Genomic DNA, 100,309 nt, shown 5'->3' with positions numbered 1-100,309 from the left:
CGCCGCGGCCAAGCGTGGCGATGCGATTGTCCGGGCCGATGCCCTGGAAACCGGCGATCACCGCCACCTGGCCCTCGCCGAAGCGCTTGACCAGGAAGGCACCGTCGATGTCGAGGATGCGCGCCGCGCCATGCGCATTGTCGGTCTTGATCGGGATTTGCCAGCCCTGCCACGAACGGGCATGCACGCCCATGTTCTGCAAGGTGATCGCCAGAAGGCCGGCCGTGACCTGTTCGCCGGAGGCGACGACCGCGTCATATTCGCGTGCGTCGTGCATCGGCGAGGCCTCGCGCGTCCAGCCGACCAGTTCATTGGTCTTGCCGGCCATCGCCGAGACGACCACCGCCACCTCATGGCCGGCATCGACCTCGCGTTTGACGTGACGCGCCACATTGCGGATGCGGGCGATGTCGGCGACGGAGGTTCCGCCGAATTTCATCACGATGCGCGCCATGGAAGCGAAATGCCTTTGACTGAAGCCGGACTCCAGCCAAAACAGCGGGAATCCCGAATAGCGGAAGGCCGGCTCACGCCGGCCGTTGAATGCGCGGCCTCCTTAGCCAAATGATGAAGGTTTCGCAAGGCTGGCGGCGGATTGCCGGCTTCAAGAAGACGGCATATTGCGTTCCGCCCCGCCGCCGCCTACGAAATGCTGCCCGCGGGGAATTCCTTTTGATCCGGTATTACAGATGATTGCTCGTCTTCGACGCGCCATGCGATGGCAATCGCTCCCGCTTGTCATTGGCTTCGCGGTGTTGGCGCTGATCGTCGGCAGCCGTGCCATGCTGGTCGAGGGCCAGAGAGCCAATCGCGCCGCCGCGCGCGAGGCAATCGAATATCAGGAATTGCTTTCCGGCCTGCTTTCGCTGGCGCAAGACACGGAGAGCGGTCAGCGCGGTTATCTGCTGACCGGCGAGAAATCCTATCTCGAACCCTATCGGCGGGCTGTGGGCGCAATTCCGGGGCAATTTGCACGCATCGACAGCATGACTGCCCCGGACGACCAGGTCGTCCAGCAGATCAACCATATCAAGGACGCGCTTTCGCAAAAGCAGGCTGAACTGGCCGAGACGATTGCCCTGTACGACCAGGGCAATGCGACGAAGGCGCTGGATCTGGTCCGCAGCGGCCAGGGCAAGGCTGTCATGGACGAAATCCGGACCAGCATGGATACGATCCGACGCATCGGCGCCGCCGCCCTCGCAGCGCGCGACGAGCATACCGACCAGGTCGAAACCTGGCTGCGCATCGGTTCGCTGGCGGCGCTGCTGGCGATCTTCCTGCTTGGCGCCTACACGATCAGGGAATCGCGCCGCCGCTTCCACGAGGTGGCCGTCGCCCAGGATGAGCTGGTGCGCAAGAACGTCGCGCTCGGCAATGAAATCCAGACGCGCGAAAAGGCCGAATCCCAGATCCGCCAGATGCACAAGATGGAGGCGGTCGGTCAACTCACAGGCGGTATCGCTCACGATTTCAACAACATGCTGGCGGTGATCATCAGTGCCATGAACCTCGCCCAGCGCAAGCTGGCGCGCGGCGAGCACGACATCGCAAAATTCATCGAAGCGGCGATAGACGCGGCGAACCGTGCCGCCAATCTGACCGCCCGGCTGCTCGCCTTCTCGCGCCAGCAGCCACTTGCGCCGCAGATCGTCGACGCCAACCGTCTGCTGACCGGAATGTCGGACCTGATCCGGCGGGCGCTCGGCGAAACCATCCGCATCGAAACCGTGCTGGCGGGAGGCTTGTGGAAAACCCATGCCGACCCGAGCCAGATCGAGAACGCCATTCTCAACCTTGCCGTCAACGCGCGTGACGCCATGGGTGATGACGGCAAGCTGACCATCGAGACCGCTAACAGCCATCTCGACGACGGCTACGCCGCCACCCATGCCGAGGTCGCGGCCGGCCAGTATGTGATGATCGCCGTCAGCGACACCGGTTCGGGCATGCCCCCCGATGTCATAGCCAAGGCTTTCGAACCCTTTTTCACCACCAAGCCGGTCAACAAGGGCACCGGCCTGGGGCTGAGTCAGGTGTTCGGCTTCGTCAAACAGTCCGGTGGCCACGTCAAGATCTATTCCGAACCCGGCGAAGGCACGACGATCAAGATCTACCTGCCGCGCTTTTTTGGCGCCGAAGAAGCAGCCGTGCCGACGGGACGAGGCGAGAATTCCGCTCCCGTCACCGAAACGATCCTCGTCGTCGAGGACGATGCCCGCGTGCGTGCCTCCACCACCGATGCCTTGCGCGAACTCGGCTACGCCGTCATCGATGCCGCAAGTGGCCAGGAAGCGTTGCAGAGACTGGCGGAAAACCCCGGCGTCGCGCTTCTGTTCACCGATATCGTCATGCCGGTGATGAACGGCCGCAAGCTGGCGGAGGAAGCGGTTACCCGCATGCCACGGCTGAAGGTGATCTTCACCACCGGCTTCACCAGGAACGCCGTGGTCCACAATGGCGTGCTCGACCATGACGTGCATTTCCTGGCCAAGCCCTTCACCATCGAGCAACTGGCGGCGAAACTGCGCGACGTGCTGGACACGAAACAAGGCACACCGGACTGATTCCGTCGGGCCGCGACAGCGGGACGCCGGACCTCAAGCCACGCTTTTGCTGGCCTTGGCCTGTTGCCGGTCGGCATGGGCCTTGCCCAGCCCGACAACAACACGGTCACGCCCGTCTGCCTTCGCCTGATAGAGCGCACGATCCGCGGCGTTGACGATCTCCGCCCATGAGGCGCCAAGCTCCGGAAAGGCAGCCACCCCGAATGACGCGGTAATGGTGCCAAGCGTGCGGCCGCGATGAGCGAGATGAAGCTGCTTGATCGCTTTTCGCACTGCCTCGGCACGCTCGGCGCCGTCCGCCAGCGAAGTCGCCGGCATCATAAGGGCGAATTCCTCGCCGCCGTAACGGGACACCACGTCACTATCCCTGGCGTGGTCGAGTAGCGTGCCTGCAACCTGCTTGAGGACGAGATCGCCGGCTTCATGGCCGAACGTGTCGTTGAACTGCTTGAAATGATCCACATCGAGCATGATCATCGCCAGGGGCTGTTCGGAACGCTCCATGCGCCTCAGTTCGCGACTGCTTGTTTCCTCGAGATAGCGGCGGTTGTAGAGCCCGGTGTTCGGGTCACGGATCGATTGTTGCCGCAGTGTTTCGCGCAGGCGCAGATTGGCCAGGGCCAAGGCCAGTGTGTCGACGACGCCGCGCAGGATCTGCTGCCGCTCGGTCAGCCAGTCCGGCCTGTCGGCGGCGTTTGGTTCGCACAGATGCACGATGCCAAGCGTCTCCCCCTGCGCCGCCAGGGGCATGCAGACGTAACCGCGGCCGCCATTCTCGGTGATGTGGTTGCAGCGCGGCGTCAGCATGCCGGGGCCGGCAACATGCTCCTGGCCGCGCCGCAGCGCCCAGCAATCCTCCGGCGCAAACTGGCCAACGCTCGAACGCACAGTGCCCCAATGCGCCATTTCCTCGACCAGATTGCGCGATGCGCTGGTCAGATGAACGGTTCCGCTCAATCCGCCAAAGAAGTCGGGCATGGCCGAGCCGACGACGGAAAACGCCTCCTGGAAGGTAACGCAAGCCTGAAGCAGCTCGCCGAGTTTGACCAGGCGGGTCGTTGCCTGGGACGTCTCCTTCAGTTCGCGGTTCAGCGTAGTCAATTCCTCGGCGCGATCGCTGACCGCCCGCTCGGCGCTGCGCAACTCGCTGATGTCGCTCAGCGTCAGCACGATGCCGCCATCGGAGCGATTGAGCGGGTTGCAGCTCGCAATCACCGGCAGATACGATCCGTCCGGCTTTGCCAGCCGCACCTCGGCCTGATGCCTGCGACCCGTGGTCAGCGCCAGTTCAATCGGGGATGTTCCCTGCGCCAGCCTGTCTCCCGACAGTCCCCGCATGTCGAGGACCGACGGCCAATCCTGCCCCTCGATCTTGTCGTTGCGCCGCCCGATGATCTCGGCGCCTGCCGGATTCACCGAGACGATCCGGCCATTGCCGTCGATGACGGCAATGCCCTCGGCAACGGTGCGGACGATATCCTCGATATAGGCCTTTTGCTCGACGAGCTGCCCACGCGAGGATTCGAGCTCGGATGCCATGCGGTCGAACCCTTGCGCCAATTGGCCGAACTCGTCATTGGCGGTACGGCCGATGCGCGCCCCGGCGTCGCCGCGCGCCAGCGATTCGATGCCGCGGTTGAGGCCGGAAAGACCTGCGCCGAAGCCGCGCAGCAAAAGGAAAGCCGAGATCGCGGAGAGCAGCACGGCGGCCGCGGTGCACAGACCGACAAGCCAGAGCATGTTGTTGGTGCGCTGCTGCGCGGCGCGCAGCAACGGCGTGTACTCGAACAGGACCGCGCCGACGGTCTGGTCGGCGGCGGCATCCTTGATCGGCACCGCAACCAGATTGATCGCGTCTGACAAGTCGGCGCTGCTTTCGACGAAGTTGCGCGGCGTGCCATCCTCGATCGTCCGGCCGACTTCATTGTCGGGATCGTGGCCGTACGGTGTGCCGACATTTTTTTCTTCACCCGGGACATCGGCAAGGATGACCTTGTCGTGATCGACGACGACGAGGTCGCGTTTCGAGCCGCTGTGCTGCGAGGTTACGAATTCATGCAGCGCCTCGGGTCTTTCGAACAACGGACGTGGCGTGTCGGCAGCCTTGAAGGCAATCGTTTCGGCCAATTGCCGTCCAACGCTCGTCGCCTCGGCGATTGCACCGGATCTGATCAGCGATATCTGGGAGACTATAGCAATGCCGCCCACCAGGCCGATCAAGGCCGCGGCGCTCAACAAAGTAGCGATAATCTGGGTCTTGATCCGCAACAAGCCACCCCAATCCGTGGGAGGGCAATGTATATGCCGAATCCCGGTCGTGCTTCAGGAAACCGCCAATCTCGTAAATTTGATGTTAAGGAATCCTGATCGACCGCCATCTCTCCCTCGCAGGACGCACACCCTGTCAGCATCGAAAATTGTTGCCTTGACATTCGCGGCCTCACACCCGACTTCCTAGCGCTCGAGGAGACCAACCGATGCCAGAGCCCCGACGATCGACGATCGATGCCGGAGAAGTTGAACGCTTTTCCGCCCTTGCCGCCGAATGGTGGAACCCGAACGGCAAGTTCCGTCCCCTGCACAAATTCAATCCGGTCCGGCTGTCCTATATCCGCGACCAGATAGCGACGCGCTTCGGCCGCGATCCGCGCGCGGCAAGGCCTTTCGAGGGCCTGCGCATCCTCGACATCGGCTGCGGCGGTGGCCTTTTGTGCGAGCCGATGGCGCGGCTTGGCGCCGAGGTTGTGGGCGCGGATGCCTCCGAAACAAACATCGAAGTGGCGAAGCTGCACGCGGCCGAGGGCAATGTCAGCGTCGACTATCGTGCCACGACAGCCGAGGACCTTGCCGACGCCGGTGAAAAATTCGACGTCATCCTGAACATGGAAGTGGTCGAGCATGTCGCCGACATCGACCTGTTCGTCGCCAAATGCGGCGAGATGGTCCGGCCCGGCGGCATCATGTTCGTGGCCACCATCAACCGCACGCTGAAAGCGCTCGGGCTGGCCATCATCGGCGCCGAATATGTGCTGCGCTGGCTGCCGCGCGGCACCCACCAGTTCGGCAAGCTGGTGCGCCCGGAAGAGCTTGAGAAAGCGCTGGGCGGCGCCGGCTTGACGATCATCGACCGCACCGGCGTCACCTACAATCCGCTTGCCGACCGCTGGGCGCGGTCGAAGGACATGGACGTCAACTACATGGTGCTGGCGGAAAAAGGCTCGGTCTGATCCTATTCAGAATCGAGCGGCCTGTAGCCGCCCCGCCAGTAGATCAGCGCCTGGCCGGCATCGTGGGTGCGCACGGCCTCGACCGAGCCAATGACGATCGAATGCGTGCCGCGATCGATCATCTCGTCGAGGCTGCAGTCGAAGGCGGCCACCGCATCCGAAAGCAACAAAGCTCCGGTCTTCAGTGTCATCCATTCGGCGCCCTCATAGCGGTCCTTGCCCTTGATGCCGCCGAAGCCGGAGAACCGCTCGGCCACCCTTTGATGCTGGGGGCCGAGCGAGTTGACGCCGAAATGCCGGTAGCGTTCGATCACCGGCCAGGTCGACGACGACCGGTTGACACAGGCGATCACCTTGGGCGGTTCGGCCGACAGCGAGACGACCGAAATGACCACCAGGCCGGAGCGGTCCTCGCCGGTGCCAGCGGTGATGACGCTGACATTGCCGACGATCAGCCGCATCGCGGCCCGAAAGTCCGCGACACCGACAGGATTTGCCTCCGAAGTCGTTGGCTCGGTCATGGTTTTCTCCTAGGCCGCCGACTGCATGGCGGCCGCTGCGATACGGATGCCCCGCTGCTCGAGGATGGGCAGGACGGTGTCGCGAAAATATGGGAATTCCTCGACATAGTCGACAAAGGACAGGGTCGAGCCGCGAAACCCAGCCTCGTGCAAGGCGGTGATCCCATCGGCGACCTGTTCGGGCGTGCCGGTGAGCGGGAAGCCGCCATGGCCCGCCGCCATGCGGTCGCGGATGAGCGCCAGGAGGTCATGCGGGAATGATTGCGCATGGGCAAATTGCAGCCGTACCAGATTGTCGACCGCCGCCCAGTCGGCATTGGCGCGGCCGAAATGCTCGAGATAGTCCGTCGCTTCCTTTTCGGTCGGCCGGCAGACGACATGGGCAAAAGTCAGCACGTCGACAGTGCTGCCGGCAGCGATCGCCTGTTGCTTCAGCACCGCGATCTCGTCCCTGGAGCGTGACAGATCGATTGCCGGCGTGAACAGGAAGTCGGCGTTGCGGACCGCAAATTTGCGCCCTTCTTCCGAGCCGGCGGCGTTGAGGATCGGCAGGCGTGCCGACGGGCGCGGATCGCCAAGCACGTTCTTCAGCTTGAAATAGGTACCGTCCCAGTCGAACGCCTCGGTGCGATCCCACAGCGCCCTGACGATGTCGAACCATTCCTGTGCATAGCCGTATCGTGTGATGTGATCGTCAGGCAGCGTCAGCCCGAGCGCTTCATATTCCGGCTTGTTCCAGCCGGCGACGATGTTGAGGCCGATACGGCCGCGGCTGATCTGATCGATGGTCGCCAATTGCTTGGCGACGACGACGGGATGATTGGCCGCCGTGTGGGTGGTGGCGAAAACCGTGATGTTGCGGGTGAGCGCCAGGAGCCCGGTGGCCCAGGTGATCGTCTCCAGCACGTTGCCGTGGAAATTGGTCTCGCCGCCATAGCCGATCCAGCGGGCGATCGGCAGCATGAAGTCGATGCCGGCCTCGTCGAGCAGCTGCGCCAGCCGCAGATTGTTGTCCCAGGAACTGACCCATCGTTCGGGAAGCTTGGTGACGGTCATGCCGCCGGAACAATTGGACGCAAAGGTCCCGAGAAAGAAGGGCTGCGCATTGGCTGCGGTCTTGTCGAGCATGCTCATCGGTCGTGTTCTCCTCATTTTTTGATTATATTTTATGATAGAAAGTCTATCATAAAATCGTGTGGACGCAATCGGCCGGATCGGCGCATGCTGCCGGGCGGGGAGACATGGATGAACGACCGGCGCAAACCTTCGGAAACGCAAGCCAAGCTGCTGGATCGCGGCTGGCATCTGGCGCGGACGCCGCTCGAAATCGATGTCGCCGAAATCGAGTATGCGCTGATGCGCTCTTACGAGGCGTTCGGCCACTGGCAGGCCGAATGCCTGGCGACGGTGATCGAGTTTTCCGCCAGCGGGCCGGAAAATGCGCTGCTCCACATCATCAGGATGAACGACCGGCCAAAGAGCATCCGCGACCTGGCGCAGATGACCAACCGCGACGACATCCCCAACATCCAGTACAGCCTGCGCAAATTGCTCAAGGGCGGCCTGGTCAAGCGAACCGGCAGCGGCAGGGCCGGCGTCACCTACGAAGTCACGCCGCTCGGTTATCGTGTGACCGAACGCTATGCCGACATCCGTTCGGTCCTGCTCATCGAAGCGGTGACGCGCGTCCCGGAGATGGCGGCCAAGCTCGAGGAAGCGGCGCGCACGCTCGAACTGATGACCGGCATCTATGAGCAGGCGGCCCGCGCCGCGGCCACCCACCGCCGTCGGCACCCGCGACCGGAGCCCGGCAGCGAAGAGAACGAAACCGGCGCCGGCTGAGGCGCGAACGCATTCACGCCGCCTGGCTTTGTGCCTTCCTGCTGATCTGACTTTGCGCCATGGTGGTGATGAACACACCGGCGGTGATGATGAGTGCGCCCGCCCAGGTCAGCAGTTGATAGTGCTCGCCGAGGAAGATGGTGCCGGCAAACAGGCCGACGGCCGCCGCCACATAGCCGATCTGGCTGAGATAGACCGGACCGCCAACCGCCTGCAGCCTAAAGAAAAAGGCGAACATCGCCGATGCCGATGCGACCTGCGCGACCACCACCAATGGCACGCCGCCGAGGGAAGCGAAGGCCTTGACGCCGAACAGGGCGAGAATGCCGACAAGCAGCATCGCCGCTGACGCCAAATGGCTGCCGACAGCAAGCTCGATCGGGCCGGTGCCTTCCGGCCAGTCGACCGTGCGATAGATGTTGCCGGCGGCAAGACTGACCGGAATGAGCAGCCCCATCACCACCCAGAACAGATCGGCCGGCTGGCCGGCCTCGCCGCGCGTCACCGCCACCATGACGGCGCCGACGAAGCCGACGGCGATGCCGACAATGCCCAGCATGTTGGGGCTCCGGACACGCAGCAGGATGGAGAACACCAGCGTGATGACAGGCGACAGCGTGAACATGATGCCGGTGTAGCCGGCGCCAAGATGCGGGATGGCCGAGAACATCAGGAGATTGGGCACCGCATAGGACACCGCTGCGGTGACGAAGAAATAGCGCAATTTGTGCGCGGTGAGCCGGACGCGCTGACCGCGCAGCAAGAGCACGCACAGCAAGACGCCGCCGGCGCCGAACGAGATGACGAAGGCCCAGACCATGGCCGGCACGCCGGCAGCCGTGGCGAGCTTGCCGAAGGGCAGCGTCAGGCCGAGCAGGCCGCCGGTGACGACCAGCAGGCCGAGCGCCGAATCCCAGAGAAATTTCATGATCGAACCCTGTCGCGCGCGGCCCTTGGCCAGCATTGCATCTTGCGGTAAGATAATGGAAAGATTCTTAACGTCAAGATATATGATGGTGAGACAGTTGGATAGGGCAGCAAGAGCGATCGAGCAATGGAAGCGGGAGCGGCCCGATCTGGATGTCTCGCCGATGGCCGTGCTCGGGCGGCTGAACGAGGCCTCCTCGCTGATCGCCCGCGAGCGCCTGGCGCCGGTGTTTGCCCGCTATGGATTGCAGTCGGGAGAGTTCGATGTGCTGGCGACACTGCGCCGCGCTGGCTCACCCTACGCGCTGACGCCGACCGCTCTCTATGAAGCGACGATGGTCACATCGGGCGCCATGACCAACCGGCTCGACCGGCTCGAAACGTCCGGATTGATCCTGCGCGGGCCGCACCCCAACGATCGGCGCGGCATTGTCGTGCGGTTGACTGAAAAGGGTCTCGCTTTGATCGACGAGGCCGTTGCTGCCCATGTCGCCAACGAACATGAGATTCTCGCGGGCCTGACACCGGCGGAACAGGAAACGCTCTCTCGGCTGCTTGAGAAATTGATCGGGAGTGTGAGCTAGCCGGGTCAGTTCGTAGGCTGCCGCGAGAACCGGCGCCGGTGTTTCCAGCGCCGGTATGATACGGTGAGGTCGACAAGCCGGGCCGGCATGTTGAGGTAGAGCAGAGCATCTCGCAAACCACTGAGATAGCGCTCACTCATCGCCTTGTCGGAAAAATCCGGCATGGCCTCGAGTGTCGCTTCGGCTTGCTGGCTCCGGCCCTTTCCGGTCGGCAATCTGGCCGCAAAGGCTATTTCTCGGCGCAGACAGACCTGCTCCACGCGATCCCGCAACGCCTCTTCGTAGCCGATACCACATCGCATAAGCCGCGCGTGGGTGGCCTCATGGACGATAATCGAAGCGACCAATTCCGGCGTCGTCTCTTCGCTGATGATATGGCGCTCGTCCAATTCGCACGCCTTGGAAGAATCCGCCCATTGCGCGACGGAAGCAGGAAGGGTTGTGACGAAGACCTGTCTTACGTCACCAAGCAGCCGTCTGTAGCGCACTGGATCAAAATCACGAACAAGCTGAAGCGCCTCGAAGATCTTGTCGGTGCCCTTGTCGCCAATGATGAGCAACCCGTCGATCGTTCGGGTACCGCTAAACTTGACGGCGCCCCAGCGGGCCAATCGGCCAACGACGGCTCTTATGCTTCGTCGCGGCTCAATCGCTTCTGGGTCGCGCAAAGCTCCCTCGGAACTCAGTTGCGGTCGTCCGGGAACACCGGGATCGGCATGAACTCGACGCCGTCCTCGGCCAGGCTCTTGGCTTCTTCCAGCGTCGCCTCGCCATAGATGCCGCGCGCGTCGCTTTCGCCGAAATGGATCTTGCGCGCTTCCTCGGCGAACTTGTCGCCGACATAGTCGGCATTCTCGCGCACCTTCTCGGCCATCGCCTTCAGCTGCGCCAAAGCCTGCTTCTGCGCCTCGCCCATGGCAAGCGCTATCGTTTCCTGCTTGCGCGCCGTGGAGACCGCCGGCGCCATCAGCGCTTTCTGCACCTTGTGCGAGCCGCAGGTCGGGCAGTCGACAAAGCCGCGCTTTTTCTGGGTGTCGAAATCGTCATTGCTGCGGAACCAGCCTTCGAATTCGTGCTCGTGCTCGCAGATCAGGGCAAAACGGATCAAGAGGCTGCACCCCTGAGACGCGGCGCCTCGCCCAAGCCGGCATTGACGGCGAAATCCCGCGCATTTTTGAGGTTGGGGATCTTTTTGCGCGCGGCAAGCGACCGCGCCGGGTCGATCTCGGCGACGATCACCGCCGGCTCGTCATGCGCGGCTTCCGCGATGATACGGCCCCATGGATCGACGATCAGCGAATGACCGTAGGTCTCGCGGCCGTCCTCATGCAGGCCGCCTTGCGCAGCGGCGACGACATAGGCGCCGTTCTCGATGGCGCGGGCCCTGAGCAGCACGTGCCAGTGCGCCTCGCCCGTCTGGCGGGTGAAGGCAGCCGGTACCGAAAGCATATCTGCGCCGGCCAGTGCCTCGGCGCGGAACAATTGCGGGAACCGCAAATCGTAGCAGACCGCAAAACCCAGTTTCGCGCCGTCGAGGTCGGTGACGACGGCCTCGGTGCCCGGTTCATAGGCGGCGGATTCGCGCCAGCTCTCGCCATTGTCGAGATCGACGTCGAACATGTGGATCTTGTCGTAGGTGGCGAGCGTGGCGCCGTCCGGGCCGAACAGCAGCGCGCGGTTGGCGAGCTTGCCGTCGGCGCGCAGGATGGCGGTCGAGCCTATATGCAGGAAAACGCCGAGTTCCTTGGCCAGCTTGCGCGCGGTCGAGACGATGATGTCCTTGTCCTCGGAGGTGAAGGAGGCGGCGCGCGCTTCCTTGTCGCGGATCAGCGCGCCGGTCATCTCCGGCGTCTGGATGTAGGTGGCGCCCTGGCTTGCGGCTTCGCGCACCAGCCGTTCGAGATCGACCGCGTTGCGCTCGGGGCTCTCGCCTGAACGCATCTGGATCGCAGCCGCCTTGAAAACACCCATCGCCATATCCTCAAATCGTCGCGCCGTTGGCGAGCAGTTTGTCCAGCCGGCCTTCGGCCTCCAGGTCGTGGAGGTCGTCACAGCCGCCGACATGCGTATCGCCGATGAAAATCTGCGGGAAGGTCGAGCGGCCATGGGCGCGGGAGATCATCTCCTGGCGCAGTTCCGGCGAGAAGGAGGCATCGTGCTCGGTAAAGGCGACGCCCTTGCGCTCGAGCAGCCGCTTGGCTGCCGTGCAATAGCCGCACATCATGCGGGTGTAGATGGTGACATCGGCCATGACGAATTTCCGCTGTTCGTTGCCGACTTATATAGTCGCGGACTCGTCCGCCCGGAAGTCCCCCGGCAACACACGGGCAAAGGTCAGCACGTCGACGGCGGCCGCACCTCCCCTTTTCAGCGCCTTGGTGGCGGAACGCACGGTGGCGCCGGTGGTGTAGACATCATCGATCAGCAGCACCCTGCGGCCAGCAATCTCGATTTCCGCCTCGGCGGGCACTCGGAAGGCAGCCCGCACATTCTCCTCGCGTTCCCCGCGCTCCAGCCCAACCTGCTGGCGGGTGAGTTTCACACGCCGCACCGCCGACGGAGCGAAGGGCAATTCGCTGAGCACTGACACCGCCCTTGCCAGTTCCGCCGACTGATTGAAGCGTCGCCTGAAGAAGCGCCGCCAGTGCAGCGGCACCGGCACCACCACTTCCGCCTCGGCGATGAGATCGGCACCCGCGCGCACCATCCAGCGCGCCATCCATGGCGCGAGATCCGTGCGATCCTGGTACTTCAGCCCTTGCACCATCTGGCGGGCGACGCCGGAATAGGCGACGGCCGCCCGCGCCCGCTCGAAAGGCGGCGGATCGGCAATCGCCTCGGCGGACAGAAAGCCCTCGCCCATGTGATGGCTGAACGGCGTGCCCATCACCGGGCACCATGGCCGTTCCAGCAGCCTGAGCTTCGGCCAGCAGGCGCCACAAAGCACGCCGGGCTGCGAGACATGCCGCCGGCAACCGGCGCAGACCGGCGGAAACAGGATGCGCGCCGGCCAGCCGAGGGCCGATCGGGCGAAGCGCTTGATCTCGCTGGGCTTGATCTTGGACATCGGATCGGCCACGTGGTTGGTTCTCCGCGCAGGTATACCAACTATATCAGGGCGTGGACAAACAAGGATCTGCCCGTTGCAGCCGATTATGGATACCTCTCTGTGGCTGGCGCACAAGCGGCGCGCGCTCACCCATCCGGTTGACGGCGCGGACTTCCTGATGCGCCGCACCGCCGAGGACCTTGCCGACCGGCTGGGTGCCGTCGAGCGCCGGTTCGGCAAGGCAGCCGTGCTGTTTTGCCAGACGCCGGCAGCGGCCGAAACGCTGGCCGAGAGCGGCAAGGTCGCCGATATTGTCCGCGTCGAGGCGGATACGGCTTTCCTGACAGGCGGCGGCGCCGGCTTGATCGCACCGCTCGAAACCGTGCCGTTCGAGCCGGAGAGCCTCGATCTGGTGGTCTCGCTTCTGTCGCTGCAGGCGATGAACGACATTCCCGGCATGCTGATCCAGATCCGCCGCGCGTTGCGGCCGGACGGGCTTTTCCTCGGCGCCTTTGCCGGCGCCGGCACGCTTTTCGAGCTGCGCGAAAGCCTGCTTGCGGCCGAGACCGAGCTTTACGGCGGCGCCAGCCCGCGTGTCGTCCCGTTCACCGACGTACGCGACGCAGGTGCGCTTCTGCAGCGCGCCGGTCTCGCTCTGCCGGTCGCCGACGTCGAGACGGTGACGGTGCGCTATGCCAGCCTGTTCAACCTGATGGCGGACCTGCGGGCCATGGGCGAAACCAGTGCGCTCACCGATCGCAGCCGGCGGCCAGGCACGCGCGAGCTGTTTGCCCGTGCTGCGGAAATCTACGCAGAGCGGTTTTCCGACCCCGACGGCCGCGTGAGAGCAAGTTTCTCGATTGTCTGGATGTCCGGCTGGGCGCCCGACGCATCGCAGCAAAAACCGCTGAAGCCAGGTTCGGCCAAGGTCTCGCTGAAGGCAATCCTGGAAGCGCCCGACGGGCAATGATCCCTGTCCGCAAGCGCGGAAAGGTTGGATCAGGGTGTGGGTGCGAAGGCGTTCGCAAGCCTGCTGTTGTTGTCGCTGAACAACCAGGTGAGCGAGTTGGCGAACTGACCAACGCCGGTGATGATCCCCAGCCCCACCAAGGTCGCGATCAGTCCATATTCGATGGCTGTCGCGCCATTCTCGTCCTTCAGAAAACGCAGCAGCACTGCTTTCATGACCTCAACCCCTCTAGCCGGGACCTTACCGCCGATCTGTTAAGAAAGGTTAACGGCAAAGGCTTAACAGGCGGTGAAACCGCCGCCTTCCCGCAATCCCTTAACCATGTCAGCAGTCGCCGCTGCTTCTGCCATTGGACCTGATGATGCAGACCGAACCGGGCTGCGGCTGCAGCACGCTGCGGCGCAACGTATAGGTTTCGCGATGGCTGACCGAGCCGGTGGCCGTCATGTCGAGCCCGCCGGCAAAATTATCGCGAGCCGATAGCGAGCGTGTCTGGCTGTCGAGGAAAGGGGTTGCGATTAGCGCCAGCGCCACCGCGGCCGAACCGAACAGCAGCGTGATGCGCAATATGCCCATGCCTGCGTCGGCGGCGCGAAAGCCGCGCTCGGGCCGGATCGAGTCCCAATCCCTGTCTAGGCTCATGCTATCGCTCCCCAGCGAATCGGCGGCGCGGCCTGAAACGGCCATGCTTCAATTTTTCATGACGAGATAAATCTTCCATTAACGCTGGCTGATACGACCCCTCGGCCAGGAAGCGGCCGGGCGAGAGCCCTCAAAGAAGATCGATGAGGAAAGGGATCAGCGGCGCATCGGCCGGCGGCATCGGATAGTCGCGCATCTGCTTTGGCCGCACCCATTTCAGCGCCTGCCCTTCCTTGGGTTGGGCGATGCCGCGGAAGCGGCGGCAGATGAACAGCGGCATCAGCAGGTGGAAATCGTCGTAGGAATGACTGGCGAAGGTGAGCGGCGCCAGACATGGGATGTCGGTTTCGATGCCGATTTCCTCATGCAGTTCGCGAATGATGCATTGTTCGGGCGTCTCGCCGGGTTCGACCTTGCCACCGGGAAATTCCCACAGCCCGGCAAGTTGCTTGCCCTGCGGCCGCTGCGCCAGCAGCACGCGGCCGTCGGCATCGACCAGCGCGCAGGCAGCGACCAGGAGCAGGCGCTTGCCGGCGGTCGTCCCGTCACTCATGCCATCACTTCATTCATGACCCGGCGGCCGGCGGTAGTGGTAGCGATAGACTTCGTCGAAGCCGAGCGAATGGTAGAGCGCCAGCGCCGGCACATTGCCGGCCTCGACCTGCAGCCAGGCTTCCCGCGCCCCACGCAGCCGCGCCCATTTCAGCGCCGACAGGATCAGGTTGCGGCCGTGGCCCTTGTTGCGCGCCGACTTATCGGTGGCGACCTCGAACAGGCCGGCGAGATCGCCGTCATGCACGCAGATCAGCGTCGCCAGCGCTTCGGCTCCATCTTCGAGCGCGAACAGTCCGGCCTCGGGCTGGATGGCGCCGATGATCTCCGACAGGCCGGGCCGCAGCGAGACATCCGAACCGCTGACCTTGAGCGACGCGCCGATGAAGCGGCTGATGTCCTTGAGCGGAATCTGGTCCATGGCGGCGTCGAGTTGCGCGTCGGCCAGCGGCAGCCGCATGACCAGCGACTCGTCGAACCGGCTCCAGCCCTCGCGGTCGAGATGGCTGGCGAGGTCCGGACCCGACAGCGGCGACATGCGGAACGTCAGCGGCCTGCCATAGGCGTCAAAACGGCGGCTGGCCCGGCCGATACGGTCGGCAATGTGCTGGGTGTCGCCGGGATCGAGCGGGTTGACCGAGTTCAGCCGCTTGGCCGGATGGCCGGCGGTCAGCCGCACCACCCAGGTGCCGTCATAGTGGACCGCAGCTGCCGGCCAGGCGCGAAAGCCGGCCGCCTCGTAGCGGCGCACGATCGCGAGCATGCTTGCCGGATGCCTGGAGCCCAAAACCATCAGCTCCGATAATCGCCATTGATGGCGACATATTCCTTGGTGAGGTCGCAAGTCCACACAGTCGCCTTGCCGCGGCCGATGCCGATATCGGCGCGGATGCGGATGTCGTCGCGCTTCATATAGGCCGACGTCGCCTGCTCGGAATATGAGGGGTCGCGCTCGCCTTCATGCGCCAGCCTGTTGTCGCCGAACCAGATCGACAGCCGGTCGCGATCGGCGGGCTCGCCGGCCTTGCCGACAGCCATGACGACGCGGCCCCAATTGGCATCCTCGCCGGCGACCGCCGTCTTGACCAGCGGCGAATTGGCGATCGACAGCGCGATGCGCTTGGCCGAGCGCGCCGATTTGGCGCCGGTGACGGTGACTTCGACCTGCTTGCGAGCGCCCTCGCCGTCGCGCACCACTTGCAACGCCAGCGATTTCAGTACCTTGCCGAGCGCCCGCCGGAATGGGCCGAGGCGGGCATCCTTTGCATCAGAGATTGCTGGCGCGCCGCGCTTGGCGGCCTTGCCAGTGGCGAAGATCAGCAGCGTGTCGCTGGTCGAGGTGTCGCTGTCGACGGTGACCGCGTTGAAGGTCTTGGCCGTGCCACGCGACAACAGGTCCTGCAGAACTGGGGCGGCGATCGGCGCGTCGGTGGCGATGAAGGAGAGCATCGTTGCCATGTCGGGCGCGATCATGCCAGCGCCCTTGGAGATGCCGTTGATGGTGACATCGGTGTCGCCGAGCTTGACGGTCGCAGTCGCCACTTTCGGATAGGTATCCGTGGTCATGATCGCCTTTGCCGCTTCGGTCCACAGCTCTGGCTTGCCATTGCTGACCAGCCCTGCGAGCAAATGGCTGAATTTGCTGGTGTCGAGCGGCTCGCCGATGACGCCGGTCGAGGCCAGGAAAACCTCGTTTGCCTTGCAGCCGGCCGCCTTCGCCGCCGCCTCGCCTGTCAGGGCCGTGGATTCCCGACCTTTCTTGCCGGTGAAGGCGTTGGCGTTGCCGGAATTGACGACCAGCACCCGCGCCTTGCCGGCCCCGAGATTTTGCCGGCAGAAATCGACCGGCGCCGAGGGGCATTTCGATTTCGTGAACACACCGGCGACCGCGGTGCCTTCATCGAAGACCATGGTCAAAAGGTCGGTGCGGTTCTTGTACTTTATCCCCGCCTCGGCGGTGGCGATGCGCACCCCCTCGATTTCTGGCATCTTGGGGTATTTCTTCGGCGCAAGCGGCGAAATCGTCGTGGACATGGGGGCCTCGGGCGGGAAAAATCGCAAGGGAAGGCCGGTTTGCCCGATACGCCGCGCGGGCGCAAGGGCGTTTTCGTCGCTCTTGCCGGAGGCGGGAGCCCACTCGGGATTAAGCTTGCATTTCAAATCTGTTGGCGCCGCCGGGGCCGATGGCGTTATGATCCTGCCCCATGGGCAGGCTTGCGATCCTCGCATGGGCATTTCTGGGACTTTTGCTGCTGAGCGCGGATGCACAGCCGCAACGGCGCGTGGCGCTTGTCATCGGCAACGGCACTTACGCCGAAGCCGGCACGCTGGCCAATCCGGTAAACGACGCGCTCGACATCGCCGACAAGCTGCGCTCCATCGGCTTCGAGGTCGTCGAAGGCAATGATCTCGGCAAGCGCGAGCTCGAACGCAGCATCGGCGAGTTCTCCGACGCGCTCGAAGGCGCCGGCGTCGGGCTTTTCTATTATGCCGGCCACGGCTTGCAGGTCGACGGGCGCAACTACATCGTGCCGGTCGACGCCAGGTTGGACGTGCCGGTAAAGCTCCAGCTTGAAGCCGTGCCGATCGACGAAGTCCTCGACATCATGGAACAGCAGACCAAGGTCAGCCTGGTGTTTCTCGATGCCTGCCGCAACAACCCGTTTGCCCGCAGTCTCAGCCGCACCGCCACCACGCGCTCGGCGACGGCGCTGGCCGGGTTGGCCCAGTTCGATTCGACGCGCGGCTCGTTTATTGCCTTCTCGACGGCACCTGGTGCCGTCGCCATGGACGGAAGCGGGCGCAACTCGCCTTTTGCCGCCGCCCTGCTGCGCCACATCGCCGAACCTGGCCAGAGCATCAACGACATGATGATCGCGGTGCGCCGTGACGTGGTTTCGCAAACGCGCGAGGCCCAGCGCCCCTGGGAGCAGGGCTCGCTGCTCGAGCGTTTCGAATTCGTCGCCGACGGGCAACCCGCCCAGCCGCAGAAGCCGGCCGCCGCTCCGGCCCCCTCGACCGAAGTTGCCGTGCTCGAGCGCTCGGTGGGCGACGACAAGGGATCGATCGAAAAATTCCTGCGCCAGGATTATCTGACGCCCGACACCAGAGCGATGAGCGAGACCGTCAAGCGGCTCTACGGCCCGTCTGCCACCATTTTCGGGACAAGCTACAACGCCGATGCCATCGCCAAGGTCAAGGCCGACTGGTTCGCGCAGTGGGCCTCCTGGTCGCTTGGCCTGGAGCCAGGCAGCCTGGAGGTCACTCCACATGGCCAGGATCGCGCCGAGGCCGTCTTTGCGATGCGCTACGACTATCTTCCAAAGGACAAGTCGGCGGCACGCCTGACCGGCAAGGCGCGTGTCACGCTTGGCTTGGTCAAGGCCGACGGCGGCTGGCGCATCGAGTCCGAGACATCGCAAGCGATGCAATAAGCATCATCTGATGGATTCTTTGATCCGTTAAGAACGGTCCGTTTCGTTTCACCACGACCTCACCTATAATGCCGGCGAAATTGTTGGCGAGGACGACAGACATGGCCGAGGACGCCGACCCGGCGCGTAGATCGATCGGTGCGCGGCGCAATCCCGCCAGCGCCGATGCCATTCTCGAAGCCGCCGAGGCCGTGCTGGTCGAGGCCGGTTATGCCGGTTTTTCGATCGAGGCGGTGGCGCGACGGGCCCGCGCCGGCAAACCCACCATCTATCGCTGGTGGCCGAGCAAGGCCGCACTGCTGCTCGAAGTCTACCAGCGCCAGAAACGCGTCGATGTTCCCGATACCGGGCGACTGGAGGAGGATCTCGTCGGCTTCCTGAAAAACCTGTTCGCCCACTGGCGCGACACATCGTCGGGCAGCGTGTTCAGGTCGCTGATCGCCGAGGCGCAGTCGGATGATACGGCGTCCGCGGCCCTTGCCGACTATGCGCTGGGTCGGCGCTCCCATACCGGTCAGATGGTGGAACGCGCCAGGGCAAGGGGCGAAATCGGCGCCGACATCGATTCAGCGCTGGTCGCCGACCTGATCGCCTCCTTCGCCTGGAAGCATCTGTTGACCAACCGGCTCGACGAGGACGAACCTACCATCCGCAAGGCCGTCGACTACGTGATGCGCGGCATAGCGGCGCCTGGAGGGTAAAAGGGCGGCTGGCCGACAAAAAAGGCGCGGCAACCCCTGGCTGCCGCGCCTCTTTCAAAAATTCCTTCAGGCCTACTTTGCGCTTTCCAGCGTATCGACCGCCTTCTTCAGGTTGGCGTCGGGGATTTCGACCTTGGCGCCGGCGCGCAGCGACTTGACCAGCGCGAAATACTTGTCGCGGATGACCGCCTGCTTGGCCTGGTCCTTGACGTCGTCGAAGGCCGGCGGCTGCTTGGTGCGCTTGTCCTCGAGCTTGATGACATGCCAGCCGAACTGCGACTGAACCGGCTGCTCGGTGTATTTGCCGACCTCGAGCGCAAAGGCCGCCTTGTCGAATTCCGGCACCATCTGGCCAGGTCCGAACCAGCCGAGATCGCCGCCGCTGGTCTTGCCTGAGGGATCGCTGGTGTGCTCGTTGGCGAGCTTCTGGAAGTCGGCGCCGCCGTCGAGCTGCTTGATGATCGCCTCGGCCTCTTCCTTCGTCTTCACGAGGATGTGACGGGCATGCACCTCGTTGGTGGGCGGCGTGTTGGCGATTTCCTGGTCGTAGCGGGCGCGAACCTCAGCGTCGGTGACTTTGTCGACAACACCCTTCTCGACCATCTCGCCATGCAGAGCGCGCTGCTGCAGGAAGGCCATGCGGCGCTGGAAATCGGGATCCTTGTCGAGTCCTGACGTGACCGCCTGGGCGGCCATGACGCGGATCTCGATGGCTGCCGAAAGGGCGGCGGCACGGCGCTGCTCGGGCGGCAGCTGCGAGAACTGCTGCGACAATTCCCCTTCGGCAAGCACCAGGTCGGCCTCGGTCAAGGGCTGGCCGTTGACCGTGGCGATCACGGTATTCGGATCGACCGGTGCTGCGGCCGGCGCTGCAGCATCCGCCGGAGCGGGAGCGGTTTGCTGCGCCATCAGCGGCGACAGCGAAAGGGCCGACAGGCCGAAGGCCAAGCCAAGGCTGGCGAGCGACGCGCGGCGGAACAACAAGGACATAAGATGACTCCGGTGGGGGATTGTGAGGAGGGGGTGGCTTCCAGATCAGCCAGATTGTGGCGGAATTTGGCGCGCCCGGCAGGGCCAGCGCGGCGTTGACATCAGTTGAGCCCCCTCTTATCTGTCCAACGACTTTGCGTCCAGAACCGTTTTCCGGGCGCTTTTTGTGTTTGTCCACGTTCACGTGGAATTGATGGGGCCGGCCGGCGCTCATCGCAAGATTGAGAATTCTATCGAAAGGACCATTGGATGGTCAGTCTCGGCGGTCTCGCCCGTAAGGTTTTCGGTTCCTCCAACGACCGTCGGGTCAAATCGACCCGGCCTCGTGTCGAAGCGATCAACGCCATGGAAAACGAGATGCGGGCGCTCTCCGACGAGGAGTTGGTCGGCCGCACCGCGAAATTCCGCCAGGACATCGCCAACGGCGCCACGCTCGACGACCTTTTGGTGCCAGCCTTTGCCACCGCCCGCGAGGCGGCGCGCCGCGTGCTCGGCATGCGCCCCTTCGATGTCCAGCTGATCGGCGGCATGGTGCTGCACAATGGCGGCATTGCCGAGATGCGCACCGGCGAGGGCAAGACCCTGGTCGCGACGCTGCCGGTCTACCTGAACGCGCTTGCCGGCAAGGGCGTCCACGTCGTCACCGTCAACGACTATCTCGCCACCCGCGACTCCGAATGGATGGGCCGCGTCTACAAGTTCCTTGGTCTTTCGGTCGGAGTCATCGTCCACGGTCTGTCCGACGAGGAGCGCAGCACCGCCTACGCCGCCGATGTCACCTACGCCACCAACAACGAACTCGGCTTCGACTATCTACGCGACAACATGAAGTACGAGCGCGCCCAGATGGTGCAGCGCGGTCACAATTACGCGATCGTCGACGAGGTCGATTCCATCCTGGTCGACGAGGCGCGCACGCCGCTGATCATTTCCGGTCCGCTCGAGGACCGTTCGGAAATGTACAACACCATCGACACCTTCATCATCCAGCTGCAGCCGCAGGATTATGAGATCGACGAGAAGCAGAAGACGTCGATTTTCACCGAGGAAGGCACCGAGAAGCTCGAGAACCTTTTGCGCGACGCCGACCTGCTCAAGGGCGAGTCGCTGTACGACGTCGAGAACGTCGCCATCGTCCACCATGTCAACAACGCGCTGAAGGCGCACCGGCTGTTCCAGAAGGACAAGGACTACATCGTCCGCAACGGCGAGATCGTCATCATCGACGAGTTCACCGGCCGCATGATGCCGGGCCGCCGCTATTCGGAAGGCCTGCACCAGGCACTCGAAGCCAAGGAGCATGTGGCGATCCAGCCGGAGAACCAGACGCTGGCCTCCGTCACCTTCCAGAACTACTTCCGCCTCTACAAGAAGCTTTCCGGCATGACCGGCACGGCGCTGACCGAGGCCGAGGAATTCGGCAACATCTACAATCTCGATGTCACCGAGATTCCGACCAACCTGCCGGTCATCCGCAAGGACGAAGACGACGAGGTCTACCGGACGGTCGAGGAGAAATACAAGGCGATCGTCAGGGAGATCCGCGAAGCCAGCGCCAAGGGCCAGCCGACGCTGGTTGGCACCACTTCCATTGAAAAATCCGAGCAGCTGGCCGAGCGCCTGCGCAAGGAAGGCTTCACGGATTTCGAGGTGCTGAACGCCCGCCACCACGAGCGCGAGGCGGCGATCGTCGCCCAGGCCGGCAAGCCCGGCGCCATCACCATTGCCACCAACATGGCCGGCCGCGGCACCGACATCAAGCTCGGCGGCAATGCCGAGATGCGCATTGAAGACGAACTCGGCGACATGCCGGCCGGCCCCGAGCGCGAGGCGCGGGAAAAAGAGATCAATGCCGATGTCGAGCGGCTGAAGGACAAGGCGCTTGCCGCCGGCGGCCTCTATGTGCTGGCCACCGAACGTCACGAATCGCGCCGCATCGATAACCAGCTGCGCGGCCGTTCCGGTCGTCAGGGCGACCCCGGCCGCTCGAAATTCTTCCTGTCGCTGCAGGATGACCTGATGCGCATCTTCGGCTCCGAGCGCATGGACGGCATGCTGCAGAAGCTCGGCCTCAAGGAAGACGAGGCGATCATCCATCCCTGGATCAACAAGGCGCTGGAAAAGGCGCAGAAGAAGGTCGAGGCGCGCAACTTCGACATCCGCAAGAATCTGCTGAAATATGACGACGTCTCCAACGACCAGCGCAAGGTGGTGTTCGAGCAGCGCATCGAGCTGATGGACGGCGAAGGCCTGAGCGAAACCATTGGCGAGATGCGCGAGGGCGTCATCGACGAGATCGTCGCCAAGGCCATTCCCGAAAACGCCTATGCCGAGCAGTGGGATGTCGCGGGCTTGAAGGCCGAGGTCGCCGAATTCCTCAATCTCGACCTGCCGATCGAGGACTGGGCCAAGGAAGAGGGCATCGCCGAGGACGACATCCGCGAGCGCATCACCCAGGCAGCCGACGCCGCCGCCAAGGAGCGCTCCGAGCGCTTCGGCCCCGAGGTGATGACCTATGTCGAGCGTTCGGTGGTGCTGCAGTCGCTCGACCATCTGTGGCGCGAGCACATCGTCAATCTCGACCATCTGCGTTCGGTCGTCGGCTTCCGCGGCTACGCCCAGCGCGATCCGCTGCAGGAGTACAAGGGCGAGGCGTTCGAGCTGTTCCAGGCGATGCTGGGCAATCTGCGCCAGGTCGTCACCGCGCAGCTGATGCGCGTCGAACTGGTCCGCCAGGCCGCCGAAGCGCCGCCGCCGGAAGCCCCCGATATGTTCGGCACGCATATCGATGGCACCACCGGCGAGAATGACTTCGAAGGCGGCGAGACCGCCCTTCTGGTCCGCCCGGAGGTCACCGCCATCGTCGCTCCCGAAGACCGCGACCCCAACAACCAGGCTACCTGGGGCAAGGTCGGCCGCAACGAAGCCTGCCCCTGCGGCTCCGGCAAGAAGTACAAGCACTGCCACGGGGCGTTCGCGTAAGAGCGCGCTATTCCTTCTCCCCGTTTACGGGGAGAAGGTGCCCGAAGGGCGGATGAGGGGCGGCGCTGACGTTCGCGACTAGCGTCGCTAAAACCCGGCGAATGCCGCCTCGTCAACGGTCACTTCTTCGACCATCTTTACCCGCACGCCGATCTTCTGATCCTTGAGCAGGTCGCATAGTCCGTCGCCATCGATCAGGTCGATGGCCGGAGCACCATCGCGCACAGCCTCGCGCCGCGCATCCGCGGTAAACGTACCGGTGGTGATGACAAGGCCCTTGTCAGCTCGACCAACCATCGCGCCGCGAAAGTCGCGCACAACGCCTGCCCCGACCGAGCCTTTCCAACGCTTGCATTGGAACAGCACGTGGAAGGAAAGCAGGTTGACCCGCAAGACGCCGGTGCCGTCGATGCCGCCATCGCCGCTCCTGCCGGTCACCTCGACCTTGATAAAGCCGGCCTCACGGAGAATTCTCTGGCACAACCGCTCGAAGGCCGCCGGATCAAGCGCCAGAAGAATGTCGAGCAGTTGCTCCCGCCAGTCCTTCAAGGCGATGTCCCCTGCTTCCGCTTCAGCCTCGGCACGCTCAGGGGCAGCGACAGTTTTCGCCTTGCGCAATGCCGCGTCGGCTCGCCTGACAAGCCGTACGATCTCTTCCGGATCAAGTGAGAGCGACGTACGGCCCTCCGCCGTGAGGGCCCACACGCCGCGCTCACTATTGTTCGTGAGGCCTGCATTCTTCAGCCAGCTTCGCGCCCAGGCGCAGCGATAATCGAATTTCGCCCTTGGACCATCGCCAACCAGCACTGCCCGCGCCGCATCGGAAATGTTCATCAATACAGCCGTCTTGTCGTCGATCTCTTCGATCGAAGCGGAGCCGCCGAGCGCGTCCAATGCCCGCAAGACCGGCACGAAAAACTCGGCGAAGGGTGGAACGGTCGCCTTCATCGTCCCATCCTCATACAACCCAACGCGCAACGAACTTGTCTCGGCCCCAGAGTCACATGGCCGTGAATCATAAGCTGCGACATGGTTCCCCCAGAACGGGCGCATTAGAGCGGGTTTCACGCTTCTGGGAAAGAGCTTGAATGTTAATCCCGCCATCATTTGCCGCTCGTATTTCCTCCGTTCTTTGCCAAGCGCGGCTGGGCGAGCACAACGCAAATCTTCGAAGCCTGCGCCGCCCCTCATCCGCCTGCCGGCACCTTCTCCCCGTATAGTGACGGGGAGAAGGAAGCTCCCCGCCCACGTTTTCTTAATGTGTTTTGGCTACACCAAAGCCTGAAAAGAAGCGGAAAACGGAGAGAAATCGGGGTGCGCTTTTCCGCGGCCACGACAGCCGGGCGGTTCCTGCCGCAGCGTTTGGCGCTGCGCATGGGGCCGTTGCTTGGCCGTATCGACGCCGTGCTGTTCACCGCCGACGAGCGCGGCGAGGCCGGCCGCATGTCGGTCATCGCCTTCTCCATCCGCATCGTCAGCGCCGTCATCGCCTTTATCAGCCAGGTGCTGATGGCACGCTGGATGGGCTCGTTCGAATACGGCATCTTCGTCCTCGTCTGGGTGACGATGGTCATCGTCGGCAATCTCGCCTGCCTCGGCTTCCACACCTCGGTCATCCGCTTCATTCCCGAATACCGCGAACGCGGCCTGATGGACGAACTGCGCGGCATCGTGCTGGCCAGCCGTCTGTTCGTGCTGATCGCCTCCACGATCATTGCCGGGCTCGGTGCGCTCGGCGTCTGGCTGGCAGCACCGTGGATCGAAAACTACTATGTGATACCGTTCATCCTCGGCGTCATCTGCCTGCCCATGATCGCCATGTCCGACCTGCTGTCGGGCCTGGCACGCGCCAACAGCTGGGCGCTGTTTGCGCTGTCGCCGACCTATCTCGTGCGGCCCATCCTGATCCTGCTATTCATGGCGCTGATGCTTGTCGCGGGCTATGCCCCCGATGCCAGGACCGCCATCTTCGCCTCGATCGCGGCCACCTACGTCACCACGCTTGGCCAGCTCATCGGCGTCACTCAGCGCATGGAAAGGCAGATTCCGGCGGGGCCGATGAAGGTCCATTTCGCGCAATGGTTCATCGTCTCGCTGCCGATTTTCCTGGTCGAAAGCTTCTTCTTCCTGCTCACCAATGCCGACGTGCTGATGGTCGGCGCCTATATGGATCCCAACGACGTCGCCGTCTATTTCGCCACCGTGAAGACACTGGCGCTGGTGCATTTCGTCTACTTCGCCGTCAAGGCCGGCGTCGCCCAGCGCTATGCGCAGTTCACCCATGGCGACCCGCAGAGGCTCGCCGCCTTTGCCCGCGAGACGGTGTCGTGGACGTTCTGGCCATCGCTCTTGATGGCGCTGCTGGTGCTGGCGCTCGGCGAGCCGATGCTGGTGTTGTTCGGCCCTGAATTCAGCAGCGGCTATCCCTTGCTGTTCCTGCTGGTCTTCGGCGTCGTGGCGCGGGCCGCCGTCGGCCCCTGCGAAAGCCTACTGACGATGAGCGGCAACCAGAACATCTGCGCCGCCGTCTATGCCATGACGCTGGCCTTCAACATCGCGCTCAACGTGGTGTTGATCCCGATGTTCGGCCTGTGGGGCGCGGCCATGGCCACCGCCTTTGCCATGATCTTCGAAGCCAGCGCATTGTCCTTCACGGTGTGGCGCAAGCTCGGCATCGTCATGCTCATCTTCGTGCCTGCGAAAGGAGCCGCGTGATGGCCGCCATCCCGTTGCTTGAGGAAACCAGCGGTGGCACCGCCGGCGCCATGGTGTCCGGCCTTGCCGGGCTGACCCGTGACGCCGATCCCGCCCATATCGAGATCCTTGCCAACAACCGGCCCGAGCGCAAACTCGCCATCTACCCGGCATCGGCCGGCTTCGACCTGGTCGAGGAGCTGGATTATCTCTGCGCCCGCACGGTCGAGCCCAACGTTTTCTTCAACCCGCGCTTCCTGGCGCCCGCCATGCCGCGGCTGGAGGATCGCGAGGTGCGGCTGGCGGTCATCCGCGACGGCGACGAATACCGCAACCGACTGCGCCTTTTGGTGCCGTTCTCGGTGGAGCGGCCGGTGGTGCCGCTCGGCGTGCCGGTGATGCGCACATGGTCGAGCCCGTTCGGTCCGCTCGGCACGCCGCTGGTCGACCGCGACGATCCGGTCGGTGTCGTCGAGGACTTCTTCTCGATGCTGTCGCGCCCGCACCTCAAGCTGCCGAAAGTGTTCGTCCTGCCCGATGTCCGGCTCGATGGCCCGGTGGCGAGCCTGTTTGCCACCGTGGCCGAGACACGCGGACTGATGCTGGTCACCACCGGCCAGACCCAGCGCCCCGCGCTCGAGAGCGAGTTCGATGGCGACGAGTATCTGAAGGCTTCGCTGCGCGCGCACCATTATCGCGAGTTCCGCCGCCTGAAGCGCCGCCTTGGCGACCTCGGCAAGCTTGAGCATGTCGTGGCGCGCGGCCCCGAAGACATCCGCCACGCCATCGAAAACTTCCTGACGTTGGAAGCGGCCGGCTGGAAAGGCCGCGAACGCACCGCCATGGCGATCGACCGCTACCGCGCCGCCTTCGCCCGCGAAGCCGTGCACCGGCTGGCCGAGCAGGACATGTGCCGCATCCATTCGCTGACGCTCGACGGCCGCACCATCGCCTGCCTGATCGTCTTCGTCGAAGCCGGCGTCGCCTACACCTGGAAGACGGCCTATGACGAGACGCTGGCCAGCTATTCGCCCGGCACGCTGCTGATGATCGAGGTGACCAGGCAGCATCTCGACGATCCCAACATCATGATGACCGATTCCTGCGCGGTGCCCGACCATCCGGTGATGAGCCGGCTATGGGCCGAGCGCAGGCCGATGGGCACGCTGGTGATCGGGCTGACGCCGGACGCCGACCGCCTCACCCGCCAGGCCGCCTCGCAGTTGCACCTCTACCGCGAAACCCGCAACATGGCCCGCCTGCTGCGCAACCGGATGAAGAGCTTGTTGGGACGGCGGTAAGGCTGGCAAGGTGCGGTTCTGGGAGAACGGCATATTTTCGCTACAAGATTTATTTGATAGAGGTGACCGGGAATTTACTTCGATCGCCCAACAGATAAACGCCAATATTACCCTTTGCTCATAAAAAACGAGATTTCTTGCAGAAATTTTTCAGTGAAAGCCGGCAAAACCGGCTCGCAATCTTGTTCTTGATCCGCGATAATCTAGTGATTCGGTAGCGATGAGAGAAAAATGTCGCTGAACCATGAGGCCAACGGCGCCCGGCACATTAGTGCAGACGGTAGCGCTGTTGTCCAAAAGGGCGACAACGATCCGTTTGAGGAACTGCTCCGAAGCATTCGAGCCGCCACGCATCAGGCTTCGCCTCTCTTCGAAGATGAGCTCACCAGATTGGCCCAGCCAGACACGCCGGCTCCCCTTGGTTCGACCGAGACCGGCTCAAGTCGGACCCAGACCAGGCGCGGTTCCTCCCCCTTGTCCAGCCATCCGTTGAGTCTGCATACCGGCGACGACTTGGCCGCTCATCTGAAAGGCGTGGCGGAAGGGCTGGAATTGTCGCGTCATGCATGGTCCTTCGTGCAGGACTATTTCGCCAGGCTCGATGCGCAAACGCGCCATGCCGACGCTCTCGATACCGAGAAATGGAATTTGCAAGAGGAGGTAGCGAAGCTCGAACGCTTGCACGATCGCGGCTCGAAAGAGCTTGAGCGAAAATCGCGCGAGCTATCGATCGCGAGCGCGACCATCGCCGACCTGCAGGTCGAACTCGACAGAGCCCGGCAGGTCATTGCGCGGGCCGACAGGCACGCCGACCAGCGCGCAACGCGGTTCCTCGAGGCGAATGTCGAGGTCGAGCGTCTGGGACGGAACCTGGCGCGGATCTCGGAGCAGCTTCGCAATGAGATCATGGCCAGGCAAGCCGCCGAGCAGGCGCGTGAGGACGTTGCATCGCGGCTCGCCGGCTTGGAACGAGCCGCCATGCTGCTTCATTCCAAGGTCGCGGATTACAAACTCCTTAACGAGCAACTGACCGGCAAACTGTCACGGCAGATGGCGGTGCAGCAAGACCTGCAGGCGCGGCTGTCCACGGTCGAGCATGAGCGCGGCGTTCTCGACGATTGCGCCGCCGCCGCGCAGGAGCGGGCCGCGGGACTCGAAAGGGAGTTGCGCTCGCTCCAGCGCCGCGCCACCGCTCTGCTTGTCGATCAAGCCGTGGTCCGCGCAGCGCCGAGCCAATTCGGGCACCGTGCCGAGGACGTGGCCGGGCATTGGCACCCGGAAGCCGAGATCGCGAAGTTACGCGAGGAGCGCGACGCGGCGCGCAGGGACTGTGCCGCGATGAAGGTTCAACTCGCCGATCTCCGCTTGCGTGGCATGACCGACGAACGCGCGCATGCCCGTTGCCGCGATGAGAACCGCGAGCTTCACCACAGGCTGGAAACGCTAACACGCCAGGACCGGCACAGCGGATCGGCAGCGGATGACAGTGCCGATCTCGAACGGGCATTCGACGAATTGCTGGCAACCGGCGAGCTTAGCGCTGCCAATGACGGCGACTCCACTGTGACGCGCAAAGCGTCCTGATCGCGTTGCTGAGGCATATCGGCAGGCAGGTGGCCATGACGTCGAGCTGACGGACGTATTGGTGATCGGCGTGACGCCGCCCTCTCGTCTGCCAAGGCCCGAGTAGGTAAATGGTGCCCCTAGCCGGAATCGAACCAGCACTCCTTGCGGAACTCGATTTTGAGTCGAGCGCGTCTACCAATTCCGCCATAGGGGCTCAGGCCGGGCGGCCTGGATGGCGCGGGACTATACGGTTGGAGGCCTGTTCGTCAACTGGCCAATTGTTGCCGGCCCGGGATGCGACCAAACTGCGCCTTTCGATTTCGTGACGAGGCTGCCATTGTGCAGCGCGGAAAATCTTTCTAGACAGGCGGCGCATCAAGTGCTGCGCATCTGACTGGATGGATGGCGCGCGCTTTGGGTCTTTGTTTTGTCCCGAAACCGCTGCGCATTTTTGGGCGACATGCATTAGGAGTGCCGATGCTTCGCGGACTTTACGACTGGACCTTGTCGCTGGCAGCGCGCAAATCCGCCGAATGGTGGCTGGCCTTCATCGCTTTCGTCGAGAGCTCGGTGTTCCTGGTGCCGGCCGACGTGCTCTATCTGCCAATGGCGCTGTCGCGGCCGGATCGCGCCTACCGCTATGCGCTGATCGCCACCGTCGCCTCGGTGCTGGGCGGCATCGCCGGCTGGTTCATCGGCCACTACGCCTATGACGCGGTGGCGAGGCCGATCCTCGAATTCTACGGCAAGTACGACGAGTTCGAGAAACTGCGTGCGGGGGCGGGCGTCGGTTTCATCATCCTGATGCTGATCACCTCGGGCGCTGCCCATCTGCCACCGATCAAGGTGGTGACGATCCTGTCCGGCGTCATCGGCGTCAATCTGGCGCTGTTCATCGTGCTGGCGATCGTGGCGCGCGGCGCCCGCTTCCTGCTGCTGGCCTGGCTGCTGCGCCGTTATGGCGAACCGATCCGCGAATTCATCGAAAAGCGCCTTGGCCTGATCGCCGGCGGCGGCGCGGCTGCCCTGATTTTGCTCTATATAACAGCCAAATACGCGCTCTGATCCATGTCGCCCAAAAGTGCCCTGCGGTTTTGGGACAACGACATGGATAAAAGGCGGGCGGCGAACTCAACGGACGAAAAAACATGACAGCGACCATGAATGCCGACACCGGACGCCAGCGGACGCGCACGGCCCTGTTCCTCGCCGTCGCCATGGCCGCCACCGTCGGCTCGGCGCTCGGCTTCCAGTATCTCGGCGGCTACATCCCTTGCCACCTCTGCCTGGAACAGCGCACGCCCTACTATATCGGCGTGCCGCTGATGGTGCTGGCGGTGATTGCATCGATGCTGCATGCGCCGGCCTGGCTGACGCGCGGCCTGCTGGCTGTCGGCGGCCTGCTGATGCTCTACGGCTTCTATCTCGGCGTCTACCACTCCGGCGTCGAATGGCAGTGGTGGGCCGGCCCGACCGATTGCACCGCGGGCGCCGGACCGGTCGACACCGGCGGCAAGGGCGTGCTCGACGCGCTCGACAAATTCGTGCCGCCGTCCTGCGACAAGGCGGCTTTGCGCATCCTCGGCCTGTCGCTGGCCGGCTGGAACGCCATCGCCAGCCTGGTCCTGGCCGCCGTCGCCTTCCGCGGCGCCCTCACCCGCGACTAAGCCACCAAAACTGAGCCGACGCGAGATCGTTCAAGAATTCGGCAGGCTGAGTCGTATGGAGTGATTGTCGAGAACCGAAGCGGAGCGGACATTTGGTCCGTGAGCATCGGAAGCGCAGACAATCGCTCCAGACGGCCAGCCTCCCGAATTCTCGGACGATCTCAGGGTTCGAGTTCGACATCCCAGTACAGATAATCCATCCAGCTCTCATGCAGATGGTTGGGCGGAAACAGGCGACCATTGTTGTGCAGATCGTGCACTGTCGGCTGGAAAGGCTTCTGCAGCGGCCACATCTTGGCATGCGCCGGCATCATGCCGCCCTTCCTGAGGTTGCAGGGCGAGCAGGCGGCAACGACGTTCTCCCATGTCGTCGCACCGCCACGGTGGCGGGGAATGACGTGATCGAAGGTCAGATCCTCCGGCGTGCCGCAATACTGGCACTGGAAGCGGTCGCGCAGGAAGACGTTGAAGCGGGTGAAGGCCGGATGCCTGGACGGCTTCACATAGGCCTTCAGGCTGACCACGCTCGGCAGCTTCATCGAGAAGGTCGGCGAGGAGACGGCGTGCTCGTATTCGGCGACGATGTTCACCCGGTCGAGGAACACCGCCTTGATGGCATCCTGCCACGACCAGAGCGACAGGGGGTAATAGCTGAGCGGACGGTAATCCGCATTCAGCACCAGTGCTGGAAGCCCATCCGGAGATACGGCGACCGTCACGTGTTTACCTCCTTGGTTCTAGACCCGAACGGCGCGGATACTGTAAGCCCGACATGACAGGGATGTGAAGCGGATTGTCGCGCCGCTGAAGCGCCAAAAATACATGGTTTTTATGCTTTTTTGCGGATTCAGGCCGGAGGCGCGGCGTCCCGCCCTCTGGTTTCGCGATAATAGGACCAGAAAAGCCGTGATGCGACACCTCGCCACGGGCTCCATGATTCGGCCAATGCGATCAGAGTTTTCTCCGGCGGACGCGGCTCGATGCCGAGCGCATGGCCGACCGCCGTTTGTAGCGCGACATCACGCGCGGGGAAGATGTCGGGGTGCCCGGCGGCAAACAACAGGTACACTTCCGCCGTCCACGGGCCGATGCCGGACACCGCCGTCATCGTCGTGATCGCCTCCTGGGCATCGAGCGAACACAGGTGATGCAAGTCGAGGCCGTCGACCACGGCCTGGGCAACAGCGATCAGCCCGCGCTGCTTCGGCCGCGACAGGCCGGCCTCGCGAAACATGTCCTCGCCGGCGGCAAGGATCGCCTGCGGCGTCAGCGGATCGACGAGCTTGGTCAGCCGGCCGAAGATGGCATCGGCGCTGGCGCGGGACACTTGCTGTGAGACGACGATCGACGCCAGGCTTCGAAACCCCGGCTCGGACAGCCGCAGCGGCACCTCGCCGGCCATGCCGCGTACCTTTTCCAGGCGCGGGTCGATCACGCAAAGCGCATCGAGCCCTCGGGCAATGTCGTCTGATGTCACGATACGCTGCATGCTTTCTTGTTCCTTGACCGTCGACAAGGTAGCAATTGGCGAAGCGCCGCAAAACATGATTGCCGCCTCAGAGATGACACTCCTGACATTCCGCTTCGCCCCCAGCCCCAACGGCGACCTGCATCTCGGCCACGCCTATTCGGCGCTGCTCAACCGGAAGCTGGCGACACAGGCAGACGGCCGCCTGCTGCTGCGCATCGAGGATATCGACACGACGCGCTGCACGCCGCAATTCGAGGCCGGCGTGCTTGCCGACCTGAAATGGCTGGGGCTTGGCTGGGAAGAGCCGGTGCGCCGCCAGTCCGAGCATTTCGCAGAATACCAGGCGGTGCTCGAGCGGCTGATCGATGAGGAACTCGTCTATCCCGCCTTCATGAGCCGAGGCGAGATCCGCGCTTTCATCACTGACAGCGAAGGGCGCGGGCGCGACTGGCCGCGCGATCCCGACTGCGTGCCGCTCTATCCCGCCGCCGACAAGGCGCTGCCGGCCAAGGAACGCCAGCGGCGGATCGCCGAGAATACGCCCTTCGCCTGGCGGCTGGATGTCGATGCCGCCATGGCGCGTGTCGGCAAGGACCTTTCATGGACCGAATTCGTCGATGAGAGCCTTTCCGCGACCCGATCGGTCGAAGCCCGTCCACGGGACTGGGGCGACGTGATCGTCGCACGCCGCGACATCCCGACCAGCTACCACCTCGCGGTCGTCATGGACGATGCCCTGCAAGGCGTCAGCCATGTCGTGCGCGGGCAGGATCTGTTTTCCGCCACCGGCGTCCAGCGCCTGCTGCAGCAACTCCTGGGGCTGCCGCAACCGGCCTATTTCCATCATCGTCTCATCCTCGGGCCCGACGGACGAAAGCTGTCCAAGAGCCTCGGCGACACCGGCCTTGCCGCCTTGCGCAATGCCGGCGCATCACCCGATGACGTCAGGCAACTGGTCGGGCTTTGAACCCGGCGCGGCTAAGGTAACGCGTGTCGAACTTGGCGCCCGTTGAATTCCGATGATGTATGGATCAATGGTTTCGCTTTGCACGCCGGGTTGAAGCGCATTAGAGCAGCGCCACGGTCAACTCCCTCCAGCGCGGCGGTCTGCGGAACATGCACAGCATCAAGCGGTTCATTCCCGCCACCTTCGTCGTCTTGTGGGCAACCGGCTTCATCGGCGCGCGCTACGCCATGCCGTGGGCAGAGCCGTTCACCTTCCTCGCCGCACGGTTCGTCATCGCCGCCATCCTGCTGGCTGTCCTGATGCTTGTGCTGGGTTCGAAAAGAGCCACCCGCGAGGAAGCGCTGCATGCCACCGGCGCCGGCATCCTTATGCACGGCGTCTATCTCGGCGCCGTCTTCTGGGCCATCCACAGGGGCATGCCGGCCGGCTTTTCGGCCCTGATCGTTGGCCTGCAGCCGCTGATCACGGCGGTGCTAGCCGGCAAGTTTCTCGGCGAGGCGATCCTGCCGCGTCACTGGCTTGGTCTTGGCATCGGCCTCATCGGCATCGTCATCGTGCTGTGGCCTAAGCTCGGCGCGCTCGGCGGCGGCGTGACCGCGGCGACGCTGACCGCCTCGCTGGTCTCGGTGCTCGGCATGAGCGCCGGCACCATCTGGCAGAAGCGCTTCGCATCCGGCGGCGACCTCGTCGCGGCAACGATGTGGCAATATGTCGGCGGCGGGGCTTTGATGATGCTGGCGGCGCTGGCCTTCGAGACGCACAAAGTCGTCATCAACGGCGAACTGATCTTCGCCATGGCCTGGTTGGTGCTGGTGCTGTCGCTCGGCGCCATCTTCCTTTTGATGGTGATGATCCGCGACGGCGAGATGTCGAAAGTGGCCTCGCTGTTCTACCTGGTGCCTGCGGTGACGGCCCTCATCGCCTGGGCCTTGTTCGACGAGCAGCTCAACGCGCTGCAGATCGTCGGCATGGCCATCACGACATTCGGCGTTGGCCTGGCCACCGCTCGGCCGAACAAGGGAGGAATTGTAGAACTGAGGAACTGAGGAACTGAGGAACTGAGGAACTGAGGAACCCAAGCGACAGCCATTCTTCAATTCTTCAATTCCCTATCCGCCCAGCATCGACTCATCCGACCCGGGCGCGTGCCTCCAGATAGCGGCTGATCGCGGCATTGAGTTCGCCGCCGAGGATGAAGATCGCCGAGACCATGTAGAGGAAGACCACGGCGATCATGATCGAGGCAAGGCCGGCATAGGTCGTCACATAGGACGAGAAGTGGTCGAGATAGGTGGCGAAGATGGTCGAACCGATGAGCCATGCCGCCAGCGTGAAGATGATGCCCGGCACCAGCGAGACGAAGCGGCGCTTGCCTGCCGGTAGCCAGAAATGGACGGCGAACAATCCGCCGACAATGACCGCCGAGGCGATGACATAACGCCACAGCGTGATCGTGCCCATATAGGGCTTGATCCAGTCGATATGGGCTTCGGCGAGCCGCGCCAGCAGCGGCGCGAACACAAGGAGCACGCTGATCGCCAGGAAACCGGCCGTCGCGATGAGAACAAAGATGATGCTCTGCACCCGGCGGTAGATGATGCCGCGCGTTTCCGAGACGCGATAGGCGCGGTTGAGCGATGTGCGCAGCGCCTCGATGCCGTTCGAGGCAAAATAAGCCGCAAGCACCACGCCGTAGGTCAAAAGGTCGGTGCGCCTGACGGTCAGCACATTGAGCACTTCGCGCGCGATCGGCTTGGCGATCTGTTCGGGCCAGGTGTCGAAGACCAGGTGCACGGCCGTGTCGGAGAACGCCTGCGCGCCGAGGAAGCTCGCCAGCGTCGTGGCAAAGATCAGGAACGGGAACAGCGCCATCAGCGATGTGATCGCCAGATGGCTGGCCATCGCCCAGCCGTCATCGGTGTTGAAATGGCCAAGCGCATCGTAGAGAACCCGCTTGATGGCTACGATCTTCCGCATCAAGAACCGCGCCCTCCAATTGTCTCCACGCCGGGAATATGGGAAGGGATTGCGGCAAATGGCAACCCTTGGCGAAACCACGACCAGTCCGGCGCAGGAATTGCGCTCGATCATCGTCACCGGCGCATCTTCTGGGATAGGCTCGTACTGCGCCCGTGCGTTGAAGGCGGAAGGCTGGCGGGTGTTCGCGACGGCGCGCAAGCCACAGGACATCGCCGCGCTCGAAGCCGACGGTATCGAGGCTTTCTATCTCGATTATTGCGAACCGGACTCCATCGCCGCGCTGGTGGCGGCGGTGCTCGACCGCACCGGCGGCCGGCTCGACGCCCTGTTCAACAATGGCGCCTATGCGCAGCCCGGCGCCGTCGAGGATCTGCCCGTTGCAGCGCTCAAGGAGCAGTTCGAGGCAAATTTCTTCGGCTGGCATGACCTGACCCGCCGGCTGGTGCCGGTGATGCGCCGCCAGGGTCACGGCCGCATGGTCCACTGCTCGTCGATCCTCGGCCTGACGCCGGTGCGTTTTCGCGGCGCCTATTCGGCGTCGAAGCACGCCTTGGAGGCCCTGATGCTCTGCCAGCGCCAGGAACTGGCCGGCAGCGGCGTCCATGTTTCGCTGATCGAGCCAGGGCCGGTGAAGTCAAAGATCGCCAGCAATGGTCTCACCTGGTTTCTCAGGAATATCGACCACGAAAATTCCGTGCACCGCGTGGACTATGCGGCGCAACTCGAGCGGCTGCGGGCCGGCGGCAGCCAATCGGCCTTGAAGCCGGGGCCGGAAGTGGTTCACGCGGCGCTCCGCCATGCACTTCTGTCGCGGCGCCCGCGCCCCCACTATGTGGTAACAGTGCCGGCCAGGATCGGTGCGGTCCTCAAACGCATCCTGCCCGCATCAATGCTCTATCGCATCCTTGCCAAACGCGCCTGAACCAATTGAACTGGGAACACACCATGGCAACCGCCTTCAACATTCTCGCCATTCTGGTCATGGTCGCCGTTGTGATCGTGCTTGTTCGCGGCCTCATCAACATGATGCGCGGCGGCTCGGGCGTCACCTCGAACAAGCTGATGCAGGCGCGCGTCATGCTGCAGGCCGTGGCGCTGGTGCTGATCCTGCTGGCGGTGTATTTCACCCGCAAGTGAGGATATCGGCGGTCGGGAGGCGAAATGGTCAAGCTCAACAAGATCTACACCCGCACCGGCGATGATGGCACCACGGGGCTCGGCACCGGCGAACGGCGGCTGAAATCCGACCTGCGGGTGGACGCCTACGGCACGGTCGACGAGGCCAATGCCTGCATCGGCATCGCCCGGGTCCACACGGCCGCGACCCACCCGGCGATCGACGCCATGCTTTCCCGCATCCAGAACGATCTATTCGACCTCGGCGCCGATCTTGCCGTGCCCGACGACGGCAAGCCGCTCGGCTATGAGCCGCTACGCATCATCGCCGTACAGACCGACCGGGTCGAGAAAGACATCGACCTCATCAACAAGGAGCTTCAGCCGCTCAAATCCTTCGTGCTCAATGGCGGCTCGCCGGCAGCGGCGGCACTTCACCTTGCCCGCACCGTGGCGCGGCGAGCCGAACGGCTGATGGTGGCACTGGCCCAGGACCCGCACGAACACGTCAACCGCGACGGACTGAAATACATCAACCGCGTCTCGGATTTCCTGTTTGTCGCCGCCCGGGCGGTCAATGACAACGGAAACGCCGACGTGCTATGGGTTCCCGGCAAGAACCGCTGATTGTCGAAAGCGGAAGAGGGCCTGGGGCATGTTCATCCCGCTTTACGACACCAACAGGCTGCGGCACATCCGCCTGCAATATGTGACGATCGGGCTGATCGTGGTCAACGCCCTGGTCTACCTCGCCACCGCGCTCGGCGGCGAGAATTTCTCCAATGCCGCCGTGCTTGGTCTCGGCTTCATCCCGTCGGTCGTCCATGACACCGCCGAGCTTGATCCCCGTTTTGTCGTCATCCCGGAAAGCCTGAGCTACCTCACCTATTCCTTCCTGCATGCCGACATCTTCCACCTGGGCGGCAACATGCTGTTCCTGTGGGTGTTCGGCGACAATGTCGAGGACGCCCTCGGCCACATCCGCTACTTCATTTTCTACCTGTTGTGCGCGATCGCCGGAGCCGCCTTCCAGGGCCTCGTCGCATGGGATTCGCAGGTGCCGCTGATTGGCGCGTCCGGCGCCATCGCCGGCGTGGTCGTCGCCTATCTGATCCTTTATCCCAGGGTGAAGGTCTGGGTGCTGGCCTTTGCCCGTATCCCGCTGCGCATCCCCGCCTTCATCCCGCTCATCCTGTGGGTGCTGTTCCAGGTGGTGATGTTTGCCGCCGGCGGCGAGGACCAGATTTCCTGGGCTTGCCACATCGGCGGCATCATCGCCGGCGCCGTGCTGGTGCTTGTCTTGCGCAGCCGCGGCGTGCCGCTGTTTGCCGGCGCTGACGAGGATGCCGCGGTCGCCGCTCCCAACCAGCCGCAGCAGGCCACTGCTGAGCCAATGGCGCCTGAGCCACCCGCCGCGACGCCGCGTTGGGGGCGCGGAAACGCTTCAAGTTCGGACTGAACCGATTTGAGCGGCTTGCAGCGTATTGACGTGCAGGGTTGCCGCAACTACGGAAACGTCTCCGCTGCGGCTTAAGGCGGTCAAAGACCAGAATTTCCATTCGGCCCGAATTTCCACCCGGAATGTCGGCTTTCGACAACTCAGAAAGGGCGCAGGCTGTTATAGCGCGCCCAACTAGCGTGAAGAGGTGACAGGCAAATGAAGATCCTTGTGCCCGTGAAGCGGGTTGTGGATGCGAACGTCAAGGTTCGCGTGAAGGCTGATGGTTCGGCGGTGGAACTCGCCAACGTCAAGATGGCGATGAACCCGTTCGATGAAATCGCGGTCGAAGAAGCAATCCGGCTGAAGGAGGCCGGCAAGGCGGAAGAAATCATCGTCGTCTCGATCGGCCCGCAGCAGGCTCAGGAAACCCTGCGCACCGCGCTCGCCATGGGTGCCGACCGCGCCATCCTGGTCAAGACCGACGAACAGACCGAGCCGCTCGGCGTCGCCAAGGTGCTGAAGGGTGTCGTCGACGCCGAGCAGCCCGGCCTCGTCATCCTCGGCAAGCAGGCGATCGACGACGACAGCAACCAGACCGGCCAGATGCTGGCAGCACTGCTGGGTTGGGCGCAGGGCACCTTCGCCTCCAAGGTTGTGATCGCCGGCGACAAGGCCAAGGTGACGCGCGAAGTCGACGGCGGCCTGCAGACGGTGGAACTGAAGATGCCAGCGATCGTCACCGCCGACCTTCGCCTCAACCAGCCACGCTATGCCTCCTTGCCCAACATCATGAAGGCCAAGAAGAAGCCGCTCGACGAGAAGAGCCCGGCCGACTACGGCGCCGACGTCAAGCCGCGGCTGAAGGTGATCAAGACCGAGGAGCCGAGTGGCCGCAAGGCAGGCGTCAAGGTCAAGAGCGTCGCCGAACTGGTCGACAAGCTCAAGAACGAAGCCGGCGTGTTGTAAGCGATCGGGAAAGGAACAAGAAAATGGCTATTCTCCTCATCGCAGAGCACGACAACGCAACGCTTTCCGACCAGACCGCCAAGGCGCTGTCGGCGGCGCTGCAGATCGGCTCGGACGTGCATGTGCTGGTTGCCGGCAAAGGCGCCAAGCCGGCAGCGGATGCCGCCGCCAAGCTGAAGGGCGTGAGCAAGGTGCTGCTGGCCGAGGCCGATGAACTCGCCGAGCGCCTCGCCGAACCGACGGCAGCACTGGTCGTGTCGCTGGCGGGCGCTTACGACACCATCATCGCGCCGGCGACCTCGTCGGGCAAGAACGTCGCGCCGCGCGTGGCAGCGCTCCTCGATGTCGCGCAGGTGTCCGAGATCATCGAAGTGGTATCGCCCGATACCTTCAAGCGGCCGATCTATGCCGGCAATGCCATCCAGACGGTGCAGTCGACCGACGCCAAGAAGGTGATCACCGTGCGCACCGCCTCCTTCCAGGCAGCGCCCGAGGGTGGCTCGGCGGCCGTCGAGACCGTCAAGGCGGCAGCCAATCCCGGCCTCTCCACCTTCGTCGAGAACAAGCTCTCGGAGACCGACCGTCCGGAACTGACCTCGGCCAAGATCATCATCTCGGGTGGCCGCGCGCTGGGTTCGGCGGAGAAGTTCCAGGAGGTCATCCTGCCGGTTGCCGACAAGCTCGGTGCCGCCGTCGGCGCCTCCCGCGCCGCCGTCGATGCCGGCTATGCGCCGAACGACTGGCAGGTCGGCCAGACCGGCAAGGTCGTGGCGCCCGATCTCTACATCGCGGTGGGCATCTCCGGCGCCATCCAGCACCTCGCCGGCATGAAGGATTCGAAGGTCATCGTCGCCATCAACAAGGATGAGGAGGCGCCGATTTTCCAGGTTGCCGACTATGGCCTCGTCGGCGATCTCTTCGTCATTCTGCCGGAGCTGCAAAAGGCGCTTTGACGCTTTCTGCCAAAGCGTATTAAATAGTGAGGGGTGGGGTAGACGAAGTCGCCCCGCCCTTTTAGTTTGCACCGCACAAAAAGCAGGCCGCAAAGGCCTTTTGACGGGATCGGTGTAATGAGCAAGATCGAGACGATCGGCATCATCGGCGCGGGCCAGATGGGCGGCGGCATCGCCCATGTCTCCGCGCTTTCGGGCTACAAGGTGCTGATCTACGATATATCGCCCGACCGTATCGAGAAGGGCATCGCCACCATCAGCGGCAACATGGCCCGCCAGGTGGGGTCCGGCAAGCTCGACGAAAAGGTGCGCAACGACGCGATGGGACGCATTTCGGCCGCCCCGGCGATGGCCGATCTTGCCGGCGCCGACCTGGTCATCGAGGCGGCGACCGAGGACGAGACGGTCAAGCGCAAGATCTACGCCCAGCTCTGTCCGCAGCTCAATCCCGAAGCCATCCTGGCCACCAACACCTCGTCGATCTCGATCACGCGGCTTGCCGCGCAGACCGACCGGCCGGAACGGTTCATCGGCATACATTTCATGAACCCGGTGCCGCTGATGAAGCTGGTCGAGCTGGTGCGCGGCATCGCCACCGAGGACCAGACCTTCGAGGCAGCCAAGACCTATGTGAAGCAGCTCGACAAGACGATCACGGTCTCGGAGGATTTTCCGGCCTTCATCGTCAACCGCATCCTGCTGCCGATGATCAACGAGGCGATCTACACGCTCTATGAGGGCGTCGGCTCGGTCGATGCCATCGACACCGCCATGCGGCTCGGCGCCAACCATCCGATGGGGCCGCTGCAGTTGGCTGACTTCATCGGGCTCGATACCTGCCTGTCGATCATGCAGGTGCTGCATGACGGCCTGTCGGACTCGAAGTACCGCCCTTGCCCGCTGCTGGTGAAATATGTCGAGGCCGGCTGGCTCGGCCGCAAGACCGGGCGTGGTTTTTACGATTATCGCGGCGAGCATCCCGTACCCACGCGCTGATCAGGTCCGGACGTTGATCGAGCAGATCAGGATGCAGCGGCCAACGGTGGCTCTGTCCTGTCGCCTGTGATCTCGCCGTCAGGCGCCACGCAAACGCAGCCACGGCCGGCCGCCTTGGCCGCATAGCAGGCCGCATCGGCCCTGGCGATGATCTCGTCGACCTCGCCGCAATTGGCGTTGATCGCAGCCAGCCCGATGCTGGCGCCGATCATGTGAGGACGGCCGTCCCAGGTGAAATCCAGGCTGCGTATCGCATCGATGATGGAGCGCGCCGCGATCTTGGCGCCGGCTGCCGAACCCGATTTCAGAACGACCGCGAATTCGTCGCCGCCCAGACGAGCAACGATGTCGTCTGGACCAAGCACGCCGCGAACCGCCTCGGCAACCCGCTTCAGCAGCGCGTCTCCCGCTGCGTGGCCGCCCGTATCGTTGACCAGCTTGAAATGGTCGAGGTCGATGAACATGAACTGATGTCCGCCGCCGCCTTTGCCCGACGTGCCGTCCTTGCGCGCCTGGTCGACCAGCTCCTCCATGGCGCGGATGAAGCTCGAGCGATTGGCAAGGCCGGTCAGCGCATCATGCGCGGCGGCGTGGGCGAGCTGGCGCTGCAGCGCGCGCGCATCGGTAAAGTCCTGGAAAACGATGACCAGCCCGCAGAATTCGTTGCGTTCGTTGATGATCGGCGACACGACCTGACGGATGCTGCAGCGCGTGTCGTCGCGCCGGATGAGAACGGCGCGGCTGTTCTGGTCTGCGGGCGCCTGGCCACCGATCGCCGGTCGGGTCACGCCGATCCGGTGCCCCGTCTCCTCGTCGACCGCCCAGTAGACATGGCCAAGCATCTTGCCGAGAGCCTCGCCACCGGCAACACCGGTCAGCTTCTCGGCGATCGGATTCATGAAGGTGACGCGGTTTGCGGCATCGGTGCAGATGACGGCATCGCCGATCGACTGGAGCGTCACCCTCAGCCGCTCCTTTTCATCGGCCAGCATTGCCGCCGACACGGTGAGGCGTGCTTCGGCCTCCTTGCGCCGGGTGATGTCGGTCAGGCTGCCGATGGCCCTGACCAGCCGTCCGTCCTCGTCACGCTCGATGGCCTTGCCGCGGTCGAGGATCCACATCCAGTGGCCATCCTTGTGGCGCATCCTGAACTCGGCTTCAAAGAACGGCGTCTTGCCCTCGAGATGGGCGCGATCCGCTTCGGCGACAGTCTCGCGATCGTCGGGATGGATCATCGTCAGCCAGCGGTCGGTGTCGCCATCGAGCTCGCCATCCGCATAGCCCAGCATTTTGACCCAGGTCGAGGAATAGGTCGTGCCGCCCTTGCGCATGTCGAGGTCCCAGACACCTTGGCCGGCGCCGGCCAGGGCGAAATTCCAACGCGTTTCCGCTTCGGCAATGCGTGCCTCGGCCTGCTTGCGCGCGTCGATGTTCTCGATTTGCGAGACAAGATAGAGCGGGCGGCCGCTGTTCTCTTCGCGAATGACCGAACCCGCAAGATGGGCCCAGACAGGGGTTCCGTCCTTCCTGAGATAACGCTTCTCGAAGTGGAAGGAATTGACCGTGCCCGCTTTAAGACCGTCCATCGTCTCCCGCCCGATCTGCAGATCGTCGGGATGCGTGATCTGGAAGAAGGTCAGCGCCTCGATCTCTTCGCTTGTGTAGCCAAGCATGGCGGCGAAGGCCGGATTGGTCTCGCGAATGCGCCCGTCGAGACCGACAACGACGATGCCGATCGCCGAATCCTCCATGGCGCGGCGGAAGCGCAGCTCGCTCTCGGCGATCTGCTGGCGATCCTCGCTGATCCGACGGATGGACAGGGCGGCGAGGAACAGCGCGCTAGCCGCCACCGCCACCGAGATCTGCAGGCAGAGTTTCAGCGCTTCGGTGCCGAGGCTCAGGCGCGATAGCAGGATCGAGGCCGCCACGACGCCCAGGCCGGCGACCAGCAACGCCAACCCTGCGTGTCCAAGAGATTTTCGGCCGATCAATCCTCGCCACATCACGATACGTGCCACCCCCGTGCGCAAACGCATGTTCTCGCATCAACCTTGACGGATCGATTTTAAGGAAAGGTTGCGTCCGGCATACCGGCGCCATCGCTAACCGGCAAACAATTGCCGGCATGATTAAGGATCGGTGTGCATGGGCTCGCGATCGTGGCGGCACGCTACCAGCGCACGAAAAACCGCCCGCCGAGCGCGCCAAGCAGCGCGAGTGCTGCGATCGCTATCGTGTACCAGGTGGCAACGAAAAGCGGCGAATCGTCGAAGCAGTGCGCGGCGTAGAAGGTCGCCGCCAGCCCGCCGGCGAGCAGACCCGCCACCGCACCGGCAAGCACCGGTCGTGTCGGCGCGCCATAGCGCAGCATCCACAGGAAGATGGCAAGCGGGCCAATGCCGATCAGAGGGATGAAGCCCATGCAGATCATCATGTTGTTGCCGACCATCCGTGTACCCCACAGCGCCTCCGGCACCATGAAAAGCTCCAGAAGCACCGCCACGGCTACCAGCATTGGCGCCGCGGCCATCCAGGCCATCGCCCGGCCCGTCGAGGCACCCGGCGTCGACAAGGCGCGGATCAGGGCGAAGGCGCTGACGGCAAGCACGATGGTGAAAACAAATTTGGAAAGAAAGCGCATCGTGTGCGCGGCCGCCATGAAGTCCGGGCGCGGGCCGATGGTCAGCAGGAAAACGGCTGCCGCGATGACAACGGCCGCACCGGCGGCCATCCACCAAGCCGATCGCAGCGGCATCGCCTTGCTGCTTGCATCGGCGTCCAGCGCCTTGATGAGATCGTCCGTCCTCATGTCATTCCCGCCCGAATCGCCCCTGCCCGAATCGCTTGGCTATCGCGGCAAGTCCCCGATGCAGCGACACACGCACCGCCGTCTCGCTGATGCCGAACTTTGCCGCCGTCTCACCGATGGACCGCCCTTCCACCGACACGGCCGAGACCACGGAGCGCTGCGCCGGCGACAGGCTGTCCAACGCCCGGTTGATGTCGCGCTCGCTGACGGTCTCCGTTTCCGGCTCGGCGAAAGTCTCGGCAATATCGTCGACATCGATCTCGATGCGCCGCCCACGCCGCCGGAACGCGTCGATGAGCTTGAAGCGGGCGATCGCATAGATCCATGGCAACACCGGCGCATCCTGGCGCCAGGTATGCCGTTTCACATGAATGGCCAACAAGGTTTCCTGCACGACATCCTCGGGATCGACCCCGCCTTGCACGATCTTGCGCCGGACAAAACCGCGCACCAGCGCGGCAATCCGGTGCAGAAAGTCGGCATAGGCCTTTTCGTCTCCCGCGATCGCGGCCCGCATCAGCCGGGAAAGCTCGGCCTCATCCTTGCCGCTCACAAGAGTTACTCCCCCGATTTTCGCGTCTCGGCGCTGATTTGTTACGTGGCCGGCGAAATAATGTCCAAGCCAAACTGTCGGCAAATCACGAAAGTTTGCGGCACCCCGAGCCGCGAGCATCACGCGGAATTGTCCGTTCGGCACCGACTTTTGCACTTCAGCGACCGATTGAAGCACAACAACAATGTTGACTATTGCTGTCAGGTATCGATAGGTGCAGCCGAGACAGACCTGAGACCCCTGAGATCGAGGACAGTGCCAATGAAATACGCTCTTTCCACCCTCGCCGGCGCCACCGCGCTGGCAATCAGCCTGATCGGCGGCCCGGCGATGGCGGAAGATGATGGCATCATTGTCTACAACGCCCAGCACGAAAACCTGACCAAGGCGTGGGCCGAAGGCTTCACCAAGGAAACCGGCATCAAGGTCACCGTGCGCAATGGCGGCGACAGCGACTTCTCCAACCAGATCGTCGCCGAGAGCACGTCTTCGCCGGCCGACGTCTTCCTCACGGAAAACTCGCCGGCCATGGTGCTGGTCGAGACATCAGGCCTGTTCGCGCCGGTCGACGCCGACACGTTGGCACAGGTTCCCCAGGACTATCAGCCGGTCAGTGGCAAATGGGTCGGCGTTGCCGCGCGCAGCACTGTCTTTGCCTATAACAAGACCAAGCTGACCGCCGACCAGCTGCCCAAGTCGATGCTTGACCTTGCCGATCCGAGCTGGAAAGGCCGCTGGGCCGCCTCCCCGTCGGGCGCCGATTTCCAGGCCATCGTCACCGCGCTGCTTCAGCTCAAGGGCGAGGCCGCCACGGCGGACTGGCTGAAGGCGATGAAAACCAATTTCACCGCCTACAAGGGCAACAGCACGGTGATGAAGGCGGTCAATGCCGGCGAGATCGAAGGCGGCGTGATCTACCACTATTACTACTTCGGCGATCAGGCCAAGACGGGTGAAAACAGCAAGAATGTCGAGCTGCACTATTTCAAGAACCAGGATCCGGGCGCGTTCGTCTCGATCTCCGGCGGCGGTGTGCTGGCCTCGAGCAAGCATCCGAAAGAAGCCCAGGCCTTCCTGAAATGGGTGACAGGCAAGGGCGGCCAGGACGTGCTGAAGACCGGCGATTCCTTCGAATACGCGGTCGGCAAGGGTGCGGAGTCCAACCCGAAGCTGGTGCCGCTCGTCGATCTGCAGGCACCGAAGGTCGATGCCACGACGCTGAACTCCAAGAAGGTCACCGACCTGATGACGGCAGCCGGCTTGCTTTAGTTGCCATTCCTCCTAAAAGGACAACCGACCACGCTCCCGCGGGAATTCGCCTTCCGCGGGAGTGATTTTGTTTTTCGAGATGGCATTCGTCGATGACGACACGCTGTGTTCCCGACCGCGATCGCGGTCCTTCAATTGCTGCCGCTGGACGGCAACGGCACGGCGTCTGACCTGATGCAGTCTGCGGTCGATCTAGCGCGCTCAGGCCTGCCTTCGGGCACAAGTCGAAGGGCTCGGCGACGCGCACCGCTTTGGCTGGTCGTCGCCGCCATCTTCGTCGCGCTGCTGGCGCTGGTGCCGCTTGCCTTCATCATCTGGATCGCGGTGCAGACCGGCTGGGAAACCGTCTCGGCGCTGGTCTTCCGGCCGCGTGTCGGCGAGCTTCTGGTCAACACTCTCCTGCTGGTCGCGCTCTCCGTGCCGATCACGATCGTGCTGTCGGTTACACTGGCATGGCTGACCGAGCGCAGCGACCTGCCGGGCACCCGGCTCTGGGCCTGGCTGTGCGTGGCGCCGCTCGCCATTCCGGCTTTCGTACACAGCTATGCCTGGATCACCATGGTGCCGGGACTGCACGGCCTGTGGGCCGGCGTGCTGGTTTCCGTGATTGCCTATTTCCCATTCCTGTATCTGCCGGTGTCGGCGGCGTTGCGCCGCCTCGATCCCGCCCTCGAGGACGCCGCCGCCGCACTCGGCCTTGGGCCCTGGCGCGTGTTCTGGCGTGTCGTGCTGCCGCAATTGCGGCTTGCCATCTGCGGCGGCTCGCTGCTGGTCGGCCTGCATCTGCTGGCCGAGTACGGCCTCTATGTTTTCATCCGCTTCGACACCTTCACCACGGCAATCGTCGACCAGTTCCAGTCGACCTTCAACGGACCGGCCGCCAACATGCTGGCTGGCGTGCTGGTGAGCTGCTGCTTCGTGCTGCTCGGCCTCGAAGTGCTGGTGCGCGGCGAGGAACGCTATGCCCGTGTCGGCTCAGGTGCGGCGCGCTATCAGCAGCGTGCAAGCCTCGGACGCGCCACCATCCCGAGCCTGCTCTTGCTTGTCGTCACCACGCTGCTGGCGCTTGGCGTGCCGTTCGTCACCATTGGCGGCTGGCTTGCCGCTGGCGGCGCCGCTGTCTGGCGCTTCGACGAGATCGGCCTGGCGCTTGGCCAGACGCTTTTCCTGGCGCTCGCCGGCGCATTGCTCGCCACGGTCGCCGCCATGCCGATGGCCTGGATCTCGATCCGCGCGCCGGGGCCGCTGCAGCGTCTGCTGGAGGGCTGCAACTACATTGTCGGCTCGTTGCCGGGGGTCGTCATTGCGCTGGCGCTGGTCACCATCACCGTGCGCATAGCGCTTCCGCTCTACCAGACCCTGTTCACCATCCTGGTTGCCTATGCGCTGATGTTCCTGCCGCGCGCGCTGGTCAGCTTGCGGGCGTCGATCGCGCAGGCGCCGGTCGAACTCGAACGCGCCGCTTCCAGCCTCGGCCGGCCGCCGCTGCTGGCGCTGTGGTCGACGACGATCCGCCTGTCGGCGCCAGGTGCCGCGGCCGGCATGGCGCTGGTGGCGCTCGGCATCATGAACGAACTGACCGCGACCCAGATGCTGGCACCGAACGGTACCCGCACGCTGGCGATGGCGTTCTGGTCCTACAGCGGCGAGATTGATTATGCCTCGGCGGCACCTTACGCCTTCATCATGGTGGCGATGTCGCTTCCCTTGACCTGGCTGCTCTATGTCCAGTCGAAACGGATGGCCGGACGATGAGCTTTCTCGAAATCAGCGGCCTGCACAAGCATTACGGCCCGGTGGCGGCCCTTGCCGGCGTCGACCTTAACGTCACCAGCGGCAGCCGCACGGCGATTGTCGGCCCGTCCGGCTGCGGCAAGACGACTTTGCTGCGGCTGATCGCCGGCTTCGAGGCCCCGGACCAGGGCCGCATCACGCTTGACGGCGAGGTGCTGGCCAATGGTGGCGCGGCGGTACCGGCGCATCGCCGCGGCATCGGCGTGGTGGCGCAGGATGGCGCGCTGTTCCCGCATCTGACCATTGGCGACAATATCGGTTTCGGCATGGGCCGCGGCGAGGAGAAGCGCACTGAGCGCATCGTCGAGCTCGCCTATATCGTGGGCCTCGACAAGGCGATCCTCAAACGCCGCCCGCACGAACTCTCCGGCGGCCAGCAGCAGCGTGTCGCGCTCGCCCGCGCCATGGCGATGAAGCCCAGGCTGATGCTTCTCGACGAGCCGTTCTCGGCGCTCGATACCGGCCTGCGCGCCTCGATGCGCAAGGCGGTGGCCGAGCTTCTGGAAGCCGCCGGCATCACCACCATCCTGGTGACGCACGACCAGGCCGAAGCGCTGTCCTTCGCCAGCCAGGTCGCGGTGATGCGCGACGGCAAGTTCTCGCAGGTCGGGACGCCGCGCGACCTCTATCTCAAGCCGAAGGACAGGATGATCGCCGAGTTCCTCGGCGACGCCATCATCCTGCCGGCAAAAATATCAGGCGGCTTCGCCAACTCGCCGCTCGGCCGCATCGCCGTCGACACCAATGAGAGCCGCGATATTGCCCGCATCATGTTGCGGCCGGAGCAGATCGCCTTGAAGAGAACATCGCGCGAAGGCATGTCGGGCACTCCTGACATGCTGTTCGGCGAGGTGACGGAATCGGAATTCGCCGGCTCGACGTGCACGATCGCCGTGCGGCTTCTGAACAGCGCCGATCCGCCCGATGCGGCCGCGATCGGCAACACGCCGCTGGTCCTGCGCAAGCCGGGCATGGACGCGCCGGCGGTCGGCGAGATCGTCCGTCTGACCGTATCGGGAAAGGCGCATGTCTTCGCCTGAACGACCGAAGGCTTTGCCACGCCTCAACGCGGCGGAGCCTGTTCATGCCGTGATGCGTTCGCCCGTTTCACCGGAATAGATCGGCCATTGTTCGAGAAAATCGCAACCGTGCACGACCACGTGCTCGTTGGCGCTGTCGATGAGGACGACCGCATAGGAAGGCGGCGCCTGCTCGACGATCTCGCTCGATCTGTCGAGGGCAAGCTCGAACCTGGCATGCAGGCCGCGCTGCGCCGAGAACGGGATGCCGGCGACCGTGCCGGCAATGTCGCGATGGACGTGACCGAAGAAGATGTGGCGGACATTGCCATGGCGCCGTAACAAGCCCAGCAGCCGTTCGGGCCTCTCGAGCGCCAGCGGATCGAGCTGCGGCAGGCCGAGCGCGACCGGCGGATGATGCATGAAGACGTAGGCCGGCCTGCCGGCCGCATCTTCGAGCCGGGCTTCGAGCCAGGCCAGCCGCCTGTCGCACAATTCGCCTTCGATGCGCCCTTCCGCCAGGCAGTCGAGAAACAGCAGCACCTCGTCGGCCGTTTGATGAGCAGACTGCACGAAGCCGTTCTCATCGACCGGAATCTCGGGAAAGGCTGCGACCAGATTGGCCCGCCGGTCGTGATTGCCCGGCAGCAGCCGCCTGGGCACCGACAGCGCGCTCAGGGCTGTCCTGAGATCGGCGTAGCTTTCGGGCGCACCGGTCTCGGTCAGGTCGCCGGTGAAGACGCAAAGTGCGGCATCGGCGTGATGCGCATTGATGTGGGCGATGCATGAAGCCAGCCGCTGATGCAGGTCGGCGCCATAGCGGCGCTCGCCTTGCCGGCCAAGATGGACATCGGTGACCTGGATAATTTTCATTGCGCGTTTCTTGGATTCGCCGGCGGCGCCTGCCCCGTCTTCGACGACAATGGCTGGTTCAGAAATCAGAATACCGGTTCCGGCACCGAAGCCTTGAAGACCTCGAGACGCGTTCCCGTATCCGACGAGAAGAAATGCAGATCATCGGGCGAAAACCGCAGGCCCACCGCGCTGCCCGGTTCGGGGTGGACGGCCTCCGAGGTCATCACGGAAAACGGCGCGCCGTCGAGATCGACATAGATGACGCGGCCCGCGCCCAGTTCCTCGACCAGGTCGACGGTCGCATCGAGCGCGCCCGCGGTGCCCGGCGCCACCAGCCGCACGGCTTCGGGCCGGATGCCCATCGCTACCTTCGTGCCGACCGGCAGCCCCGCGCGTGCCATGGCCAGGCGCCGGCTGCCGCCAAGCAGCGAGACCCCGTCGAGCTCGACCGTACCTTCGAGGATGTTCATGGCCGGCGCACCGACGAAGGTGGCGACGAAACGGCTGGCCGGACGGCTATAGATCTGGGCTGGCGTGCCGACCTGCTCGACCCGTCCGCCATTCATCACCACCAGCCGGTCGGCCAGCGTCATCGCTTCGACTTGGTCATGGGTGACGAAGACCGAGGTGGCGTTCAGCCGGCGATGCAGCTTGCGGATTTCCGAGCGCATCTGGACGCGCAGCTTGGCGTCGAGGTTGGACAGCGGTTCGTCGAACAGGAACACCTTGGGCTCACGGATCATCGCCCGGCCCATGGCGACGCGCTGCCTCTGGCCGCCGGACAGCGCCATCGGCTTGCGGTCGAGCAGGTGTTCGAGCTCCAGCGTACGGGCAACCGCCTGGATGCGCAGCTGGCGCTCGGCGGCCGGCACGCCGGCCACCTTGAGCGAATAGCCGATGTTCTGCGCCACGCTCATATGCGGATAGAGCGCGTAGTTCTGGAACACCATGGCGCAGCCGCGCTCGCGCGGTTCCAGTTTGTTGACGACGGTGCCATCGATGGCGATCTCGCCGCCGGATATGTCCTCAAGCCCGGCGATCATCCGCAGCAGCGTGGACTTGCCGCAGCCCGACGGCCCGAGAATGACGACGAACTCGCCCGATGCGATGTCGAGGTCGACGCCGTGCACGACCTGCATCTTGGCGTAGCTTTTCTTGACGTCGCGAATGGTGATGGAGGCCATCTTTCGTCTCCTTTCCAGGTCACTTTTCGGTGGCGATCAGGCCGCGCACGAACCAGCGTTGCATGAGCACCACGACAATCAGCGGCGGCAGCATGACGATGAGCGTTCCGGCCATGGCGATGTTCCATTCCGGAATGCCGCCGACATTGGGGATGAGCTGCTTGAGCTCCGTGACTGCGGTCGCATGCGACTGGTCGGTGGTGATGAGCAGCGGCCACAGATACTGGTTCCAGGCCCACAGGAACATGATGGTCCCAAGCGCGGCCATGTTGTTGCGCGACAGCGGCAGTAGGATGTCGATGAAGAAGCGCAGGGCGCCGGCGCCATCCATGCGCGCGGCCTCGGTCAGCTCATCCGGCACGGTGAGGAAGAACTGCCGGTACAGGAAGGTGCCGGTGGCGGTCGCGATCAGCGGCAGGATCAGCCCGGAATAGGAATTGAGCAGCCCGAGACTGAGCGAAACCTGGACGCCCGAGACTTTTTCGATCAGCCAGCTCAGACCGGTCACGTCGAGGATGGCCTGATAGGGCGACAGCACGTTGGCGACGACCGCGTAGGTCGGCACGATGCGCACTTCCAGCGGCAGCATCAGCGTCACGAAGATCAGCCAGAAGATGAAGGTGCGGCCGGGGTAGCGGAAATAGACGATCGAGAAGGCGGTGAGCGCCGAGATGATCACTTTGCCCGCCGCGACGCCGGCGGCCATGATGAAACTGTTCAGAAGCTTGGGGCCGAGGTCAGCCGTCGTCCATGCCGTCTTGATGTTGAGCCAGAAGTCGCTGCCCGGCAGCAGCGACATCGGCACGTCGTTGACGTCCCTGAGATTGTGCGACGCGGCGATGGCAACGACCGCGAACGGCGCGATGCAAAGCACGAAGCCGACGAACAGGATCACATGCGTGAAGAAATTGAGGAACGGGGTGCGCTCTACCATGTCGGCCTCACCTGTAGTGCACACGCCGCTCGATGAAGCGGAACTGGAAGATGGTCAGCACGACGATGAGCACCATCAGGATGATGCTCTGTGCGGCAGCACCCGAATAGTCGAGGCCTTTGAAGCCGTCGGAATAGATCTTGTAGACCATCAGATTGGTGGCGTTCGCCGGTCCGCCCGAGGTCATGATGTCGACGATGCCGAAGGAATCCTGGAAGCTCTCGGTGATGTTGATGACCAGCAGGAAGAAGATCGTCGGCGTGATCAGCGGGAACTGGATGTCCCAGAAACGCCTGACGACGCCGGAGCCGTCCATCGCCGCCGCCTCGATCAGCGAACGCGGAATGGCCTGGAACGCGGCGAGGAAGAAAATGAAGTTGTAGCCGACATATTTCCAGGAAAAGGCGATGATGATCGAGGCCATGGCGTCAGTGCCGTCAAGGCCGGGATCCCAGAAGCCGGGCCAAACCTGGTTGACGACGGCCATGAAGCCGGCTTCCGGCGCCAGGATGAAGCGGAACGCCATGGCCAGCGCCGGCGCCGCGATGCCGTAGGGCCAGATCAGCACCACGCGGTAGAAGCGCGACCCGGTAAGCTGGCGATCGGTCAAGGCGGCCAGCACGAGGCCGACGAACATCGCGAGCCCGGTGCTGATGCCGGCAAAGACAAGACTGGCGGTGATCGAGTTCCAGTAGTCGGCGTTGGCAAGGATCGAGCGGAAATTGTCGAGCCCGACCCAGATGTTGCCGCCACCCCAGGGCTGTTGCAGCGTCAGCGACCAGTACACGGCCTGACCGGCAGGCCAGTAGAAGAACGTGAAGATCAAGAGAAGCTGCGGCACCGCGAAAAGGATGCCGATCGTCCAACTGCTGAAAGTGACGCGTTTTTCCATCGATCCGCCGATACCGTTGAACCGCCAGTCCGCTTTCTCAGCGGAAGACTAGATGTGAAATGGCCGCCCGTCGATTCTCGACGGGCGGCCGTTCCACTATCCGGGATTAGGGCAGGGTCTTGCCCGGATAGGTCTGCTGGAAGCGGTCGAGGATGGCGTTGCCATTCTTGACCAGCGTATCGAGGCCTTCCTGAACGCTGACCTTGTTGGCGAAGATCGCTTGCATCTGCGTGCCGAACTCGGCGCGGATCTGGGTAAAATTGCCCAGCCGCACACCGCGGGTGATCTCGGTCGGCTCGGACGCCGTCAGACTGGCGATCGCCACTTCACGGCCCTTGAAGGGCGCCCTGTCATAGAAACCCTGGGCCTTCAGGTAGTCGAAGCCCGACTTGGTCACCGGGATGTAGCCGGTGTTCGTCGACCAGAACAAAGCGGTCTTGGGGTCGTGGATGAAGTTGAGGAACGCGGCAGCGCCCTTGTACTCCGCATCCGACTTGCCAGAGAGCACCCACAGCGAAGCGCCACCGACGAGCGAATTCTTGCGCTCGGTGCCGGCATAGACCGGCAGTTCGGCGACATCCCAGTTCATGCCTTCCTTCTGCGTCTTGCCGACAGTGCCGTGATCGCCGACCGAGGTCAGGACGACCTGGCAGGTGCCGGAAGCGAAGGCCTGGACCATGTCCTGGCCGAGGTCCTTGGACTTGATCTTGATCAGCCCGGCATCATACCACTTCTTGAGATCGGTGACGTACTGGACGAACTTGGTCTTGTTGACTTCCAGACGCGCGTCGAGGCCGTCATAGCCGTTGTTCTTGGTGGCGATCGGCTGGTTGTGGAGAGCCGAGAACTGCTCCATCAGCTGCCAGCTTTCATTGGCCGAGATGTTGATCGCCATTGGGCATTCATAGCCGGCGTCTTTCAGTGCCTTGAGGTCGGCCGCGACATCTTCCCAGGTCTTCGGCGCTTCGGTCTTGCCGATCTTGGCGAAGGCGTCCTTGTTCCAGTACATCAGCGGGGTCGACGAGTTGAACGGGAAGGACAGCATCTCGCCCTTCGACGTCGCATAGTAGCGTGCGATGCCGGGGAAATAGTCGGCGTAGTCGATCTTGTAGCCGTTTTCTTCCATCAGCTTGTCGGCCGGCTTGTAGGCGCCCGACAGCATCATGGTGGCGGTGCCGACATCATAGACCTGGACGACGGCGGGCTGCTTGCCGGCGCGGAAGGCGGCGATCGTGTTCTGCAGCGTGGCGTCGTAATTGCCCTGGCTGGTGCAGACGACTTCATAGTCGGTCTGCGAGGCGTTGAAGTTCTTGCACAGCGTGTCGACGACGCGGGCCAGATCGCCCGAAAGGCCGAACCAGAAATCGAATTTTACCGGCTCCGCGACGGCAGGCATGACAAGTGCTGCGCTGAGCGCGCCTGCGGCAAGGGCGGCAAAGCCCCGCTTGATGATGGTCATGATTTCTTCCCTCTTGAATGGCTGTTGACAAGGGTCTTGCGCAAATCCTTGCCCGCTCTCTTAGAGAAGGTATGTGACAGTTCTGTTGTGGCCCTTCAGGCCTGTGGACAGCCCGTCTCTCCTCCCCTCCGGCGGTTGCGCCGGCATGAAAATGTCATGCCGGCGCTCTAGGTAGCCAGGGCGGCTGCCGAGGACGTAAAGACCCTGAAGGGCAGCCATCATTATCCGGCTAAGGGGATGGATGAAATGCTGGTGCCACAGCTGACGCATGTTTCACTCGCTGAGCGCCAGGCGATGCGCGACGGGCCGCGCGACAGCGCCACCCATCTGCGCCTGGCTGCCGCCACGCCGGCACTTGGCCAGATCGAGATCGGCGGCAAGGCTTCACGCGAAAGCGCCGGCGAAACGCTCACCGTCATGGCCTGGAACGTCGAACGGCTGCGCCATGGCGATGCCATCGCGGCCACGCTTGCCGGCCAGTCACCGGATGTCGTGCTGCTGTCCGAGGTCGACGAAGGCATGGCGCGCTCAGGCAACGGCCATCCTTTACGCGTCCTTGCCGACCGGCTCGGCCATGCCTTCGCCTATGGCGTTGAATTCGTCGAACTCGGCGGCGGCAACGAGACTGAGCAGGCCGCAACCGGCACGGTCCAGAATACAGAAGGGTTCCATGGCAATGCCGTGACCAGCGCCATCCCGCTGCTTCGCCCTTTCCTGGTGCGCCTCGACGCGGCTGGCGGCTGGTTCCGGCCGGAGCGCGGCCAGCCGCGCATCGGCGGACGCATGGCCATCGGTGGTCAGGTGCGGATCGGCGACCGCAGGGTGACGGTGGTCTCGGTGCATCTCGAAAACCGCACCGATCCCGCCGTCCGGGCCATCCAGACCCGCCATCTCCTCGATGCCATCGACAAATACGATTCGCAGGCGCCGGTCCTGCTTGGCGGCGACTTCAACACGCTGACATCGAGCTATGAGGAGCGCCATGACGATCCCGACGCCTGGGCGGCGCGCATCGCTGCCGAGCCGGACCGGCTGATCGATGTCGAACGCCATGAACCGCTGTTCGCGGTCCTCGCCGGGCGCGGTTACGATTGGAAGGCCGCCAACAAACTCGACCTGCCCACGCAGCGGCGCGAGGCCGGCGATCCCACCCCGCTCGGCCACATCGACTGGTTCTTCACGCGCGGCCTCATCGCAACGGCGCCTGCCGTTCTTCCGGCTGTGCTGGCGGACGGCAGCCCGAGCTCCGATCACGAGGCACTTGTCGTGACGGTCCGCATCGCCTGACGAGCGCCCTCTTCCGGAAAAACACGCCAGGGTTGCAAGCGACTTAATCGATCCTTCAACGGCAAAGCGCTACTCAATCCTGCTGCCTTGTTTATTTCCGGTAGATCAGGTGAAATAAGATGCTGACGGTCTACAATTGTATCGTCAACGAACATGATCTGAGACTGGTCGCACTCGCCGCGCTGATCTGCGGAATTTCCTGTTTCTCTGCTGTCAACCTACTTCACCACATCAGCCGCTCCGCAGATCGGAACCGGCTTGCCTGGTTGATGATTGCGGCAACGTCGACCGGCTTCGGCATCTGGGCAACGCATTTCATCGCCATGCTCGCGTTCACGCCGGGAATACCCAGTGCCTACGATCCGGCGCTCTCCGTGCTTTCGCTCGCTGCTTCGGTCGCGCTGACGGCGGCCGGCATGTGGATCGCCACCTTGCGGGACGAGTTCGATTATCATCTCGTTGGCGGCGCCGTCCTGGGCGGCGGTATCGGTGCCATGCACTACATCGGTATGGCGGCATTCGAAGTCCAGGGCCGGATCGAATGGAACCTGTTGCTTGTCGCCGTTTCCCTGCTGGCCGGCGTAACGCTTGCGGCACTGGCGCTGCGCGTCGTGCTGCGCCGCCCGTCCCTGCGGGCGACATCCGTCGGCGCGGTGCTGCTGACGCTGGCGATCTGCACCTTGCATTTCATCGGCATGGGTGCCGTCTCGATCTTTCCCGATTCCTCGATCGTCATATCCGAATACACGATCGAGCCGACCTCGCAGGCTTTCGCGGCCGCGGCCGCCACGCTGGTGATCCTGGTGCTGTCGGCATCGGCGCTGTGGATCGATTTGCGCTTCCGTCGCCAGAAGCTCGAGGTCGACCGTATGCACGGCCTGGCCAATGCCGCCGTGGAAGGCCTGATCGTCTGCGACGGCAACCGCATCATCAGCGCCAATGACAGCATTGCGAGGCTGACAGGCATGGCAACCGCGACGCTGAACGGAATGCAGCTTGGCGATCTCTTCGGGTCCGATATGTCCGGCTTCAGCGAACAGCCGCAGGAGGTCGAACTGAGGGGCCGCGATGGCACAAGCATTCCTGTCGAGCTGATCGCCAGGAGCATCGACTACTGTGGCAAGCCTCACAACGTACTTGCAGTCCGCGACATTCGCGAGCGCAAGAAGGCAGAACAGGAGATCCTGCGCCTTGCCCATTTCGATCCATTGACCGGACTGGCCAATCGCCGCAGCTTTTCCAGCCGGCTCGAGATGGAAATCGCTGCAATGGGCCGGGCCAGGAAAGGCGGCCACCTTGCGCTTCTGCTGCTCGATCTCGACCGGTTCAAGGAGGTCAACGACCTGTACGGGCACGGCGCCGGCGACGCCATGCTGCAGAAGGTTGCGCATTGTGCGACCGGCGTCCTTGGTCAAGGACAGATGGTGGCGCGGCTGGGCGGCGACGAATTCGCCATCATCGCCCCGAACCTGAGCGACCCGTTGGAGGCCGGCCGTATCGCCAACGCCGTGCTGGCCGCCATGCGTGAGGAAAACCGGCTCTCGGTCGGCGGCGGCCTTGTGTCGGCCAGCATCGGCATTGCGCTTTATCCATCGGATGCCGAAAACCAGACCAGCCTGATAAGCCACGCTGACACGGCGCTCTACCGGGCCAAGACCGAAGGCAAGGACACCTACCGCTATTTCGAAGCCTCGATGGGGGCCGAGGCCCGCGACAAGCGCGTGATGGAGCATGAGCTGCGCCAGGCGGTCGCGCGCCAGGAGTTCTACCTCGTCTACCAGCCGCAGAAGGAGATCAGCAGCGGCAAGATGATCGGCTTCGAAGCCCTGATCCGTTGGCGCCATCCGACGCGCGGCGACGTGCCCCCGAGCATCTTCATCCCGGTGGCCGAAGACAGTGGTGCCATCGGCCAGATTGGCGATTGGGTGCTGACGGCGGCCTGCGAGGAAGCCGCCCGCTGGGAAAATCCGTTGACGGTGGCCGTCAACGTTTCGGCGGTGCAGCTTCACAATCCGAATTTCAGCCGCAAGGTCCACGAAACATTGCTGAATTCAGGCCTGGCGCCCGGCAGGCTCGAACTGGAGATCACCGAGACGGCGCTTGTGAAGGACATGCCGCGCGCGCTGGCCACCTTGCGGCAGGTCAAGGCGCTGGGCGTGCGCGTGGCCATGGACGATTTCGGAACCGGCTATTCCTCGCTCTCCAATCTTCGCGCCTTTCCCTTCGACAAGATCAAGATCGACGGATCCTTTATCAAGTCCGTCGACAAGAACGGCCAGGTCGCGGCGATCGTGCGCGCCGTTCTGGGACTTGGACGCGGCCTCGGCCTGCCGGTTCTGGCGGAGGGTGTCGAGACGCTCGGCGAACTGAAATTCCTGGACGCCGAAGCCTGCGAGATCGGCCAGGGCTACTATATCGGCAGGCCCGGCCTCATCGAGGAATTCGGCGACCTGACCGGTGTCGTCGCACCCACCGTTAGCAACAAAACCGCCAGCCTGCGCGACAGAAGCGTTCTGGCCTTCGCACCCGCGCCAGCACTCGGTCTGAACAGGGCCTAAAAGCAATTCCAGGAAAAGTGTGTAACGGTTTTCCCGGGAAAAGCGCATGGCGCTTTCCCTTGGGAATTGCGTCAAACCGCCCTAGAGGCTGTCGGGCTTGAGCGCGGTCTCGACCAGCCGCCTGGCGTCCGGCCCCGACCATTCGGCCGGGCCGTTCATATGAGCGATCAGGCAGCCTTCGCCGTCGATCAGCATGGTGACGGGAAGGCCGAGCGCCAAGCCGCGCGTCTTGAGGTCGTTGAACAGCGTCATCGTCGAATCCCGGTAGTAGCCGAGCGTCGCGACGCCGGTATCGCTAAGGAACTTCTTCGGCTTCACATCGTCACCGGCATCGACATTGACGGCGATCACCTGAAAGGTGTCGCTGCCCATTTCCTTCTGCAGCGCATCGAGCGCCGGCATTTCGGCACGGCACGGCGCGCACCATGTCGCCCACAAATTAAGCAGCACCGTCTTGCCGGCATGATCGGCAAGCGTCATCGGCTTGCCGTCCGGGCCATTGAAGGCAAGGCTCTTCAAGGATTGCGGCGGATCGGCCGGCAAAAGTGCCGCGACCTCACCGGTGGCCGACGCCGCGACCTTCTTGGCGCGGTCGCTCTTGGCAGCGCAGGCGACATCGTCCTTGCTGTCGCCGACGGCAGCTTGTGCCGGTGCATTGTTGCCAGACCGGCTCTCGCTGACATATACCGCGACCGCGCCGGCCAGCGCGCCCGCCACCAAGGCGGCGAGGATCAGGCGCGGGGCCGGGAAGAATCTATTACCGTCTGCCATTTTCTCAAAACTGCTCCGAAGCACGGGTTATAGCCATGAGCGACAAGAAAACCAGCAACCAGATGTGGGGCGGACGTTTTGCCTCGGGTCCGGCCGCGATCATGGAAGCGATCAACGCGTCGATCTCGTTCGACCGCAAACTCTATGCGCAGGACATCAAAGGCTCGATCGCCCATAGCGAGATGCTGGCGCAAACGGGCATTATTTCGGCAGCCGATCAAGAAAAAATCGCTCACGGGCTGAACACGATCCTGAAAGAGATCGAGGCCGGCAGCTTCGAGTTCTCGACCCGGCTCGAAGACATCCACATGAATATAGAGGCGCGCCTTGCCGACCTGATCGGCCCGGCCGCCGGCCGGCTGCACACCGCCCGCTCGCGCAACGACCAGGTGGCTGTCGACCTGAGGTTGTGGGTCAAGGACGAGTGCTTTCGCGTCGCCGAGGCGTTGAAAGGGCTGATCAAGGCGCTGCTGGAGCGGGCCGAGGAGCATGCGGCTACCGTGATGCCGGGCTTCACCCATATGCAGGCCGCACAACCGGTGACCTTCGGCCATCATTGCATGGCCTATGTCGAAATGTTTTCGCGTGACCTGTCGCGTGTGCGCGACGCGATCGAGCGGATGGATGAGAGCCCGCTCGGTGCGGCGGCGCTCGCCGGCACAAGCTTCCCGATCGACCGTCACCAGACCGCCAAGGCGCTCGGCTTCCGCGAGCCGATGCGCAATTCGCTGGACAGCGTTTCGGATCGCGATTTCGCGCTCGAGTTCCTCGCTCTTGCCGCGATCTGCGCCACGCATCTGTCGCGGTTGGCCGAAGAGATCATCATCTGGTCGACGCCGCAATTCGGCTTCGTCAGGCTGTCGGACTCGTTTTCCACCGGCTCCTCGATCATGCCGCAGAAGAAGAACCCCGATGCCGCCGAACTGGTGCGCGGCAAGACCGGCCGCGTCACCGGCCATCTGGTCGGCCTGCTGACGGTGATGAAGGGCATGCCTTTGACCTATGGCAAGGACATGCAGGAAGACAAGGAATCGGTGTTCGATGCCGCCGAGACGCTCGACCTGATGCTGGCGGCGATGACCGGCATGGTCTCGGACATGACGGTCAACGCAGCCGCGATGAAGAAGGCCGCCGGCTCCGGCCACGCGACAGCGACCGACCTCGCCGATTGGCTGGTGCGCACGCTCGGCCTGCCGTTCCGCGAGGCGCATCATGTCACCGGCCGGGCGGTGGCACTGGCCGAAGACAGGAAGGTGGGGCTTGAGAAGCTTTCGCTGGAGGATTTGCAGTCGATCAATCCAGGCATCACGGCGGACATATTTTCGGTGCTGGCGGTGCAGAACTCGGTCAAGAGCCGCACCAGTTTCGGCGGCACCGCGCCGTCGGAAGTGAGGAAGCAGATCCGCGCTTGGAAAAAGCGACTGGGCAAAGCGTGATGCCGGATATTGCTGGTCGCAANNTTGCGACCAGCAATATCCGGGGTGCAATGCGCTGAGAACTCGGCTAAAAGCGGCGGCTGACAAACGTTTCGGACGGATGGATCGATGACCGGAAGCAGGATTTTGGTGACGCTGACGCTGCTGGTTGCGATCGCGGCCGTTTCGGCCTGCGGCAGGAGGGGCGGTCTCGACACGCCCTATGAGGCAGCCGTGCAAGCGCGCAAGGACGCCTCGAAGGCCCACCAGCCGGTGCCGCCGGAGCCGGAAAAACCGGTCGTGGACAAGAAGTTCATCCTCGACCCGCTGATCTAGAGCCGATGACACCGGGATTGGTCTTTCCAAACCCGGTTTCATCGTGCCCCAACTTTCCGGAACCACTCTCGTGAACCATTTCGACTACCGCGACGGCGTGCTCTATGCCGAGGACGTGGCGATCCCCGATATCGCCGCACAGGTCGGCACGCCGTTCTACTGCTATTCGACGGCCACCTTGACCAGACACTACCGGGTGTTTGCGCAGGCTTTTGCCGGGCTCGACGCGCTGGTCTGCTACGCCATGAAGGCCAATTCCAACCAGGCCGTCCTGCGGACGCTGGCGAAGCTCGGCGCCGGCGCCGACGTGGTTTCGGAAGGTGAATTGCGCCGGGCGCTGGCCGCCGGCATTCCGGCCGGCAAGATCCTGTTTTCGGGCGTCGGCAAGACCGCGCGCGAAATGGACTTCGCCCTTGCCGCCGGCATCCTCTGCTTTAACGTCGAGTCCGAGCCAGAACTCGAACTTCTGTCGGCGCGAGCCGCCGCCCTTGGCAAGGTGGCGCCGATCTCGCTGCGCATCAATCCCGACGTCGACGCCAAAACCCACAAGAAGATTTCCACCGGCAAGGCCGAGAACAAGTTCGGCATCCCGTGGCAGAAGGCGCGCCAGGTCTACGCCCGCGCGGCAAAGCTTCCCGGCATCAAGATCACCGGCATCGACACCCATATCGGCAGCCAGATCACCGAACTGCAGCCTTTCGACGACGCCTTCGCCCTGCTTGTCGATCTGGTCGGCGCGTTGCGCACCGACGGCCATGCCATCGAGCATGTCGACCTCGGCGGCGGCCTCGGCATTCCCTATCGCGTCGACAACAACCCGCCGCCCCTCCCCGATGCCTATGCCCAGATCGTCAGGAAGCATGTCACCAAGCTCGGGTTGAAGGTGATGTTCGAGCCGGGCCGGCTGATATCAGGCAATGCCGGCATCCTCGTCTCGGAAGTGATCTTCGTGAAGGAGGGCGACGCCAAGAACTTCCTCGTCGTCGACGCCGCCATGAACGATCTCATCCGGCCGACGCTCTACGATGCCTTCCACGACATCCGTCCGGTCGTGCAGCCGCCGGCCGACACGCCGCGCATGATGGTCGATGTGGTTGGCCCGGTCTGCGAGACCGGCGACTATATCGGCCTCGATCGCGATCTGCCGAGGCTGAAGGCCGGCGACCTGATTGCCGTTTCCACCGCCGGCGCCTATGGCGCGGTGCAGGCCGGCACCTACAACACCCGCCTGCTGGTGCCGGAGGTGCTGGTCGACGGCGACCGGTTCCACGTCGTGCGTCCGCGCCTGACCTATGACGATCTGATCGGGCTGGATTCGCTACCCGACTGGCTTGCATAGAGGCTGCTCGGCCAGGATACCTGCCGGCAACGCTACAGCCGGCTCTGGATGACCGCCCTGACGTCGGCGATCCTGTCCTCGTCGCGGCGGTAGAATGTCCATTGCTTGATGCGCCTGGCGCGCAGCAGTCCGGCCTGGGTGAGCACGCGCATATGCTCACTGAGCGTCGCTTGCGTGATGCCGAGTTTTTCGGCAATCAGCAGCGCGCAAACGCCGTCCTCGACCAGATCGCCATCCGCTTGGGCAGGGAAATGCCCGCGCGGATCCTTCAGCCAGTCGAGGATCTGCAGCCTGCGTTCGTTGGCGATCGCCTTGAAGACATCAACCTCTTGCATTTAGCCATTTTGCCAAGTTACTAATTGCTGTCAATCCCGAGGAGATCACCATGTCGCAGGGCAATACCGTCACACGCGAGCGCATTGCCGCGATGGAACCGCGCATTCGCCCCTATGTGCGCCACACGCCGGTGCTGCGCGTCGACATGGCCGACTTCGACCGCGCGCCGCTGACGGTCGACCTGAAGCTCGAATGCCTGCAGCATTCCGGTTCGTTCAAGGCGCGCGGCGCCTTTACCAACCTGCTGGAGCGTGCGGTTCCCAAGGCCGGTGTCGTCGCCGCATCCGGCGGCAACCATGGCGCGGCCGTCGCCTATGCCGCCATGCGGCTTGGCCACAAGGCGACCATCTTCGTTCCCGAGGTGAGTCCGCCGGCCAAGCTGGAGCGGATCCGCAGCTACGGCGCCGAGCTGATCGTTGGCGGCGCCCGCTATGCCGAGGCGCTGGCCGCCAGCGAGCGTTTCGCCGAAGAGACCGGCGCCTTGCAGATCCATGCCTTCAACCAGGAGGAAACGCTGGTCGGCCAGGGCACGCTCGGGCTGGAAATCGAGAGCGACTTGCCTGAGATCGACACGCTGCTGGTCGCTGTCGGCGGCGGCGGCCTGATCGGCGGCATCGCTGCCTGGTTTGCCGGCCGCATCCGCATCATCGCCGTCGAGCCGGAAGGGGCACCGACGCTTTACCGTGCCTTCGAGGCCGGACAGCCCGTCGACGCGCCGGCCGAGGGCATCGCCGCCGATTCGCTGGCGCCAAAGCGCGTCGGCGAAATGATGTTCCCGATCGCCGAGGCCTTTGTCGAACGCTCGATCCTGGTCAGCGACGACGACATCATCGCCGCGCAGAAGGCGCTGTGGAACCGGGTCCGCATCATCTCCGAGCCGGGCGGCGCCGCCGCCTTTGCCGCAGTCCTGTCCGGCCGTTATGCGCCGGCGCCGGGCGAACGTGTCGCCGTGCTGGTCTGCGGCGCCAATGCCAACCCCGCCACGTTCTGACCTGAAACCATTCGGGCCGGCTTCACGTTTTTCCAAACGGCCTCGCCTTTGCCGTGTTTGCTGGTATTCTTCGAGTCGTGAGGCTTGGGCTATTTTGCCCAACCCATGGAAGGGCCGATGACGGAACGACCCACCTTCAGCAGCGATCGCGGCCTGGCCGGGCGCCTTGCCTTGAGCCGGCTGGCGACGCGGGTCTCGATGATGGTCGAGCGTGGCTGGCCACTGCTGCTTCCGCTCGTCATCGTCGCCAGCCTGTTCCTCACCGTCTCTTGGCTCGGCCTCTTCTCCCGGCTGCCGGACATGGCGCGCATCGGCCTCGTCGCCGCATTCGCCATCGCGGCGCTGGCCGCGCTCTACCCGCTGCGCTTCTTCCGCCTGCCGGGCGCTACCGAAGTCGACCGCCGCATCGAGGCAGCCAACCAACTGCTGCACAGCCCGGTGCTGGTGCAGACCGACCGGCCAAGCGGCCGGGAAAGCAGCTTCTCGCAGGCACTGTGGCGCGAACACCAGAAGCGCATGGCCGGAAAGCTCGACAGCCTTGGTGCCGACCTGCCGCGCACGCGCGTGCCGGAACGCGACCCCTGGGGGCTGCGTGCGGTGGCGGCACTTTTGCTCGTTACCGCCTTCGCCTTCTCCTTCGGGCCGACGGGCGGCAGGATCAGCGACGGCTTCAATGCCCATGGCGCGCATGATGCCGTGCCGCCGCGCATCGACGCCTGGGTGACGCCGCCGGCCTACACCGGCAAGCCGCCGATCTTCCTGACCGCCGACGCCAACCAGGCGACGCCGACCTTCACCGTTCCCGAAGGCAGCGACGTCTCGCTGCGCGTGACCGGCGGCTCAGGCGAGGAAACGCTCGGCTATGCCGACAAGAATGGCAATTCCCGCGCCATCGACCCGGCCGGCCCGCAGGCCGCCGCCACGGCGAAGCCGGCGGCAAGCCCGACGACGCCGTCCAAAGTTCGCCAATTCACCGGCAAGCTGACCAGCGACGGCACGCTGACGCTGACATCGGGCGAGGACCAGCTCGGCCGTTGGGCCTTCGCGGTCATAGCGGACAAGCCGCCGCAGATCCGCTTCGTCGGCGAGCCGAAGCGCGCCGCCAACGGCGCTTTCGAACTCAACTACCAGATCGACGACGACTACGGTGCCGCCACCGCCAAGGCGGTGTTCGCGCTTGCCGATCCGCGGGCGCCCAATGCACATCCGCTCTATGGTCCGCCTGAAATGCCGCTGACGCTGCCGCGTCGTGGTGGCAAGTCGAACGCCGCCAGGACCTCGAAGGATCTGACCGAGCATGTCTGGGCCGGCAACAGCATCAAGCTGACGCTGGTTGCCACCGACGATGCCGGGCACACCGCATCAAGCGAGACCAAGACGCTGCTGATGCCGGAGCGGCCATTCGCCAATCCGCTGGCGCGCGCGGTGATCGAGCAGCGCCGCCTGCTGGCGCTCGATGCCAACGCCAAGCCGCGCGTGCTCGACCTGATGGACGCCATCACGCTGCGGCCGGAAGACACGTTCGACAACATGTCCCACTACCTCGCCATCATGAGCGCCCGCAGCCGGCTGAAGATGGCCGACAGCGACGATCAATTGCGCAGCGAGGTCTCCTATCTCTGGGAAATCGCGCTCGGCATCGAGGAAGGCAATCTCTCGGCCGCGGAAAAGCGGCTGCGCCAGGCGCAGCAGGCGCTGCAGGACGCCATCAAGAATGGCGCCAGCGACGCTGAAATCGAAAAGGCGATGAAGGAACTGCGCGAGGCGATGAACCAGTTCCTGCAGGAATTCGCGGAGCGCGCCAAGCAGAATCCCAACGCTCCGCAGATGCAGCAGAACGGCCAGGAGCTGCGCCAGAGCGACATCGACCGCATGATGGACCAGATCGAGAATCTGGCGAAGTCGGGCGACCGCGACAAGGCCCAGCAATTGCTGTCGCAATTGCAGGACATGATGAACAATCTGCAGGCCGGCCGTCAGCAGCAAGGCGGTCAGCAGGACAGCGAGATGCGCCAGCAGATGGACAAGCTCGGCGAGATCCTGCGGCGCCAGCAGGAGATGATGAACGACACCTTCCGCATGGACCAGATGCAGCGCGGCGAGCGCCAGCGCGGACAGAACCGCGACGAGCAGCTCGGCGAAGGCAACAGCCAGGATGAGGACAAGCCGGGTGTCGGCGAGGACCGCGACCCGCTCGCCCGGCAAAAGCCGATGACGCCCCAGGAATTCGCCGACGCGCTGAAGCAGTTGCAGCAGGGCCAGGGCCAGCTGAAAAGCGACCTCGAGCAGCTGAAGAAGGGCCTCGAAGGCATGGGCATGGAGCCCAATGAAGGATTTGGCGAGGCCGGCAAGTCCATGGGCAATGCCGAACAGGCGCTCGGCGAGGGCGAAGGCGACGAGGCCGTTGGCCATCAGGGCCGGGCGCTGGAAGCGCTGCGCAAGGGCGCCAAGGACATGATGAAGCAGATGCAGGCCATGCAAGGCGACCAGGGCGGCAGCGAGGAAGGCGGCCGCCAGCAGAACGCCGATCGTGATCCGCTCGGCCGGCCGCGCGCCAGCCAGGGTCCCGATTTCGGCGATTCGGTGAAGGTGCCCGACGAGATCGACGTGCAGCGCGCCCGTCAGATTCTGGAAGCGATCCGTAAACGGCTCGGCAATGCGCTCAGCCCCGACATCGAACGCAGCTACCTGGAACGGCTGCTCGAGCTGAAATAGGGATTGCCGCCTCCACCCCGCCCGAAAACGCTCTCGAACGGTTGCACCACTATGCCCAAACTTGGCGCCGTCACGCCCATCCTGCGCATCTTCGACATTGCCAAGGCGCGTGAATTCTATGTCGGCTTCCTCGGCTTCGAGGTGCAGTGGGAGCATCGCTTCGACGACAACGCGCCGCTCTACATGGCGGTCGGCCGCGACGCCTGCGTCCTGCATCTGAGCGAACATCACGGCGATGGCGCGCCTGGCATTGCCGTGCGCATCAAGGTCGAGGACATCGCCGCACTGCATGGCGAACTGATCGGCAAGAAATACCGCTTCGCCAGGCCGGGCCTGGAAGAGACGCCGTGGAAGACCCGCGAGGTATCGGTCGCCGACCCATTCGGCAACCGCCTGCATTTCTACGAGGATGCCGCCGGCTGATTCAGCCTGTTGACGAATGCATCGCGGATTGCCTCCTGCATGCCGTCGATCGCCTCGCCGGAGGCATTCGGGTTGCGGTGCATCACCACATTCGAGGCATCGATGGCGCCGAACCCGTCCGCGGCCGTCAGTTCGCGGCAGCCGTTGGGAATGTTGCTGCGCGAAATCGGCGCGATCGCCAGTCCGGAGGTGACGGCGAGCTTGAGGCCGCCGGTGGTGTCGCTGGTATAGGCAACACGATAGGCAAGATTGCGTTGCTCCAGCGATTTGATGGCAAAGTCCTTGCACCAGCCGGCCCGGTTGTAGAGTGCGATCGGCACCGGCTGTTCCTCATGCATGTGGTGCAGGGTCGACGTCACCCACACGGTCGGGTCGTGCATCAGCACTTCGCCGCCGGCAGGATCCTGCCATTCGAACACCACGCACAGATCAAGTTCGCCGGCGGCAAGCGCGGCTATCTGTGCCCCCGAATGCGCATAACGCACGGTGACCTCGACCTGCCTGTGGCGCTTCGAAAAAGCGCCGAGCGCGCGCGACAGGATGGCGTGGCCATACTCCTCGGGAATGCCGATGCGCACCGGCCCGCCGAGCGGCGCTGCCGCCATCGACGCCGACGTCTCGTCGAGCAGCGAGACGATGCGGCGGGCGTTGACGATGAGTTCGCCGCCGCGCCGCGTCAGCGCGACGCCGCGCGAACCGCGCTCGAACAGGCTGTCGCCGATCAGCTCTTCGAGCTTCTTCATCTGCATCGACACCGCCGACTGGGTGCGACCGGCCTGCTCCGCCGCCTTGGTGAAATTGCCGGTGTCGGCAATCGCCACGAAGGTGCGCAGGAGGTCGCTGTCGAGGGTCGGTCGCATGAAATCCGCCATAAGGAAATTTGATTGCTGGCATCATTCCAATTCGTTTGCAACATGTCAAACGCAGGATGATAGTGGCCTTACCCATTGGATATGCGGCTGCGAAATCAGCCGCGGACCAATCAAGAGTCCTCACTCGTGCCCGCTGCCCGAAACGGTGGCGGGTTCTTTTTTCACTTGCAGCAAGCGTGCTTGCGGGGCGCGGTACTGGAGCCTGGAATCCTCATGCAGAACCGGATGGTGCGCGGCATCCTGAGCCTGTGTCTGGGCGTGCTGGTCTTCTCGCTGCAGGATCCGCTCGTCAAAGCCGTGTCGAGCGGTTATCCGGTGACCGAGGTGATGGCGATCCGCTCGATCGTCGCTCTACCGATCCTGATCTTTCTGGTCCATGCCGATGTCGGCTTGCGGGCGATCCTGTCGAAGCGATTCGGCATGCTGACGGTGCGCGCCTTCATCCAGTTCACCTCCTATACGGTGTACTATCTGGCCATCGCCGCTTTGCCGCTGGCCGATGCGGTGGCGCTCTATTTCATGGCGCCGCTGTTCATCATGGCGCTGGCCGGGCCGTATCTTGGCGAACGCGTCTCCTGGCGGACGCTGGCGACCGTGCTGATCGGGCTGTTCGGCGTCCTCGTGATGCTGCGCCCGGGCGTCGGGCTGTTCGACTGGGCGGCGCTGCTGTCGCTGGGCTCGGCGGCGCTCTATGGTTTCTCGCAGCTGATGGCCCGCAAGATCGGCGACACCGAATCGTCCACCGTCATGGCCTTCTATCAGAACGGCGCCTATCTGATTGGCGCCGCCGTGGTGGCCGGCGCGTTTCACCTTGCCGGCATAACCCACGCCGTCCACCCGAGCCTGGAATTCCTGGTGCGGCCCTGGCTGTGGCCGACGCTGCCGGATTTTCTCAAGATGGCGGCCTGCGGTTTCGTCGCTTCGGCCGGCATGATCCTTCTGTCCCAGGCCTACCGGATGGCGCCGGCCAACCGCGTTGCCACCTTCGAATATACCGGCATCCTGTGGTCGCCGCTGTGGGGCTTCCTGTTCTTCGCCGAGGTGCCGCGGTCGACGACCGCGATCGGTGCTGCCTTGATCATCGGCGCCGGCCTGCTGGCGCTCAACACCGAACGGCGCAAGAGCACTCCACCCGTGCTCACCGCTGCCGATCCAGCCTGATCAAGCGAAGCAGATCAGTGCCCGTTCGACGCGCGAGCGGATTTCGGCCAGTGTAAAAGGCTTCTGCACGACATCGAGGATGATGCCGTTCAACTCCTCGGCGCGCTCGCGCTGGTCGGCATAGCCGGTCATCAGCATGATCTTCAACGCCGGGAAGAGCGCTGCCGCCGCGATCGCCATCTCGATGCCGTCCATCTCCGGCATGCGGATGTCGGAGACGACAAGATCGTAGCCGCCACGCGCGGCCTGGATCAGCGAAAGCCCTTGCGCGCCGTCCGCCGCGATATCGATTGTGTGCCCGGCACGCTCAAGCGCGCGGGCGGCCAGGGTGCGGACGGACTCATCGTCCTCGACGATCAGAAGCTTTGCCATGGCCGGCATATTTGGCGCTGAAAAGTTGACTTTTCCTGAAGGCGCGAAGGGTCGGCAGGCCTTTTTGAAAGTCGCTTAGACATCACCCTTGACGATGCCGACGAAGGGTAGCTCGCGAAAGGCGTGGGCAACGTCCATGCCGTAGCCGACGACGAAATAGTCGGGGCAGTCGAAGCCGACATAGTCGGCATTGAGCGCGGTCTGGCGGCGCATGCGCTTGTCGAGCAGCACGGCGATGGAACAGCTCTTGGCGCCCCGCGACAACATCAGATCGCGGGTGAAACTCAGCGTCTTGCCCGATTCGAGAATGTCGTCGATCAACAGCACGTCGCGGCCGGCGACCTCATTGTCGATGTCGCGCAGCACCCTCACCTCGCCGCTGGTGGTGCCGGCGCCGTAGCTGGAGATGAAGATGAACTCGACCTCGGGCGACAGGCCGACATCGTGCATGGCGCGGATCAGATCGGCGGCGAAGATGAACGAGCCCTTCAGCACCGAGATCACCAGCAGATCGTGATAGTCGTGGCCGGCAATCTCCTTGGCGAGCTCGAGATTGCGCCGCGCGATCGCCGATGCCGAAAACAGGACTTCGATGTCCTTGCCGCGTACGATGGGCATTGATGGTCTTTCCCCGGTGATCGCCTATTGGGCGAAAGTGACCAAAACGGTCCTTACGCCGTTCTTAGGCACGTCGAGCCGGCTGGCAAAGCCGAATCTTTCGCCCGACGCCAGCGCGCGGCCGGATGTCCCCAACGTATAGCGGGTTGTGCGCCCATCATTGCCGGTCACCCGGATTTCGAGCGGCGGCAGCTGCACCGGTTTCGCGCCATCATTGGCGGCCTCGCCATCGACGAACAGCGCGGGGTTCGGCCCGGAAGCGTCGACGCGCGATGTGACACCTGAAATGCTGAGCGCCGACGGCTGCGCGCCGGACAGGAACGGCGCCTGGCGCACCAGCGCGTGCCCGCCGGAAACCCAGAAGGCTGCCAACGCGGCGCCAATGCCGGCGATCCAGAAGATCGGCCCGCCGCGCGAGGCTGGCGGCCGTTCCGCTGGGGCCTCGGGCTTGCGCAGCATGTCCATGCCTTCGATGGGCGGTGTCACGATCGCACGCGGCAACGGCGAAACGCTTTCCACGGCAGGGACAAGACGCGGCATCACCATGTAGTCGGCATCGACGATGTCGGCAGCCGAATCACGCATGAACCGGTCCGTAGCGGCAATTGCCGCCGGATCGGTCATGATTTCGCCGGAAACCGGGCGCGCGGTTCGATCGTCAGCCATCATGGCCCCAGCATTGCAGCACGTGTTCGCTTTTCGTTTCTTTTGCGTAAACACAAATGGTTAACGCTTCCCCACCGGAGCCCTCGTGACGAGCCGAAAGAGCCCAGGAATTAACCGCCGGTTAACCATGCCGGCCGATGGTCTTTACCCAGAACAGGCCGGCTCGCCGCCGTGCCGAATTTCAGGTCGCCGAAATTGATTCGTTTCGAAAATGTCGGCCTCCGCTATGGCATGGGTCCGGAAATCCTCCGCGACATCTCCCTGCACATTCCGGAGCGCTCCTTCCAGTTCCTCAGCGGGCCTTCGGGCGCCGGCAAGACGACCTTGCTGCGCCTGCTGTTCATGTCGCTGAAGCCGACGCGCGGGCTGATCACCATCTTCGGCAAGGACCGTTCGCGCATCTCGCGCACCGAACTGCCGCATCTGCGCCGCCGCATCGGCGTGGTGTTCCAGGATTTTCGCCTGCTCGACCACATGACCACCTACGAGAACGTCGCGCTGCCGCTGCGCGTGCGCGGGCGCGAGGAGGCGAGCTACCGCACCGATGTCACCGAGCTGTTGAAGTGGGTCGGGCTGGGCGAGCGCATGCATGTGCTGCCGCCGGTGCTGTCCGGCGGCGAGAAGCAGCGCGCGGCGATCGCGCGTGCGCTGATCGAGCAGCCGGAAATCCTGCTGGCCGACGAGCCGACCGGCAATGTCGATCCGCCGCTGGCGCGACGCCTGTTGCGGCTGTTCATCGAGCTCAACCGTCTGGGCACAGCCGTGGTGATCGCCACCCACGACCTCGGCCTGATGGAACAGGTCGACGCGCGCCGCATGATCCTGGCCGGCGGAAGGCTGGACATCTATGACTGAACTGTCCGCCGAACATCTTTTGGAAAGAGAGCAGGACGCCGAGGCGACCGAGGCAAAGCCGCGCGCCCAGCGCAGGATGGCGCCGATCGTGCCGGCGCAGAACATCGCTGGCCGGGCGCTGGTGCTGGTCATCGCCATCATGACCTTCCTGTCCTGCCTGACCTTCGGCGCGGTGACGCTGGTGCGCGACACCGCGTCCGTCTGGGAGAACCAGATCTCGCGCGAGGCGACGATCCAGGTCAAGCCGGTCGAAAGCCTCGACATGGAGGCAGCCCTTGCCCAGGCCTCGCAGATTGCCGGCGAGTTTCCCGGCGTCAAAGCAACCAAGATCATCGATCGCGAGGCGACCGCAAGGCTGTTGGAGCCATGGCTGGGTTCAGGCCTCAACATCGACGAGCTGCCGGTGCCGCGCCTGATCATCGTCACCATCGACGAGAGCAGCCCCCCCGATTTCGCCGCCATGCGCGCCGCGATCACACCGAAACTGCCGAGCGCATCGCTCGACGATCACCGCACCTGGGTCGACCGGCTGGTCGCCATGGCCCGCACCACGGTGACCATCGGCATCGCCGTGCTGGCGCTGATGCTGTCGGCGACGGTGCTGACGGTGGTGTTCGCGACGCGCGGCGCCATGGCCGGCAACGGCCACATCATCGAGGTGCTGCATTTCGTCGGCGCCGAGGCACAATTCATCGCACGCGAATTCCGCCGGCATTTCCTGGTCACCGGCATGAAGGGAGCGGCGGCCGGCGGGGCGGCGGCGGTGCTCGTCTTCATCGTTTTTTCCTGGTGGTCGTCGCGCAACATGGCGACGCCACAGGCCGACCAGGCGACCGCCCTGTTCGGCAATTTCGCCATAGGGTCGGCGGGCTATCTCGGTGTCGTCTTGATGGTGCTGGTGATCGGCGGGCTTACGGCTGCGACGTCCCACGCCACCGTCGTTGCCTATCTCAGCGACATCGATGTCCGCCAACCGGATGCAGGGTGATCACGGATGGAGAATTCACGTAACGCAAAGTGCGTCTTTTACCTACCCAAGGCCGCATTTCAGGGTTAACCATATGGCGATGGACGCGCGGGATTCGACCGGGACGGCTGGGCAGATGCCAGTGGTGGTGGCCCGTTCGCATGACCGCCGCACGGTGAGCCGTCTAAGGGCTGCGTTGCGCCTGTCCGCTCTCTCTGTACTCATCCTCGCAACTTTGTTTGCCGGCGGCTTCGGCTGGTTCGCCAACAAGGTCAGCCATCTGACGACGCCCGCCAATCCGGCCAAGGCTGACGCGATCATCGTGCTGACCGGCGGCCAGTCCCGCCTCGACGCCGCGATGGATCTGCTGGCGTCCGGCAAGGGCGAGCGGCTGCTGATCAGCGGTGTGCATCCTTCCGCCAGCCGTCGCCAGCTGCAGGCGGCGACCGGTGGTGACATCAGGCTGTTCTCCTGCTGCGTCGACATCGACCGCGCCGCGCTCGACACGATCGGCAATGCCGAGGAAAGCGCCAAATGGGTGGAGAGCCACGCCTATGGCACGGTCATTCTCGTCACCAACAATTACCATATGCCGCGCAGCCTGCTGGAGATGGGCCGGCTGCTGCATGGCGCCAAGCTTGAGCCCTATCCGGTGGTCAATTCCAACCTCGACAATGGCGGCTGGCTGACCAAGCCGCGGGCATTGCGCGTGCTGTTCACCGAATACAACAAATATTTGCTGGCGCTGGCGCGTGGCATCGTGCCGGTCAAGCCGACGCCCGACGGCATCGCGCTGGCCGAAACCGCAGCCGGCGGCTGAACCATTATTCCTCGGCGGCCGCGCCCGCCCCGGCGGCAGCGCCTGAGTTCCCCTTGAGCCGTGCGATCTCCTGTTCAAGGCGCTCGATCCGCCTGTCGCGCTCACTGAGAGCAGCCGCCACGTCGGCCGCCTCGAACCGTTGCGGGATATGCTGCGGGCAATTGGCATCCCAAGCCGAGACCGTGAACAGGATGACCTGCTCGGGGCGCGCCTTGTAGTCCTGCGGCATCAGCTTCGCCATCAGCTCGGCATCGTTCTCGACGACGCGCGCGGTGCCCCAGAGCTTGATGCGCTGGCGATGCATATAGTCGATGAGGAACAGGAAGGCCTGCGGATTGTCGGCTAGGTTACCCTGCGTGATGAACTGCCGGTTGCCGGAAAAATCCGCGAAGCCGATCGTGTGTTCATCCAGCACCTTGAGGAAGCCGGCCGGCCCGCCGCGATGCTGGATGTAGGGCTGGCCATCGCCATTGGCCGTCGACAGGAAGACGCTGGTCTGCATCTCGATGAAGGCGGCAAGGTCAGGGGTGATGACGGCCTGCCAGCCGCCACGCTCCTCGACGCGGGCATAGGATTGCCGCGAGCCCTTGCGGGCCTGGATCGCCTTGACCGTCGGTGTAAAGGCGACGTCGCTGGTGAAAGCATGCGCGTTCATCAAAACCTCCTTGCCCGGAACGGGAATTGCTCTAAAGCCCCAGTTCCTACAATGTTGGGTGATCGTCCGGCCGCCGGCCGACCGGCCAATTATACTTGCGATCAGCCTCGCCGATCGGCAGGTCGTTGATGCTGGCGATGCGCAGACGCATCGGCCCGTGCAGGCAGGCCGACGCATCGAATATAGAGCCTTCCATCATTCAAATGCAGATGGCATATTCGTAACCTATCCTTCCATTTTTCGGAAGAAGCTATGGATCGTCTCGAAGCCATGTCGCTCTTTGTCGCCGCGGTGGAGGCCGGCAGCCTTTCGGCGGCCAGCCGCCGTTTCGGCATTCCGCTGGCGACGGTCAGCCGCAAGATTTCCGATCTCGAGCGCCATCTGAACACACGCCTCCTGAATCGCTCGACGCGCCGGCTGACGCCGACCGATGCCGGCCAGGCCTATCTTGCCGCCTGCCGCCGCATCCTCGACGATGTCGGTGAGGCCGAACGCACGGCAGCCGGCGAATACTGTGCTCCGACCGGCGAACTGGCCATCACCGCGCCGGTCGTCTTTGGCCGCCTGCACGTGCTGCCGGTGGTCACCGGCTTTCTCGCCGCCTATCCCGACGTGGACATCCGCCTGACATTGGCCGACCGCATAACCCAGCTGGTCGAGGACCATTTCGACCTCGCCATCCGCATAGGCCAGTTGCCCGATTCGAGCCTGGTCGCCATTGGCGTCGGCGCGATCCGCCGCGTCGTGTGCGCCAGCCCCGCCTATCTGGCCGAACACGGCACGCCGACGACCCCGGAAGATCTCGAAACACACAGCTGCATCACCTTCGAGAGGCTTGCTTCCGCCGCCACCTGGAGCTTCACCAGGGGCAAGGCCGAAATCCCGATTCAGGTTCGCTCACGGCTTCAGGTCAACACCGCCGAAGCGGCCATCGATGCGGCGATTGCCGGCGTCGGGCTGACACGGGTGCTTTCCTACCAGATCGAAGCCGCGCAGCGGTTCGGCACGCTGCGCGTCCTGCTGCAGGAGTTCGAGCCGGCGCCATGGCCGGTAAGCCTGGTGCATGCGGGCCATGGCCTGCTGCCGGTCAAGCTGCGCGCATTCCTCGATTTTGCCGCCCCGCGCCTGAAGGAGCGATTGGCGCGACTGATGTAGCGGAACCGGGACCGATCGACAGATCGACGGATCGCTCGTCTTCGCCGATCGGAGCGACCTGCGGCCATTTCCTTTTTACCCGCGCTTGGTGTAACCAACGCTCACCTCCTCACCGGGCCTCCCCCCAATGCTCTATTTCAGATCGCTGACGTTCAATTTCGTCTTCTACGTCAACCTGATCGTCCAGATGATCCTCTGGACTCCCTATTATTTCCTGTCGCCTCGTCACCGCGCCTGGTTCGTGCCGAAATTCTGGTCGCGCACCTCGATGTGGCTCTATGACAAGATCGCCGGAACGAAGAACGACATCACCGGCCAGGAAAACCTGCCCGAAGGCTCCTTCATCCTGGCGCCCAAGCACCAGTCGTTCTGGGATGCGATCGCCTTCTTCCCCTTCCTCCAGGACCCGCTCTACATCCTGAAGCGCGAGCTGACCTGGATCCCGTTCTTCGGCTGGTACATCATGAAGATGCGCATGATCCCGGTTCATCGCGGCAGCCGTTCGAAGGCGCTGAAGGCCGTGGTCGCCGCGACCAAGGAGGAGATGGCCCGCAATCCCCGCCAGCTCATCATCTACCCCGAAGGTACAAGACGCGCGCCGGGCGACGAGCCGGCCTACAAATACGGCATCGTCGAAATCTATACGCAGCTTGGCATTCCGGTGGTGCCGGTTGCCCATGTCGCCGGCCTCTATTGGCCGCGGCGGAAATTCCTGCGCTATCCCGGCACGATCAAAGCGCGGTTCCTGCCGCCGATTCCACCGGGACTGAGCAAGGACGAATTCATGGCCCGGCTGATCGGCGAGACCGAGGCTGCCTGCGACCAGTTCCTGATTGATGCGGCGCGCGGCCCGAACCCACCTGCCTTGCCGCCGACAGCGGTGAAAAGGCTGCAAGAGTTGGACGCGGCTGCAAGAACCAAAGTCTGAACCGGAAGTCTCCGGCCGGCAGGTCTCAGCCGAACACGGCCAGCGCGGTGGTTACCACCAGCGTTGCGGCAAAGACCAGATTGATGATCCGCGAGGCCGCCGGCCGGCGCAGGAAGCGCGCGAACGCTGCCCCCGCGACAAGCCACAGAGCGTGGATGGCAACGATCATCAGGGCGAGAACCGCCAGCTTCGGCCAAAGACCAAGCTCAGCGGCGCCCTGTTTCGACGAAGCACCGGCAAACACGGCGGCGATCGCCACATAGGCCTTTGGGTTGGCGACCGCGAGAAGAAACCCAGCCAGCCATGTTGGGCGCGAAGCCTCGGCGGCGCGCTCCGCCAAGGGCGGGGCCGTGGCGATCTTGAAGGCGAGATAGAGGATGTAGGCCGCGGAAGCGACAGCCAGCAACGGCGCCAGCTTCGGCATCGACATGAGCACCGCCATGACCCCCATCGCGACGACCAAAAGCACGGCGATCGTGCCCAGGATGATCCCCCAGGCATAGCCCAGCGAGTGGCGCAAGCCGAAGGCCGCACCGACGGCAGTGACGCTAATCGTTGCCGGCCCCGGGCTGCCCATGACGACGGCAGAGGCAAGCACCAGAGCGAGCATCTGACGCCAAAGGTCCGGTTGCGAAAGAAGCGGCTCAGTCATCTCGCCCTCTGCCATGCCCCGTGCGACGGAGGCTATGGCAAGACAAGAGGGTCGTCTTGGACGTTCGTGCGTGCAGCCGGACACCCTTAGCAAGCAAGTTTACGATGGGGCTGAGACTCGGTTTGGCAAGACTTTTGCAACATGCACAGAAGCCGTTCGATTTTCGACCTGAGCAATGAAGTTAGCTATTTGGTTGTCAAACGGTATCAAACAGTTTGACAACGATTTCAGCAGAACGTATATACGTTTCAGTCGGTAGCTCATAACGAGCACACCGTAAATCGAAGGCTGACTACAATGTCTAATTTATTGAGCGTGCTTTCTGAATCGGCTCGGTGGCATCTGATGGTAGACGCGGCAAAGAAGGCCGCCGAGGCGCAGGGCTACTCAATGACTCGTGTTCCTGGCCGGGGCCTCTCGAACATTTGGAACATCACTAAGGGCGGCAAGACTGAAATGGCAGCTATCCGAACCACGCGCGATCGTTACATCGCCTTCCCGCCGCTCCAAGGCGGCGCGAAGTGGAAGACGCTCGACGATGTCGAGACCGTCATCGTTGCGACGGTAGACTCGAAGGACGACCCGGAAAACGTCGAGGTTTACATTTTTCCGGCCCACGACGTGCGCAAGCGTTTCAACGCCCACTATGCCGCCCGCTCCAAGGAAGGGCAGACGATCAAGGATAATTTCGGCATGTGGGTAGGGCTCGACCGAGACAATCGTGGCATTGCCGCCAGTGTCGGGACGGGCATTCTCGATCACTACAAGCGTGTCGCGGTCTATTCGATTTCCGATCTGCTCGCCGACAATCCTCACGGAGAGGCGGGCAGCGAAGAGCCCGAGCACGCGCCCGAGACGGTTGAGCCCGGCTTGTCTACGATCGCCGAAGTAATGGCATGGGCAAGAGACCGCGTGGCCCAGCTCGCAGGGGTGCAGGCGGAGGCCGTGAAGCTCGATTTGAAGATCGAGTATTGAAGCGCTCATAATCGGCGCGTCCACTGTGCCAGGACGCGCCGATCGTACCAACTCGCTACTAGCGGCTGCCACTCTGGATGTTGAATTTTTAGAAGATGCGGTGAAAAGCGCGCTCGCTTATAACTTCGGCCATGCCGAACTTCTTTTTTCCAATAACCTGGTTGCTTCCCACTTTCGAGGGCGACGTGTGCGGTAACGACCTGGTGTTGATACACCGGCGCAAGTGGGAAGTGCCTATCTTCGATCTGTATTCCTTGCTTGCCGAACGTCATCCGATCCGGGTGCCGCCCGAGCTGATGAAAGTCTATCTTCAAAGCGTAAACCTGGAATTTGAAACGGCCGCAGCGGATTTCCCTGAGGCTGCCGATCGCATCGATGCATATCGCGCGATGCTGTACCTTCGAGGCACTTGCCCCACCGTCGCGCCCTTCGGGTGCAACACTTCACTCAACGCGTATGCCGGCATCAATGCGAGATCATCTGGCCATCAAGCAACGATGCACGAGGGAATGCGAGAAGGAATTACGCACGCTACGGCACGCGTTGAAACCTGGTCTCACGAGCTGTCTTTCGCCTGCATCGTCGGCGCTCCTGGCCAATTTGTCCGGGACATGGGCGAGGGCGTTGCCAATGGTGCCGAGCGAGACCTTGCAAAATGGCTCACCCTTGAAAAAGAAACGCCCGTACTCCGCGCCGCGCGTCGTGCTCTGGTCAAGGCTCCACTGATGCCAGACCTGGGAAGCTCGATCCTGCATATATGGCAAGGCATCGAAGGCCTCTTTCCCTCGATCAGCACCGAGATAACGTTTCGGACATCGTTGCTCCTGGCCGAACTACTCGTCCCGCTTCACCCCCGGTCACTTACCTATGAGACCGCGAAAAAGAGCTACAGTGACCGCAGCAAGATTTCGCATGGTTCGCAAAAACCGGTCAGCATGGAGCATTGGGCGCGAGCGTGGTTGCTTTTGCGAGACGCACTGCAAGCGATTCTCCTGCATGGGAGTATGCCAAGCGAAGAGGATCTGACACGCAGTCTGCTCAAAGACGATTGATCTGCCGCGCCGCAGTCGCATCGGGCAGTCGCGTGCAACGCGGCAACAGGCGAGATGGCCGAAGCATTCTCGGCCTCCGATGGCGCTTGGCTGAATATCTGCAATGCGCCGCATGCAGCGGCTGCCTAAGGCTTCAGCCGCTCGCTTTGTCGAGTTCGGCCATGTCGGTGGCGCTCAGCTTCAGCGACGCCGCCTTGATCAGGCTGTCCATCTGCTCGGGCTTGGTGGCGCTGGCGATCGGTGCGGTGACACCTGGCCGTGCGATAACCCAGGCAAGCGCGACCTCCGCCTGCTTGGCCGAATGCCTGGCCGACACCGCGTCGAGTGCTGCAAGGATGCGCATGCCGCGCGCATTGAGGTAGTCTTTCACCCCGCCGCCACGCGGGCTTTGACCGAGATCGGCCTCGCTGCGGTATTTGCCGCTGAGAAAACCCTTGGCCAGGCTGAAATAGGTGATGACGCCGATGTCCTCGGCCACGCAAAGATCGCGCAGCGGCCCGTCGAAGGACGAGCGATCGTAGAGATTGTATTCCGGCTGCAGCACCTCGTAGCGCGGCAGGCTGCGCAGGCTCGCCACATCGAGTGCCGCACGCAACTGGCCGGCGTCGAGGTTCGAGCAGCCGGCATAGCGGATCTTGCCCTTGGCGAGCAGCTTCTCATAGGCGCCAAGGGTTTCCTCATAGGGTGTCGTCGGATCCGGCCAATGCGACAGATAGAGGTCGATGACATCGGTCTGCAGCCGCTTCAGCGACGCGTCGACGGCCTTTTCGATGTATGCGGCGGACAGGTCCTTGTGCCCTTGTCCCATATCCGAACCGACCTTGGTGATCACCACGACCTTGTCGCGATTGCCACGGTCTTTCATCCACTTGCCGATGATGGTTTCCGACTCACCGCCCTTGTGGCCGGAGACCCAGCGCGAATAAGCGTCCGCAGTGTCGATGGCGTTGAGACCGGCCCCGACGAAGCGGTCGAGCAGGTCGAACGAGGTTTTCTCGTCGGCGGTCCAGCCGAAGACATTGCCGCCCAGAACCAGCGGCGCGATGGACAGGTCGGTGCGACCGAGACGGCGTTTCTGCAAGGCGTATCTCCGGGATGATTGGGGCGGGCGAATGGCGCCTGCGGGCTGAGGTTCTGAGCCTAACCTAGGTCTTGCCTGATCGAGGTCAAAGGCCTGGTCGCCTTTTTCCGCAGAGCCAGCTTCACAAAGGCGCGACCTGCCTGGCGACATCCTCCAGCCAGTGGTCGCGGATGCCCAGCGCCTTGAGATGCTCCAGCGTGCTGAGCACATAGTCCTCGTTGTTGCCGGACTGGCCGACCGCGCCGCGCACCACGGCCGCCGCATCCGCCGCGTCGAGCGCACCGGCATATTGCTCGTGCTGGCGGTCGACGATGTAGGCTACCGCATCGACCGTGCCACCGCCGTCGAGGCGAATTTTGAGCATGCGCTCGAGATAGACGTTGGTGACCAGTTCACGCTCGCGCAGATAGGCGATGACCTCGTCGCGCAAGCCGCCGGGAACGCGGAACGCCAGACCGATGCAGGAGCCGCCGCGGTCGAGGCCGAGCACCAGACCGGGTCGCTCACGCGTGCCGCGATGCACGAAGGAATAGACGCAGAGCGAGCGGCGGTAGCCATGCAGGCGCGCGCGCTGGGTCTCGACATGCGCGAAACCCGGCCGCCAGATCAGCGAACCATAGCCAAACACCCAAAAATCGCCCATATCGCCGCGCCTGATTGCAAAAGAGTGGCAGCACCACAGGGAATCGGTGTTTTTTCCGCCCGTCTCTGTCTACCTATTCGTCTCTGTCTACCTGTTGTTGGCGGAATCGACTGTCCGTCCAACACCCATGCGTTAACGAGAGCCAAAGCATGACGTCAAGTGACGAACGCCAGCCGAGCAACAACCGCCGCCGCCTGTTTTGGCTTGCTGCGTTCGTCCTCGTGCTGTTCGCCATCTACAGCGGCGGCTGGTTCTATCTGGCTGACCGGGTGAGGAGCGAGGCCGACAAGGCGGTTGCCACGCTCAACAAGACTGGCGTCGAGGCCGGCTGCGCCAACCTCCAGGTCAGCGGCTATCCCCTGAGCTTTACCGTCTCCTGCGACAACCTGGCCTATGAGGACGATGACAGGAACATCGCCGCTTCGGCCGGCAGCTTCAACGCAGCCGCCCAGATCATCCAGCCTCTGTCACCGGTTGCCAATCTGCGCGGTCCGCTCAGGACCTCCGTTCCGGACATGGTGCCGCTGTGGATCGACTGGGACAATCTGCAAGCCAACGTCAAACTGTGGTGGCCGCTGCCGCAGAGGATTTCCCTGGAGGCGGAGGGCCTGTCCGGCCAGACCGATCCGGCCGACGACACCGATCCGGTGCAACTGTTCAGCGCCGGCAAGGCATCAGGTCAGTTGCAGCCGAACGGTGGCGATATCGACTATGTCGGCAGTTTTGGCGATCTCGAGATCGACCCTGACGCGATTGGCGGGCGCGTGCTGCCGGCGCTCGACGCCAGCGGCGACGTCACGCTGAGGAACGGCGTCGCGCTGATCGGCACGCAGGTGAAGAGCCTGCGCGGCCAGGCGATCGAAATCCGCAACCTCGACCTGTCGTCGGGGACGGCGCGCATCACTGTTTCGGGACCGCTCTCGGTCGATGCCGAGGGCCTGGTCAACGCCGATCTGATGATCAGGCTGAAGGACCCGAAGGCGGTGGCGGCCATCCTGGGCGCCGCCATACCCGAGCAGAAAAGCCAGATCGAGCAGGGCTTTGCTGCCCTGGCGGTGCTCGGCAACGAACCGTCGATGCCGCTCAAGGTGGTCAAGGGCAAGGCCTCGCTCGGCTTCATTCCGCTGGGCAAGATCAAGCCGGTGGAATAGCGCTGCCATGGCAAGACCCGTGAGGTTGCTGAATGTTGGCGCCCTGACCCTGGACACCATCCTGCGTGTCGAGACACTGCCCGTGCATCAGGGCAAGTTCATCGCCTCCGACGGCGTCCAGATCGCCTCGGGCATGGCCACGAGCGCTGCCTGTGCCGCCCACCGCCTGGGCGCCGAGGTATCGCTATGGGCGAGTGTCGGCGACGATGCCGTCGCCGACCAGCTCATCGCCGGCATCGAGGCCGAAGGCGTCGATTGCACCTTTGTGCGCCGCGTCAGCGGCGCCCGCTCGGCGCTGGCCTCGATCCTGGTCGACGCGCATGGCGAGCGCATCATCGTGCCTTTCTATGACAGGCTTGCCCAGGCCGATCCCGAAGCCTTGCCGGTCGCCGACCTCATGGCATTCGACGCCGTGCTGGTCGATGTCCGCTGGCCGGGTGCGGCGGCACTTGCCCTGAAGGCCGCGCGTGCCGGCGGCCGTCCGGCGATCCTCGATGCCGACACCGCACCGCTGGAGGTCCTGGAACGTCTGTTGCCGCTCGCCACGCACATCGTCGCTTCGGAGCCAGCGGCGCGCATTGTCTGCGGCCAGCCGCTCGATCCGGAAACGGCTTGCGCCGATCTCGCCAGCCGCACCGACGCCTTTGTCGCGGTGACCGGCGGCGCGGCGGGGAGTTGGTGGCACGACCGTTCCGCAGGCTGTGTGCGCCACGTCGCGGCGCCGAGAATCAAGGCGGTGGATACGCTCGCCGCCGGCGATGTCTTTCACGGCGCCTTCGCCGTCGGGCTGGCGGAAGCCATGCCGGTCGAGCAGGCTTTGCGCTTTGCCAGTGCGGCCGCCGCGCTCAAATGCCTGCGCTTCGGCGGCAGGCTCGGTGCCCCGGACCGCGGCGAGACTTTGGCCATGGTTGCCGCGACCTGGCCGACATCCCAAAAAGGATAAGGGAGCTGAGATTCAGGTCAGGCCGAGTCGAAAATGGCTGATACCGAGAACCGGAGCGGAGCGTACTTGAAGTACGTGAGCACCGGAAGCGCAGGTATCAGCCATTTGCAGGCCGGCCTCATCTGAATGTCAGCTCCCTTTAGGGTGTTCGACCGCCTGGCGGCCAAAATCCGGCACGTCGATGTCCTGGCCGGCCTCGATGATCGAGCGGCGCACGGCGCGGGTGCGGGTGAACAGATCGAAGAGTTTTTCGCCGTCACCCCAGCGGATCGCGCGTTGCAGCGACGCCAGATCTTCCGAGAACCGCGCCAGCATTTCGAGGATGGCATCCTTGTTGTGCAGGCATACATCCCGCCACATGGTCGGGTCGGAGGCGGCAAGGCGGGTGAAGTCGCGGAAGCCCGAAGCCGAATATTTGATCACTTCGGATTTGGTCACCGACTGCAGGTCATCGGCGGTGCCGACGATGTTGTAGGCGATGATGTGCGGCAAATGCGAGACGATGGCCAGCGTCATGTCGTGATGCTGGGGATCCATGGTGTCGATGTTGGCGCCGCAGCGGCGCCAGAATTCCGACAGCCTCTCCAGCGCGTCCGGGTCGGTGTCGGGCAACGGCGTGAAGATGCACCAGCGATTGTCGAACAGGTCGGCGAAACCGGCATCCGGGCCGGATTTTTCCGTACCCGCCAGCGGGTGGCCGGGAATGAAATGGACGCCGGCTGGCACATAAGGCTGCATCTGCGCGATGACAGAGGCCTTGGTCGAGCCGACATCGGTGAGGATCGCGCCCTTCTTCAGCGCCGGCGCGATTTCTTCGGCCACCGCGCCGGATGAGCCGACCGGCACCGAGACGATGACCAGATCGGCATCGCGGACCGCTTCTCTCGCATCCGTGGTGTAGGAATCACCCAGCCCAAGCTGCTCAGCCCGCGCCAGCGTCGCGGCACTGCGGGTCGAGATGGCGACGTGACGGGCCAGACCCTCACGGCGGATGACGCGGGCCAGCGACGAGCCGATCAGGCCGATGCCGACCAGCGCGATCTTTTCAAACATCGGTGATGTCATGGTGTTCTAGCTTTTCAGGAATGTCGTGAGAGCGGCGACAACGCCGCGATTGGCCTCTTCGGTGCCGACGGTCATGCGCAGCGCGTTGGGAAAGCCGTAGCCGGAAACGCGCCGCAATATATAGCCGCGCGCTGTCAGATAGTCGTCCGCCGCCGCTGCGGAATGTTTCTGGTCCTCGGGAAAATGAATGAGGATGAAATTGCCGACGCTGGGCGTCACCCGCAACCCGAGCCCGATCATCTGTTCGCTCAGCCAGGTCAGCCAGGTCTCGTTATGCGCCACGCTGCGCTCGACATGGGCGCGGTCGCGGATCGCGGCGATGCCGGCCTCGATCGCCGTCGCATTGACATTGAAGGGCCCCCGCACGCGGTTGATGGCGTCGACGATATGCATCGGCGCATACATCCAGCCGATCCGCGCCCCGCCAAGGCCGATCTTGGAGAAGGTGCGGGTCATCACCACGTTCTCGGCGCTGCCGACCAGTTCGATGCCGGCTTCATAGTCGTTGCGGCGGACATATTCGGCATAGGCCGCGTCGAGCACCAGAAGCACGTGCCTGGGCAGGCCGGCATGCAGCCGGCGCACCTCCTGGAACGGCACATAGGTGCCGGTCGGGTTGTTGGGATTGGCCAGGAACACGATCTTGGTGCGCGGCGTGACGGCGGCCAGGATGGCGTCGATATCGGCGCGCTCGTCTCTTTCCTTGATCGTCACCGGAACGGCGCCAGCCGACTGGATGTAGATCTTGTAGACCATGAAGGCGTGTTCGGTGATGACGGCCTCGTCGCCGGGCGCCAGATAGGTCTGCGCCAGCAGGCCGAGGATCTCGTCGGAACCGTTGGAGCAGATGATGTTGGCTGGGTTGAGGCCATGCACCTCGGCGATCGCTTCGCGCAACCGCCTGGCGGTGCCGTCGGGATAGATGTCGAGCTTGCCGGCAATCTCGCGCGCGGCTTCGATCGCCTTTGGCGAGGGACCGAGCGGATTCTCGTTCGAGGACAGCTTGTAGACCTTGGCGACGCCGGCAGGCGCCGTGCTCTTGCCGGGCACATAGGCGTCGATGTCCATGATGCCCGCGCGCGGGGTTGGACGTGCCTTGTCCGGTGTCTGGTTCATATCGCAAAATCCGTCGAGAACGCTTCCTGAGGGAAGCCGCAGCGGAAATACAAGCCGTGGCCCGCAATGTCGAGAGGTGACAGCCTCTGCACCAAGGCGGGCCGTTGACGCCGGCGCGCCACGGTCCTAGAAGAGGTGCGAACTTCCGTGGTGATTTGGCCGGTCGGCTTGCAGCCACGTTAAACAACTTGCTAAAGGGCCGTTTGCATCCTGTAACCGGCTTTGCGACTGCAATGCCGGTTTTTTGTTGTCCGCGCCGGCCGGACATCGGCATCGATTTTCGAAAAGCACGGTGCCGTGGATTCAAAGTGTGAGATGGATGTCATGGCCGTTCTGCGCGCCCGCAAAACCAACAACGAGGCCGACCAGCCGTCGAGCCCGGTTTTGCGTTTTGGCTCCGACAAGCCGCTCAAGCTGGATGCCGGCACGCTGCTGTCGCCGTTCCAGATCGCCTACCAGACCTACGGCACGCTGAACGACGCCCGCTCCAACGCCATCCTCGTCTGCCATGCGCTGACCGGCGACCAGCACGTCGCCAGCACCAATCCGGTGACCGGCAAGCCGGGCTGGTGGGAAGTGCTGATCGGCCCCGGCAAGATCATCGACACCAACCGCTTCTTCGTCATCTGCTCCAATGTCATCGGCGGTTGTCTTGGGTCCACCGGACCGGCCTCGACCAACCCCGCCACCGGCAAGCCTTATGGGCTCGACCTGCCGATCATCACCATCCGCGACATGGTGCGGGCACAGCAGATGCTGATCGACCATTTCGGCATCGAAAAACTGTTCTGCGTGCTCGGCGGCTCGATGGGCGGCATGCAGGTGCTGGAATGGGCGTCGAGTTATCCGGAGCGCGTCTTCTCGGCGCTGCCGATCGCCACCGGCGCGCGCCATTCCTCGCAAAACATCGCCTTCCATGAGGTCGGCCGGCAGGCTGTCATGGCCGATCCGGACTGGCATGGCGGCAAATATTTCGAGCAAGGCAAACGCCCGGAAAAGGGCCTGGCGGTGGCGCGCATGGCCGCCCACATCACCTATCTGTCGGAAGCCGCCCTGCACAGGAAATTCGGCCGCAATCTGCAGGATCGCGAAGCGCTGACCTTCGGCTTCGATGCCGACTTCCAGATCGAAAGCTATCTGCGCCACCAGGGCATGACCTTCGTCGATCGCTTCGACGCCAATTCCTACCTCTACATGACGCGGGCGATGGACTATTTCGACCTCGCCGCCGACCATGGCGGCCGGTTGGCCGACGCCTTCGCCGGCACCAAAACCCGCTTCTGCCTGGTGTCCTTCACCTCGGACTGGCTGTTTCCGACCGAGGAGAGCCGCTCGATCGTGCATGCGCTCAACGCGGCCGGCGCGTCGGTATCCTTCGTCGAGATCGAGACTGACCGTGGCCACGATGCCTTCCTGCTCGATGAGCCGGAACTGTTTGCCGCCATCAACGGCTTCATCGGCTCGGCCGCCCGAGCGAGAGGGCTCAGCGCATGACCCCGAAAAGTTGCAGACTTTTCGGATCGGGATCATGCGCCAGGCAGGAGGCGAAGCCATGAGTGTCAACCGCGACCAGCGCGTCGACCTCGAGGTCGTCGCCAACCTCATCCCGCCACAGTCCCGCGTGCTCGACGTCGGCTCGGGCGACGGCTCGCTGCTCGAGCTGCTGCAGGACACCAAGCAGGTCGACGGCCGTGGACTGGAGCTGTCGCAGCGCGGCGTCAACGAATGCGTGGCGCGCGGCCTCTCGGTCATCCAGGGCGATGCCGACAAGGACCTCGAATTCTATCCCGACAAGGGTTTTGACTTCGTCGTCCTGTCGCAGACGCTGCAGGCCACCCGCAACCCGAAGCTGGTGCTCGACGAACTGCTCAGGATCGGCAACCGCGCCATCGTCTCCTTCCCCAATTTCGGCCATTGGCGGGTGCGCCTGTCGCTGTTCATCCAGGGCCGCATGCCGGTGACCAAGGACCTGCCCTATTCCTGGTATGACACGCCCAACATCCACTTCTGCACCATCCGCGACTTCGTCAATCTGTGCGACGAGCTTGGCGCGACCGTGGAAAAAGCGACCGCGCTCGACGCCAATGGCCAGAAGATCGGCCTGTCGATGCCATGGTGGTTCTGGAATTTCTTCGGCCAGCAGGCCGTGTTCTTGCTGAAGCGGTAGCAGCCGCCCGCTATTCCAGAACATCCGTTGCCTTGTGCGGATGTTCGACGCCGTCGGCGAACACCACGTCGGACACCGAATTATCCGTGCGCAGCGCCAGTATCGCCTGGTAGGCTGGCGAATTGTACCAGCCGCGCGCATGCTGCCTGTCGGGAAATTCGATGATGATCAGATGGCCCGGCCAGTCGTTCTCGACCACTTCCACATCGCCGCCATGAATCAGAAAACGGCCGCCGAAAGGTTCCAGCGTGGCATCGATCTTGTGCAGATATTCGACGATCTGCGGACCCATCGTGGCATGGCGCATGTGGGCAACGGCGTAGGCGGTCATGACTTTACTCCTTGTCATCAAAGCCGAGTTACCGGCCTCGCAAGGGCAATCTGACCAAACGTCGAGCGCGAAGCGATTACGTCTGAGGTAATGGAATACATGCTATCTTGTCACGGCGGGTCGCTTCCATGGTGATTCGCAAGTGCTCTGCGCGGTAATGCTGTTGCAATTGGAACGCTAACGACGGAATTCGTTATCTCGCACGGGTTGAGTACCGGCACGGTGGGTGACATGGGCAGCTGTTTTTTGTAGCGTCGCGTCGAAGATGATGACCGGAAAGGAAAAGTCCGATCCATTCGACCGTTCTGAAAATCGAAAAATCCTGGATAGACGCGCAGTCCTGCGCAGGAAACAGCTGACACGACATGGCCGGGATCATCGAAGACACACCTCTCATCACGGTCATAACGCCGACCCACAACCGGCGCGAAACAGTGTTGCGCGCCGTGGAAAGCGTGCTGTCCCAGGGCATGCCCAGGTTCGAGCATATTGTCGTCGACGATGGCTCGACCGATGGAACCGAGGCGGCGCTGGCGCGCATCCAGGATCCGCGGCTGATCTATGTCGGCGCAAAATGGCGAGGCGCCAACGCCGCCAGGAATGCCGGCATCGAGCGCGCACGGGCGCCGGTGGTGACCTTCCTTGATTCCGACGACGTCTACCTGCCGCACCGGCTTGAACGGACCCTGGCCTGGTTCGATGACAATCCCGCACTTCAGGTGCTGATCAGCTCGTTTGTCTCCTTGAAGGGCAATCGCGCCACCAACTGCGTCAACCGCGATGCATTTGTGAGCCCGACGATGCTGGAGCGGACGCTGGTCGCGCAGACGATCTTCATTGCCGGCTCCGCGATAACCGCCCGCCGCGAGGCCCTGCTGGGCATTGGCGGCTACGACAGCGACATCACCCGGATGCAGGACCGGGAATTGCTGCTGCGGCTTGCTCGCCGCCATGGCGCGCGCTTGTCCGAGGACATCGATTGGACGAAATACAATTCGGAAAACTCGATTTCGGGCCGCCGTGACGGCTATGTCGAGGCCTATGCGAATCTGATGGACAAACACCCGCACATTGCCCGCGCCTACCCGCACATTCCGCCCTACATGATCTCGCGGCAGATCATCGCCGATATCCTCAGAGGTCGGATACCGGAGGCATTCAAGGGCTACATGGCCAATCGCGAGTCGAAAGCGCTCGGCTACTCGCTGCCGGAGCTGATGCACGGCTATGTCCATGGCCGGCGCTGGCGCCGCGATCTCTACAATGAGTTCCGCGACAAGTTTGGCGCCCGGCCGGCCTAAATTCGGCAAGATTCAGCGGTCGAGTTCCGGAAAATACGGATCCGACAAGAACCGCCTGTCCCGCTCGCCTTGCAGACAGTCTATCGGCGTAGCCGCGTCGACGGGAATGATCCTGTCCTGAATGCCACTCACTTCGAGGATCAGCTTGCGCCGGATGGCTGTCGAGAACTCGGCGGCGGCATAGATCGGCAGCACGAAGGAACCGGGCCCACCGGTCACGCACTGTGCATAATACTGGTCGAGATGGCTGAAGGTGGGCGACGGATTGATCAGGATCGGCAGTCCGTTGACGACGATGCCTTTGGCGATTGCCTCATCACGCGTCGCGGTGACCGGCGGCCCGATATTGTTTGGACCATCACCGGAGATATCGATGACGCTGCGTTCGCCCTCGAAAGAAGTGCGATCGAAAAGCTCGGTGCCGAAGGCCAGCGCACCGGAAATCGAGGTGCCGCGGAAGCTCCGGAACGGGCGGGCCGCGACCTTGTCGGCAAAGCTGTTGGCGCTCTCGGCGCTGTCGATGATCTGCCAGCCGATGACCGCGTCATCGCGCACCGTGCCGGCCCATTCGAAATAGGCGAGCGCGATGCGGCCCGTGGCGCCGGCGCGGACGGCCCGGATGAAGTCGGGATGCCGCAGCGCTTCGACATAACCGGCGCGCTGCAGGGCGAACTCCTTCTCGTCCATCGACAGCGAGATGTCGACCGCCAGCACCAACTCGACGTCCACAGCCAGCGCATCCGTCGGCGAGCCGGCGGGCGCGGCCTGGGCGCAGGCAAGACAGGCAAGCAGGCGCAGAGCATCAAGCATGGCCGTCGCCAGGGTTGTTTCTCCCGGAGAGCTTCCCTCGCGATCACGGCAAAATAAAGCTTTGCGCCGGCAATCCGGATATCGGCCTATGTCTTGCGGCGGGCGCCGGCTGGCGGCGGTTCGATAGCACCCGCCCTGATGCGAGCAGGTTTCAACGCCGGCGCGCCGGAATCCTTGACGATCGTCAACGCGCGCGGAAAGAACTGATTGTTGTGCAGGCCGCGTCCGATGTTGAGGATCGCGGCGCCGGGCAAACGCTTCTCCAGCATCGACAGCACGCGCCGCAGGGAGGGCCCGTCGAACGCATCCATGGCTTCGTCGATGATCACCCATTTCGGTTGGCGCAAGGCGAGCCTGGCGAAGGCCAACGAGCGCTGTTCGTCATCGCCCAGTTCGTGATCCCAGCGCCCGGCGCGGTCGAGCGACGACGACAGCCGTTCCAGACCAACCTCGGCAAGCACCGCCGAAATGTCGGCATCGCTCGCCGGCACAGCTCCGTTCGGGTGATCGAGGACCTCGCGCAACGTACCGGCCGGGAAATAAGGGACGCGCGGCACGAATATGAGGGTTTCTCCCGCCGGCAGGCCGATCCGCCCCCTTCCCCATGGCCACAGGCCGGCAATGGCGCGGAAGAACAGCGTCTTGCCGGCGCCCCGGTCGCCGGTGATCATGACGCGCTCGCCGGCACGGATTTCGACATGCTCGTCGGCGAGCCTGGTGCAGCCCTCCGGCGAAGCCACTTCGAGCTTCTCGAAAGTCAGGCTGCCATTGGCGTTTTGATCAAAAGCGATGCGCTTTTCCGTGTCGTGCAGCACATCGGTTTCATCGAGCGCGATGCGAAAATCGGCGACACGCATCAGCGTGGCGCGCCAATCGGCGATGCTGCCTATGTTGTTGATGAACCAGCGCAGGGAAGAGTGGACCTGGTTGAAGGCACCTACCGCCATCATCAGTCCGCCAAAGCTGATATCCCCTGAGAAATAAACCGGCGAGGCGACCAGGATGGGTGCCACGACGGTGATCCAGCCATAGGTATCGGTCACCCAGGACAGGTTGATCTGGGCGGTGTAGATGCGCCGCATGGCGCCCAGCACTGTGCCGAGGTCGAGTTCAAGCCGTCGCCTGGCGTCGGCCTCGCCATGGTACAACGCAATGGCATCGACATTCTCGTTGACGCGCACCATCGAGGAGCGCAGCTCGGCTTCCCGCGTGTAGCGGTTGCTGTTCAGGCTGATGAGCGGGCGCCCGACCAGCCAGCTCAACCAGGAGGCGATGCCGGCATAGAGGATGGCGGCCCAGACCATGTAGCCCGGTATGGCCAGCGACGTCCCGCCGATATGGAACACGAAGCCCGAGGACAGCTCCCACAGCACGCCGACGAAGGACACGAGCAGGATGCACGACTGCAGCAGGCCGACGCCGAGATCGGTCGACAGGTCGGACAGATGCGCGGCGTCCTGCTGCATGCGCTGGTCGGGATTGACGCCGATGGCGCCGGCATTGGCCTGCCGGAAGGCGCGCGCCGGCCGCATCCACTGGTCGATCAGGTCCAGCGTCAGCGCCTCGCGCAGCTTGAGCCTGATCATCTGGTTGAGCCAGGTCTGGCCGATGTTGAGCACCAGCAGCCCGCCGGCGATCATTGCAAAGACGAGAAGCTGGTGCACAAACGCCGCCATGTCGCGGCGCGCAAGCGCATCGTAGAAAGGCTGATTCCAGCGGTTGAGCAGAACCTGGCCGATCGACGTTGCGATGATCACGGCCATGATGCCGACCGATGTCCACAGCAACCACTTGCGAACCGGCGATCCCGCCAGCGCCCGCCTGATCGTCGCCACCTGATCGCTCAGGCTGCTGGCTTCGACGGCCACGGCAACCGGCTGAGCGGCGGCGGCATTGCCCGGTTGATCAGCCATGGCCGAGGTCCTTGCGTTCAGTGCTGAAACCGGTTGGAGAGACTTGAAGGCATCCGTCGTTCACATGGGCTGCCAAATGGGCTGTCAGTCCACTTGCGACAGATAGGCAGGGAAAAGCCACCAGGCACTCTTGCCGTGATCACGAAGCCGTCACCCGCGCAACCGATGGCTTGGTGTCCCCGGCCTCATTGCGACGGCCAAGCCGGGTGGCGCCATGCGGCGACAGCACCGGCACGAAGACACGGCGCGAGGCGCGCTGGGCGACCGGTACGCCTTGATAGAGCCGCTTCTGTGCCTCGACGACGATGACCCCGGAAAAGATCGGCCACAGTCGCCGGCCGGCACGTTCCAGCACATTGTGGAACCGCATCATGAAACGGCGCCGCGATGGCGGAAAGAACAGCGCATCGGACCAGGCGGCGGGCGTGAAATTCGCCTCGCGCAGCAGTTCGGTGAGCTGGCCACGCGAGAAAGGCCGGCCATTGCCGAACGGCGTGTGCTCGAAGCGCGCCCAGACACCGCGCCGGTTGGGCACGACGATGACCACGCGGCCGGCCGGCGACAGCACACGCCAGATCTCGTTCAGCGTCTCACGCGGGTTCTCGACATGTTCGAGCGAATGGACGAGCAGCATGCGGTCGATGCAGGAATCGACCAGCGGCAGTTCCTCGTCGAAGACCAGTGCCGTCGCCGTCGGCCCTGTCGCCGGCCACACCACGGCGCCCTGCGTTGCCGGCATGAAGGCAAACACCCGCTCGGCATCCGCGCCGAAGCGCTCCAGCCACGGCAAGGTATAGCCGAGGCCGACCAGCCGCTCGTTGGGCACGGCGGCCCAGATCGACGACAGCGCCATGGTGATCGAGCGCTCGGCGAACCGGCCGAGCGTTGTCGAATAGAAGGAGCGAAGGTCGACGATGTCGGAATGCATGGCAGGGATGTAGCCGTGATATCGGCGGGTTTCAACAAAAGGCCCCGATATGGCGGAGATTTGCGGGATGACATCGCCGCGCCGGCGCCCTATGTCTGCGGCGACAATGGAGACATGCGATGCCGGTCGAAATCGAACAGTTCATGTGCCGCAGCGACAATTTCGGCGTGCTGGTGCATGACCCCAAAAGCGGCCAGACCGCGATCATCGACGCGCCCGAGGAGGCACCGATCCTGGCCGCGCTCAAGCGCACCGGCTGGACGCCGACGATGATCCTGACCACGCATCATCATGTCGACCACGTCGAGGCCAATCTGGCGCTGAAGGAGCGCTTCAAATTGCGCATTGTCGGCCCGGAAGCGGAAAAGGCCAAGATCCCCGGCATCGACGAAACCGTCGAAGAGGGTTCCGTCGTTCATCTCGGCGATGAGCGGATCGAGGTGATTGCCACGCCCGGCCACACCGCCGGCCACGTTTCCTACTACTTGCCGGCTTCGAGTGTGGCGTTCACCGCCGACACGCTGTTTGCGCTGGGGTGCGGGCGGCTCTTCGAATGCAAGCCGCCGGTGATGTATGATTCGCTGAAGAAGCTGGCTGCACTTCCGGCTGAGACGGTCATCTATTGCGGTCACGAATACACGCTCTCCAACGCCCGTTTCGCGCTGACCGTCGACCCGACCAATTCGGCATTGAAGGAACGCGCCGCCAAAATCGAAGCGCTGCGCGCCGCCGACAAGCCGACACTGCCGACGACGATCGGCGAGGAACTGTCGACCAATCCCTTCCTGCGCTGGCACGATCCGGCGATCCGCAAGCATCTTGGGCTGGAGAAAGCTTCGGACGCCGAGGTTTTTGCCGAAATCCGCAAGCGCAAGGACAATTTCTAGAGCATTCGGGCCATGGCCAGTTCCGCCGAAATCATCGCGACGCTCGGTCTGAAACCGCATCCGGAAGGCGGCTGGTACGCCGAGACCTTTCGCGATGGCGCTGGCGGTGCGCGCGGCCATTCGACCGCGATCTACTTCCTGCTGGAACAGCATCAGGTTTCGGCCTGGCACCGGGTCAAGGACGCCGCCGAGGTCTGGCATTTCCACGCCGGCGCCCCGCTGGCGCTGGCGATGTGGGAAGAAGGCAGCGCCGTTATGGAGCAGGTGCTCGGCATCGATCTCGCAGCCGGTGAACGGCCGCAGATCGTCGTGCCGGCAGGCTGGTGGCAATCGGCGCGCAGCCTGGGCGACTGGACGCTGGTCGGCTGCACCGTCGCACCGGGCTTCGAGTTTGCCGCCTTCGAACTGGCAGCACCTGGCTGGCAGCCGAAACAACCCTAATTCAGCAAGAAACCCAAGGTGATCCCCAACTGGGCGGCGTAGTAGAGCGCCCAGACAGCAAAACGCATCCAGGCACGATGCGGCGAGATGGCGGCCACCAGGAATTTCTCCGTAGCGAGCAGCCCGTCCGACGCCATGAACAGCACGGCGCCGCCGACAATCCAGACGCTGCTTGTCGTCAGCGCCGAGATGCCCATCACCAGGATCGCGACGATATAGACGGTGATCGGGATACGCAGGCCGGGACCAACGCGGCGCCACAGTGCCGCCAGCATGACGATCGCAAACACCGCCATGGCGAGCGCGATCGCTCCGCGCCAAGATTCGGTGCCAAGCAACTCCAACCCGCCACCGCTGCGCAGGAACAGCACGACATAGACGATGTGGGCGACGAGAAAGCTGGCCAGCCCGCCAAGAAAGGCCTTTTCACCGTCGCGCGACAGGAAGGCGTCGCCAACGGCGCTGAGCGCGAGCGCAGCAACCAGCAGCAGCGGGCCGCCTTGCAGCGCCGCCAGCACGGCAAGCATCGCGACAGTGAGCGTCTTTGCCGCCGAACGAGCGAGCGTCGGCGGCATGCCAAGCGTGAAGGTGTAGATGACCGCCGCCGCCAGCGAAAAGATCAGTGTCGCATTGGCGTTGGCATCGATGCCGCCCGCAAACGGCATCGTCATGCTCTGGCTCCGCCTTCGGATGCCCCGGCTCCGCTTTCGGATGCCCCGGCTCCGCTTTCGGTCGCGACCGGCTTGCGCAGGAACAGCGACTTTGCCGCCAGCGCCGCACCGCCGGTGATGAGCACGCAGGCAGCGAGGATGCGCAGCGACGGCTCGGCGACGCCGGCCGCGATCAGCACCAGCGTCGACAACAGCGGCGCGGCGTAGCTTGCAGCCCCCAGCACCTGGATGTTGCCGCGCTTGACGCCGATGTCCCAGGCATAGAAGGCAGCACCCACCGGCATCAGGCCAAGACCGAGCACGGCCAGCCACTGGCCGGCGCCCTCAGGCAGCACGGTTTGTTCCAGCGCCAGGTGGCAGGCGAGCGACAGCACCGCGGTGGCGGCGCAGAACCAGGTAACGATGCTGGTCGGCACTGACGGGAAGCGCCGCGACAACAGCGAATAGGACGACCACAGGACGGCACAAACGGCGGCCATCGCATAGCCGAAGGCATAGCGGGCGTCGAAGGCGAGACCGCCACCCTTGGTGACGATCAGCACCGTGCCGGCAAGGCCGAGCAACGCGCCGACGACATGGTTCCAGGCCAGCCGTTCGCCCGGCATCAGCGCCGAGCCGAGCACGATCAGCAGCGGCCACAGATAGGCGATCAGGCTCGCCTCCACCGCCGGCGCATTGCGCAGCGCGGTGAAGTAGAAAAAGTGGTAGCCGAACAGGCCGGCAATGCCGATCAGCCACACTTGCGGCGGTATCTTCTGGTTCTTGTCGGGCGCCGGCATGAACAGCCGCGCGACGAGCCCGACGCCGGTGCCGATCGAGAAGGTGATTGCCGACAGCAGGAACGGCGGCACTTGGCCCGACGCATCCGTGAGCAGCGCCAGCAACGCCCACATGGCGACCGCCGAAAAGCCGATCAGTGTTGCGCGCCCCATTCTGTCTCCAGTGGCGCGCCAATTCCGCGCCTGGCTATTGTACCGCTTCGAAACGCCCGGCGCTGATGGTCAAGGTGCCGATCTGCGTGCCCACCGTGGCGTGGATCGGCGCATATACGCCGGTTTGGCCGAGCGGTGCAAACGTCACCATCATGCGGCTTTTGTTCTTCAGATAGTTGAGCGCCTTGCGGCCCTTGCGATACCCCGCCACCGGCTCGAAACCCATCCGGCAGGTGATGGTGTCGCCCTTGTAGCCGGGCACCGAGATCGTGCCCTTCGAATCATAGGTCAGCGTCAGATCGGCGCGCATCTCGCCATCATAGAACTTCACCGTGCGGCCGCAGACCTGATCGAGACTGTCGGCATGGATGACGGTGGCGGCCATCGGATCGAGCACCGAGGCCAGGTCGTCGGCACTGATCGGCACCCAGCTCTTGGGATCGCGCTTGCCCGGCGCGGGGATGACCTGCGTCGAGGTGACCGTGCCGTTGGCAAAGCGGATATCGACCACCGATGCCTTCTTGCCGGAGGTGTAATCGGCACGGAACGCCTGTGGCACCATCTTCTTGCCCGCAATCGTGCCTTTGGACGAGATCGTGCCACGCGTGTCGTCGAACAGCTTGGCGAGGCCGGCCGCGGTGACGCTGCCTTCGATCGCGTAGGCACCGTTCTCATAGCGGCTGGAAAACGTTGATTTCGCTATCGAAAGACCAAGGAACGACACCGTGTACTCGCCCTTGAACGACTGCGGCGAGGCAGCAGACGCGGCGGACGGCAAGGCAATGGCAAGCATGGCGACAAGGGCATGTGACGAACGAAGCATGGCGGGATCGGGTCCTTGATTTTCGGCCGGAGGCGGGCAACTCCGGTCTGGCATGTCCCTATCAGACCGCTTATAGGATGAATTCCGGCCTTAATATGAAAATGCCGGGCGCGTCCGTGGGGAAGCCGGAGCTTGACGCCCCGGCGAAATGCAACTATGGAACGCCAACTTTTTCCATAAGGCCGCCTGACCAGAACCGCGCGCCACCCGGCGTGGGCACAAAGGTTTGGCAGATCCCGAGAACTGAAGGTTAGAACAATGTCCCGCACCTGCGAACTCACTGCCAAGGCAGTCATGTCCGGCAACAATGTGAGCCACGCCAACAACAAGACCAAGCGTCGCTTCCTGCCGAATCTCGTCAATGTGACGCTGATTTCGGAAGCGCTGAACCAGAATGTGCGTCTGCGCATCTCGGCCAACGCGCTGCGTTCGGTCGAACATCGCGGCGGTCTCGACGCCTTCCTGGCCAAGGCCGACGTCAAGGAATTGTCGCAGCGCGCCCGTCTGCTGAAGAAGCAGATCGCCAAGAAGATCGCCGAGCAGCCTGCTGCCTGACATCGTTTAAAGGCGGGGGACGACCGCCCTGGCCAACCTCTTGTTGGCCTTGGGCATCGGGATCGAATCCGCAAGGTTCGGCAACCCGATGCTCAAATACGAAGCGAGCATCGCTCGGATGGGCATGATGCTCCGCTGGTTCCATTACCCAGGATAAAAAAATGACTTCCTTCTCGCGATACCTGCCATTCGTGGCCGCCATGGCGCTTGTCGTCGTGGCTTCGAACATTCTCGTGCAGTTCCCGATGCAGGGCCAGGTCGGCGGCTTGTCGCTGGCCGATCTGTTGACCTGGGGCGCCTTCACCTACCCCTTCTCCTTCCTGGTCACCGACCTCGCCAACCGCCGCTACGGGCCCACCGTGGCGCGCAGGATCGTCTTTGTCGGCTTCATGACGGCGGTGGTCTGCTCGATCCTTGTCCCACCCTTCCTGTTCCGCCACGGCCTGATCGAATTCGAGACCGCCGCCGACCGGCTGGTGCGCATCGCGGCGGCCTCCGGCGCGGCATTCCTTTGCGCGCAATTGCTCGATGTCACCGTCTTCAACCGGCTGCGCCGGCAGAGCTGGTGGCGGGCGCCGATCGTCGGCACGCTGGTCGGGTCGGTATTCGACACCGCCGTATTCTTCACCGTCGCTTTCTCGGCCGCCTTTGCCTTCGCTGGTCCGAACGACAGCTTTGCGCTCGAAACCGCACCGCTGATGGGCGTGTTCCATGTCGATGCCATGCGCTGGGTTTCCTGGGCGCTTGGTGATCTCTCGGTGAAGCTGATCATCGCCGTCGTCGCACTCATCCCCTACCGGCTGCTCGCTGCCCGCTGGAGCCAGCCGGCAGTTGCGGCCTAAGCCGTGCTTCCCTGGGTTCAGCTAGACTCTGCAAAGACCCCAGACGGCGCACAAGAACTTCGCCTCAAGCGGCGCGGTTCCGAATTCTCGATCATGCTGGGCACCAACGAGCTGATGAACAGCCGTCTCAGCGGTTCCGAGGAAGCGCTGGCAAAACTGTCATGCGAGCGGATTGCCGGCCGTCGGCAGCCAAGAATCCTGATCGGTGGCCTTGGCATGGGTTTTACGCTGCGCGCCGCACTCGCTGAACTCGGCACTGATGCCGGCATCGTCGTCGCCGAACTGGTGCCGGCGGTCGTCGCCTGGGCGCGCGGCCCGATGGCCGAAATCTTTGGCGGCTGTCTCGACGATCCGCGCGTCACCATCCAGGAAACCGATGTCGGGCAGTTGATACGGTCTGAGCCCGCAGCCTGGGACGCCATCCTGCTCGACGTCGACAACGGCCCGGAAGGCATCGTCCATAAATCCAACGATGCGCTTTACAGCCTGCAGGGCCTCAGTGCCGCACGCGCCGCGCTGAAGCCGGGTGGTGTGCTGGCGGTCTGGTCGCAAGGCCCCGACAGCGGCTTCACGCGGCGCCTGAAGCAGGCAGGCTTCACGGTCGAAGAGGTCAACACGCGCGCCAACGGCAAGCGCGGCGCGCGCCATGTCATCTGGATCGCCGCCAACGGCTCACGATCCTGACTTCTGAAGATCCGCAGCAAGGGCTTCCAGCAGTCCACGGGTTCCCTCTTCCCGCCCCTTGGCGGAATCGACACCGTCGAAAAACGCGCCCTGCTCGGTGTAGGTCAGCCGCGTGCCATTGCCTGAGGGTGTCAGCTCGACAGTGGTAAGGGATGCCGACATCGGCTGTGGCCCGATTGCCATGCGGTATGAAAACACGATGCGCTGGTCGGGAACGATATCCTGGAACTGCGCGTCGAGCCTGACCTCCGGACCGCCGGCATAGCTGAATCGCGACACCTCGCCACCGCCGATGCGGAAGTCGAAGCTGAATTCGGCGATGGCAAAACCATCGCCTTCGACCCGCCAGCGCCGCACGGTCGCCTTGTCGGCGAAGGCATGGAAGACTTGGGCCGGCGATTGTGGATAGGTCCGCTCGATGGTGAAGGTGGAGTGGATGACGGAATGCTCGTCTTTGACGGGGGCGATCTGGTTCATTGCTGCTCGTCCTTTTCCTGGTCCTGATTTTTCTTGGGGGATTGGTCTGTCTCGGCCAGGATCTGGCCGAGCCGGTCGAGGTGGCGTTCCGCCGGTATGCGGCGTTCGGTAATCCAGTCGGCGAGCGGAGCAAGCCCGCCCGGCTCGATCCGGCAGGTGCGCACCCGCCCGATCTTTTCGCTGCGGATCAGCCCGCAGGCCTCCAGCGTCTGCAGATGTTGCAGGACTGCCGCGAATGTCATGCCGAACGGCTCCGCCAGCTGGCTGACAGTGGCCGGTCCGCGGCTCAACCTTTCCAGGATCTGTCGGCGTGTCGGCTCGACAAGAGCGCGAAGGATGCTGTCGATCTCGGAATAGTTAAGCATGGACTTGAGTATTGCAGCGATCGTGCCAATTGTCAAGTCCAGGCTAAAGTGTTTGAGGAGCTCAAGTCGAGCGATGAGCAGTCGACCCCCACTCCGTCGAGCTTCGCTCGACACCTCTCCCCCGATCGACGGGGTAGAGGAAAGGCGCGAGCTTAATGCCGGCTGGCGCCCTTCCTCTCCCTCCGGAGGGGGGAGAGGTGGCGCTGCGAAGCAGCGACGGAGGGGGGAAGCCGCTGATGAAACGCGCGGTCGCTGCAAAAACAGGGACAGAGAAACGAGCGCACAACCTCCGGCAAGCGGGCAATCAGGCGGATCTTATGAACGCTCAATCCTGGTGCAGGATGAATTCCAGATAGAGGTTGCGCTGCAGGATCGAGTGATTGTCGTCGGAGATCAGCGACACCATCAGCGCGCCGTCGTCGCGGGTCCAGACGTCGAGCCCTTCCATATTGTCGATCTGGTAGCCCATGTCGGCCTCCAGCAGCACCGGTCCGTCGGCGACAGCGCCTTTCTCGACGCTTTCGCCATAGATGCGCCGCAGCCGCATCTTGACGCCGCGGGCCATCGAGAAGCTGCGCTCCAGAAGCAGCAGATCGCCATCCGGCAGGAAGGCGCCGTCGGTGATGTCGAAATCGCCGTTGCGCTTGACGGTGAAGACGCCCTTGTGCGGCCCTTCGATGATGGCAGCATAGATGTTGCCGGCCTTGTCGAGGCTCTTCTCGGAGACCACGACCAGACCACCCTGATGCTGGCCGTTGGCACTGGCGTGGGTGACGGTCTCGAAGCCGCGATTCTGGCGCAACTCCCGGGCCGGAACCACGAAATCCAGCTGCTTGAACGGCGCCTTCATGTCGGCCGGGTCGATCTTGAACTGGGCGACGCGGTGGTTGCGCTCGAAGCCGACGGTGGCGATGCCGTCCTTGACCGCGAGGCCTTCGGCATCGACCTCCCATTTCTTGTCGATCGGCCGGCCGGTCTCGTCGACCAACTGCTGCATGCGGAAATTCTGGATGCCGGACGGCCGCTTGTCGGCGTCGCGGACCACCGTGCCGAAGAACCAGAAGCCGGCGTCGGCAACGCCGACGAAATCGCCGCCGGCTTTCAGAAAACGGAACGCCGACAGCGCACCGAAATCGCGCGTCGGCGAGGTCATCTCCAGCCCGCCGACGAATTCGAGCGTGCCGAACTGCTTGTCGGCATGGCCAATGTGGAATTCGGTGATCGGGCGGGCCGAGACTTCGACCGGTTCGGCCGAGCTGGACTCAGCCGAACCGCCTGCCGCCGAAGCCACGCCGGCAAATAGGGCGATGGCGGCGAGAAGCGTCTGCCTAAAGCAATTCCAGGAAAAGTGTGAAACGGTTTTCCCGGGAAAAGCGCATAGCGCTTTCCCTTGGGAATTGCGTAAGAACAAAGAGTTAGAACGGTTCGGCATTTCCGTGAAATGATGAACCGCTCTAGATTCGCCGCGCGAGAAGATCATCCGGCGCGCCGCATGCCGCCGCGCCGCGTGTCCTTGGCGCTCTCCTCGGCGAACAGCGAAGCCAGTTGCTCGGTCATGGCGCCGGCCAGTTCCTCGGCATCGACGATGGTGACGGCGCGCCTGTAATAGCGCGTGACGTCATGGCCGATGCCGATGGCCAGCAGTTCCACCGGCGAACGCGTCTCGATCAGCTCGATGACGGCGCGCAGATGGCGTTCTAGATAGTTGCCCGGATTGACCGACAGCGTCGAATCGTCGACCGGCGCGCCGTCCGAGATCATCATCAGGATCTTGCGCTGCTCCGGCCGGGCAATCAGCCGGTTGTGCGCCCACAGCAGCGCCTCGCCGTCGATGTTTTCCTTGAGCAGGCCTTCGCGCATCATCAGGCCGAGATTGCGCCGCGCCCGCCGCCACGGATGGTCAGCCGACTTGTAGATGATGTGGCGCAAATCGTTGAGCCGGCCGGGGTTCGGCGGCTTGCCGTCCTTCAACCATTTCTCGCGCGCTTGCCCGCCCTTCCAGGCCCGGGTGGTGAAGCCGAGGATCTCGACCGATACACCGCAGCGCTCCAGCGTGCGCGCCAATATGTCGGCGCAGGTGGCGGCGACCGTGATCGGCCGGCCGCGCATCGAGCCGGAATTGTCAAGCACCAGCGTCACCACCGTGTCGCGGAATTTGGTGTCGCGCTCCTGCTTGAACGACAGCGGCTGCATCGGATCGATGACGACGCGCACCAGCCGTGCCGGGTCGAGGTAACCCTCTTCCAGGTCGAAATCCCAGGAGCGGTTCTGCTGCGCCATCAGCCGGCGCTGCAGCCGGTTGGCCAGCCGCCCGACGACGCCGGACAGATTGGCAAGCTGCTTGTCGAGGAAGGCGCGCAGCCGGTCGAGCTCTTCTTCTTCGCAAAGCTCCTCGGCGCCGACCGTCTCGTCGAAAGCGGTGGTGAAGACCTTGTAGTCGATTTCCTTCGGCAGATTGGTGAAGGGATTGTCATTGCGGCGCGCCTCGCCCGGCGTTTCGGCATCGGCGTCGTCATCGTCGGACAGATCGTCGGCGGTAGCGTCGGACGCTTCCGTCTCGGCCGACTGCTCGTCATCGGCCGACGCTTCGGCATCCTCGGATTGCGACTGCTCGGAGCCGGAATCCTCTTCGCCGCCCTCCTCGCTCTGCTCCTCGCCTTGCGGCTGGTTGTCGTCATTGTCCTCGGAGTCTTCCGTCTCCTGGTCGTCGCCGAGCTCCTCGGCCATTTCCATGGAGGCGAGCATGTCGCGCACAACCCGTGCGAAGGCCTGCTGGTCGCCGAGCTTTGCCGAGAGGCCGTCGAGATCGGCCTTGGCCTTTTCCTCTACCCAGGGGCGCCAGAGTTCGACCAGCCGCTCGCCGCTTTTCGGGACCGGCCGGCCGGTCAGCTTCTCGCGCACCATAAGCGCCAGCGCTTCTTCGATCGGCGCGTCGGCCTTGTCCTTGACGTCGACGAGATTGGCCTTGGCGTATTTGTCCTCCAGCATCGAGCCGATGTTGTTAGCGACGCCCTGCATGGCGCGTGAGCCGATCGCCTCGACACGGGCCTGCTCGACCGCGTCATAGATGGCGCGGGCCGCCTTGCCTTCCGGCGCCAGCTTGGTGTGGATGCGCGCGTCGTGGCAGGCGCGCTTCAGTGCCATGGAATCGCCGAGGCCGCGGGTGATCGCAATGTCGGTCTTCGACGCCTTCTTCGGCAGTTCGGGCAAACGCGCCCGGCTGCCGGCGAGTGCCGGCCTGTCCTTGGCGAAGCCGACTTCGAGTTCCTTGTCGCCGGCGATGGCGCGCATGCAGACGGTGACGGCGCGCTTGAAGCTGTCGGCTTCAGACCCCGTCTTCGACTTGTTGCGCGTGTTGTCGCCCGGACCCGCCATCGAGGCTCCGCTTAA

General features: G+C 63.7%; 103 protein-coding genes, 1 tRNA gene, 1 pseudogene and 1 riboswitch (1 of these 106 running past the window's edge). Of the genes and pseudogenes, 51 read left to right on the top strand and 54 right to left on the bottom strand.

Annotated features, from left to right (window positions below; all coding sequences use genetic code 11):
• The coding region (locus FCU66_RS01935) for an amino acid kinase family protein (protein ID WP_484177838.1) at positions 1-454 on the bottom strand (454 nt) is incomplete at its 3' end.
• Between the two features lie 259 nt (positions 455-713).
• Between FCU66_RS01935 and FCU66_RS01930 the strand changes: the two genes are divergently transcribed.
• Positions 714-2,567, top strand: a complete 1,854-nt coding sequence (locus FCU66_RS01930) for a CHASE3 domain-containing protein (protein WP_136619786.1) — start codon at positions 714-716, stop codon at positions 2,565-2,567.
• Positions 2,568-2,600: 33 nt separating this feature from the next.
• Here FCU66_RS01930 and FCU66_RS01925 read toward each other — a convergent pair whose 3' ends face one another.
• Positions 2,601-4,835 carry a diguanylate cyclase gene (locus FCU66_RS01925; RefSeq protein WP_136619785.1) on the bottom strand — a complete coding sequence of 745 codons (2,235 nt, stop codon included), beginning with the start codon at positions 4,833-4,835 and terminating at the stop codon, positions 2,601-2,603.
• A gap of 209 nt (positions 4,836-5,044) precedes the next feature.
• Here FCU66_RS01925 and ubiG point away from each other — a divergent pair, with 209 nt between their 5' ends.
• Complete coding sequence (gene ubiG, locus FCU66_RS01920) at positions 5,045-5,794, top strand: bifunctional 2-polyprenyl-6-hydroxyphenol methylase/3-demethylubiquinol 3-O-methyltransferase UbiG (protein ID WP_136619784.1); 750 nt, start codon at positions 5,045-5,047, stop codon at positions 5,792-5,794.
• Between the two features lie 2 nt (positions 5,795-5,796).
• On the opposite strand, the gene FCU66_RS01915 is transcribed toward ubiG, so the two are convergent.
• The gene (locus tag FCU66_RS01915; RefSeq protein ID WP_136619783.1) at positions 5,797-6,315 is read right to left on the bottom strand and encodes a flavin reductase family protein; all 519 of its coding nucleotides are present in this window, start codon (positions 6,313-6,315) and stop codon (positions 5,797-5,799) included.
• A 9-nt stretch (positions 6,316-6,324) separates the two neighbouring features.
• Positions 6,325-7,449, bottom strand: a complete 1,125-nt coding sequence (locus FCU66_RS01910; RefSeq protein ID WP_136619782.1) for an LLM class flavin-dependent oxidoreductase — start codon at positions 7,447-7,449, stop codon at positions 6,325-6,327.
• A gap of 111 nt (positions 7,450-7,560) precedes the next feature.
• On the opposite strand from FCU66_RS01910, the gene FCU66_RS01905 reads away from it, so the two are divergent.
• Positions 7,561-8,157, top strand: a complete 597-nt coding sequence (locus tag FCU66_RS01905) for a winged helix DNA-binding protein (protein WP_136619781.1) — start codon at positions 7,561-7,563, stop codon at positions 8,155-8,157.
• A 13-nt stretch (positions 8,158-8,170) separates the two neighbouring features.
• Here the strand turns inward: FCU66_RS01905 and FCU66_RS01900 are convergent, their stop codons facing one another.
• Entirely contained in the window at positions 8,171-9,085 is a 915-nt protein-coding gene (locus FCU66_RS01900; RefSeq protein WP_136619780.1) for a DMT family transporter, read from the bottom strand.
• Between the two features lie 97 nt (positions 9,086-9,182).
• On the opposite strand from FCU66_RS01900, the gene FCU66_RS01895 reads away from it, so the two are divergent.
• Positions 9,183-9,668 carry a MarR family winged helix-turn-helix transcriptional regulator gene (locus FCU66_RS01895; RefSeq protein WP_136619801.1) on the top strand — a complete coding sequence of 162 codons (486 nt, stop codon included), beginning with the start codon at positions 9,183-9,185 and terminating at the stop codon, positions 9,666-9,668.
• A 5-nt stretch (positions 9,669-9,673) separates the two neighbouring features.
• Here FCU66_RS01895 and FCU66_RS01890 read toward each other — a convergent pair whose 3' ends face one another.
• From FCU66_RS01890 to FCU66_RS01870, 5 genes are all read right to left on the bottom strand, one after another.
• Positions 9,674-10,228 carry a hypothetical protein gene (locus FCU66_RS01890; protein ID WP_168991998.1) on the bottom strand — a complete coding sequence of 185 codons (555 nt, stop codon included), beginning with the start codon at positions 10,226-10,228 and terminating at the stop codon, positions 9,674-9,676.
• Between the two features lie 122 nt (positions 10,229-10,350).
• Positions 10,351-10,776: a DUF1178 family protein gene (locus FCU66_RS01885; protein ID WP_091585387.1), complete on the bottom strand. Its 426-nt coding sequence runs from the start codon at positions 10,774-10,776 to the stop codon at positions 10,351-10,353.
• On the bottom strand, positions 10,773-11,639 hold the full coding sequence (locus FCU66_RS01880; protein ID WP_136619778.1) for a carbon-nitrogen hydrolase family protein: 867 nt from the start codon (positions 11,637-11,639) through the stop codon (positions 10,773-10,775). The genes FCU66_RS01885 and FCU66_RS01880 overlap by 4 nt, the downstream gene beginning before the upstream one ends.
• A 10-nt stretch (positions 11,640-11,649) precedes the next feature.
• Positions 11,650-11,919 (bottom strand): glutaredoxin 3, encoded by a 270-nt coding sequence (gene grxC / locus FCU66_RS01875; RefSeq protein ID WP_136619777.1) that lies wholly within the window; start codon positions 11,917-11,919, stop codon positions 11,650-11,652.
• A gap of 27 nt (positions 11,920-11,946) precedes the next feature.
• On the bottom strand, positions 11,947-12,747 hold the full coding sequence (locus tag FCU66_RS01870) for a ComF family protein (protein WP_425462834.1): 801 nt from the start codon (positions 12,745-12,747) through the stop codon (positions 11,947-11,949).
• Positions 12,748-12,811: 64 nt separating this feature from the next.
• On the opposite strand from FCU66_RS01870, the gene FCU66_RS01865 reads away from it, so the two are divergent.
• A complete protein-coding gene (locus FCU66_RS01865) occupies positions 12,812-13,687 on the top strand; it encodes a methyltransferase domain-containing protein (RefSeq protein WP_136619776.1) in 876 nt (291 codons plus the stop codon).
• 29 nt (positions 13,688-13,716) lie between these two features.
• Here FCU66_RS01865 and FCU66_RS01860 read toward each other — a convergent pair whose 3' ends face one another.
• The 5 genes from FCU66_RS01860 to argJ form a co-directional block, all read right to left on the bottom strand.
• Positions 13,717-13,902 (bottom strand): Flp family type IVb pilin, encoded by a 186-nt coding sequence (locus tag FCU66_RS01860; RefSeq protein WP_136619775.1) that lies wholly within the window; start codon positions 13,900-13,902, stop codon positions 13,717-13,719.
• 109 nt (positions 13,903-14,011) lie between these two features.
• A complete protein-coding gene (locus FCU66_RS01855) occupies positions 14,012-14,329 on the bottom strand; it encodes a hypothetical protein (RefSeq protein WP_136619774.1) in 318 nt (105 codons plus the stop codon).
• Between the two features lie 130 nt (positions 14,330-14,459).
• Positions 14,460-14,882: a (deoxy)nucleoside triphosphate pyrophosphohydrolase gene (locus FCU66_RS01850; protein ID WP_136619773.1), complete on the bottom strand. Its 423-nt coding sequence runs from the start codon at positions 14,880-14,882 to the stop codon at positions 14,460-14,462.
• Positions 14,883-14,891: 9 nt separating this feature from the next.
• Positions 14,892-15,644, bottom strand: coding sequence for a GNAT family N-acetyltransferase (locus tag FCU66_RS01845; RefSeq protein ID WP_126070649.1), 753 nt, complete (start codon positions 15,642-15,644; stop codon positions 14,892-14,894).
• 29 nt (positions 15,645-15,673) lie between these two features.
• The gene (argJ, locus tag FCU66_RS01840; RefSeq protein ID WP_136619772.1) at positions 15,674-16,915 is read right to left on the bottom strand and encodes a bifunctional glutamate N-acetyltransferase/amino-acid acetyltransferase ArgJ; all 1,242 of its coding nucleotides are present in this window, start codon (positions 16,913-16,915) and stop codon (positions 15,674-15,676) included.
• A 170-nt stretch (positions 16,916-17,085) separates the two neighbouring features.
• Between argJ and FCU66_RS01835 the strand changes: the two genes are divergently transcribed.
• Positions 17,086-18,315 (top strand): caspase family protein, encoded by a 1,230-nt coding sequence (locus FCU66_RS01835; protein ID WP_136619771.1) that lies wholly within the window; start codon positions 17,086-17,088, stop codon positions 18,313-18,315.
• Between the two features lie 101 nt (positions 18,316-18,416).
• Complete coding sequence (locus tag FCU66_RS01830) at positions 18,417-19,016, top strand: TetR/AcrR family transcriptional regulator (RefSeq protein WP_136619770.1); 600 nt, start codon at positions 18,417-18,419, stop codon at positions 19,014-19,016.
• A gap of 72 nt (positions 19,017-19,088) precedes the next feature.
• On the opposite strand, the gene FCU66_RS01825 is transcribed toward FCU66_RS01830, so the two are convergent.
• A complete protein-coding gene (locus tag FCU66_RS01825; protein WP_136619769.1) occupies positions 19,089-20,006 on the bottom strand; it encodes a peptidylprolyl isomerase in 918 nt (305 codons plus the stop codon).
• 249 nt (positions 20,007-20,255) lie between these two features.
• Between FCU66_RS01825 and secA the strand changes: the two genes are divergently transcribed.
• Positions 20,256-22,988: a preprotein translocase subunit SecA gene (gene secA, locus FCU66_RS01820; RefSeq protein WP_136619768.1), complete on the top strand. Its 2,733-nt coding sequence runs from the start codon at positions 20,256-20,258 to the stop codon at positions 22,986-22,988.
• A gap of 87 nt (positions 22,989-23,075) precedes the next feature.
• On the opposite strand, the gene FCU66_RS01815 is transcribed toward secA, so the two are convergent.
• Positions 23,076-23,936 carry a restriction endonuclease gene (locus tag FCU66_RS01815; protein WP_136619767.1) on the bottom strand — a complete coding sequence of 287 codons (861 nt, stop codon included), beginning with the start codon at positions 23,934-23,936 and terminating at the stop codon, positions 23,076-23,078.
• A gap of 366 nt (positions 23,937-24,302) precedes the next feature.
• Between FCU66_RS01815 and FCU66_RS01810 the strand changes: the two genes are divergently transcribed.
• The 3 genes from FCU66_RS01810 to FCU66_RS01800 all read left to right on the top strand — a co-directional run bounded on the left by FCU66_RS01810 (position 24,303) and on the right by FCU66_RS01800 (position 28,567).
• Positions 24,303-25,703 (top strand): lipopolysaccharide biosynthesis protein, encoded by a 1,401-nt coding sequence (locus FCU66_RS01810; protein WP_136619766.1) that lies wholly within the window; start codon positions 24,303-24,305, stop codon positions 25,701-25,703.
• The gene (locus FCU66_RS01805) at positions 25,703-26,983 is read left to right on the top strand and encodes a GNAT family N-acetyltransferase (protein WP_136619765.1); all 1,281 of its coding nucleotides are present in this window, start codon (positions 25,703-25,705) and stop codon (positions 26,981-26,983) included. Before FCU66_RS01810 ends, FCU66_RS01805 begins: the two co-directional genes overlap by 1 nt.
• Positions 26,984-27,214: 231 nt before the next feature.
• The gene (locus FCU66_RS01800) at positions 27,215-28,567 is read left to right on the top strand and encodes a coiled-coil domain-containing protein (protein WP_136619764.1); all 1,353 of its coding nucleotides are present in this window, start codon (positions 27,215-27,217) and stop codon (positions 28,565-28,567) included.
• Between the two features lie 111 nt (positions 28,568-28,678).
• Here FCU66_RS01800 and FCU66_RS01795 read toward each other — a convergent pair.
• Positions 28,679-28,763, bottom strand: a tRNA-Leu gene (locus tag FCU66_RS01795).
• A 263-nt stretch (positions 28,764-29,026) separates the two neighbouring features.
• Between FCU66_RS01795 and FCU66_RS01790 the strand changes: the two genes are divergently transcribed.
• Both FCU66_RS01790 and FCU66_RS01785 read left to right on the top strand, forming a co-directional pair.
• Positions 29,027-29,614, top strand: coding sequence for a YqaA family protein (locus FCU66_RS01790; RefSeq protein WP_136619763.1), 588 nt, complete (start codon positions 29,027-29,029; stop codon positions 29,612-29,614).
• Positions 29,615-29,697: 83 nt separating this feature from the next.
• Positions 29,698-30,216, top strand: coding sequence for a disulfide bond formation protein B (locus tag FCU66_RS01785; RefSeq protein WP_136619762.1), 519 nt, complete (start codon positions 29,698-29,700; stop codon positions 30,214-30,216).
• A gap of 161 nt (positions 30,217-30,377) precedes the next feature.
• Here FCU66_RS01785 and FCU66_RS01780 read toward each other — a convergent pair whose 3' ends face one another.
• Positions 30,378-30,935, bottom strand: coding sequence for an HNH endonuclease (locus FCU66_RS01780; RefSeq protein ID WP_006328497.1), 558 nt, complete (start codon positions 30,933-30,935; stop codon positions 30,378-30,380).
• Between the two features lie 128 nt (positions 30,936-31,063).
• On the bottom strand, positions 31,064-31,705 hold the full coding sequence (locus tag FCU66_RS01775) for a DNA-3-methyladenine glycosylase family protein (RefSeq protein ID WP_136619761.1): 642 nt from the start codon (positions 31,703-31,705) through the stop codon (positions 31,064-31,066).
• A 73-nt stretch (positions 31,706-31,778) separates the two neighbouring features.
• On the opposite strand from FCU66_RS01775, the gene gluQRS reads away from it, so the two are divergent.
• Both gluQRS and FCU66_RS01765 read left to right on the top strand, forming a co-directional pair.
• Positions 31,779-32,654 (top strand): tRNA glutamyl-Q(34) synthetase GluQRS, encoded by an 876-nt coding sequence (gluQRS, locus tag FCU66_RS01770; RefSeq protein ID WP_136619799.1) that lies wholly within the window; start codon positions 31,779-31,781, stop codon positions 32,652-32,654.
• A gap of 149 nt (positions 32,655-32,803) precedes the next feature.
• Positions 32,804-33,700: a DMT family transporter gene (locus tag FCU66_RS01765; RefSeq protein ID WP_136619760.1), complete on the top strand. Its 897-nt coding sequence runs from the start codon at positions 32,804-32,806 to the stop codon at positions 33,698-33,700.
• A gap of 82 nt (positions 33,701-33,782) precedes the next feature.
• Here FCU66_RS01765 and FCU66_RS01760 read toward each other — a convergent pair whose 3' ends face one another.
• Entirely contained in the window at positions 33,783-34,631 is an 849-nt protein-coding gene (locus FCU66_RS01760) for a YihY/virulence factor BrkB family protein (protein WP_181956522.1), read from the bottom strand.
• Between the two features lie 58 nt (positions 34,632-34,689).
• On the opposite strand from FCU66_RS01760, the gene FCU66_RS01755 reads away from it, so the two are divergent.
• The 7 genes from FCU66_RS01755 to FCU66_RS01725 all read left to right on the top strand — a co-directional run bounded on the left by FCU66_RS01755 (position 34,690) and on the right by FCU66_RS01725 (position 40,106).
• Entirely contained in the window at positions 34,690-35,556 is an 867-nt protein-coding gene (locus FCU66_RS01755; protein WP_136619758.1) for an SDR family oxidoreductase, read from the top strand.
• Between the two features lie 23 nt (positions 35,557-35,579).
• A complete protein-coding gene (locus tag FCU66_RS01750; RefSeq protein ID WP_136619757.1) occupies positions 35,580-35,771 on the top strand; it encodes a twin transmembrane helix small protein in 192 nt (63 codons plus the stop codon).
• 24 nt (positions 35,772-35,795) lie between these two features.
• Positions 35,796-36,377, top strand: a complete 582-nt coding sequence (locus FCU66_RS01745; RefSeq protein ID WP_136619756.1) for a cob(I)yrinic acid a,c-diamide adenosyltransferase — start codon at positions 35,796-35,798, stop codon at positions 36,375-36,377.
• A 28-nt stretch (positions 36,378-36,405) separates the two neighbouring features.
• Complete coding sequence (locus FCU66_RS01740) at positions 36,406-37,209, top strand: rhomboid family intramembrane serine protease (RefSeq protein ID WP_136619755.1); 804 nt, start codon at positions 36,406-36,408, stop codon at positions 37,207-37,209.
• Between the two features lie 198 nt (positions 37,210-37,407).
• Positions 37,408-38,157, top strand: coding sequence for an electron transfer flavoprotein subunit beta/FixA family protein (locus FCU66_RS01735; RefSeq protein WP_136619754.1), 750 nt, complete (start codon positions 37,408-37,410; stop codon positions 38,155-38,157).
• A 23-nt stretch (positions 38,158-38,180) separates the two neighbouring features.
• Positions 38,181-39,110 carry an electron transfer flavoprotein subunit alpha/FixB family protein gene (locus FCU66_RS01730; protein ID WP_136619753.1) on the top strand — a complete coding sequence of 310 codons (930 nt, stop codon included), beginning with the start codon at positions 38,181-38,183 and terminating at the stop codon, positions 39,108-39,110.
• A 117-nt stretch (positions 39,111-39,227) separates the two neighbouring features.
• The gene (locus FCU66_RS01725) at positions 39,228-40,106 is read left to right on the top strand and encodes a 3-hydroxybutyryl-CoA dehydrogenase (RefSeq protein ID WP_013529423.1); all 879 of its coding nucleotides are present in this window, start codon (positions 39,228-39,230) and stop codon (positions 40,104-40,106) included.
• 26 nt (positions 40,107-40,132) lie between these two features.
• On the opposite strand, the gene FCU66_RS01720 is transcribed toward FCU66_RS01725, so the two are convergent.
• From FCU66_RS01720 to FCU66_RS01710, 3 genes are all read right to left on the bottom strand, one after another.
• Complete coding sequence (locus tag FCU66_RS01720) at positions 40,133-42,064, bottom strand: PAS domain S-box protein (RefSeq protein WP_246093721.1); 1,932 nt, start codon at positions 42,062-42,064, stop codon at positions 40,133-40,135.
• 212 nt (positions 42,065-42,276) lie between these two features.
• Positions 42,277-42,915, bottom strand: a complete 639-nt coding sequence (locus tag FCU66_RS01715; RefSeq protein WP_136619751.1) for an NrsF family protein — start codon at positions 42,913-42,915, stop codon at positions 42,277-42,279.
• A 1-nt stretch (position 42,916) separates the two neighbouring features.
• Positions 42,917-43,468: a sigma-70 family RNA polymerase sigma factor gene (locus FCU66_RS01710; protein ID WP_136619798.1), complete on the bottom strand. Its 552-nt coding sequence runs from the start codon at positions 43,466-43,468 to the stop codon at positions 42,917-42,919.
• A 261-nt stretch (positions 43,469-43,729) separates the two neighbouring features.
• On the opposite strand from FCU66_RS01710, the gene FCU66_RS01705 reads away from it, so the two are divergent.
• The 3 genes from FCU66_RS01705 to FCU66_RS01695 all read left to right on the top strand — a co-directional run bounded on the left by FCU66_RS01705 (position 43,730) and on the right by FCU66_RS01695 (position 47,571).
• Positions 43,730-44,737, top strand: coding sequence for an iron ABC transporter substrate-binding protein (locus FCU66_RS01705; protein ID WP_136619750.1), 1,008 nt, complete (start codon positions 43,730-43,732; stop codon positions 44,735-44,737).
• A gap of 174 nt (positions 44,738-44,911) precedes the next feature.
• On the top strand, positions 44,912-46,492 hold the full coding sequence (locus FCU66_RS01700) for an ABC transporter permease (protein WP_168992000.1): 1,581 nt from the start codon (positions 44,912-44,914) through the stop codon (positions 46,490-46,492).
• Positions 46,489-47,571 carry an ABC transporter ATP-binding protein gene (locus FCU66_RS01695; protein ID WP_136619748.1) on the top strand — a complete coding sequence of 361 codons (1,083 nt, stop codon included), beginning with the start codon at positions 46,489-46,491 and terminating at the stop codon, positions 47,569-47,571. The genes FCU66_RS01700 and FCU66_RS01695 overlap by 4 nt, the downstream gene beginning before the upstream one ends.
• A gap of 42 nt (positions 47,572-47,613) precedes the next feature.
• Here the strand turns inward: FCU66_RS01695 and FCU66_RS01690 are convergent, their stop codons facing one another.
• From FCU66_RS01690 to FCU66_RS01670, 5 genes are all read right to left on the bottom strand, one after another.
• Complete coding sequence (locus FCU66_RS01690) at positions 47,614-48,423, bottom strand: phosphodiesterase (protein WP_136619747.1); 810 nt, start codon at positions 48,421-48,423, stop codon at positions 47,614-47,616.
• 65 nt (positions 48,424-48,488) lie between these two features.
• Positions 48,489-49,589 carry a sn-glycerol-3-phosphate import ATP-binding protein UgpC gene (locus FCU66_RS01685; RefSeq protein WP_136619746.1) on the bottom strand — a complete coding sequence of 367 codons (1,101 nt, stop codon included), beginning with the start codon at positions 49,587-49,589 and terminating at the stop codon, positions 48,489-48,491.
• 19 nt (positions 49,590-49,608) lie between these two features.
• Positions 49,609-50,523, bottom strand: coding sequence for an ABC transporter permease subunit (locus FCU66_RS01680; RefSeq protein WP_136619745.1), 915 nt, complete (start codon positions 50,521-50,523; stop codon positions 49,609-49,611).
• A 7-nt stretch (positions 50,524-50,530) separates the two neighbouring features.
• Entirely contained in the window at positions 50,531-51,415 is an 885-nt protein-coding gene (locus FCU66_RS01675; RefSeq protein ID WP_136619744.1) for a carbohydrate ABC transporter permease, read from the bottom strand.
• Positions 51,416-51,521: 106 nt separating this feature from the next.
• On the bottom strand, positions 51,522-52,874 hold the full coding sequence (locus FCU66_RS01670) for an extracellular solute-binding protein (RefSeq protein ID WP_136619743.1): 1,353 nt from the start codon (positions 52,872-52,874) through the stop codon (positions 51,522-51,524).
• A gap of 246 nt (positions 52,875-53,120) precedes the next feature.
• On the opposite strand from FCU66_RS01670, the gene FCU66_RS01665 reads away from it, so the two are divergent.
• Positions 53,121-54,161 carry an endonuclease/exonuclease/phosphatase family protein gene (locus FCU66_RS01665; protein ID WP_136619742.1) on the top strand — a complete coding sequence of 347 codons (1,041 nt, stop codon included), beginning with the start codon at positions 53,121-53,123 and terminating at the stop codon, positions 54,159-54,161.
• Positions 54,162-54,280: 119 nt separating this feature from the next.
• Positions 54,281-56,719, top strand: a complete 2,439-nt coding sequence (locus FCU66_RS01660; protein ID WP_136619741.1) for a sensor domain-containing diguanylate cyclase — start codon at positions 54,281-54,283, stop codon at positions 56,717-56,719.
• Between the two features lie 81 nt (positions 56,720-56,800).
• Here the strand turns inward: FCU66_RS01660 and tlpA are convergent, their stop codons facing one another.
• Positions 56,801-57,490, bottom strand: a complete 690-nt coding sequence (gene tlpA / locus FCU66_RS01650) for a thiol:disulfide interchange protein TlpA (RefSeq protein ID WP_136619739.1) — start codon at positions 57,488-57,490, stop codon at positions 56,801-56,803.
• Positions 57,491-57,525: 35 nt separating this feature from the next.
• On the opposite strand from tlpA, the gene argH reads away from it, so the two are divergent.
• The 3 genes from argH (at position 57,526) to lysA (ending at position 60,580) form a co-directional block, all read left to right on the top strand.
• Positions 57,526-58,926 carry an argininosuccinate lyase gene (argH, locus tag FCU66_RS01645; protein ID WP_136619738.1) on the top strand — a complete coding sequence of 467 codons (1,401 nt, stop codon included), beginning with the start codon at positions 57,526-57,528 and terminating at the stop codon, positions 58,924-58,926.
• Between the two features lie 108 nt (positions 58,927-59,034).
• The gene (locus FCU66_RS01640; RefSeq protein WP_056583600.1) at positions 59,035-59,241 is read left to right on the top strand and encodes a lipoprotein; all 207 of its coding nucleotides are present in this window, start codon (positions 59,035-59,037) and stop codon (positions 59,239-59,241) included.
• Positions 59,242-59,311: 70 nt separating this feature from the next.
• On the top strand, positions 59,312-60,580 hold the full coding sequence (lysA, locus tag FCU66_RS01635) for a diaminopimelate decarboxylase (protein ID WP_136619737.1): 1,269 nt from the start codon (positions 59,312-59,314) through the stop codon (positions 60,578-60,580).
• A 32-nt stretch (positions 60,581-60,612) separates the two neighbouring features.
• On the opposite strand, the gene FCU66_RS01630 is transcribed toward lysA, so the two are convergent.
• Positions 60,613-60,915 carry an ArsR/SmtB family transcription factor gene (locus FCU66_RS01630; RefSeq protein WP_136619736.1) on the bottom strand — a complete coding sequence of 101 codons (303 nt, stop codon included), beginning with the start codon at positions 60,913-60,915 and terminating at the stop codon, positions 60,613-60,615.
• A gap of 50 nt (positions 60,916-60,965) precedes the next feature.
• Here FCU66_RS01630 and FCU66_RS01625 point away from each other — a divergent pair, with 50 nt between their 5' ends.
• The 3 genes from FCU66_RS01625 to FCU66_RS01615 all read left to right on the top strand — a co-directional run bounded on the left by FCU66_RS01625 (position 60,966) and on the right by FCU66_RS01615 (position 65,045).
• Positions 60,966-61,907 carry a threonine/serine dehydratase gene (locus tag FCU66_RS01625; RefSeq protein ID WP_136619735.1) on the top strand — a complete coding sequence of 314 codons (942 nt, stop codon included), beginning with the start codon at positions 60,966-60,968 and terminating at the stop codon, positions 61,905-61,907.
• Between the two features lie 117 nt (positions 61,908-62,024).
• Positions 62,025-64,622, top strand: coding sequence for a TIGR02302 family protein (locus FCU66_RS01620; protein ID WP_136619734.1), 2,598 nt, complete (start codon positions 62,025-62,027; stop codon positions 64,620-64,622).
• Positions 64,623-64,673: 51 nt separating this feature from the next.
• Positions 64,674-65,045 carry a glyoxalase superfamily protein gene (locus FCU66_RS01615; protein WP_136619733.1) on the top strand — a complete coding sequence of 124 codons (372 nt, stop codon included), beginning with the start codon at positions 64,674-64,676 and terminating at the stop codon, positions 65,043-65,045.
• Here FCU66_RS01615 and FCU66_RS01610 read toward each other — a convergent pair.
• Positions 65,024-65,905, bottom strand: a complete 882-nt coding sequence (locus FCU66_RS01610; protein ID WP_136619732.1) for a LysR family transcriptional regulator — start codon at positions 65,903-65,905, stop codon at positions 65,024-65,026. The two genes, FCU66_RS01615 and FCU66_RS01610, sit on opposite strands and share 22 nt — an antisense overlap.
• 225 nt (positions 65,906-66,130) lie before the next feature.
• Between FCU66_RS01610 and FCU66_RS01605 the strand changes: the two genes are divergently transcribed.
• A complete protein-coding gene (locus tag FCU66_RS01605; protein WP_168991996.1) occupies positions 66,131-67,078 on the top strand; it encodes a DMT family transporter in 948 nt (315 codons plus the stop codon).
• Here the strand turns inward: FCU66_RS01605 and FCU66_RS01600 are convergent, their stop codons facing one another.
• The 3 genes from FCU66_RS01600 to FCU66_RS01590 form a co-directional block, all read right to left on the bottom strand.
• Entirely contained in the window at positions 67,079-67,450 is a 372-nt protein-coding gene (locus tag FCU66_RS01600; RefSeq protein ID WP_168991995.1) for a response regulator, read from the bottom strand.
• Positions 67,451-67,525: 75 nt separating this feature from the next.
• The gene (gene hpt / locus FCU66_RS01595; protein WP_136619730.1) at positions 67,526-68,068 is read right to left on the bottom strand and encodes a hypoxanthine phosphoribosyltransferase; all 543 of its coding nucleotides are present in this window, start codon (positions 68,066-68,068) and stop codon (positions 67,526-67,528) included.
• 24 nt (positions 68,069-68,092) lie between these two features.
• Positions 68,093-68,737: a hypothetical protein gene (locus FCU66_RS01590; protein WP_136619729.1), complete on the bottom strand. Its 645-nt coding sequence runs from the start codon at positions 68,735-68,737 to the stop codon at positions 68,093-68,095.
• Between the two features lie 192 nt (positions 68,738-68,929).
• Between FCU66_RS01590 and ftsE the strand changes: the two genes are divergently transcribed.
• The 3 genes from ftsE to FCU66_RS01575 all read left to right on the top strand — a co-directional run bounded on the left by ftsE (position 68,930) and on the right by FCU66_RS01575 (position 71,376).
• Complete coding sequence (gene ftsE, locus FCU66_RS01585; RefSeq protein WP_010911739.1) at positions 68,930-69,589, top strand: cell division ATP-binding protein FtsE; 660 nt, start codon at positions 68,930-68,932, stop codon at positions 69,587-69,589.
• Positions 69,582-70,577 carry a cell division protein FtsX gene (locus FCU66_RS01580; protein ID WP_136625391.1) on the top strand — a complete coding sequence of 332 codons (996 nt, stop codon included), beginning with the start codon at positions 69,582-69,584 and terminating at the stop codon, positions 70,575-70,577. Before ftsE ends, FCU66_RS01580 begins: the two co-directional genes overlap by 8 nt.
• 73 nt (positions 70,578-70,650) lie before the next feature.
• The gene (locus FCU66_RS01575; protein WP_136620343.1) at positions 70,651-71,376 is read left to right on the top strand and encodes a YdcF family protein; all 726 of its coding nucleotides are present in this window, start codon (positions 70,651-70,653) and stop codon (positions 71,374-71,376) included.
• Between the two features lie 4 nt (positions 71,377-71,380).
• On the opposite strand, the gene FCU66_RS01570 is transcribed toward FCU66_RS01575, so the two are convergent.
• Entirely contained in the window at positions 71,381-72,031 is a 651-nt protein-coding gene (locus FCU66_RS01570) for a pyridoxamine 5'-phosphate oxidase family protein (protein WP_136620344.1), read from the bottom strand.
• A 46-nt stretch (positions 72,032-72,077) separates the two neighbouring features.
• Positions 72,078-72,188 (bottom strand): annotated as a pseudogene (locus tag FCU66_RS01565) (DUF1348 domain-containing protein); the annotation flags it as partial.
• A 95-nt stretch (positions 72,189-72,283) separates the two neighbouring features.
• On the opposite strand from FCU66_RS01565, the gene FCU66_RS01560 reads away from it, so the two are divergent.
• On the top strand, positions 72,284-73,186 hold the full coding sequence (locus FCU66_RS01560; RefSeq protein WP_136620345.1) for a LysR family transcriptional regulator: 903 nt from the start codon (positions 72,284-72,286) through the stop codon (positions 73,184-73,186).
• Positions 73,187-73,313: 127 nt separating this feature from the next.
• A complete protein-coding gene (locus FCU66_RS01555; protein WP_136620346.1) occupies positions 73,314-74,114 on the top strand; it encodes a lysophospholipid acyltransferase family protein in 801 nt (266 codons plus the stop codon).
• A gap of 25 nt (positions 74,115-74,139) precedes the next feature.
• Here the strand turns inward: FCU66_RS01555 and FCU66_RS01550 are convergent, their stop codons facing one another.
• Complete coding sequence (locus FCU66_RS01550) at positions 74,140-74,766, bottom strand: LysE family translocator (RefSeq protein WP_136620347.1); 627 nt, start codon at positions 74,764-74,766, stop codon at positions 74,140-74,142.
• Between the two features lie 345 nt (positions 74,767-75,111).
• Between FCU66_RS01550 and FCU66_RS01545 the strand changes: the two genes are divergently transcribed.
• Positions 75,112-75,741 (top strand): hypothetical protein, encoded by a 630-nt coding sequence (locus FCU66_RS01545; protein ID WP_206077165.1) that lies wholly within the window; start codon positions 75,112-75,114, stop codon positions 75,739-75,741.
• Positions 75,742-75,872: 131 nt separating this feature from the next.
• Complete coding sequence (locus tag FCU66_RS01540) at positions 75,873-76,793, top strand: hypothetical protein (protein ID WP_206077166.1); 921 nt, start codon at positions 75,873-75,875, stop codon at positions 76,791-76,793.
• Between the two features lie 133 nt (positions 76,794-76,926).
• Here FCU66_RS01540 and FCU66_RS01535 read toward each other — a convergent pair whose 3' ends face one another.
• Positions 76,927-77,874, bottom strand: coding sequence for an aldo/keto reductase (locus tag FCU66_RS01535; protein WP_136620349.1), 948 nt, complete (start codon positions 77,872-77,874; stop codon positions 76,927-76,929).
• Positions 77,875-77,995: 121 nt separating this feature from the next.
• Positions 77,996-78,517, bottom strand: coding sequence for a gamma-glutamylcyclotransferase (locus FCU66_RS01530; protein WP_136620350.1), 522 nt, complete (start codon positions 78,515-78,517; stop codon positions 77,996-77,998).
• A 149-nt stretch (positions 78,518-78,666) separates the two neighbouring features.
• Between FCU66_RS01530 and FCU66_RS01525 the strand changes: the two genes are divergently transcribed.
• Positions 78,667-79,668, top strand: coding sequence for a DUF2125 domain-containing protein (locus FCU66_RS01525; protein ID WP_136620351.1), 1,002 nt, complete (start codon positions 78,667-78,669; stop codon positions 79,666-79,668).
• Positions 79,669-79,675: 7 nt separating this feature from the next.
• A complete protein-coding gene (locus FCU66_RS01520) occupies positions 79,676-80,611 on the top strand; it encodes a sugar kinase (RefSeq protein ID WP_136620352.1) in 936 nt (311 codons plus the stop codon).
• A gap of 129 nt (positions 80,612-80,740) precedes the next feature.
• On the opposite strand, the gene FCU66_RS01515 is transcribed toward FCU66_RS01520, so the two are convergent.
• Both FCU66_RS01515 and hisC read right to left on the bottom strand, forming a co-directional pair.
• Complete coding sequence (locus FCU66_RS01515) at positions 80,741-81,676, bottom strand: prephenate/arogenate dehydrogenase family protein (RefSeq protein WP_181956521.1); 936 nt, start codon at positions 81,674-81,676, stop codon at positions 80,741-80,743.
• 6 nt (positions 81,677-81,682) lie between these two features.
• Positions 81,683-82,792 (bottom strand): histidinol-phosphate transaminase, encoded by a 1,110-nt coding sequence (hisC, locus tag FCU66_RS01510; protein WP_136620354.1) that lies wholly within the window; start codon positions 82,790-82,792, stop codon positions 81,683-81,685.
• Positions 82,793-82,929: 137 nt separating this feature from the next.
• A riboswitch (SAM riboswitch) is annotated at positions 82,930-83,007 on the top strand.
• Between the two features lie 109 nt (positions 83,008-83,116).
• Here hisC and metX point away from each other — a divergent pair.
• Positions 83,117-84,286 (top strand): homoserine O-acetyltransferase MetX, encoded by a 1,170-nt coding sequence (gene metX, locus FCU66_RS01505; RefSeq protein WP_136620355.1) that lies wholly within the window; start codon positions 83,117-83,119, stop codon positions 84,284-84,286.
• A gap of 58 nt (positions 84,287-84,344) precedes the next feature.
• A complete protein-coding gene (gene metW / locus FCU66_RS01500) occupies positions 84,345-84,959 on the top strand; it encodes a methionine biosynthesis protein MetW (RefSeq protein ID WP_023757246.1) in 615 nt (204 codons plus the stop codon).
• 10 nt (positions 84,960-84,969) lie between these two features.
• Here the strand turns inward: metW and FCU66_RS01495 are convergent, their stop codons facing one another.
• Positions 84,970-85,290 carry a DUF1330 domain-containing protein gene (locus tag FCU66_RS01495; protein WP_136620356.1) on the bottom strand — a complete coding sequence of 107 codons (321 nt, stop codon included), beginning with the start codon at positions 85,288-85,290 and terminating at the stop codon, positions 84,970-84,972.
• 365 nt (positions 85,291-85,655) lie between these two features.
• Between FCU66_RS01495 and FCU66_RS01490 the strand changes: the two genes are divergently transcribed.
• Positions 85,656-86,591, top strand: coding sequence for a glycosyltransferase family 2 protein (locus tag FCU66_RS01490; RefSeq protein ID WP_136620357.1), 936 nt, complete (start codon positions 85,656-85,658; stop codon positions 86,589-86,591).
• Between the two features lie 12 nt (positions 86,592-86,603).
• Here FCU66_RS01490 and FCU66_RS01485 read toward each other — a convergent pair whose 3' ends face one another.
• The 3 genes from FCU66_RS01485 to FCU66_RS01475 all read right to left on the bottom strand — a co-directional run bounded on the left by FCU66_RS01485 (position 86,604) and on the right by FCU66_RS01475 (position 90,242).
• Positions 86,604-87,401 (bottom strand): DUF1194 domain-containing protein, encoded by a 798-nt coding sequence (locus FCU66_RS01485; protein ID WP_136620358.1) that lies wholly within the window; start codon positions 87,399-87,401, stop codon positions 86,604-86,606.
• Positions 87,402-87,487: 86 nt separating this feature from the next.
• Positions 87,488-89,314 carry an ABC transporter ATP-binding protein/permease gene (locus FCU66_RS01480; RefSeq protein WP_136620359.1) on the bottom strand — a complete coding sequence of 609 codons (1,827 nt, stop codon included), beginning with the start codon at positions 89,312-89,314 and terminating at the stop codon, positions 87,488-87,490.
• A gap of 139 nt (positions 89,315-89,453) precedes the next feature.
• Positions 89,454-90,242, bottom strand: a complete 789-nt coding sequence (locus FCU66_RS01475; RefSeq protein WP_136620360.1) for a class I SAM-dependent methyltransferase — start codon at positions 90,240-90,242, stop codon at positions 89,454-89,456.
• A 119-nt stretch (positions 90,243-90,361) separates the two neighbouring features.
• Here FCU66_RS01475 and gloB point away from each other — a divergent pair, with 119 nt between their 5' ends.
• Both gloB and FCU66_RS01465 read left to right on the top strand, forming a co-directional pair.
• A complete protein-coding gene (gloB, locus tag FCU66_RS01470) occupies positions 90,362-91,129 on the top strand; it encodes a hydroxyacylglutathione hydrolase (protein WP_136620361.1) in 768 nt (255 codons plus the stop codon).
• 12 nt (positions 91,130-91,141) lie between these two features.
• Complete coding sequence (locus FCU66_RS01465) at positions 91,142-91,570, top strand: cupin domain-containing protein (protein WP_136620362.1); 429 nt, start codon at positions 91,142-91,144, stop codon at positions 91,568-91,570.
• Here the strand turns inward: FCU66_RS01465 and FCU66_RS01460 are convergent.
• The 3 genes from FCU66_RS01460 to FCU66_RS01450 are packed head-to-tail and all read right to left on the bottom strand — an operon-like array spanning position 91,567 to position 93,996.
• Positions 91,567-92,241, bottom strand: coding sequence for a lysoplasmalogenase (locus FCU66_RS01460; RefSeq protein ID WP_136620363.1), 675 nt, complete (start codon positions 92,239-92,241; stop codon positions 91,567-91,569). The two genes, FCU66_RS01465 and FCU66_RS01460, sit on opposite strands and share 4 nt — an antisense overlap.
• Positions 92,238-93,173, bottom strand: coding sequence for an aromatic amino acid exporter YddG (gene yddG / locus FCU66_RS01455; protein ID WP_136620364.1), 936 nt, complete (start codon positions 93,171-93,173; stop codon positions 92,238-92,240). Before yddG ends, FCU66_RS01460 begins: the two co-directional genes overlap by 4 nt.
• A gap of 34 nt (positions 93,174-93,207) precedes the next feature.
• A complete protein-coding gene (locus FCU66_RS01450) occupies positions 93,208-93,996 on the bottom strand; it encodes a DUF3108 domain-containing protein (protein WP_136620365.1) in 789 nt (262 codons plus the stop codon).
• Between the two features lie 258 nt (positions 93,997-94,254).
• Between FCU66_RS01450 and rpmB the strand changes: the two genes are divergently transcribed.
• The 3 genes from rpmB (at position 94,255) to FCU66_RS01435 (ending at position 96,077) form a co-directional block, all read left to right on the top strand.
• Complete coding sequence (rpmB, locus tag FCU66_RS01445; RefSeq protein WP_056583698.1) at positions 94,255-94,551, top strand: 50S ribosomal protein L28; 297 nt, start codon at positions 94,255-94,257, stop codon at positions 94,549-94,551.
• Positions 94,552-94,712: 161 nt separating this feature from the next.
• The gene (locus FCU66_RS01440) at positions 94,713-95,393 is read left to right on the top strand and encodes a queuosine precursor transporter (RefSeq protein ID WP_136620366.1); all 681 of its coding nucleotides are present in this window, start codon (positions 94,713-94,715) and stop codon (positions 95,391-95,393) included.
• 3 nt (positions 95,394-95,396) lie between these two features.
• Positions 95,397-96,077, top strand: a complete 681-nt coding sequence (locus tag FCU66_RS01435; RefSeq protein ID WP_136620367.1) for a spermidine synthase — start codon at positions 95,397-95,399, stop codon at positions 96,075-96,077.
• On the opposite strand, the gene FCU66_RS01430 is transcribed toward FCU66_RS01435, so the two are convergent.
• The 5 genes from FCU66_RS01430 to cobS all read right to left on the bottom strand — a co-directional run.
• Entirely contained in the window at positions 96,066-96,554 is a 489-nt protein-coding gene (locus FCU66_RS01430) for an SRPBCC family protein (RefSeq protein WP_136620368.1), read from the bottom strand. The two genes, FCU66_RS01435 and FCU66_RS01430, sit on opposite strands and share 12 nt — an antisense overlap.
• Positions 96,551-96,919, bottom strand: a complete 369-nt coding sequence (locus FCU66_RS01425) for an ArsR/SmtB family transcription factor (RefSeq protein WP_136620417.1) — start codon at positions 96,917-96,919, stop codon at positions 96,551-96,553. Before FCU66_RS01425 ends, FCU66_RS01430 begins: the two co-directional genes overlap by 4 nt.
• Before the next feature lie 325 nt (positions 96,920-97,244).
• Positions 97,245-98,210 (bottom strand): esterase-like activity of phytase family protein, encoded by a 966-nt coding sequence (locus FCU66_RS01420; RefSeq protein WP_246093719.1) that lies wholly within the window; start codon positions 98,208-98,210, stop codon positions 97,245-97,247.
• A gap of 185 nt (positions 98,211-98,395) precedes the next feature.
• Entirely contained in the window at positions 98,396-100,294 is a 1,899-nt protein-coding gene (cobT, locus tag FCU66_RS01415; RefSeq protein WP_136620369.1) for a cobaltochelatase subunit CobT, read from the bottom strand.
• Positions 100,295-100,305: 11 nt separating this feature from the next.
• On the bottom strand, positions 100,306-100,309 hold the 3' portion of the coding sequence (gene cobS / locus FCU66_RS01410; RefSeq protein ID WP_109671608.1) for a cobaltochelatase subunit CobS. 983 nt of this gene lie beyond the right edge of the window; 4 of the gene's 987 nt are visible here — the last part of the coding sequence; its start codon lies beyond the right edge, outside the window; the stop codon is at positions 100,306-100,308.

Source organism: Mesorhizobium norvegicum, assembly GCF_004919685.1.
Lineage (GTDB): Bacteria > Pseudomonadota > Alphaproteobacteria > Rhizobiales > Rhizobiaceae > Mesorhizobium > Mesorhizobium norvegicum.
The sequence above is the reverse complement of the archived record's forward strand: the minus strand, read 5'-3'. Positions and strand labels throughout refer to the sequence as shown.

Bases quoted from the DNA above. Each gene is read 5' to 3' on its own strand.
- metX (WP_136620355.1), top strand. From the start codon at position 83,117: ATGGCCGTTCTGCGCGCCCGCAAAACCAACAACGAGGCCGACCAGCCG.
- FCU66_RS01705 (WP_136619750.1), top strand. From the start codon at position 43,730: ATGAAATACGCTCTTTCCACCCTCGCCGGCGCCACCGCGCTGGCAATC.
- FCU66_RS01695 (WP_136619748.1), top strand. From the start codon at position 46,489: ATGAGCTTTCTCGAAATCAGCGGCCTGCACAAGCATTACGGCCCGGTG.
- FCU66_RS01425 (WP_136620417.1), bottom strand. From the start codon at position 96,919: ATGCTTAACTATTCCGAGATCGACAGCATCCTTCGCGCTCTTGTCGAG.
- FCU66_RS01750 (WP_136619757.1), top strand. From the start codon at position 35,580: ATGGCAACCGCCTTCAACATTCTCGCCATTCTGGTCATGGTCGCCGTT.
- FCU66_RS01825 (WP_136619769.1), bottom strand. From the start codon at position 20,006: ATGTCCTTGTTGTTCCGCCGCGCGTCGCTCGCCAGCCTTGGCTTGGCC.
- FCU66_RS01545 (WP_206077165.1), top strand. From the start codon at position 75,112: ATGGTAGACGCGGCAAAGAAGGCCGCCGAGGCGCAGGGCTACTCAATG.
- FCU66_RS01610 (WP_136619732.1), bottom strand. From the start codon at position 65,905: ATGCGACCGACCCTCGACAGCGACCTCCTGCGCACCTTCGTGGCGATT.
- FCU66_RS01725 (WP_013529423.1), top strand. From the start codon at position 39,228: ATGAGCAAGATCGAGACGATCGGCATCATCGGCGCGGGCCAGATGGGC.
- hisC (WP_136620354.1), bottom strand. From the start codon at position 82,792: ATGAACCAGACACCGGACAAGGCACGTCCAACCCCGCGCGCGGGCATC.
- rpmB (WP_056583698.1), top strand. From the start codon at position 94,255: ATGTCCCGCACCTGCGAACTCACTGCCAAGGCAGTCATGTCCGGCAAC.
- FCU66_RS01685 (WP_136619746.1), bottom strand. From the start codon at position 49,589: ATGGCCTCCATCACCATTCGCGACGTCAAGAAAAGCTACGCCAAGATG.
- secA (WP_136619768.1), top strand. From the start codon at position 20,256: ATGGTCAGTCTCGGCGGTCTCGCCCGTAAGGTTTTCGGTTCCTCCAAC.
- FCU66_RS01855 (WP_136619774.1), bottom strand. From the start codon at position 14,329: ATGAGCCTAGACAGGGATTGGGACTCGATCCGGCCCGAGCGCGGCTTT.
- FCU66_RS01600 (WP_168991995.1), bottom strand. From the start codon at position 67,450: ATGGCAAAGCTTCTGATCGTCGAGGACGATGAGTCCGTCCGCACCCTG.
- FCU66_RS01450 (WP_136620365.1), bottom strand. From the start codon at position 93,996: ATGCTTCGTTCGTCACATGCCCTTGTCGCCATGCTTGCCATTGCCTTG.
- FCU66_RS01910 (WP_136619782.1), bottom strand. From the start codon at position 7,449: ATGAGCATGCTCGACAAGACCGCAGCCAATGCGCAGCCCTTCTTTCTC.
- FCU66_RS01835 (WP_136619771.1), top strand. From the start codon at position 17,086: ATGGGCAGGCTTGCGATCCTCGCATGGGCATTTCTGGGACTTTTGCTG.
- yddG (WP_136620364.1), bottom strand. From the start codon at position 93,173: ATGGGGCGCGCAACACTGATCGGCTTTTCGGCGGTCGCCATGTGGGCG.
- FCU66_RS01630 (WP_136619736.1), bottom strand. From the start codon at position 60,915: ATGCAAGAGGTTGATGTCTTCAAGGCGATCGCCAACGAACGCAGGCTG.
- FCU66_RS01930 (WP_136619786.1), top strand. From the start codon at position 714: ATGCGATGGCAATCGCTCCCGCTTGTCATTGGCTTCGCGGTGTTGGCG.
- FCU66_RS01590 (WP_136619729.1), bottom strand. From the start codon at position 68,737: ATGATGGCTGACGATCGAACCGCGCGCCCGGTTTCCGGCGAAATCATG.
- FCU66_RS01755 (WP_136619758.1), top strand. From the start codon at position 34,690: ATGGCAACCCTTGGCGAAACCACGACCAGTCCGGCGCAGGAATTGCGC.
- tlpA (WP_136619739.1), bottom strand. From the start codon at position 57,490: ATGGCAGACGGTAATAGATTCTTCCCGGCCCCGCGCCTGATCCTCGCC.
- FCU66_RS01665 (WP_136619742.1), top strand. From the start codon at position 53,121: ATGCTGGTGCCACAGCTGACGCATGTTTCACTCGCTGAGCGCCAGGCG.
- FCU66_RS01850 (WP_136619773.1), bottom strand. From the start codon at position 14,882: ATGAGTGACGGGACGACCGCCGGCAAGCGCCTGCTCCTGGTCGCTGCC.
- FCU66_RS01715 (WP_136619751.1), bottom strand. From the start codon at position 42,915: ATGAGGACGGACGATCTCATCAAGGCGCTGGACGCCGATGCAAGCAGC.
- FCU66_RS01880 (WP_136619778.1), bottom strand. From the start codon at position 11,639: ATGGGTGTTTTCAAGGCGGCTGCGATCCAGATGCGTTCAGGCGAGAGC.
- FCU66_RS01515 (WP_181956521.1), bottom strand. From the start codon at position 81,676: ATGACATCACCGATGTTTGAAAAGATCGCGCTGGTCGGCATCGGCCTG.
- FCU66_RS01740 (WP_136619755.1), top strand. From the start codon at position 36,406: ATGTTCATCCCGCTTTACGACACCAACAGGCTGCGGCACATCCGCCTG.
- FCU66_RS01580 (WP_136625391.1), top strand. From the start codon at position 69,582: ATGACTGAACTGTCCGCCGAACATCTTTTGGAAAGAGAGCAGGACGCC.
- FCU66_RS01640 (WP_056583600.1), top strand. From the start codon at position 59,035: ATGACCGGAAGCAGGATTTTGGTGACGCTGACGCTGCTGGTTGCGATC.
- FCU66_RS01905 (WP_136619781.1), top strand. From the start codon at position 7,561: ATGAACGACCGGCGCAAACCTTCGGAAACGCAAGCCAAGCTGCTGGAT.
- FCU66_RS01485 (WP_136620358.1), bottom strand. From the start codon at position 87,401: ATGCTTGATGCTCTGCGCCTGCTTGCCTGTCTTGCCTGCGCCCAGGCC.
- gloB (WP_136620361.1), top strand. From the start codon at position 90,362: ATGCCGGTCGAAATCGAACAGTTCATGTGCCGCAGCGACAATTTCGGC.
- FCU66_RS01790 (WP_136619763.1), top strand. From the start codon at position 29,027: ATGCTTCGCGGACTTTACGACTGGACCTTGTCGCTGGCAGCGCGCAAA.
- FCU66_RS01800 (WP_136619764.1), top strand. From the start codon at position 27,215: ATGTCGCTGAACCATGAGGCCAACGGCGCCCGGCACATTAGTGCAGAC.
- argH (WP_136619738.1), top strand. From the start codon at position 57,526: ATGAGCGACAAGAAAACCAGCAACCAGATGTGGGGCGGACGTTTTGCC.
- FCU66_RS01860 (WP_136619775.1), bottom strand. From the start codon at position 13,902: ATGAAAGCAGTGCTGCTGCGTTTTCTGAAGGACGAGAATGGCGCGACA.
- FCU66_RS01605 (WP_168991996.1), top strand. From the start codon at position 66,131: ATGCAGAACCGGATGGTGCGCGGCATCCTGAGCCTGTGTCTGGGCGTG.
- FCU66_RS01625 (WP_136619735.1), top strand. From the start codon at position 60,966: ATGTCGCAGGGCAATACCGTCACACGCGAGCGCATTGCCGCGATGGAA.
- FCU66_RS01540 (WP_206077166.1), top strand. From the start codon at position 75,873: ATGCCGAACTTCTTTTTTCCAATAACCTGGTTGCTTCCCACTTTCGAG.
- FCU66_RS01785 (WP_136619762.1), top strand. From the start codon at position 29,698: ATGACAGCGACCATGAATGCCGACACCGGACGCCAGCGGACGCGCACG.
- FCU66_RS01560 (WP_136620345.1), top strand. From the start codon at position 72,284: ATGGATCGTCTCGAAGCCATGTCGCTCTTTGTCGCCGCGGTGGAGGCC.
- FCU66_RS01525 (WP_136620351.1), top strand. From the start codon at position 78,667: ATGACGTCAAGTGACGAACGCCAGCCGAGCAACAACCGCCGCCGCCTG.
- FCU66_RS01845 (WP_126070649.1), bottom strand. From the start codon at position 15,644: ATGCTCGCGATCGTGCGCCGCTACGAGGCGGCCGGCTTTCGCGCCTGG.
- FCU66_RS01700 (WP_168992000.1), top strand. From the start codon at position 44,912: ATGCAGTCTGCGGTCGATCTAGCGCGCTCAGGCCTGCCTTCGGGCACA.
- FCU66_RS01520 (WP_136620352.1), top strand. From the start codon at position 79,676: ATGGCAAGACCCGTGAGGTTGCTGAATGTTGGCGCCCTGACCCTGGAC.
- FCU66_RS01680 (WP_136619745.1), bottom strand. From the start codon at position 50,523: ATGGTAGAGCGCACCCCGTTCCTCAATTTCTTCACGCATGTGATCCTG.
- FCU66_RS01475 (WP_136620360.1), bottom strand. From the start codon at position 90,242: ATGCATTCCGACATCGTCGACCTTCGCTCCTTCTATTCGACAACGCTC.
- FCU66_RS01745 (WP_136619756.1), top strand. From the start codon at position 35,796: ATGGTCAAGCTCAACAAGATCTACACCCGCACCGGCGATGATGGCACC.
- FCU66_RS01430 (WP_136620368.1), bottom strand. From the start codon at position 96,554: ATGAACCAGATCGCCCCCGTCAAAGACGAGCATTCCGTCATCCACTCC.
- grxC (WP_136619777.1), bottom strand. From the start codon at position 11,919: ATGGCCGATGTCACCATCTACACCCGCATGATGTGCGGCTATTGCACG.
- FCU66_RS01670 (WP_136619743.1), bottom strand. From the start codon at position 52,874: ATGACCATCATCAAGCGGGGCTTTGCCGCCCTTGCCGCAGGCGCGCTC.
- FCU66_RS01915 (WP_136619783.1), bottom strand. From the start codon at position 6,315: ATGACCGAGCCAACGACTTCGGAGGCAAATCCTGTCGGTGTCGCGGAC.
- hpt (WP_136619730.1), bottom strand. From the start codon at position 68,068: ATGCCCATCGTACGCGGCAAGGACATCGAAGTCCTGTTTTCGGCATCG.
- FCU66_RS01440 (WP_136620366.1), top strand. From the start codon at position 94,713: ATGACTTCCTTCTCGCGATACCTGCCATTCGTGGCCGCCATGGCGCTT.
- FCU66_RS01490 (WP_136620357.1), top strand. From the start codon at position 85,656: ATGGCCGGGATCATCGAAGACACACCTCTCATCACGGTCATAACGCCG.
- FCU66_RS01805 (WP_136619765.1), top strand. From the start codon at position 25,703: ATGGCCGCCATCCCGTTGCTTGAGGAAACCAGCGGTGGCACCGCCGGC.
- FCU66_RS01460 (WP_136620363.1), bottom strand. From the start codon at position 92,241: ATGACGATGCCGTTTGCGGGCGGCATCGATGCCAACGCCAATGCGACA.
- FCU66_RS01570 (WP_136620344.1), bottom strand. From the start codon at position 72,031: ATGAACGCGCATGCTTTCACCAGCGACGTCGCCTTTACACCGACGGTC.
- FCU66_RS01575 (WP_136620343.1), top strand. From the start codon at position 70,651: ATGGCGATGGACGCGCGGGATTCGACCGGGACGGCTGGGCAGATGCCA.
- argJ (WP_136619772.1), bottom strand. From the start codon at position 16,915: ATGTCCACGACGATTTCGCCGCTTGCGCCGAAGAAATACCCCAAGATG.
- FCU66_RS01690 (WP_136619747.1), bottom strand. From the start codon at position 48,423: ATGAAAATTATCCAGGTCACCGATGTCCATCTTGGCCGGCAAGGCGAG.
- FCU66_RS01495 (WP_136620356.1), bottom strand. From the start codon at position 85,290: ATGACCGCCTACGCCGTTGCCCACATGCGCCATGCCACGATGGGTCCG.
- FCU66_RS01675 (WP_136619744.1), bottom strand. From the start codon at position 51,415: ATGGAAAAACGCGTCACTTTCAGCAGTTGGACGATCGGCATCCTTTTC.
- FCU66_RS01730 (WP_136619753.1), top strand. From the start codon at position 38,181: ATGGCTATTCTCCTCATCGCAGAGCACGACAACGCAACGCTTTCCGAC.
- FCU66_RS01765 (WP_136619760.1), top strand. From the start codon at position 32,804: ATGCACAGCATCAAGCGGTTCATTCCCGCCACCTTCGTCGTCTTGTGG.
- FCU66_RS01830 (WP_136619770.1), top strand. From the start codon at position 18,417: ATGGCCGAGGACGCCGACCCGGCGCGTAGATCGATCGGTGCGCGGCGC.
- FCU66_RS01615 (WP_136619733.1), top strand. From the start codon at position 64,674: ATGCCCAAACTTGGCGCCGTCACGCCCATCCTGCGCATCTTCGACATT.
- FCU66_RS01465 (WP_136620362.1), top strand. From the start codon at position 91,142: ATGGCCAGTTCCGCCGAAATCATCGCGACGCTCGGTCTGAAACCGCAT.
- metW (WP_023757246.1), top strand. From the start codon at position 84,345: ATGAGTGTCAACCGCGACCAGCGCGTCGACCTCGAGGTCGTCGCCAAC.
- FCU66_RS01530 (WP_136620350.1), bottom strand. From the start codon at position 78,517: ATGGGCGATTTTTGGGTGTTTGGCTATGGTTCGCTGATCTGGCGGCCG.
- FCU66_RS01775 (WP_136619761.1), bottom strand. From the start codon at position 31,705: ATGCAGCGTATCGTGACATCAGACGACATTGCCCGAGGGCTCGATGCG.
- FCU66_RS01735 (WP_136619754.1), top strand. From the start codon at position 37,408: ATGAAGATCCTTGTGCCCGTGAAGCGGGTTGTGGATGCGAACGTCAAG.
- FCU66_RS01815 (WP_136619767.1), bottom strand. From the start codon at position 23,936: ATGAAGGCGACCGTTCCACCCTTCGCCGAGTTTTTCGTGCCGGTCTTG.
- gluQRS (WP_136619799.1), top strand. From the start codon at position 31,779: ATGACACTCCTGACATTCCGCTTCGCCCCCAGCCCCAACGGCGACCTG.
- cobT (WP_136620369.1), bottom strand. From the start codon at position 100,294: ATGGCGGGTCCGGGCGACAACACGCGCAACAAGTCGAAGACGGGGTCT.
- FCU66_RS01900 (WP_136619780.1), bottom strand. From the start codon at position 9,085: ATGAAATTTCTCTGGGATTCGGCGCTCGGCCTGCTGGTCGTCACCGGC.
- FCU66_RS01555 (WP_136620346.1), top strand. From the start codon at position 73,314: ATGCTCTATTTCAGATCGCTGACGTTCAATTTCGTCTTCTACGTCAAC.
- FCU66_RS01760 (WP_181956522.1), bottom strand. From the start codon at position 34,631: ATGCGGAAGATCGTAGCCATCAAGCGGGTTCTCTACGATGCGCTTGGC.
- FCU66_RS01550 (WP_136620347.1), bottom strand. From the start codon at position 74,766: ATGACTGAGCCGCTTCTTTCGCAACCGGACCTTTGGCGTCAGATGCTC.
- FCU66_RS01660 (WP_136619741.1), top strand. From the start codon at position 54,281: ATGCTGACGGTCTACAATTGTATCGTCAACGAACATGATCTGAGACTG.
- FCU66_RS01620 (WP_136619734.1), top strand. From the start codon at position 62,025: ATGACGGAACGACCCACCTTCAGCAGCGATCGCGGCCTGGCCGGGCGC.
- FCU66_RS01480 (WP_136620359.1), bottom strand. From the start codon at position 89,314: ATGGCTGATCAACCGGGCAATGCCGCCGCCGCTCAGCCGGTTGCCGTG.
- ubiG (WP_136619784.1), top strand. From the start codon at position 5,045: ATGCCAGAGCCCCGACGATCGACGATCGATGCCGGAGAAGTTGAACGC.